At 62.7% G+C, this 113,944-nt stretch carries 102 protein-coding genes, 3 tRNA genes and 2 pseudogenes (1 of these 107 only partly in view); 61 read left to right on the forward strand and 46 right to left on the reverse strand.

The features are described 5' to 3' along the window. Window positions 1-132: 132 nt before the first annotated feature. From PATSB16_RS10985 to PATSB16_RS11010, 6 genes are all read left to right on the forward strand, one after another. Window positions 133-432, forward strand: a complete 300-nt coding sequence (locus tag PATSB16_RS10985) for a DUF4148 domain-containing protein (protein WP_047214172.1) — start codon at window positions 133-135, stop codon at window positions 430-432. A 293-nt stretch (window positions 433-725) separates the two neighbouring features. Continuing rightward, window positions 726-968 carry a hypothetical protein gene (locus PATSB16_RS10990; protein WP_047214173.1) on the forward strand — a complete coding sequence of 81 codons (243 nt, stop codon included), beginning with the start codon at window positions 726-728 and terminating at the stop codon, window positions 966-968. Window positions 969-1,064: 96 nt separating this feature from the next. After that, the gene (locus tag PATSB16_RS10995) at window positions 1,065-1,247 is read left to right on the forward strand and encodes a hypothetical protein (protein WP_047214174.1); all 183 of its coding nucleotides are present in this window, start codon (window positions 1,065-1,067) and stop codon (window positions 1,245-1,247) included. A 120-nt stretch (window positions 1,248-1,367) separates the two neighbouring features. Further along, a tRNA-Lys gene (locus PATSB16_RS11000) sits at window positions 1,368-1,443 on the forward strand. A 742-nt stretch (window positions 1,444-2,185) separates the two neighbouring features. After that, window positions 2,186-3,256 carry a ComEC/Rec2 family competence protein gene (locus tag PATSB16_RS11005; protein WP_047214175.1) on the forward strand — a complete coding sequence of 357 codons (1,071 nt, stop codon included), beginning with the start codon at window positions 2,186-2,188 and terminating at the stop codon, window positions 3,254-3,256. 252 nt (window positions 3,257-3,508) lie between these two features. Further along, window positions 3,509-4,069, forward strand: coding sequence for a hypothetical protein (locus PATSB16_RS11010; protein ID WP_237170220.1), 561 nt, complete (start codon window positions 3,509-3,511; stop codon window positions 4,067-4,069). A gap of 311 nt (window positions 4,070-4,380) precedes the next feature. Here PATSB16_RS11010 and PATSB16_RS11015 read toward each other — a convergent pair whose 3' ends face one another. The 3 genes and pseudogenes from PATSB16_RS11015 to PATSB16_RS21305 all read right to left on the reverse strand — a co-directional run. Continuing rightward, window positions 4,381-4,647, reverse strand: a complete 267-nt coding sequence (locus PATSB16_RS11015) for a hypothetical protein (protein WP_052892654.1) — start codon at window positions 4,645-4,647, stop codon at window positions 4,381-4,383. A gap of 319 nt (window positions 4,648-4,966) precedes the next feature. Beyond that, entirely contained in the window at window positions 4,967-5,701 is a 735-nt protein-coding gene (locus PATSB16_RS11020; protein WP_047214177.1) for a hypothetical protein, read from the reverse strand. A gap of 355 nt (window positions 5,702-6,056) precedes the next feature. Further along, window positions 6,057-6,194 (reverse strand): annotated as a pseudogene (locus tag PATSB16_RS21305) (transposase); the annotation flags it as partial. A 1,264-nt stretch (window positions 6,195-7,458) separates the two neighbouring features. On the opposite strand from PATSB16_RS21305, the gene PATSB16_RS11030 reads away from it, so the two are divergent. Next, window positions 7,459-8,790, forward strand: coding sequence for an MBL fold metallo-hydrolase (locus tag PATSB16_RS11030; protein WP_156884709.1), 1,332 nt, complete (start codon window positions 7,459-7,461; stop codon window positions 8,788-8,790). A 262-nt stretch (window positions 8,791-9,052) separates the two neighbouring features. Further along, the gene (locus PATSB16_RS11035) at window positions 9,053-10,045 is read left to right on the forward strand and encodes a ComEC/Rec2 family competence protein (protein ID WP_047214179.1); all 993 of its coding nucleotides are present in this window, start codon (window positions 9,053-9,055) and stop codon (window positions 10,043-10,045) included. A gap of 40 nt (window positions 10,046-10,085) precedes the next feature. Here the strand turns inward: PATSB16_RS11035 and PATSB16_RS11040 are convergent, their stop codons facing one another. After that, window positions 10,086-11,228: a patatin-like phospholipase family protein gene (locus PATSB16_RS11040; protein ID WP_052892655.1), complete on the reverse strand. Its 1,143-nt coding sequence runs from the start codon at window positions 11,226-11,228 to the stop codon at window positions 10,086-10,088. A 1,288-nt stretch (window positions 11,229-12,516) separates the two neighbouring features. Between PATSB16_RS11040 and PATSB16_RS11045 the strand changes: the two genes are divergently transcribed. The 4 genes from PATSB16_RS11045 to otnC all read left to right on the forward strand — a co-directional run bounded on the left by PATSB16_RS11045 (window position 12,517) and on the right by otnC (window position 16,442). Continuing rightward, window positions 12,517-13,374 (forward strand): FadR/GntR family transcriptional regulator, encoded by an 858-nt coding sequence (locus PATSB16_RS11045; protein WP_156884711.1) that lies wholly within the window; start codon window positions 12,517-12,519, stop codon window positions 13,372-13,374. Window positions 13,375-13,480: 106 nt separating this feature from the next. Continuing rightward, on the forward strand, window positions 13,481-14,461 hold the full coding sequence (denD, locus tag PATSB16_RS11050) for a D-erythronate dehydrogenase (protein WP_047214182.1): 981 nt from the start codon (window positions 13,481-13,483) through the stop codon (window positions 14,459-14,461). Window positions 14,462-14,487: 26 nt separating this feature from the next. Then, the gene (gene otnK / locus PATSB16_RS11055; RefSeq protein ID WP_047214183.1) at window positions 14,488-15,786 is read left to right on the forward strand and encodes a 3-oxo-tetronate kinase; all 1,299 of its coding nucleotides are present in this window, start codon (window positions 14,488-14,490) and stop codon (window positions 15,784-15,786) included. Further along, entirely contained in the window at window positions 15,783-16,442 is a 660-nt protein-coding gene (gene otnC, locus PATSB16_RS11060; RefSeq protein ID WP_047214184.1) for a 3-oxo-tetronate 4-phosphate decarboxylase, read from the forward strand. The genes otnK and otnC overlap by 4 nt, the downstream gene beginning before the upstream one ends. A 96-nt stretch (window positions 16,443-16,538) precedes the next feature. Here the strand turns inward: otnC and PATSB16_RS11065 are convergent, their stop codons facing one another. The 3 genes from PATSB16_RS11065 to PATSB16_RS11075 all read right to left on the reverse strand — a co-directional run bounded on the left by PATSB16_RS11065 (window position 16,539) and on the right by PATSB16_RS11075 (window position 19,911). Further along, complete coding sequence (locus PATSB16_RS11065; RefSeq protein ID WP_047214185.1) at window positions 16,539-17,939, reverse strand: MFS transporter; 1,401 nt, start codon at window positions 17,937-17,939, stop codon at window positions 16,539-16,541. A 136-nt stretch (window positions 17,940-18,075) separates the two neighbouring features. Beyond that, window positions 18,076-18,885 carry a sterol desaturase family protein gene (locus PATSB16_RS11070; RefSeq protein ID WP_047214186.1) on the reverse strand — a complete coding sequence of 270 codons (810 nt, stop codon included), beginning with the start codon at window positions 18,883-18,885 and terminating at the stop codon, window positions 18,076-18,078. Between the two features lie 213 nt (window positions 18,886-19,098). Beyond that, window positions 19,099-19,911 (reverse strand): GntR family transcriptional regulator, encoded by an 813-nt coding sequence (locus PATSB16_RS11075; RefSeq protein WP_237170221.1) that lies wholly within the window; start codon window positions 19,909-19,911, stop codon window positions 19,099-19,101. A 59-nt stretch (window positions 19,912-19,970) separates the two neighbouring features. On the opposite strand from PATSB16_RS11075, the gene PATSB16_RS11080 reads away from it, so the two are divergent. Next, complete coding sequence (locus tag PATSB16_RS11080) at window positions 19,971-20,696, forward strand: alpha/beta fold hydrolase (protein WP_047214188.1); 726 nt, start codon at window positions 19,971-19,973, stop codon at window positions 20,694-20,696. Continuing rightward, on the forward strand, window positions 20,693-21,931 hold the full coding sequence (locus PATSB16_RS11085; RefSeq protein WP_047214189.1) for an iron-containing alcohol dehydrogenase: 1,239 nt from the start codon (window positions 20,693-20,695) through the stop codon (window positions 21,929-21,931). Before PATSB16_RS11080 ends, PATSB16_RS11085 begins: the two co-directional genes overlap by 4 nt. A gap of 285 nt (window positions 21,932-22,216) precedes the next feature. Here PATSB16_RS11085 and PATSB16_RS11090 read toward each other — a convergent pair whose 3' ends face one another. Further along, window positions 22,217-22,849 carry a TetR/AcrR family transcriptional regulator gene (locus tag PATSB16_RS11090; protein WP_169834616.1) on the reverse strand — a complete coding sequence of 211 codons (633 nt, stop codon included), beginning with the start codon at window positions 22,847-22,849 and terminating at the stop codon, window positions 22,217-22,219. 172 nt (window positions 22,850-23,021) lie between these two features. Between PATSB16_RS11090 and PATSB16_RS11095 the strand changes: the two genes are divergently transcribed. From PATSB16_RS11095 to PATSB16_RS11110, 4 genes are all read left to right on the forward strand, one after another. Next, window positions 23,022-23,336, forward strand: a complete 315-nt coding sequence (locus PATSB16_RS11095; protein WP_052892657.1) for a DUF3331 domain-containing protein — start codon at window positions 23,022-23,024, stop codon at window positions 23,334-23,336. Window positions 23,337-23,381: 45 nt separating this feature from the next. Then, on the forward strand, window positions 23,382-24,950 hold the full coding sequence (locus PATSB16_RS11100; RefSeq protein ID WP_083566759.1) for a DHA2 family efflux MFS transporter permease subunit: 1,569 nt from the start codon (window positions 23,382-23,384) through the stop codon (window positions 24,948-24,950). Window positions 24,951-25,048: 98 nt separating this feature from the next. Continuing rightward, on the forward strand, window positions 25,049-25,312 hold the full coding sequence (locus PATSB16_RS11105) for a hypothetical protein (RefSeq protein WP_047216485.1): 264 nt from the start codon (window positions 25,049-25,051) through the stop codon (window positions 25,310-25,312). 42 nt (window positions 25,313-25,354) lie between these two features. Then, a complete protein-coding gene (locus PATSB16_RS11110) occupies window positions 25,355-25,756 on the forward strand; it encodes a DUF2784 domain-containing protein (RefSeq protein ID WP_047214191.1) in 402 nt (133 codons plus the stop codon). Here PATSB16_RS11110 and PATSB16_RS11115 read toward each other — a convergent pair. Next, a complete protein-coding gene (locus PATSB16_RS11115; RefSeq protein WP_047214192.1) occupies window positions 25,740-27,092 on the reverse strand; it encodes an RHS repeat-associated core domain-containing protein in 1,353 nt (450 codons plus the stop codon). The genes PATSB16_RS11110 and PATSB16_RS11115 overlap by 17 nt on opposite strands. Window positions 27,093-27,316: 224 nt before the next feature. Between PATSB16_RS11115 and PATSB16_RS11120 the strand changes: the two genes are divergently transcribed. Beyond that, window positions 27,317-28,861 carry a S53 family peptidase gene (locus PATSB16_RS11120; protein WP_047214193.1) on the forward strand — a complete coding sequence of 515 codons (1,545 nt, stop codon included), beginning with the start codon at window positions 27,317-27,319 and terminating at the stop codon, window positions 28,859-28,861. 27 nt (window positions 28,862-28,888) lie between these two features. Here the strand turns inward: PATSB16_RS11120 and PATSB16_RS11125 are convergent, their stop codons facing one another. Then, the gene (locus PATSB16_RS11125) at window positions 28,889-30,499 is read right to left on the reverse strand and encodes a S10 family peptidase (protein WP_047214194.1); all 1,611 of its coding nucleotides are present in this window, start codon (window positions 30,497-30,499) and stop codon (window positions 28,889-28,891) included. Window positions 30,500-30,722: 223 nt separating this feature from the next. Between PATSB16_RS11125 and PATSB16_RS11130 the strand changes: the two genes are divergently transcribed. From PATSB16_RS11130 to PATSB16_RS11160, 7 genes are all read left to right on the forward strand, one after another. Beyond that, window positions 30,723-32,024: a UDP-N-acetylglucosamine 1-carboxyvinyltransferase gene (locus PATSB16_RS11130; RefSeq protein ID WP_047214195.1), complete on the forward strand. Its 1,302-nt coding sequence runs from the start codon at window positions 30,723-30,725 to the stop codon at window positions 32,022-32,024. Between the two features lie 115 nt (window positions 32,025-32,139). Then, complete coding sequence (gene fusA / locus PATSB16_RS11135; RefSeq protein ID WP_047216486.1) at window positions 32,140-34,242, forward strand: elongation factor G; 2,103 nt, start codon at window positions 32,140-32,142, stop codon at window positions 34,240-34,242. A gap of 195 nt (window positions 34,243-34,437) precedes the next feature. Next, window positions 34,438-34,620 (forward strand): hypothetical protein, encoded by a 183-nt coding sequence (locus tag PATSB16_RS11140; RefSeq protein ID WP_047214197.1) that lies wholly within the window; start codon window positions 34,438-34,440, stop codon window positions 34,618-34,620. Window positions 34,621-34,828: 208 nt separating this feature from the next. Continuing rightward, complete coding sequence (locus tag PATSB16_RS11145) at window positions 34,829-35,116, forward strand: hypothetical protein (RefSeq protein WP_047214198.1); 288 nt, start codon at window positions 34,829-34,831, stop codon at window positions 35,114-35,116. Window positions 35,117-35,398: 282 nt separating this feature from the next. Continuing rightward, the gene (locus tag PATSB16_RS11150; protein WP_047214199.1) at window positions 35,399-35,776 is read left to right on the forward strand and encodes a YgiW/YdeI family stress tolerance OB fold protein; all 378 of its coding nucleotides are present in this window, start codon (window positions 35,399-35,401) and stop codon (window positions 35,774-35,776) included. 372 nt (window positions 35,777-36,148) lie between these two features. Next, complete coding sequence (locus tag PATSB16_RS11155) at window positions 36,149-36,709, forward strand: NADPH-dependent FMN reductase (RefSeq protein WP_047214201.1); 561 nt, start codon at window positions 36,149-36,151, stop codon at window positions 36,707-36,709. A 65-nt stretch (window positions 36,710-36,774) separates the two neighbouring features. Next, on the forward strand, window positions 36,775-37,770 hold the full coding sequence (locus PATSB16_RS11160) for a serine/threonine protein kinase (RefSeq protein ID WP_047214202.1): 996 nt from the start codon (window positions 36,775-36,777) through the stop codon (window positions 37,768-37,770). 11 nt (window positions 37,771-37,781) lie between these two features. On the opposite strand, the gene PATSB16_RS11165 is transcribed toward PATSB16_RS11160, so the two are convergent. From PATSB16_RS11165 to PATSB16_RS11185, 5 genes are all read right to left on the reverse strand, one after another. Next, window positions 37,782-38,495: an ABC transporter ATP-binding protein gene (locus tag PATSB16_RS11165; protein WP_047214203.1), complete on the reverse strand. Its 714-nt coding sequence runs from the start codon at window positions 38,493-38,495 to the stop codon at window positions 37,782-37,784. Further along, window positions 38,485-39,252 carry an ABC transporter ATP-binding protein gene (locus PATSB16_RS11170; RefSeq protein ID WP_047214204.1) on the reverse strand — a complete coding sequence of 256 codons (768 nt, stop codon included), beginning with the start codon at window positions 39,250-39,252 and terminating at the stop codon, window positions 38,485-38,487. The genes PATSB16_RS11165 and PATSB16_RS11170 overlap by 11 nt, the downstream gene beginning before the upstream one ends. Beyond that, window positions 39,242-40,165, reverse strand: coding sequence for a branched-chain amino acid ABC transporter permease (locus PATSB16_RS11175; RefSeq protein WP_047214205.1), 924 nt, complete (start codon window positions 40,163-40,165; stop codon window positions 39,242-39,244). Before PATSB16_RS11175 ends, PATSB16_RS11170 begins: the two co-directional genes overlap by 11 nt. Before the next feature lie 32 nt (window positions 40,166-40,197). Then, the gene (locus PATSB16_RS11180) at window positions 40,198-41,073 is read right to left on the reverse strand and encodes a branched-chain amino acid ABC transporter permease (RefSeq protein ID WP_047214206.1); all 876 of its coding nucleotides are present in this window, start codon (window positions 41,071-41,073) and stop codon (window positions 40,198-40,200) included. Window positions 41,074-41,138: 65 nt separating this feature from the next. Then, entirely contained in the window at window positions 41,139-42,443 is a 1,305-nt protein-coding gene (locus PATSB16_RS11185) for an amino acid ABC transporter substrate-binding protein (RefSeq protein ID WP_083566760.1), read from the reverse strand. A gap of 689 nt (window positions 42,444-43,132) precedes the next feature. Here PATSB16_RS11185 and PATSB16_RS11190 point away from each other — a divergent pair. Genes PATSB16_RS11190 through PATSB16_RS11200 form a run of 3 tightly spaced genes read left to right on the forward strand, consistent with a single transcriptional unit; the run spans window position 43,133 to window position 45,077 of the window. Beyond that, window positions 43,133-43,444 (forward strand): hypothetical protein, encoded by a 312-nt coding sequence (locus PATSB16_RS11190; RefSeq protein WP_052892658.1) that lies wholly within the window; start codon window positions 43,133-43,135, stop codon window positions 43,442-43,444. Beyond that, window positions 43,441-44,715: a ferredoxin reductase family protein gene (locus tag PATSB16_RS11195; protein ID WP_047214208.1), complete on the forward strand. Its 1,275-nt coding sequence runs from the start codon at window positions 43,441-43,443 to the stop codon at window positions 44,713-44,715. Before PATSB16_RS11190 ends, PATSB16_RS11195 begins: the two co-directional genes overlap by 4 nt. Next, complete coding sequence (locus PATSB16_RS11200; RefSeq protein ID WP_047214209.1) at window positions 44,712-45,077, forward strand: cytochrome b5 domain-containing protein; 366 nt, start codon at window positions 44,712-44,714, stop codon at window positions 45,075-45,077. Before PATSB16_RS11195 ends, PATSB16_RS11200 begins: the two co-directional genes overlap by 4 nt. A 40-nt stretch (window positions 45,078-45,117) precedes the next feature. Here PATSB16_RS11200 and PATSB16_RS11205 read toward each other — a convergent pair whose 3' ends face one another. Both PATSB16_RS11205 and PATSB16_RS11210 read right to left on the reverse strand, forming a co-directional pair. Beyond that, entirely contained in the window at window positions 45,118-46,431 is a 1,314-nt protein-coding gene (locus PATSB16_RS11205) for an MFS transporter (RefSeq protein ID WP_047214210.1), read from the reverse strand. 65 nt (window positions 46,432-46,496) lie between these two features. After that, the gene (locus PATSB16_RS11210; RefSeq protein ID WP_156884715.1) at window positions 46,497-48,119 is read right to left on the reverse strand and encodes a gamma-glutamyltransferase family protein; all 1,623 of its coding nucleotides are present in this window, start codon (window positions 48,117-48,119) and stop codon (window positions 46,497-46,499) included. A 189-nt stretch (window positions 48,120-48,308) separates the two neighbouring features. On the opposite strand from PATSB16_RS11210, the gene PATSB16_RS11215 reads away from it, so the two are divergent. Beyond that, complete coding sequence (locus tag PATSB16_RS11215; protein WP_047214212.1) at window positions 48,309-49,184, forward strand: LysR family transcriptional regulator; 876 nt, start codon at window positions 48,309-48,311, stop codon at window positions 49,182-49,184. 13 nt (window positions 49,185-49,197) lie between these two features. Here PATSB16_RS11215 and PATSB16_RS11220 read toward each other — a convergent pair whose 3' ends face one another. Beyond that, the gene (locus PATSB16_RS11220; RefSeq protein WP_047216488.1) at window positions 49,198-49,683 is read right to left on the reverse strand and encodes an adenosine-specific kinase; all 486 of its coding nucleotides are present in this window, start codon (window positions 49,681-49,683) and stop codon (window positions 49,198-49,200) included. A gap of 440 nt (window positions 49,684-50,123) precedes the next feature. Here PATSB16_RS11220 and PATSB16_RS11230 point away from each other — a divergent pair, with 440 nt between their 5' ends. Both PATSB16_RS11230 and treF read left to right on the forward strand, forming a co-directional pair. Further along, window positions 50,124-50,885 carry an SDR family NAD(P)-dependent oxidoreductase gene (locus PATSB16_RS11230; protein WP_206093645.1) on the forward strand — a complete coding sequence of 254 codons (762 nt, stop codon included), beginning with the start codon at window positions 50,124-50,126 and terminating at the stop codon, window positions 50,883-50,885. A 2-nt stretch (window positions 50,886-50,887) separates the two neighbouring features. Further along, window positions 50,888-52,501: an alpha,alpha-trehalase TreF gene (treF, locus tag PATSB16_RS11235; RefSeq protein WP_047216489.1), complete on the forward strand. Its 1,614-nt coding sequence runs from the start codon at window positions 50,888-50,890 to the stop codon at window positions 52,499-52,501. A gap of 116 nt (window positions 52,502-52,617) precedes the next feature. Here the strand turns inward: treF and PATSB16_RS11240 are convergent. From PATSB16_RS11240 to pcaF, 5 genes are all read right to left on the reverse strand, one after another. Beyond that, window positions 52,618-52,693, reverse strand: a tRNA-His gene (locus tag PATSB16_RS11240). A gap of 116 nt (window positions 52,694-52,809) precedes the next feature. Beyond that, complete coding sequence (gene dusA, locus PATSB16_RS11245; RefSeq protein WP_156884717.1) at window positions 52,810-53,790, reverse strand: tRNA dihydrouridine(20/20a) synthase DusA; 981 nt, start codon at window positions 53,788-53,790, stop codon at window positions 52,810-52,812. Window positions 53,791-53,908: 118 nt separating this feature from the next. Next, entirely contained in the window at window positions 53,909-54,547 is a 639-nt protein-coding gene (locus PATSB16_RS11250; protein ID WP_047214215.1) for a 3-oxoacid CoA-transferase subunit B, read from the reverse strand. 28 nt (window positions 54,548-54,575) lie between these two features. After that, on the reverse strand, window positions 54,576-55,259 hold the full coding sequence (locus tag PATSB16_RS11255; protein ID WP_047214216.1) for a 3-oxoacid CoA-transferase subunit A: 684 nt from the start codon (window positions 55,257-55,259) through the stop codon (window positions 54,576-54,578). 60 nt (window positions 55,260-55,319) lie between these two features. Beyond that, the gene (gene pcaF / locus PATSB16_RS11260; protein WP_047214217.1) at window positions 55,320-56,522 is read right to left on the reverse strand and encodes a 3-oxoadipyl-CoA thiolase; all 1,203 of its coding nucleotides are present in this window, start codon (window positions 56,520-56,522) and stop codon (window positions 55,320-55,322) included. Between the two features lie 184 nt (window positions 56,523-56,706). Between pcaF and PATSB16_RS11265 the strand changes: the two genes are divergently transcribed. Then, window positions 56,707-57,489, forward strand: a complete 783-nt coding sequence (locus PATSB16_RS11265; RefSeq protein WP_047214218.1) for an IclR family transcriptional regulator — start codon at window positions 56,707-56,709, stop codon at window positions 57,487-57,489. 419 nt (window positions 57,490-57,908) lie between these two features. On the opposite strand, the gene PATSB16_RS11270 is transcribed toward PATSB16_RS11265, so the two are convergent. After that, on the reverse strand, window positions 57,909-59,594 hold the full coding sequence (locus PATSB16_RS11270) for an AMP-binding protein (RefSeq protein WP_047214219.1): 1,686 nt from the start codon (window positions 59,592-59,594) through the stop codon (window positions 57,909-57,911). A 170-nt stretch (window positions 59,595-59,764) separates the two neighbouring features. On the opposite strand from PATSB16_RS11270, the gene PATSB16_RS11275 reads away from it, so the two are divergent. Further along, a tRNA-Pro gene (locus tag PATSB16_RS11275) sits at window positions 59,765-59,841 on the forward strand. 262 nt (window positions 59,842-60,103) lie between these two features. On the opposite strand, the gene PATSB16_RS11280 is transcribed toward PATSB16_RS11275, so the two are convergent. Genes PATSB16_RS11280 through PATSB16_RS11290 form a run of 3 tightly spaced genes read right to left on the reverse strand, consistent with a single transcriptional unit; the run spans window position 60,104 to window position 63,234 of the window. Next, entirely contained in the window at window positions 60,104-60,445 is a 342-nt protein-coding gene (locus tag PATSB16_RS11280) for a cupin domain-containing protein (RefSeq protein ID WP_047214220.1), read from the reverse strand. A 39-nt stretch (window positions 60,446-60,484) separates the two neighbouring features. After that, window positions 60,485-61,807 (reverse strand): NAD(P)/FAD-dependent oxidoreductase, encoded by a 1,323-nt coding sequence (locus PATSB16_RS11285; protein WP_047214221.1) that lies wholly within the window; start codon window positions 61,805-61,807, stop codon window positions 60,485-60,487. 14 nt (window positions 61,808-61,821) lie between these two features. Beyond that, window positions 61,822-63,234: an amino acid permease gene (locus PATSB16_RS11290; protein WP_047214222.1), complete on the reverse strand. Its 1,413-nt coding sequence runs from the start codon at window positions 63,232-63,234 to the stop codon at window positions 61,822-61,824. Between the two features lie 342 nt (window positions 63,235-63,576). On the opposite strand from PATSB16_RS11290, the gene PATSB16_RS11295 reads away from it, so the two are divergent. After that, complete coding sequence (locus PATSB16_RS11295) at window positions 63,577-64,263, forward strand: TetR/AcrR family transcriptional regulator (RefSeq protein WP_047214223.1); 687 nt, start codon at window positions 63,577-63,579, stop codon at window positions 64,261-64,263. Between the two features lie 51 nt (window positions 64,264-64,314). Here the strand turns inward: PATSB16_RS11295 and PATSB16_RS11300 are convergent, their stop codons facing one another. From PATSB16_RS11300 to pdxR, 3 genes are all read right to left on the reverse strand, one after another. After that, window positions 64,315-65,550, reverse strand: coding sequence for a GGDEF domain-containing protein (locus PATSB16_RS11300; RefSeq protein WP_062551274.1), 1,236 nt, complete (start codon window positions 65,548-65,550; stop codon window positions 64,315-64,317). 129 nt (window positions 65,551-65,679) lie between these two features. Further along, window positions 65,680-66,267: a sugar O-acetyltransferase gene (locus PATSB16_RS11305; protein ID WP_047214224.1), complete on the reverse strand. Its 588-nt coding sequence runs from the start codon at window positions 66,265-66,267 to the stop codon at window positions 65,680-65,682. A 53-nt stretch (window positions 66,268-66,320) separates the two neighbouring features. Beyond that, window positions 66,321-67,841, reverse strand: coding sequence for a MocR-like pyridoxine biosynthesis transcription factor PdxR (gene pdxR, locus PATSB16_RS11310; RefSeq protein ID WP_047214225.1), 1,521 nt, complete (start codon window positions 67,839-67,841; stop codon window positions 66,321-66,323). A gap of 190 nt (window positions 67,842-68,031) precedes the next feature. Between pdxR and PATSB16_RS11315 the strand changes: the two genes are divergently transcribed. Beyond that, window positions 68,032-68,781, forward strand: a complete 750-nt coding sequence (locus tag PATSB16_RS11315) for an SDR family oxidoreductase (RefSeq protein WP_047214226.1) — start codon at window positions 68,032-68,034, stop codon at window positions 68,779-68,781. Between the two features lie 22 nt (window positions 68,782-68,803). On the opposite strand, the gene PATSB16_RS11320 is transcribed toward PATSB16_RS11315, so the two are convergent. Further along, window positions 68,804-69,469, reverse strand: coding sequence for a glutathione S-transferase family protein (locus tag PATSB16_RS11320; RefSeq protein WP_047214227.1), 666 nt, complete (start codon window positions 69,467-69,469; stop codon window positions 68,804-68,806). A gap of 180 nt (window positions 69,470-69,649) precedes the next feature. On the opposite strand from PATSB16_RS11320, the gene PATSB16_RS11325 reads away from it, so the two are divergent. The 6 genes and pseudogenes from PATSB16_RS11325 to PATSB16_RS20870 form a co-directional block, all read left to right on the forward strand. Then, window positions 69,650-70,642, forward strand: a complete 993-nt coding sequence (locus tag PATSB16_RS11325) for a helix-turn-helix transcriptional regulator (protein WP_047214228.1) — start codon at window positions 69,650-69,652, stop codon at window positions 70,640-70,642. Window positions 70,643-70,862: 220 nt separating this feature from the next. Continuing rightward, entirely contained in the window at window positions 70,863-71,315 is a 453-nt protein-coding gene (locus PATSB16_RS11330; RefSeq protein ID WP_047214229.1) for a MarR family winged helix-turn-helix transcriptional regulator, read from the forward strand. Window positions 71,316-71,344: 29 nt separating this feature from the next. Then, the gene (locus PATSB16_RS11335; protein ID WP_047214230.1) at window positions 71,345-71,908 is read left to right on the forward strand and encodes a cysteine hydrolase family protein; all 564 of its coding nucleotides are present in this window, start codon (window positions 71,345-71,347) and stop codon (window positions 71,906-71,908) included. A gap of 2 nt (window positions 71,909-71,910) precedes the next feature. Next, on the forward strand, window positions 71,911-72,240 hold the full coding sequence (locus tag PATSB16_RS11340; protein WP_047214232.1) for a hypothetical protein: 330 nt from the start codon (window positions 71,911-71,913) through the stop codon (window positions 72,238-72,240). After that, window positions 72,237-73,484 carry an MFS transporter gene (locus tag PATSB16_RS11345; RefSeq protein ID WP_047216491.1) on the forward strand — a complete coding sequence of 416 codons (1,248 nt, stop codon included), beginning with the start codon at window positions 72,237-72,239 and terminating at the stop codon, window positions 73,482-73,484. Before PATSB16_RS11340 ends, PATSB16_RS11345 begins: the two co-directional genes overlap by 4 nt. 262 nt (window positions 73,485-73,746) lie before the next feature. Further along, window positions 73,747-73,842: pseudogene (locus PATSB16_RS20870) on the forward strand (nucleotidyltransferase); the annotation flags it as partial. A gap of 398 nt (window positions 73,843-74,240) precedes the next feature. Here PATSB16_RS20870 and PATSB16_RS11355 read toward each other — a convergent pair. After that, on the reverse strand, window positions 74,241-77,600 hold the full coding sequence (locus PATSB16_RS11355; RefSeq protein WP_169834617.1) for an autotransporter outer membrane beta-barrel domain-containing protein: 3,360 nt from the start codon (window positions 77,598-77,600) through the stop codon (window positions 74,241-74,243). A 333-nt stretch (window positions 77,601-77,933) separates the two neighbouring features. On the opposite strand from PATSB16_RS11355, the gene PATSB16_RS21125 reads away from it, so the two are divergent. Then, the gene (locus tag PATSB16_RS21125; protein ID WP_156884721.1) at window positions 77,934-78,410 is read left to right on the forward strand and encodes an MFS transporter; all 477 of its coding nucleotides are present in this window, start codon (window positions 77,934-77,936) and stop codon (window positions 78,408-78,410) included. 121 nt (window positions 78,411-78,531) lie between these two features. Here the strand turns inward: PATSB16_RS21125 and PATSB16_RS11365 are convergent, their stop codons facing one another. Together PATSB16_RS11365 and PATSB16_RS11370 are read right to left on the reverse strand one after the other, a co-directional pair. Continuing rightward, window positions 78,532-79,575 (reverse strand): hypothetical protein, encoded by a 1,044-nt coding sequence (locus tag PATSB16_RS11365; RefSeq protein WP_047214235.1) that lies wholly within the window; start codon window positions 79,573-79,575, stop codon window positions 78,532-78,534. Between the two features lie 18 nt (window positions 79,576-79,593). Continuing rightward, the gene (locus PATSB16_RS11370) at window positions 79,594-80,565 is read right to left on the reverse strand and encodes a GlxA family transcriptional regulator (RefSeq protein ID WP_047214236.1); all 972 of its coding nucleotides are present in this window, start codon (window positions 80,563-80,565) and stop codon (window positions 79,594-79,596) included. Between the two features lie 99 nt (window positions 80,566-80,664). On the opposite strand from PATSB16_RS11370, the gene PATSB16_RS11375 reads away from it, so the two are divergent. From PATSB16_RS11375 to PATSB16_RS11385, 3 genes are read left to right on the forward strand one after another with little or no spacing between them, the layout of a single operon-like run. Next, entirely contained in the window at window positions 80,665-81,342 is a 678-nt protein-coding gene (locus PATSB16_RS11375) for a DJ-1/PfpI family protein (protein WP_047214237.1), read from the forward strand. Window positions 81,343-81,373: 31 nt separating this feature from the next. Then, on the forward strand, window positions 81,374-82,117 hold the full coding sequence (locus PATSB16_RS11380) for an SDR family oxidoreductase (protein WP_047214238.1): 744 nt from the start codon (window positions 81,374-81,376) through the stop codon (window positions 82,115-82,117). Window positions 82,118-82,157: 40 nt separating this feature from the next. Continuing rightward, window positions 82,158-82,700 carry a DUF2867 domain-containing protein gene (locus PATSB16_RS11385; protein WP_047214239.1) on the forward strand — a complete coding sequence of 181 codons (543 nt, stop codon included), beginning with the start codon at window positions 82,158-82,160 and terminating at the stop codon, window positions 82,698-82,700. A gap of 19 nt (window positions 82,701-82,719) precedes the next feature. On the opposite strand, the gene PATSB16_RS11390 is transcribed toward PATSB16_RS11385, so the two are convergent. After that, a complete protein-coding gene (locus PATSB16_RS11390; protein WP_047214240.1) occupies window positions 82,720-83,712 on the reverse strand; it encodes an SDR family oxidoreductase in 993 nt (330 codons plus the stop codon). A gap of 108 nt (window positions 83,713-83,820) precedes the next feature. Here PATSB16_RS11390 and PATSB16_RS11395 point away from each other — a divergent pair, with 108 nt between their 5' ends. Then, the gene (locus PATSB16_RS11395) at window positions 83,821-84,780 is read left to right on the forward strand and encodes an AraC family transcriptional regulator (protein WP_047214241.1); all 960 of its coding nucleotides are present in this window, start codon (window positions 83,821-83,823) and stop codon (window positions 84,778-84,780) included. A gap of 40 nt (window positions 84,781-84,820) precedes the next feature. Here the strand turns inward: PATSB16_RS11395 and PATSB16_RS11400 are convergent, their stop codons facing one another. Next, on the reverse strand, window positions 84,821-85,579 hold the full coding sequence (locus tag PATSB16_RS11400) for an SDR family NAD(P)-dependent oxidoreductase (RefSeq protein WP_047214242.1): 759 nt from the start codon (window positions 85,577-85,579) through the stop codon (window positions 84,821-84,823). Between the two features lie 222 nt (window positions 85,580-85,801). Between PATSB16_RS11400 and PATSB16_RS11405 the strand changes: the two genes are divergently transcribed. Then, window positions 85,802-86,671 (forward strand): AraC family transcriptional regulator, encoded by an 870-nt coding sequence (locus tag PATSB16_RS11405; protein ID WP_237170223.1) that lies wholly within the window; start codon window positions 85,802-85,804, stop codon window positions 86,669-86,671. 31 nt (window positions 86,672-86,702) lie between these two features. On the opposite strand, the gene PATSB16_RS11410 is transcribed toward PATSB16_RS11405, so the two are convergent. After that, on the reverse strand, window positions 86,703-87,305 hold the full coding sequence (locus tag PATSB16_RS11410) for a helix-turn-helix domain-containing protein (protein ID WP_047214244.1): 603 nt from the start codon (window positions 87,303-87,305) through the stop codon (window positions 86,703-86,705). Window positions 87,306-87,524: 219 nt separating this feature from the next. Here PATSB16_RS11410 and PATSB16_RS11415 point away from each other — a divergent pair, with 219 nt between their 5' ends. From PATSB16_RS11415 to PATSB16_RS11425, 3 genes are all read left to right on the forward strand, one after another. Beyond that, window positions 87,525-88,835 carry an MFS transporter gene (locus PATSB16_RS11415; RefSeq protein WP_083566761.1) on the forward strand — a complete coding sequence of 437 codons (1,311 nt, stop codon included), beginning with the start codon at window positions 87,525-87,527 and terminating at the stop codon, window positions 88,833-88,835. Window positions 88,836-88,847: 12 nt separating this feature from the next. Continuing rightward, complete coding sequence (locus PATSB16_RS11420) at window positions 88,848-89,477, forward strand: glutathione S-transferase family protein (RefSeq protein ID WP_047214245.1); 630 nt, start codon at window positions 88,848-88,850, stop codon at window positions 89,475-89,477. Window positions 89,478-89,559: 82 nt separating this feature from the next. Then, window positions 89,560-90,330, forward strand: a complete 771-nt coding sequence (locus PATSB16_RS11425; RefSeq protein ID WP_072628639.1) for an aldolase — start codon at window positions 89,560-89,562, stop codon at window positions 90,328-90,330. Between the two features lie 341 nt (window positions 90,331-90,671). Here PATSB16_RS11425 and PATSB16_RS11430 read toward each other — a convergent pair whose 3' ends face one another. The 7 genes from PATSB16_RS11430 to PATSB16_RS11460 all read right to left on the reverse strand — a co-directional run bounded on the left by PATSB16_RS11430 (window position 90,672) and on the right by PATSB16_RS11460 (window position 100,754). Beyond that, window positions 90,672-92,132, reverse strand: coding sequence for an NAD-dependent succinate-semialdehyde dehydrogenase (locus PATSB16_RS11430; protein ID WP_047214246.1), 1,461 nt, complete (start codon window positions 92,130-92,132; stop codon window positions 90,672-90,674). Further along, window positions 92,129-93,229, reverse strand: a complete 1,101-nt coding sequence (locus PATSB16_RS11435) for an alcohol dehydrogenase (RefSeq protein WP_047214247.1) — start codon at window positions 93,227-93,229, stop codon at window positions 92,129-92,131. The genes PATSB16_RS11430 and PATSB16_RS11435 overlap by 4 nt, the downstream gene beginning before the upstream one ends. A 102-nt stretch (window positions 93,230-93,331) precedes the next feature. Beyond that, window positions 93,332-94,621, reverse strand: a complete 1,290-nt coding sequence (locus PATSB16_RS11440) for a porin (protein WP_237170224.1) — start codon at window positions 94,619-94,621, stop codon at window positions 93,332-93,334. Window positions 94,622-94,633: 12 nt separating this feature from the next. After that, a complete protein-coding gene (locus tag PATSB16_RS11445; RefSeq protein WP_047214251.1) occupies window positions 94,634-96,562 on the reverse strand; it encodes an alkyl/aryl-sulfatase in 1,929 nt (642 codons plus the stop codon). Between the two features lie 86 nt (window positions 96,563-96,648). Then, window positions 96,649-97,932: an MFS transporter gene (locus PATSB16_RS11450; RefSeq protein WP_047214252.1), complete on the reverse strand. Its 1,284-nt coding sequence runs from the start codon at window positions 97,930-97,932 to the stop codon at window positions 96,649-96,651. 73 nt (window positions 97,933-98,005) lie between these two features. After that, the gene (locus PATSB16_RS11455; protein ID WP_047214253.1) at window positions 98,006-99,190 is read right to left on the reverse strand and encodes an acyl-CoA dehydrogenase family protein; all 1,185 of its coding nucleotides are present in this window, start codon (window positions 99,188-99,190) and stop codon (window positions 98,006-98,008) included. 10 nt (window positions 99,191-99,200) lie between these two features. Next, entirely contained in the window at window positions 99,201-100,754 is a 1,554-nt protein-coding gene (locus PATSB16_RS11460; RefSeq protein ID WP_047214254.1) for an AMP-binding protein, read from the reverse strand. 93 nt (window positions 100,755-100,847) lie between these two features. On the opposite strand from PATSB16_RS11460, the gene PATSB16_RS11465 reads away from it, so the two are divergent. Next, window positions 100,848-101,816, forward strand: coding sequence for a LysR family transcriptional regulator (locus tag PATSB16_RS11465; RefSeq protein WP_072628640.1), 969 nt, complete (start codon window positions 100,848-100,850; stop codon window positions 101,814-101,816). 233 nt (window positions 101,817-102,049) lie between these two features. Here the strand turns inward: PATSB16_RS11465 and PATSB16_RS11470 are convergent, their stop codons facing one another. Continuing rightward, window positions 102,050-103,315, reverse strand: a complete 1,266-nt coding sequence (locus PATSB16_RS11470; protein ID WP_047214255.1) for an MFS transporter — start codon at window positions 103,313-103,315, stop codon at window positions 102,050-102,052. Between the two features lie 99 nt (window positions 103,316-103,414). On the opposite strand from PATSB16_RS11470, the gene PATSB16_RS11475 reads away from it, so the two are divergent. From PATSB16_RS11475 to PATSB16_RS11495, 5 genes are all read left to right on the forward strand, one after another. Beyond that, window positions 103,415-104,347 carry a LysR family transcriptional regulator gene (locus tag PATSB16_RS11475; RefSeq protein WP_047214256.1) on the forward strand — a complete coding sequence of 311 codons (933 nt, stop codon included), beginning with the start codon at window positions 103,415-103,417 and terminating at the stop codon, window positions 104,345-104,347. A 582-nt stretch (window positions 104,348-104,929) separates the two neighbouring features. Beyond that, complete coding sequence (locus PATSB16_RS11480; protein ID WP_418303865.1) at window positions 104,930-105,640, forward strand: endo alpha-1,4 polygalactosaminidase; 711 nt, start codon at window positions 104,930-104,932, stop codon at window positions 105,638-105,640. Between the two features lie 514 nt (window positions 105,641-106,154). Continuing rightward, window positions 106,155-106,730: a carboxymuconolactone decarboxylase family protein gene (locus PATSB16_RS11485; RefSeq protein WP_047214259.1), complete on the forward strand. Its 576-nt coding sequence runs from the start codon at window positions 106,155-106,157 to the stop codon at window positions 106,728-106,730. Window positions 106,731-106,770: 40 nt separating this feature from the next. Beyond that, window positions 106,771-107,442 (forward strand): peroxiredoxin-like family protein, encoded by a 672-nt coding sequence (locus PATSB16_RS11490; protein WP_047214260.1) that lies wholly within the window; start codon window positions 106,771-106,773, stop codon window positions 107,440-107,442. A 75-nt stretch (window positions 107,443-107,517) separates the two neighbouring features. After that, window positions 107,518-108,234 (forward strand): SDR family oxidoreductase, encoded by a 717-nt coding sequence (locus tag PATSB16_RS11495; RefSeq protein ID WP_047216496.1) that lies wholly within the window; start codon window positions 107,518-107,520, stop codon window positions 108,232-108,234. Here PATSB16_RS11495 and PATSB16_RS11500 read toward each other — a convergent pair. Further along, the gene (locus PATSB16_RS11500; protein WP_047214261.1) at window positions 108,211-109,137 is read right to left on the reverse strand and encodes a LysR family transcriptional regulator; all 927 of its coding nucleotides are present in this window, start codon (window positions 109,135-109,137) and stop codon (window positions 108,211-108,213) included. The two genes, PATSB16_RS11495 and PATSB16_RS11500, sit on opposite strands and share 24 nt — an antisense overlap. A 506-nt stretch (window positions 109,138-109,643) precedes the next feature. On the opposite strand from PATSB16_RS11500, the gene PATSB16_RS11505 reads away from it, so the two are divergent. The 4 genes in view from PATSB16_RS11505 to PATSB16_RS11520 are tightly spaced (at most 40 nt apart) and all read left to right on the forward strand, a layout consistent with a single transcriptional unit that may run on beyond the window. Next, window positions 109,644-111,170, forward strand: a complete 1,527-nt coding sequence (locus tag PATSB16_RS11505) for an efflux transporter outer membrane subunit (RefSeq protein ID WP_083566763.1) — start codon at window positions 109,644-109,646, stop codon at window positions 111,168-111,170. 40 nt (window positions 111,171-111,210) lie between these two features. Further along, on the forward strand, window positions 111,211-112,515 hold the full coding sequence (locus PATSB16_RS11510; protein ID WP_047214264.1) for an efflux RND transporter periplasmic adaptor subunit: 1,305 nt from the start codon (window positions 111,211-111,213) through the stop codon (window positions 112,513-112,515). Continuing rightward, window positions 112,512-113,234 (forward strand): ABC transporter ATP-binding protein, encoded by a 723-nt coding sequence (locus tag PATSB16_RS11515; RefSeq protein ID WP_047214265.1) that lies wholly within the window; start codon window positions 112,512-112,514, stop codon window positions 113,232-113,234. Before PATSB16_RS11510 ends, PATSB16_RS11515 begins: the two co-directional genes overlap by 4 nt. Then, window positions 113,231-113,944, forward strand: the 5' portion of a protein-coding gene (locus PATSB16_RS11520) for an ABC transporter permease (RefSeq protein WP_047214266.1). 495 nt of this gene lie beyond the right edge of the window; 714 of the gene's 1,209 nt are visible here — the first part of the coding sequence; its start codon is at window positions 113,231-113,233; its stop codon lies beyond the right edge, outside the window. Before PATSB16_RS11515 ends, PATSB16_RS11520 begins: the two co-directional genes overlap by 4 nt.

The following is a 113,944-nucleotide window of genomic DNA, read 5'->3' on the forward strand; positions in this document are numbered from 1 at the left end:
TGCATTATTGCGATTCGAACAATAATTTATTTAATCAATCGCTATTTTTCATCAATAGCCTAGGGAATACACTGATTCCTGTCAGCGGTGCCAAGATCGCATCGCTCCTAACCAGTTAGACAGGAGTCAAAAATGAAACGTCTTACCCTTGCATCCGCCCTTGTATCACTCACGCTGGCTGCCGCTGCCGTGCCGGCCTTCGCCAGCGACGCTTATCCCGATGGCTCGCAACTGGCCTGGGTGCTCCAAACCAGCAGCGTGACCCGCGCGCAGGTTCGCGCCGAGCTGGTGCAGGCCGAACAGCAAGGCCTGCTGCTGCAAACCGACACGGTCTACCCGAAGCTTGCCGATCCGGTCAGCACGAAGACTCGCGCCCAGGTCGAGCAGGAACTCGTCGGCTACACGCCGGCGCCGTTCTATCGCGGTCAATAATCGCCTCGAACGCCGGACGGACGGGGTGCCTAAGCATCCCGCCCATGCCAACAACGCCGGCGTGACGACGGGCGCAGCCAGCCCGCGCCCGTCGTCAGCCGAACCCGATATGTCAGGGCCTGCGGCAACAGCTCCCCTTGCACAGCCCTCTCCTGTCTCCGTGCGCTTCCCCGAGCGCATGGGACCTTGCCCACCGCACGCGCGGTGGGTTTTTTTGCTCCACCCTGCCCAGCCGTGGCGCCCTGAGGCCGTGCTAGCATACGCGGTTATTCCTTACCGGATCGGAGTCTCGCGTGAGCCAAATTGAATTCGACATCGAATGGACCGAGCGCGCCTCGAAGAAAATCGAGCGCCTGCTGCCCAAGGGCACGCCGATCGGACTGCCGCCGATCGAATGCCTGCCGATGGAGGGCGACGTCCTGTTCCTCGGCGGCAAAGAAAAGAAACAGCCTTTCGTCGTGGTCGAACGTCAGTACCACCATGAAAGCGACGACGACTGGACCATCGTCCTGATCCTCGATCTGCCCGAGGCCTGACGCGCCGCCACCGTGCCGCATCTCGGGGTTAACCTGCGATGCGCGCCCAATTTCGCCTGGCCTATACTGAAAACGTCATATAAGCAGGAGACGGCCATGCTCACCTTGACCAATGCTCACCTTATTTTGATGTTTGCTCTCGCGGCGCTCGGCGGCGTACTCGCCGGCACCCGGCCCTGCCCGCTCTCGCTCATCAAGATCGGCCTGCGCGCCATCGGCATCGTCGCCGGCGCGATCCTCGCGGTGCTCGCTCTCGAGATGCTGCCCGTATTGCTTTGAATCCTGGCCGGCATCGGCCGGCAAATACCGTCGCGATGCCGCGCCATCGGAACGGCGCATCAAAAATCACCGGCACTATTGACCGCCTCAAAAAACCCCGGTAAGATTGCGGGCTCAGTTGGGGCGTTAGCTCAGTTGGTAGAGCAGCGGACTCTTAATCCGTAGGTCGAGTGTTCGAGCCACTCACGCCCCACCAAAGAATTCAAGGGCTTAGCAGCGATGCTAAGCCCTTTTTCTTTGCTCTCGCGGGCTCGATTTTAGACATTGTCTAATATTCGAATTTGGCACTCCGTGGACTATCGTCGAGCGTCAAAACTTCCCCTTCCGCGCTGACGGCCGCCATGTCACGCATGCGCCCGCCTGCCAAGCGATTCACGTGCTCCCGCGCCTGGGTATCCGAACGCTGCCTTCGGGGCCTTACTGACGCGAATCGACCTGCTATAAATCAATGCCTTACGCAACTCGCAAGCCTCAAAACCAAGGCTGCACAGGTTCAATCAAGTCCATTCCATCGCACGCCAGCTGCAATTTAGCCGCAGGCCGGGCGTCATCTACCTGACTGTCGAATTGGCGGCAATTTGCCGTACCCGAGGCCGTGGCGCCAGGTACCCGGCGAGACGGCTACTGACCTTCAAAAATCCCACTCGCCGCCGTTTCGCAATAGTACCCGCCTGCTACGTCTTCATCCTCGGCCCGACAATATCCTTTCAACACTCCTAACGTATCGCTGAATTAAACTTTCAATTACCTCGGCAAAATCGCTGCCGGTACTGACGGGCTCGCTCGCAGTTGCTCCCTTGACAGCGTCATTCCAAGGTGATTAAGTATCGCCAACGACAAACTTAGACCAACGACGGCACGCGCAACAAGCACTATCTATCTACACCCCGGAAACGCGCCTCGTCGGTTACAACCACACTTCGTGGGACGGGGATATCATGCCAGACAGCTATGAGTTGGATTTTTTGGCCGTCGAGACGGATAAAAGTGGCGATGCAATTACCATTCGCTACGTCATCGATGGAATCGCCGGGGTGCACGTTGTAGACGGTGGTTACATCGATACTGGCGACACAATTATCGATCACATCAATACGCATTACGGTGTAACGCATGTTGACCACGTGATTCTAACTCACCCCGACCAAGACCACGCCAACGGCCTTCGAAAAGTCTTAGAAACACTTAGCGTTGGGACCTTATGGATAAACCGACCTTGGATATACGCAGAGCGCCTGCTTCCAAGGTTTGAAACATACACATCCGCTGAAGCGCTCCGCCGCAAATTACGCTCCACATATTCCGCCACGGCAGCACTGGAGGATATCGCAATAGAAAAAAACATTCCAATTCGCGATCCATTGCAAGGCGCAACAATAGGACCATTCCATGTATTGGCCCCGTCTCTTAACAGATACTTAGATCTTGTTGTGCATTCCGAAAAGACGCCGGAAGCGGCGCAGGAAAGCACACTTGCGACAATCTTCGACGGCTTTTTCAAGGCGGCAAAGTCCATAGCAAATTTCATTAAGGGCGCATGGGGCGATGAGAATTTTCCCGAGGATGGCACGAGCAATGAAAATGAAATGAGCGTCGTTCAGTTCGCTGAAATTAATGGAAAGCGCATACTACTCACCGGCGACGCGGGGCGAGACGCACTTAATGAAGCAGCAGATTACGCACCTACCATCGGACTAACGCTCCCCGGTGTCTACGAATTTCAGGTTCCTCACCATGGCGGGAGACACAATGTAAGCACGGAGGTCCTCGACCGCTGGCTCGGTCCGCGACTTGAGGACCAGCCGGAGAAGACAACATGGCGAGCGGTCTGCAGTTCGGCCAAGGCTGACGAGCATCATCCGCGTAAGGTCGTGATACGGGCTATGGTCCATAGAGGCGCATGGTTTGGAGCTACAGAGGGTCGCTCAATTCTCCTGTCCAGCGGCATCACTCGCGAGGGATGGACCTCCATTCCTCAAATCGATTACCCCCCGGAATTTGAGGAATAACTATTCATGGCGCTAGGTGCCCTAATCGAGCAGATTCGCGACCCTTATCAGCAAAAGGCTCGTGTTTTTCCCGGATTATTGACTGTGCTCCCGCTATGTGTCCCATTGCTATGGCTGCTGGGGCCGCACAACCCTCTGCTTACAGCACTACTAACCTTGCTTACGAGTTGCGGGGCAATATACGGTTTAGCTAGCGTAGCTCGTGGTCGCGGAAAAAGGCTCGAAGAGAAGTTACTGCTTCGATGGGGGGGAATGCCAACAACAATACTTTTGAGGCATCGCGACACATTCCTCGACGACTACACTAAAAATCGTTACCGTGCCGCGATAAAGGCTAAGCTTGGCGTTGATCTTCCGACGGCACAAGATGAGGCGCAAGATCCGGCTGCCGCAGACCGCTTATACAGTGGGGTTACGCGGCACTTGAGAGAGCTCACCCGCGGCAAAGAACACTCTCTGCTTTTGAAAGAGAACATCGCGTACGGCTTTCATAGAAACATGCTCGCAATGAAACCTCTTGGAGTGTCCACGAGTCTTGTGGGTATAGCAGTCGGGCTATTCCTTAGCGAGACCCTTCAATTCTCCCCATTTCGCATACACCCGGGAAAATTGCTGTCCCCGGGGGCGGTCGGTGGAATCACGCTCTTCGTCGCGACGGCGGTTTTGATATCTTGGATGTACTTCACCGAGGCGCACCTGAAACGCATCGGATACGTGTATGCAGAACGGCTCTTTGAATCAATTGCAGGACTTCAGTCGCGGCGCGCCCGCAGCAAGGCGACAGCGCCGGCAGCAAAGTCGACAGAAGTTTGATCTGTCGCATGCTGGGTCCAGGCGCATCAAATTGCACGATTTCCGCATCGCTGGAATTGCGGAGAAGTCCGCCGTGCGAGCATCGTACAGTGTGACGACTCAATGCATCAAAACCGCGCAGTCAACACCCCACTCAGGCGGGGACGGGGACTGCGTATTTCAACACAGCTCGCGATTGGTCGCGCCTGCACGCCGACAGCGGCCCCGAAGCAGGGCCCAGTCTCACATACTGGGGGTACCGAGAACCTAAGCGTCGACGGCTAGCGCTCCCGGTCGACCGGGACCGTATGTTCCGGTAATCTTGGCCGGTGTCACCTTCCGGCATAAAGGAGCCGGGTATTTCCGGCATATAGGCGCCAGTAGAAGCGGGTAGGAACGAGCCCCTTGCGCGGCGAGCCCAGCGCCGCGGCGATCTCCGAGTCATCCGGTAACGGCGCATCGGGCTTGAGCCAGCCGCGTTGCTCGGCCAACTCGCGCAGTGCAGCGAGCTTGCGTCGGCCCATGTAGCGACAGCGCGCCAGCTCGCGGTCGGAATCCCCGTGGCGAATGCGCACGAGAACCTGTCGATAGTGGTGCATCTCGATTCTCCGTCGGCTCATCGCAGCCTCCCTTGGGGGATCACGCCCCAAAGGGTAAGCCGACGATGAACGTCACCATCGAGATGCTCGGTACCGCCCCTGGCTCCTATATGCCGAAAATCGGCTGGCTCCTTTATGCCGGAAACGAAGTGGCTCCTTTATGCCGGAAGCCCGGTGGCTCCTATATGGCGGAAGATGACACCGTCCCGCTCGAACAGGTCATCGTTCATTTTCCATTCAAAATTGGGCCACTTTTACCAGCTTTGGGCGGTGGTCGCCGTCGTGTTCGGTTTCCATTGTGTCTCCGCATCACGCGCCGTTACGCCTGGTGCGCCGCAGCCTGCTTTGCTGCATCGTCCGCCTTGCGCGCCAGTGCCATGTCGACCAGTTCGAGCTGGTAGTTGTAACGACCGAGCACGACCTTTCTGAGGGCCGCGCCGATCGACAATCCAAACACCAGTGCGATCCCCCAAAGCAGCATGGTGTTTGCCCAGTTGTCGGGCGTGAATCCTCGAAGAAACGTGTCGTGCAGCCACGCCCGCCCTCCCGCGTCCTTGACATTCGTGATCGTCACTGCCGCGATCGACCACAGCGCCGCGCTACTGCCAAACACAAGCCCGACGGGGGCGTCTAGGCGCTTAACTTTGAGTTGAAGCCAGGCTTGGGCTCGCCCGAGCGTCGCCTTATCGTATCGCGCAAACTGCGCCACGTGCCGCTCGTCATTTTCGATTTCGCGTTGAAACGTCTCAAGGGTGTGCGTCTTCCAGCGCCACAAGAGCCGGAGCATCGCATAAGGCTCAATCAGCATTGACGCCAAGGCCAGAAACATCGTGAAGAGGGCAAGCACCGCGCCTATCAGCCGCAGAGGTGGCCAGGATGCCAAGTGGTACGAGTAGGCCGTAATCATTAGCAATACGAGGGCTGCCGCGCCTAGGCCGAGCACGAGCACCGACAGTTTCCGGTACCGTTGCATATGTGCGCTGTTTGCGGGCCGGTACGGCTCGGCGCCGGCAAGTTTCTTCAAGAAGTCCTGGATGTCCCGAATGTCCTTCATTGCATCTCCTCGCTGATGAATAGCTGCGCGGGTAGCTCATCCGCCCGATGCAAATTGACGCGTCAGGGCGCATTTCCCGGCGATATCGGGACGTGGCGTCGGCCACCAAAATTGCAAGGGTCGGATGGTAAACTTGGAGTGGAGTCGCCACATCTGCTCACCCGCCTTGCACGGGTAGCGAATTCGCCTGTCAACTTCTGTCGTTCCTCTATGCTTCGAAGGAACGCCCGCCGAGCAGCGCGTCCGCCCGCAGTAGCATCCCCAGTCACCGAGCGATCAACCAGGACTTGAACCCGAGCGCACCGCTCTACAAACTGACGGCCAGCGCCGCTAGCGTATGTAATCCATTCCCCCCTTAGCTGCGGGTTTCATGAACCACAGCCACCGGAATCAGCGACGTCGTCTGGGCCTGCAATTGCTCGCGATAGCGACGCCGCCACGTGAACAGCATGTTTGCATTGATGCCATTCTCGCGCGCCAGCTTTGCGACCGAAGCACCCGGCTCGCATGCCGCGGCCGCAAGACGGCGTCGAAACTCGCGATCATAGTTTGGGCACCCCTTGCCTACCCGGCCTGGCTTCTGGCTCTGTCACAGTGATGTCCATCAAATCGAAATTGATGGGCACCACTTTGATGTCGGTTCTCGCCGTCGTCTATGACGGTCGTCGTGAGGCGCTTACCTCTCAATCGACCGACGCCCACTGATAAACGACGCGTGCCAGCGCGGTCGAACTGCTTTATGTCGTGCGTGACGAGGCAGTGTTCGACTTCGGTGATCAAGTTCGGGTTGTCCGACTGGACAACAGTGCAGCGCAAGTTGGCGAAGTCGGGCGCCTGGCGCTATTCCACACCGAGCACGGCGAACGATGGCAGTTTCGCCCCTATCGATCCGGCACTTGGCGCAGAGCGCCCGAGCTGGACACGCCGTCAAGCTGGACTTGGCGCTGTATAAAAACCGGCGACTTCACTGCCACAGCAATCGGTGTCCTGCCGAGTCATACCCCAGCCGCTCATCTTCCACCTGAAGATGACAACAACGGGTTCCCGTTTTAACGAAGGACACAGGAGGGCAAATCGCCCTCCTGTTTTGATTTTCCCTTGCCCCAGTAGGCATCTGGCGCGGTAATCCCACCCACTGGACGCGAGGATTACCCAAGCCGTAACGTAGATCTATCAATGGAAAACATTCCGCAATCGCCAAGGCATGTAACCTGCGATTTTGTCTTGATGCTGAACTCTGCTATACCAGACGAAACCAGACAGTGTTCGACTTCAATGACGAATTGCAACTTGTCCAGCTCGACAGCAATGAAGCATTGGCGGGCACCGTAGGGCGCCTCGCGGCGTCCCACACACCATTTGGCGAACGCTGTCAGTTCCGGCCCTACCGGTTCCAAACCTGGCGCAGGGTGTCGGGTTTGGATACGGCCCCGAGTTGGGCGTGGCGCTGTATTGAAACGGGTGAACTCACAACTACGTCGATCGGTTCTGTGCCAAGCTATGCACCAATCGCGCTACCACGATCGGGTGATATGGACGATCTGCAGTTTTAATACCAACACAGAAATCGACGCCCGCAGTCAGCAGCCTGACTGCACGGCAATATTCCGCAGTGTAATATTCGTCTCGAACAGCAAAAACAGAAATGATAAATCAGTGGTTCGTATGCTGCAACTGGGCGGTTTCGGGGAATGAGAATGGGAACTTTTCACGTTGATAGGGTTCAGTACCCCGTCGGTCAAGGCGGCTTTCATTCGATGACAATTCACATCGGAAGCCAGCGGTTCAGCGTGGTAGTGGATTGCGGCGGAGGCAAAGAGGAACATCGCAAAGTCTACGTCGACGCGTTCGCTACTGGTAACAAGAAGCACGATGTGCTCGCGATTAGCCATCTAGACTGGGATCACATTGGCGGGATTGGCTCCCTGGCGCGCTCGGGGGTTCAATTCGCGAACGTATTCTTGCCGCACGTGGACGAGCACGTGTACGCACGGTGGATGACGACGCGTCTAGCATATGCCATGTCGGATATCGATGTGGGTGAAATCGGAGAGGCTGTCGATTATCTGGGTGGGCTGTATGGAGGACGGTATGGGCGGCCTGTCCGGGTAGTCCCGGGCGATGGTGGGGACCTGCCGCCCGGAGACGAGCCGCCGGACCGGCACGAGACCAGCCGAGAGCATCCGCCCGTCTCGGGTCTGCTGGCCGAAGATATCCAGGAACAACTCGAGCGTATAACGGCCCGGCAAGGATTTCCGGCAAAGCGTTCGTTGACCTTCAGTTTTCTCGACTGGGTTTTGCGGTTTTACTCATGGGAGTGGACCTGTCCGGATGAGATTACGCAGATCTGGAAATTGCCAGTCCTGCAACAGCTTGCCGACTCATTACGAGCGCTGGTGCGCAATGGCTTCCAGGACGACACGACGGCGCTGATTGCTGACGTGGTCGACGCGCTCAAGGCCAAAGTCTCGGCTGACGACGCGACCAGCGCGATCAAGCACGTTCGCACGGGCCGCGTATCAAAGCAAAAGGCAATGACCATCAAGACCCTGTTGGGCAAACTGTATGAGGCCTCGCCGACCCTGGAGAACTATAACGACGCTTCGCTATGCGTTTATGCGGGGCCTTCGCCTCGCGGAGTCAACGTCCCCCACACGGGGTTCGTGCGACGTATAGAAACCAAGGGGCAACGCGTGAATCTACATCCGGACCGCGCTGCTGTATCCCTGCGGGCAGTCGGCTGGATGCATACGGGTGATGCTCATCTCGACGCACCCCGACTAGGGCAGTTCGCTGAGCACTACCGGATTGAGTTGCCGTTGACTTCGGTGCTTGTATTGCCTCATCACGGGTCGCGGAGGAGCTACGGCCCGAATCTGACAGAGTTCGATGCGCTGGCCGCCGAAATGCCTAAGCGGCCTCTCTTCGTCGCTGCCGCGCAGCCTGACCATCAGCGGTATGGTCATCCGCACAGTGCTGTGGTCGCGCGATGCCTAGATCATGGTGTGCTTCGCATTGTGGACGATCGCCCGGGCTCGCTGCTGGAGGATTCGGTCTGTGTCCGAGGTTTTCATTATTGGTTCGTCTGATCCCGCTCGATGTGAGATGAGCCGGATTGCAGGTCGCATCGATCCAGCCAGCGATCCGTTTCATAGATACAAGTTACGCCTGTGCGATGCAGAGATGTGACCACGAAGAGTTGGGCGGTGATCGCCAGCTGTCTCATTGGCACAAAATTAACGCAAAGTCTAGTGGTTTCCACCAAGTAGTGAAATTTTACTATCCATGTCTCAATTATGCGAACGCGAGACATTAAACAAAGACCATGAGCAATTTCTTAAGCGGGGTTCAATGAAGCTCTCAGAAATACTGGCCAACAACCGGCCGACAGCAAAATCCGTTCGAACGCGATTCCGCGCATATAAACTAGGGACGGCAGGATCCCTGTGCTCCTACTTCGCCGGTGGCCACTTTACGCTCATTGAGGCGATGGATAGCTCGGTGAGTCGGAGTAGTTTGCAGGAGGAGTTGAGGATTTGCGGAAAAAGCCACATTGATACGCTGCATATCACCAGCTGGGACAATGACCATTGCGAGACGAATGCCCTGGAGTGGATCCTGAAGACGCTCCAGCCCGAGCGAATTGAGACGCCCGGATACGTACACGACACGCAATGTGCCAGGGATTGCCTGGACTTGATAGGCAAGTACAGGACTGCGCGGGCTAATTCGGGAAAAGCGGCAAAGGTTGTTTCCGTAACGCCAGACTACATATCGAGTCTCGAACCATCTGTGGTTCTTGGGTATCGCAATATTTTTTACCATCCAAAAACCATCTACGAAAAATCGAACAATAATTCAAGCGTGAAGTTTTTTAGAACTGGTTCATTTAACGTCCTGAGTACCGGTGACATCGAGCATCATGACATCGGAGCCTATCTCCGACGTTGCAACAAGTTGCGCCGTGAGATTGACGTGCTTTTACTTCCCCATCACGGTGGTCCGGTGGACTTGATGACTGCGAAATTTCTCGAGGAACTGAAACCGAGCCTGGCGGTATGCACGTCCAATACGGCAAACCAGCATGATCACCCAGATCAGTCGATCAGGGACCTGCTGAGCGATCAGCGGATCCCGTTGATGACCACGAAGCGCGGAGACGTGATCATCGAGTCGACCGGCAGCCACATCAGCAAATATAGGGCAACCGACCTGCTTTCCGATGGAAAGAGTTCTCAGGAAGATCTCTGCTTTACGGCGCGCAAGTTCGATCTTCTGTCGAAAAACGGCGACACGATCCGGGACCGACTCGATCACCAGAACACTGGCCCCCGCCGTCGCTAGTTGATAAGGCCGCGTGACTAGTGGGGGCTGTTAAAGGACGTCAATCCAGCGGCCACTCTCTCATCGGGAGTACACCGGGCAACGCGCCGGGGCCCAGCACATAACGACGCATGGCTGCGTCAGTTAGCGCGTAACCCCAGTTTATGAGGTGGCCCCGCTCCCGGGGCGTGAAGCGATTCAGTCGTGTGCGAACGTTTTGCAGTGAAGCGGTTATCTTATTGTCGGCGGCAATAGCATCCGGCAACTCAAAGTCACCGATTCTAGTCTTCATTCGCCAGTACGCCCCTTTCTTGCGAGAGACTGCATTCGGCCCGCTGGAATCGGGGTTGACGCTCAGGTCGTCCATCAACCTCCGTCGACGCAGGGCTCGCGTCTGCTCGGTTACGATGTCCATCGCGCGCAGCGTCTGACTAAACCAGTTGCGTGGGGGATTCGAGACCGGAGACAGCGGCGCTCCAGCGTCGCATGCCAATACGGTGGAGCATCGCTCCAGGGCCTGAAGTCCAATATTGTCGTAGACCCCACCGTCGGTCAGCACCATGCGCCGACGAAAATCTTCGCGTTCGTACAGGTCGGCACCCTTGGTCCTTACCCATTTCGTCGGATCGAGATCGAGTGTCGACGGAGATAAGAAGGGCGGAAACGCGCTGGATACGGCGACAACTTTTGCGACAGATAGATCGGGATTCGGAATCTCGCCGATCCGGTAGTCCCCCAGACGCTTGCGTTCGATTCGTACACTCACGCCAGTCTGCAAGCTGGTGGCGTAAAACAGAAACCGCGGGATCATACCCGGTACGGGTTCAGGTATGTCCCTCTGCAGGGTAGCGCCCGAAAACAGGTGTCTGTCGTAGGCGCGGGCAACTACGTCGGACACCGTGTGACAGGGCGAGAGAAGACCTTGGCAAATGGCCGGGGAATCAATCGTCCTGTCCGCAAACTCGATGAGCGGTCGCGCGATGACTGTCTCGAAATTGGTCGCCACACTGTTCGTCCATGCCAGCTGTTTCCAACGTGTGGCTAGGACTGCGTTGGTGATGGACCCACCCGAAACGCTCGTGATCATGTCAATTCTTGGCAGCCATCCCAAATCATTTAGCCGCCACAGACTGCCCAGATCGAAGAGCATGGCCCGAAATCCCCCTCCGGCCAGTGCCAGCCCGATATCGACCTTGCCTGGCATATGGTTTCCCTGTCGTACTGCCGTCATTTGATTTCCCCGATCGAATCTGCCTTCTTTTAATCGTCCAATTATGGACTGGTGCAAGCATTGTGCACCTTCAGCTAAGGGAGCGCCACGCTCGACAATCGCGCCATCTCGGTTTTCATAAATGAAAATATCGTCCGCCAGCGCGGGCCTGTGGCTATATCGGCAAAAGCAGGAGGATCATTGGGAACCTGTACTTCCCAAATCGCGCGGATGTCCTGTTCCCGATATCAGCAATTTGATTGGTTACCCTATCCCTTTCAGCGCTTGAGATCACCAGACTCGTCCACATCGCCACTCCGTCTTCGTGCGAAACGGAGGCATTCAACCGTTCAGCATATCTTCGGTGAAACAACGCCGCTTGTGCGTCGCAAATTTTCCTTCTGTAATCGTCAAGGACTGAAGTCGTGTGTAGTCACCAACAGCTCCATATGAGTTGCCGTCTCATTCCGAAATTGGGCGATCGGCCTCGACGCCCCGGAGGATGGTCAGAGACAGGACAGGTAACGTCCGCATTCCTTCCCGGCTCGAGCACGGCAATCCCGAGGTTGTCAAAGCCGCCACCATCGGTTAGCACTACCTTCTCTATCGATCGCTCGCCATTCCTTTCGAAAAGGTACTTTTCGGCTAGGGGCGGTAGAAGGAGCGGAAACGCCGCCGACGCCGCTACTGCCCGGGCCACTGGAATGTCAGCAGTCACGATGCGGCCGTACCGCCATCCACCCGATGTCACGGAGCCAAGCCGCCCCTCCCGGTCCGGCCTACTTACAGAATCCGAACGTGCTAGCCAACTCGTGCCTTCCGCGAATGTACGAGCTGACATAGCGCCACCTTGTCCGAAACGTGTCCAAAGTAGGCAGAAGTCGACCGAAAAAGATCAAAAAGCGCAGCTGGTTGATGGGCGGCTACCGATGCAAGTCATTGATTCGACTGCACTTTAATTTCTGCCTATTTACGGGAAGCAGGACTCTTAATCCGTAGGTCGAGTGTTCGAGCCACTCACGCCCCACCAGAATACAAAAGGGTTTGCGAGCAATCGCAAACCCTTTTTCATTTTCGGCGCTGAAAACCCGCCGACGCTCCCGCAGGCACTATCGATACGACGGCAAGCCGACCACGCTGGTCGCGCAACGCGGCGCTCGATCCTGCCGGTCGTCGCACCCGCTCCTCGCCCAGTCGATCCGGCCCGGCATCAGCAGCGCTTCAGGCCAATCGCATTCATTTGTATGATGACCATACGTATCACGCATGGTATCGTCGGCCAATGAAAAAATCTTCTCCCAACAGCGCCAGCACGCCCCACCCGAACACCTCGCCCCAGCCGGCGATCGAATTCGATGCGCCCAGGATAGCGCCAGCCGGCACGCTCGCCGACCGGGTCACCGCCGTACTGCTGGAAAAAATCAAGACCGGCGAATTTCCTGCGGGTATGAGGCTGCCGCCCGAACAGGTGATCTGCGAGCATTTTGGCGTGAGCCGCACGGTCGTGCGTGAAGCGATCTCGCGGCTCAAGTCCGACGGGCTCGTCGAAGTGCGGCAAGGCAGCGGAACCGTGGTGCGGGAACCGAACCGCACTACGGCATTTCGGCTCGACATCGACACGCAGCACTCGATCGAAGCGGTGCTGCGCGTGACCGAGCTGCGCCGCGGCATTGAAGCCGAGGCTGCGGCGCTCGCCGCGCTGCGCCGCAGCCGCGCGCAGCTTGCCGCGATCCGTCGCGCACTGGGTGCGATCGATAGCGCCGTCAAGCGACAACGCGACGGCGTCGATGAAGATCTGGCGTTTCATATTGCCATCTCGCACGCCACTGGCAATCCGCTGTATCCGCCGTTGCTGGCATACCTGAGCCATTTCATTCACGCGGCGATCGGCATCACGCGCTCCAACGAAGCGCGGCGCGAAGATTTCGCCAATGCGGTACGCGCGGAACATAACGCAATCTATGAAGCGATAGCCGCGCAGGATCCGGCAGCGGCGCGCCGCGCCGTGATCGAGCACATCGACAATGCCGGCCGGCGCATCCGCGAAGCCGACCCGGCCTTCTGGGCAGAGCTTGGCGGGGCCACCCAGCCGCTGATCGCGCCGGCGCGCCGCGCGGCGCGCAAGTCCGCAGCGCGCTGAAACGACGGCGGCCGCCGCGTCGCAGGTTTGCCAGCGATTCGGACATAAGATAAGATCATCATACAACTTGGCGAGGTGCCTCATCGCGCCTTGCATGGAGACAAAGATGAACATCGTGGTCACGGGTGCGGCAGGCTTTCTCGGCAAGCGTCTGATCAAAGCGCTACTGGAACGAGGAGAGCTGCGCGGCCAGCACGGGCAGCGGCAACGCATCGAAAAAATCAGCGCGTTCGACGTGGTCCCGCTGGCCGGTATCGACGACCCCCGGGTGCAGGCCATCTCCGGCGACATCGCCGATAAGGCCGAACTCGAGCGCCTGATCGGGCCAGACATCGCAAGCGTCTTTCATCTCGCCGCGATCGTCTCGGGCCAGGCCGAGCAGGACTTCGATCTCGGCATGCGCATCAACTTCGATGCCACGCGCGCGCTGCTCGAACGCATTCGCGCACTCGGCAGCGGGGCGCGATTCGTGATGACGAGCTCGGTCGCGGTATTCGGCGGCACCTTGCCGCACACGGTCGAAGATTCGCACGTGTGGGCACCGCAAAGCTCCTACGGTACCGAGAAGGCGCTGGGCGATCTGCTGCTGGCCGATTACAGTCGACGCGGATTCGTCGACGGCCGCAGCCTGCGCATGCCGACCGTGGTGGTGCGCCCCGGCAAGCCGAATCGCGCCGCCTCGAGTTTCGCCAGCGGCATCATCCGCGAGCCGATCAACGGGGTTGAGGCGGTTTGCCCGGTCGCACCGCAAACACCGATGTGGCTGATCTCGCCCGGGTGCGCCATCGACAATCTGCTGCATGGCCATGAACTGCTCGCCGCACAACTGAGCGGCGGCCGGGTGATCAACCTGCCCGGCCTGTCGGTGACGGTTGGCGAAATGCTCGACTCGCTGCGTCGCATCGCCGGCAGCGAAGCGGCCAATCGGGTGCGCTTCGAGCCCGACCCGGCCATCGAGCGTATCGTCAACTCGTGGCCGGGCAACTTCTCGGCCGACTACGCGCGTGCGCTCGGCTTCGTGGCCGATACGAGCTTCGACGACGTGGTGCGCGCGTTCATTCGGGACAACGCCGGCGCCGCCCTGTGACTCCTCTTGCCTCGTGTAATGCGACCATGACGACCTCCTCCGCACTGCTGGGCTGCATCGCCGACGATTTCACCGGGGCAACCGATCTGGCCAATATGCTGGTGCGCGGCGGCATGCGGACCGTTCAGACCATCGGCGTGCCGGCCGGGCCGCTGGCGGCCGAAGCCGAAGCCGTGGTGGTCGCGCTCAAGACCCGCACCGCGCCGCGTGCCCAGGCAGTGGCCGAATCATTGGCCGCGCTGGCGTGGCTGCGCTCGCTCGGCTGCCGGCAGTTCTATTTCAAATACTGCTCGACCTTCGATTCGACCGACGAGGGCAACATCGGCCCGGTCGCCGAAGCGTTGATGGCCGCGCTCGACGCGCCATTCGCGATCGCCTGCCCGGCATTTCCGGAGAATGGACGCACGGTCTATCGGGGACATCTGTTCGTCGGTGATGTGCAGCTCAACGAATCGGGCATGCAGAACCACCCGCTCACGCCCATGACCGATGCCAATCTGGTGCGCGTGCTGCAACGGCAAACCGCCGCCAAAGTCGGGCTGCTGCGCTACGACGCGATCCAGCGTGGCGTCGAAGCGGTGCACGCCAGGCGCGCGTCGCTCATGGCCGACGGCGTGCGCCTGGCCATCGCCGATGCGATCTCCGACAGCGATTTATATACGCTGGGCGCCGCATGCGCGGACGATATATTGCTCACCGGCGGCTCCGGCCTCGCACTCGGCTTGCCGGGCAATTTCTCGCGCGCCGGGCTGTTGCCAATGGCCGACCAAGCGCGGCGCCTGCCCACCGTCGGGCTGCCATCGGCCGTGCTGTGCGGCAGTTGCTCGCGCGCGACGCAAGCCCAGGTGGCCCATTGGATCGGCCTCGGCAGGCCAGCATGTCGGATCGATCCGTTCGCGCTGGCGCATGGCCAGCCGGTCGCCGACGACGCAGTGGCATTTGCGCAGCGCCATCTCGACAGCGGGCCGGTCCTCATCTACACCACGGGTTCGCCGCAAGAGGTCGACGCGGTGCAACGCCAGCTCGGCGCGGCGGCGTCAGGCGAGCTCGTCGAACAGGCACTGGCCGGCATTGCCAGGCGGCTCTTCGAGATCGGCGTGCGGCGCTTCGTCGTTGCCGGCGGCGAGACCTCCGGCGCAGTCGTCAATGCGCTCGGCGTGCACGCATTGCAGATCGGGCCACAGATCGACCCTGGCGTGCCGTGGACGGTATCGCTCGGCGCCGAGCCGCTCGCGCTTGCCTTGAAGTCCGGCAATTTCGGCACCGAAGATTTTTTCAGCAAAGCCCTGGCATCGTTCGATACACACCCGGAGACCGCCCAATGAGCACCTCCGTCTCGGCGCGCACCGAAGAAAACCGTGTACGCGAGGAAATCGCGCGGATCGGCGCAGACCTGTATGGGCGCCGCTATACGGTCGGCTCGGCGGGCAATATCAGTGCCCGGCTCGACGACGGTTGGCTGATCACGCCGACCGACGCATGCCTGGGCCATCTCGATCCGGCGAAAATCGCCAAAGTGGATCGCGACGGGCGCCGGGTGAGCGGCGATGCACCATCGAAAACGCTCGCGCTGCATCGCGCCGTCTACGACAGCAGCCCAGCAGTCCATGGTGTCGTCCATACGCACTCGACACACCTGGTTGCGCTCACACTGGCTGGCGTATGGCAGACCGACGACGTGCTGCCGCCAATCACGCCATACCAGGTCATGAAAGTCGGGCATATCCCATTGATTCCGTACTGTCGACCGGGCGATCCGCGCGTGGCCGAACGCGTGCGCTCGCTGGCGGGCCAAGTGCGCGGGGTGCTGCTCGAGCGGCTCGGACCGGTTGTGTGGGGCCAGAGTGTTTCGGCCGCGGCGTGGGCGCTCGAAGAGCTCGAGGAGACTGCACGGCTGTGGCTGATGACGACACCGCGCCCCACCCCGCTGAGCGACGAACAGCTTGACGAGTTGCGTGCGACTTTCGGCGCACGCTGGTGACGCCACAGGACGTATACCGACTGACGATGCCGCTCTCTCAGCATTGACACTGCGTCGGCGACCAGATGCACGTCACAATCGACTCGACAATATCTCTCAATTCGAGATTTCCTCCAGCGCCATACCCTTCGTCTCTACCCCCATCGCCAATACGGCAATCGCGGCAACCGCAAAGGACGCAGCGCCCAGTGTGAACACGCCTCCTTGCCCGGTGACCGGCAACAAGACGCCGACAACATACGGCCCAATCAATGATCCCAAGCGGCCCACTGACGAAGCAAATCCAGCCCCCGTGGCCCGTGCTCTGGTCGGATACAACTCCGGGGTATAGGCGTAAAGTACGGACCACATGCCGAAGAAAAAGAATTGCATGCAAAGACCGGTCACGACGAGTTGCTCGACAGGAGCATGCGTTGCAGCCGCCTGCCCATAAAGGTAGGCGAATACCGCGCTTCCCGTTAGCGCCAACACACAGGTGGCTTTGCGCCCCCAGGCTTCCAGCAGCCACGCAGAGAAGAGAAAGCCAGGAATGCCCGCAAGTGAAATCACTATGGTATAGAACACCGATTTTGTGACGGCGTAACCTGCCTGTTGCAGCAAGGCACCCAACCAAGTGGTCAAGCCATAGTAGCCGAGCAGCGCGAAAAACCACAGTGCCCACAGCATCACCGTGCGCATGCGATAACCATTGGTCCACAATTGCGAGAACGCCGCCCGCCGCCCATCGGGGCGCGCACTGGATATCGTCCTGCCATACGGATTTGCTTCGACGTCCGGCAAGGCGCCGCCTCCCATGGCGGACTTCACACGCGCCTCGATATGCGCCACGATAGCATCCGCCTCAACGAGCTTGCCCGTATCCTCCAACCACCGCGGCGACTCCGGCACGTAACGCCGCACGATGAAGACAAACACTGCTGGAACCGCCAGCGCCACAAAAATGCCTCGCCATCCAACGAGCGGCAGCAAGAAATAAGCCGCGATGCCTGCAACGATAAATCCGATCGGCCAGAAGCCCTCGAGCATGGCGATATAGCGTCCACGATTTTTCGCTGGCACGATCTCCGAGATCATCGACTGCCCGATCGGAAACTCCATCCCCATGCCGAACCCCAGCAGCACCCGGAATACCACCAGCATCGTTACGCCATGAGACAGACCGCACATCAGACTGCCCACGCCCCAGAAGATCATGCTGATTTGGAATACTGGCTTGCGACCGAACTTGTCGGCCAACATACCCGCCGTGGCGGCCCCTAGGAACATACCGACGAAGCTCGCGCTCGCGACCATGCCTGCCTGCGCGGCGCTCAAGCCGAACTCGGTCTTGATCGAGCCGAGCACGAAGGTCATGATGCCCAGGTCCATCGAATCGAAAAACCACGCTGTAGCGATAATGAAAAATATGAATCGTTGATACCGAGTCAGCGGCAATCGCTCGAGGCGAGCCGCTACCCCGTGACGCACATCCAGTGCGCTGTGGGTGTGCATATCCATAGTTGTCTCCTGTCGTTATGTTGATGCACGCCGATCTGTTGTCGCGTGCCATCGAGCGCGACTCGAATCACGCGCTATCGATGTTGGGGTTTTATATCCGACCACGCCCGTGCCAGCGCATCGAACGAGAGGTGCATTAGGGGGCGGTCATGACGCGCGCCTCTTCGGGTGTCAGTTCGGGGCCGTCCAGCGTGACGCGTGAATGGTCGACGCGGAATTTGGCAATCACCGGCTTCAGCTCTTCCTTGACATATTTCTCGCTGTAGCCGTTGAACAGATGGCCGAGCAGGCCGCGCCGCAGATCGCTGCTGCCCATCAGCCAGTCCGTAATGGGAAAGGTGAGATTCATGTTGTATTTCATCATAATTCCCATGTTGTGGTGAGCCGTATGATGGCGGCGAATCGTGTTGATGAAGGGCATGTTGCGGACGAACCAGTTGTCATGAACGTGGCAGCAGTAGTGAAACGTTTCATAAACAAGGTATTGCGCCACCATCGTCAAAAACACGATGTAGCCGGCATTGAGATCGATCAGCTTGGCGGCAACGAACCCAAGTGAAAGGCCACCAACACCCAGCGTGATCAGCACGCGCCACGGAAAGAAAACAATGCGGAATTCCCGCGTCGAATCGATGGTCGGTTCGTTGTCTGTGAAGTACTGATGATGTTGACGTGTATGGCGCTCGTAGATTGCCCGCAAAGCGAACACATCGATACGCCGATGCATCACATAACGATGCATTGCCCATTCAATAAAATTTCCCGCCAGGAACACTGGTATCACGAGTAGCCACTCCCAACCAGCATCCTGTAAATTTTTCAAGCAGTAAGTTACTGCGGCAATTCCCGACACATACATCACGGCGATGTGAAGCAGACCGTTATATAGCGGGCCTATATCAGCCTTGTATTGCTCCCGGAATTTGCGTTGCCGCTCAGTCATCATGGTGCGTCCCTTTCCTCTTCGCGTGATAGATGACTAATATATTAGTTGCATGCATCACAAAGTCAAGCGCAACGACGCCTTCCAGCACCAATCTCAGGCTGGGATTTACCCTAAGGGGCCGTTACAGGCGACAGATATGGAAAGCAGCGGAGGCAGGAAGAACAGCGAGGAGAAAGCGACATGCCCAACAGCGGGAGGGCATGTCCGAGGAACTCAAGTGAGCAGTGAGGCTTTGGTAAAAGTTTCGATGTTATCAATGAGACGGTCGAGCGCCTTGCCCGCCGCATCCTCGTTACCGTCGGCGATGGCCTTGGCCACTGCGGCATGCAAGCGGGCCATTTCGGGCAGGTCGGCGGCTTGCTTGTAGTGAAAGTACCAAAAACGGCGCGATAGGCCGTGCATCAACCGCATCGCCCCCTCGGCGAATTCGTTGCGAGCCGCCAACAGGCAAAGCTCATTGAATTCACGGTCCGCATGCATAAAACTCACATCATCGTTGTCTTTGGCTACTGCGGAAAACGCCTTCGCTAAGCGAGAAAATTCAACTCGCTCCTCGGCGCTGGCACTGCGGGCTGCGCTGCGGCAAATCAGTCGCTCGACTTCACGCCGGGTCGTCAGTAGCTTTAGTTGTTTCTTGATGTTGATTTCGGGCACCAACAGCCCGCGTTGCGGCAATACGAGAATTAAGTGTTCACGAGCCAAACGTTGAATCGCCTCACGAATCGGCGTACGCCCAATACCCGTCATTTCGCTGAGGGTCAATTCCGAGATTGCAGTCCCTGGCGGAATTTTCAGGGTAACGATCGCCTCCTCGATTTGCGCATAGGCTTGTTCGGTCAACGTCAAGCCTGACGCCTTGTGGCCGGGTTTTCTCTCTACAGGCGCATGTAATTCCGCCGCCACCTTGACCGACTCGGCAGTGCGTTTTCTTTTAGGTGCAATAACAGACATATAAGGAATACCGCGGGTTGATATGCAAGCGATATGCCAATTGTATCGCCCGAATGCCGGAGCGGTGTGTGTCATTTGTTTTTCAGTAACAATCTGCTATTATCCAACTAATATATTACTGAAATGCAATACAAATGGACATCTTCTGTGAAGGCCACGGACCGGCGACCGTTGTCGCTGTGCACGGTATTCAGGGCACCCGCGCCTCTTGGCTCCCGGTGGCTCGTATGCTGGCGAACGAGGCGACATTCGTGCTGCCGAACTTGCGTGGACGGGGCAATGCCGGGCGCGGGAGCGGGCCAAGCGACTATCGCTTGACCAATTTAGCCGCAGATTTGCACGACACCATTACCCATGCGGTCGACCGTGAACCATACTACCTCGCCGGATGGAGCCTGGGTGTCTCCGTCGCGCTCGAATACCTCGGGAGGCATGCAAATGCGCAGCAGCCGAGCGGCCTGATCTTGCTGTCCGGCAGCCCGGCGCTATGCAAAACGCGTTGGTTCGCCGCGCACCAAAGCCAGGCTCTGCGTGACGAGGTGGCCGAGCGCAGATACCGCCTCGGCCTTGTCGAAGCCGCCGACGATGACGCCGCAGCTTGGACCTGGCAAGCAGTCGCCGACACATGCCAACTCGATTTGTTGCCGCACCTTAGCGTGCCGACTCAAGTCATCCACGGCGCCGACGACGAGGATTGCCCCAGCCTGCATGCCAAGTGGATCGTACAAGGCATGCCGAGAGCATCCCTGAAACAGTTCGATGGCGTCGGACACACTTTGCTATCCGACGCCACGGCCGACGTTGCGGCCGAAATACTTGACTTCATCGCGCATATTGAACGCGCTCGCAAATCGCCATGAACCCTTCCGACCTGATTCATTTCTGCCCGCCCAGCCGCTTGCTCATCGAGGCCGGCGCCAGAGCTCGCTTGCCCACCCTGCTCCACCATCTGGGTTATCGTTGCGGGGTGTTGGTGACTGACGAATTCTTTGCGCGACAAACGTCATGGGTTACTGAGTATGTCGAAGCGGCCGCCGCCTATGGCATCGATACGCTGGTTTATGCGGGGGGCTTGCCGGATCCGACCACAGCATTGTGCGACGAAGCCACCCGGCGCCTCCGTGCGCAACTGGACAATCGCGTCCTCGACCATGTGATTGCACTAGGAGGAGGTAGCAACATTGATCTGGCCAAAGCATTATGTTTGACCCTGGTGAGCGGCCAACCGGTTCGCGAATTCGTGGACGGCATTCCTGCTGGACTGCACCCCTTGCCGCTCGTCGCCATGCCCACCACCGCCGGCACCGGCTCGGAAGCGACACCAGGTGCCATTCTGGTCGATCCGGACAATGCCACGAAAGTGGCGGTAATGGATAACCGCTTGCGACCAATCATCGCGCTGATCGACCCCGAACTAACCTATACCTGTCCGCCGCGCGTCACAGCAGATGCTGGCGTCGATGCCCTGACCCACGCGGTAGAGTCCTTTCTGACGCTTGATTCTTCGCAGTTCGATCGCGCGGGCCATGCCGATCCCGGTTACAGTGGCCGCTCATCGCTGACCATGCTCTTCGCGCGCGAAGCGATCAGTCTGTGCGCCCGCTTTCTCGAACGCGCCTATCGAGACGGCAGCGATATCGAGGCGCGCCACGGCATGGCATATGCCAGTATCTACGCAGCACTGTCCTATGGCAGTGCTGGCTTGAACGCCGTACACGGCATCGCCTACGCCGTCGCCGGCCTGACACATCAGTCACACGGCAGTACCAACGCAGTGATGCTCCCATACGTGCTTGATGAGCTACACGGCGTCAGGCAACGCGAATTGGCGGAAATTGCCCGTTTGTTTGGCGTTAACGCACCATCGCCAGTTGAGGCGGCAGTCCGCTTACCCGCCACGATTCGCGAGTTGATCAGCCGCCTGGGTATTCCGATAACGCTGCAAGGTTTTGGCGTATCCCGCTCACAACTGCTCCGATTAACCGTCGACGGCCTAGCCGTGACCCGGCTAGCCAAGGCGTTTCCAGTGCTGGATGCTGCGTCGGCTTATGCCTCGATCGTGAACAATGCGTGGACCGGTACGCTACGGGGTTAATTCACACTAACGACAGCGGCTCAACAAGGTGCCGAGCATTTTTCCCGCTATGTCACGATTTGGAGGTCATTTAGCCAACGGCCTCCGTATGCAAGACTTCGTTGTGCATAAGACCACTAAGTTCACCGTAGGCCGCCTCACCAATGGCTTTATGCTCACGGCTTCCCTGGATCCCCACTCGGGGCGGATCATGAAATAGGCAGTGTGTCGTCTTCACTCGTGAAGGGGCAGCATGGGCCTATGGCTGAGCATGCGTACAAATCCGTTCTTTTGAGTGAGGACGCCTCAGCGCTTGCCCCGTGGGGCGACCTGCGGCCCCAGGCGCGCGACCAGATAGCCGCCGAGCGCCTGCTGCATTTCGTGCCGCAGCGACTTGCCTCGGGCCTCGTCGAGCAAGCGGCTTCCCTGCATCGCCGCGCGCACCATCATCGATGCCGCCAGCGCAATCGGCGCAAGTTCGGCTTCGGTCATCTGCGGCACGAAGGTCGCCAGCAACGCCTGTACGCTGACCGACAACTTTTCCATGCGATACGATTTCGGCACCAGCGACGGCGTCTCCGCCAGCACACGGCACGCGGGCCGCTGCGACAGGTAGTCGTATGCCACCGTAATGAGTTCTTGCCCGAATACATCGAGCGAAGTGGGCAGCGTCTTCTGCCATTGGGCAAGCCGCTCGCCCAATTCGTCCATATAGCGGCGCAACAACGCGCTGCCGATACTCTCCTTGCTCGGAAAAAATTGATACAGCGAACCGATCGAAGCGCCGGCTTGCTTGGCGATCGCGCTCATTGTCGTGGCATCGTAACCTGCCGTGGCGAAAAGCTGCTCAGCCGCACCCAGCAGATCGGCAACACGCCGCTCGCCGCGCTCCTGTCGCGGCACTTTGGGGTGCCTTGACAATATATGAGGGCTAGTCATATTATGGCTCTCAAAATATGAGTCTCCCTCGCATTTTACCCAAATGGCTCGACGCTGCAAGCCCACGGCACCGTAATCCGGTGCCGGGGCATGCCCCGAGTTCCGCCCTGAGTCGCGGCGATGCCCGGGCCGGTGCGGCGAGTGAGTGCGCATGACATGAGAGAGGTGAACGATGATGCATAAGGCCAATGACCGGTTCGCGCCCGTGACCGGGCGCCGCGTCCGGTTGCTGGAACGCCCTCGTCCGGGGGTGCTGGTGGTCAACTGGAGCGACGCGCGTCGCTGCCACTACGGCGAGCAAATCTGGCGGCTCGGCAAAGCCGGCACCAACGGCCTGTGCGCGCTGAGCGGCGCGCCGATCCGCAAGGGTGACCCGGTCTTCAAGCCCAATCGCCGCCCGCCCCCGCTGAATGCGGACGCCATGATCCTGCAGCGCGAAGTCCCCGAGTCCGTGTGCGCCGACGACCCCGCGTCGACGCTGCATTGATGTTTGCACCTGTGCTCGTGCGCCCCGCCGACGCTATGCCGCGCGATGCCTGAGGCAAGCCCTGGCGCCGTGCTGCCCTCCCACGCCGCGCAAGTTCGCCTGGCCCCCAGAGCCCGCGCTTTTGTGACGGCCTCGGTGATGCTTGCGACGATCATGCAGGTACTCGACAGCACGATCGCCAACGTCGCCTTGCCGCATATGCAGGGCAGCCTGTCTGCCACGCAGGACCAGATCACCTGGGTCCTGACCTCCTACATCGTTGCAGCTGCCATCGGCACGCCACTGACCGGCTGGCTGGCTGGACGTTATGGCCGCAAGCGCATATTCCTGATGTCGGTGGCGGGCTTTACGATCACCTCGATCGCCTGCGGCATGTCGATCTCGCTGTTTCAGATCGTCGTCGCGCGCTTGCTGCAGGGCCTGTGCGGCGCCGCACTGGTGCCCCTGTCGCAAGCGGTGATGCTCGACATCAACCCGCCGGAAAAACACGGCCAGGCGATGGGTCTATGGGGCACCGGCGTCACGTTGGGGCCGATTCTCGGGCCCGCGCTGGGCGGCTGGCTGACGGACAATTACAACTGGCGCTGGGTGTTCTACGTCAACGTGCCGATCGGGCTGCTGGCGTTCTTCGGGATTCTGGCCTTCATGACGGAGACCCGGCTCTCGCCGCGCAAGCTCGACCTGTTCGGCTTCGCGACGCTGAGCATCGCCATCGGCGCGCTGCAGTTGTTCCTCGACCGGGGCGAGGTGCAGGATTGGTTCGGATCGGTGGAAATCTGGATCGAGGCGCTGTGCGCGCTGATCGCATTCGCCTTTTTCCTCGGCCATACGTTGACTGTCGAGACGACGTCATTCTTCAACCGCGCGCTGGCACGCGATCGCAATTTCATTACCGGCTGCTGCATTTACTTCGTGATGGGCGCGGTACTCTATGCCACGCGCGCACTGCTGCCGCCGCTGCTGCAGAATTTGATGCACTACTCGGTATTGGATGCAGGCCTGGCAACGGCGCCCAGCGGGGCTGGCTCGATGCTGGCGATGGTGCTCGCCGGACGGCTGGTAGGCCCCATCAAGGCGCGCGATCTGGTCGGCGTCGGCTTTGTGGTCGCTGCGTTCTCGCTATGGCAGATGTCGGGCTATGACCTGGCGATGGGCGAAGGCACGGTCATCTGGTCGGGTTTCCTGCAGGGTCTGGGCATCGGTCTGATTTCCGTACCGTTGACCACCGCCAGTTTCTCGACGCTCGATCCCCAACTGCGGGGCGAAGGCACGTCGATCTACAGTTTGAGCAGAAATATCGGCAGCAGTATCGGCATCTCGTTCGTGCAAACGGAGCTGACCCGCAACACGCAAATTGCTCACGCATCCATTGCCGAGCACATCACGGCATACAACCCGGTCGCCCAGCCCAACGCGCTGCCCGGCGCATGGAATATTCACACCGCGTCCGGTCTGGCGGCGCTGAATGCGGAAGTCACGCGGCAAGCGTCGATGATCGGTTACGTCGACGACTTCAAGCTGCTGTTCGTGCTCACTCTCGCGTCGATGCCGCTGCTCATTCTGATGCGCACCACCCGCCGGGTGACGCATGCGGCAGCCGCCGCCGATCATTAGGCGGCGTGACGCGGATCACTGCCCCGGCCCACATGGCCCTGTTAGAATCGAATGTAACGCGCTGCATTCCGCAGCCGCATCCAGACCAGGCACGCATCATGACCAACGACGCTCCCCAAAAACCGCAAGACGACGATCTCCAACAGGAGCACTTCGGCGCGGCGCTCAACCATATCAGCCAGGCGCTCAATTCAGGCAACATCGCTGTGAGCGCAGCCAAGGGAATCCTGTTCAGCCTGACCGAGACACTTGGCGTGCTGGTGGGTGACCCGGACCTGCCGGCGCATGTGAAATCCGGCTATGAAGGTCTGTTGGAAACGGCACGCGAATTGAGCGTGCAATTGAACAAGCCGAAAAAGTAGGCCGCAACCCACCACTCGCCCCCCCCCAAGGCGGCAGGCGCGATGACCTGGCTGGCCAATGTCGTGCTGGTGGTCCATGCGCTGATCGCGCTTTTCATCGTCGGCGCGCTTGGCATGATATGGCTGGGTGCCATGTTGCGCTGGGCGTGGGTGCGGCAGCCGCTGTTCCGGCTCGTTCATCTGCTGGCGATCGGCACGGTGGCGCTGCTGGCATTGGCTGGCCTGCCCTGCCCGCTGACGGTGCTGGAAGATCACCTCCGGCAGGGCGCCATGGGGCAGGCGGGCTTCATCCAATATTGGGTCAGTCGCCTGCTGTATTACCGTTTCCCGCCGTGGGTGTTTACTGCCGCCTATGCCGCATTTGCCGTGCTGGTGGCACTCACCTGGCGCTTCGTGCCACCCCGCCGCCCTGCCACTCCGCCAGACGCTAAGGGATCAGCCTGACCGGCAAGTCCGGGTTGACAGCACGCAAGCGGTCGACCGTCGCCATCAAATGCTGCCGTGCGTCTCGCTCGCGCCGCGAATCGCCGGCCCGGTGCCGGGCTGCGACAACCAGCCGGCTCACGCGAATGCGCTCGGTCGGTCTGAAGTCGGCGTGCAGGCTGACGCCCGGTCGGCCGACCACCAGGATTTCACTGTACTGATGGCGCGGTGACGTTCTCAGTATCGCGTTCGGACTCTTGATGACGTTGTAGCGTTGCACACTCCGCTCATCGTCTTTGTCGATTCCACCAAGAATCGCATCCGCCAGCGCGTGAGGTTCAGTAACGGCATGTGTCCTCGGATCGACACCGGCATGATTGGGGAAATACACGTCGCGGTCATGCGTTCCGAGGATATTTTGCGGCGGGACCTCGAGCACGAAATTGATGTCGGCAATAGCGCCGGTGTCCCGGGTATGCATATCCCATGCCGCGATGGGAGCATCGGAAAATTCGCCGATGCGGGAGATATCCATCAGCGAAGTGCTGACCACATCCCATTGCGCCAGCACCTGCTCGGCCGGCTGCTCGAACAATGCGCCGTCGTTGTGGCGTACCGAATGCACCAACATCAGCGGCGGGCTCAGGTTCGCCCATTTCGCCAGACGCCGGGTGAGTTTCGGGAACTCGATGGAAGCGGACGGCGAGCGAGAGAATTTTTCGCGGTACCTGGCTGCCGCGCTGGGCGTCAACCGGTCCTTGACTGCATGCCACAACGCCGCCTCATCCTCACGACCCGGCACGGCTTCGTCGTTTGCCGGCTCCGTCATTCGCCCATCCCGATCCGTGTTCGAGATCGGGTTGTTGCGCACGAAGGCAAACAGGTTCAAGCCGTCCTGCGCGCCGGTTGGATCGGCGCTGATCCAGCGTCCCAGCCAGGCGCCGTAGGCTCGATGGCCGTAATCGTGCAGCCCGCTCGCATCGCGCTCCTTGCCGCAGTAGTGCCGGCGCTTGCGGCTCGCCTCGCCGGGGCTGGCGCTCACCCACACCGCCGTGCCGCCGAACGGATAAAACGTTTCTTGCGTGAGCAACACGGCCTGTGCATCGGCCTCGACCCGGCAGGAGCCGGTCAGGTCGCGCACCGCATAACGCCACTGACGTTTTCGTGTCTCAGCGGTCGCATTGGCCGGGAACAGAACCATCTCGGCCCCCGAGCCCGCGGCAACCTGCAAGGTGAAATCGATCGGCGAGCGATGGTCGTGCTGCCCCAGCCACAGGCCCGGCAGATAACGTGTTTCGCCGTGCTCCCCGATTTTGCGCGCCCGCTGCCCGGGGCGGCTGTAGTTGTATTGTTCCATGGGTCAGGTCCGCAGTGTCGTTGTCGAATGGCGCATGCTAGCGAACCGGGTTCTGAAAATTCAACGGTGCCGACGGCACCTCCCCAATAATCCTTTGATTTATCGTCAGGATGCGTGCATCTGGCGCACTCGACGAATGTAAGCAAATCTTTCAGGCTTGGCGGGCGCGGTGGGTTTGATCTAAGCTGAACTGATCACCACCATCTTCGATAGGGATGCTTAATATGCCAACCTTCCTCCTGCCCGGCAGCGAGCAAACCTGCCCACCCGGCGCGCGCTGCGTCGGCAAGGCCGATCCGAGCGCGCGCTTTGAAGTCACGCTGGTCGTGCGACAGCCCGCGCAGGACGCATTCGCACGTCACCTGGAGGCCCTGCACGACGTCACTCGACGGCCGCCCGCGCTCACGCGCGAGGCTTACGCAGCGCAATACAGCGCGGCTGCGGACGACTTTGCCGCGGTCGAGCAGTTTGCCGCCAGCGAAGGCCTGCAGGTCGTGCGCAGAGACGCGGCTCAACGCACGATAGTACTGTCCGGTACAGTCGCTCAGTTCAACCACGCCTTCGAGATCGATCTGCAGAAGATCGAACACGAGGGAAAATCGTATCGTGGCAGAGTTGGTCCGGTGCATTTGCCCCAACACCTCAAAACCGTGGTCGACGCGGTGCTCGGCCTGGAAGATCTCCCGCTGGCCAGAACGCACTTCAGGCTGCAACCGGCGGCCCGCAGCGCCGCCGGGTTCACGCCGCTCGAACTGGCGTCGATTTATCAGTTTCCGGCCGGCGCCGGCAAGGGTCAGGCGATCGCGCTGATCGAACTGGGTGGCGGCGTCAAAACCAGTGATCTCACCACGTACTTCTCACAATTGGGCGTCACGCCGCCGCAGGTCACGGCGGTGTCGGTAGACCAGGCCACCAACAGCCCGACGGGCGACCCCAACGGTCCCGATGGCGAGGTCACGCTCGACGTCGAAATCACCGGTGCCATCGCACCCGAGGCGCATATCGTCCTGTATTTCGCGCCGAACACCGAAGCAGGCTTTTTCAATGCGGTAAGCGCCGCAGTTCACGACACCACGCATCGACCGACGGTCATCTCGATCAGTTGGGGCGGCCCGGAAGCGGCCTGGACCCGTCAATCGCTGGATGCCTTCGATCGAGCACTGCAAGCGGCTGCGGCGATGGGCGTCACGGTATGTGCGGCCTCCGGCGACAGCGGATCGAGCGGCAGCCCCGGCAACGGCAGCCCGCAAGTCGACTTCCCCGCGTCCAGCCCGCATGTGCTCGCATGCGGCGGCACGCGGCTGCACGCCAGCGCCAATCGGCGCGATGCGGAGTCGGTGTGGAACGACGGCGCCGGCGGCGGCGCGTCGGGCGGCGGCGTGAGCGCCGCCTTCGCCCTGCCCTCGTGGCAGGAGGGCCTGCAGGTCACTGCCGCCGACGGCACGAGCCAGGCGCTGACCCAGCGCGGCGTGCCCGACGTGGCGGGCGACGCCAGTCCGGCAAGCGGCTACGACGTCGTGGTCGACGCGCAAGCGACGATCGTCGGCGGCACCAGCGCCGTCGCGCCGCTGTGGGCCGGCCTGATCGCGCGCCTGAATGCGTCGCTGGGCAAACCGCTCGGGTATCTGAACCCGATCCTGTACCAGCATCCGGGGGTTCTCAACGATATCACCCAGGGCGACAACGGCGAATTCTCCGCCGCACCGGGCTGGGACGCCTGTACCGGCCTGGGCAGCCCCAACGGCCAGAAAATCGCCGGCGTAGCCTGAACGCTGCCGCCAACGCGGCAGCTCCGACTAACGTGCGCGGCGGCGCGCCTGCAGGCTCAGGATGCGCTGCATGGCGGCGTGGTCGTTCGCGGCACTATCGTAGAACGTCACCAGGTCGGCCTTGAGCGAGGTACGGGATCCGCCGTCGAGATAGACCATATGTCCCGACGGATAGTACTTGACCGTGAGATTGTCCCTGACCGCGTGATCCTTGAGCGGCATCGCCTGCAAGTCGAGCGTGGTTTGATAGAACGGCGTTACCGCGTCATAGTACCCGTTGGCCGACAATACCTTCAGATCGACGTTCAGGCTCATTGCCGCGGCAAGATCGCCAGCGGTGTAGAGCACCACGTTGCCCTTGGCATCCACCCCCTTTTGCGCGCCGGTCGGATCGATGTGGCTGAAATCCCAGTAACGGAACGCCTGGTCATTCAGATCGGTAAAGGCCGAGTTGGAAGTGAACTTGAGCTGGTCGTTCAGGTAGCTGTTCCACATGGCCGTGTAGACGCCGCTCACCGCCGTCATGGTCGGGTCGTTCCCGCCGGAATTCGGATCGACCTTGCCGGCAATGCCGGTATCGATGCCGGTGACCCGCCCATCGTAAGCCCCGCAGGCAAGCCCCTGCGACTGCAGCAGCGTCACCAGGAACAACAGGGTGCCCAGGTGATTGTAGGTGCCGACGTTGAGCTGCCAGCTGGTCAGTGTCTGGGGGCTGATGCCCAGATAATCGCTGAGCTTCTGCACCGTGGCCGGATCGGCCTTGGAGAAATTCTTCAGGGCCATCAAATAATCGGTGGCCGCGAATTGCGCGACGGTCGCCATGAAATGCGGCAAATCCTTGGGCGCCGGTTTGACGGAAATCTTCTTGTGATACCAGGCATCGGCCGCGCACGTCGGCAACAGGCCGATCGGATTGCCCGCCTGCGTGTAATCGAGAATCGACGATTGCAGCACGACGCCGTTCAGATCCACCCCATCCTCGTGCAATGCGTAGGCAAGCACCGCGCTACGGGCAGTGCCATAGGATTCGCCATAAATGAATTTGGGCGAGTTCCAGCGATCGTTGGCGGTCAGGTAACGCTTGATGAATTGCTTGATCGATCCGGCGTCCTGGTCGACACCCCAAAAATCGCGATTCTTCTTGGGCGCGATAGCCGCCGAATAGCCGGTGCCAACCGGATTGATGAATACCAGATCGCTCTTGTCGAGCAGGCTGTCGGGATTCGGCTCCATCGCATAGGGCGCCGGCGGCGTGAACCCCGGCATCGACGTCTTGATACGCATCGGCGCGTAGGAACCGAGCAGCACGAAAACCGCCGACGATCCCGGCCCGCCGTTGTAGAAAAACGTGACTGGACGCGTCGTGTGCGACTCGCCGTCGGCCGTGAAGGCCACGTAAAACATCTTCGCGTCGGGCTTGGAACTGCTTGGGTCGACGGTCACCAAATGGCCCGCCGTTGCCGTATAGCGTATCGTGCGCCCGCCCAGTGCCAGCGAGTGGTGCGTGATCGCCGCGTTTTCGGTCGCATCGGTGACGGAATCGTCGGGCCCGTTGCCATAGGCGAGCGGATCGAAAAAGGGATGATCGGCGTGCGCGGCGGACGCCGGCGCGGCGTGATGTGTCGGTTTCGAAGGCATAGCAAACTCCTGATTCGCCACATGCCCCGTACCATATGGACTGTTCTTTGATAATAGTCGGATACATTGTAGTACCAAACAACGACGAATTCACCACGTCTATTTCCGTAGCCTCTGCCAACTTCCTCTGCCGGCTTTTTTTTGCAGGCGTATCATATGGCCGCTATGACAACAGGCTGGCGGCGGGCGCGCCCGCCCGTGCCTTGCGGGAAAAGGTCTTTCCATGACAAATCTTGTAGTACACGGCGGCCAGCCCCTGCGCGGCCGCATCACGCCATCGGCCAACAAGAACGCGGTGCTGCCGGTGCTGTGCGCCACCCTGCTCACGTCGCAGCCGATACGCCTGCTCGGCGTGCCGGAGATCACCGACGTCAAGAAAATCCTCGATATCTTTCGCGCGCTGGGCAGCGAAGTGCTGGCCGATTTCGGCAGCGGCATTGTCGAGTTGCACCATCGCGATACGCGGTTCGACCCCAAGGTGCATCGCCTGCCCGAGGAGATGCGCTCGTCGATCATGCTGGTGCCGCCATTGCTGGCACGCTTTGGCGCCGCCCGCATCGAGGACAACGTCAAGGGCTGCACGCTGGGCATGCGCGAAATCGACCCGCACGTCGAAGTCCTGCAGCATTTTGGCGCGCGCATCGAGCGCACCGACGGCTCGCTGCTGATCCTCGCCGACGGCCCCCTTCAGGCGACCCAGCATTGGCTCGATTACGCCTCGGTCACCACCACCGAAAACTTCGTTCTGTGCGCGGCTACCGCGGCGGGTACCTCCAGGCTGACCAACGCGGCATGCGAGCCGCATGTGCAGGAATTGTGCCGCTTCATGGCGATGCTCGGCGTCAGCATCGAGGGACTCGGCACCTCGCAACTGGTCGTCGCCGGCGCCGAGCGTTTCGGCGGCGGTGAATTCACTTTCAGCGAGGATTACCATGAGATCACGACGTTCCTCGCGCTGGGCGCGATCACCGGCGGCGAAATCAGCGTCAAGAATTCGATTCCCGAGCAATTCCCGCTGATCGACCGGACCTTCGGCAAATTCGGCGTCGAAGTGGTCCACCGCGACGGCTGGTCATGCGCGGTACAGGACGGCCCCTTGCGCGTGCGCAAGCCGTTCACGCCTAATATTCTCACCAAGGTCGAAGCGGCACCATGGCCCTATTTTCCGGTCGACCTGCTGCCGATTTTCATCTCGCTGGGGGTCAAGGCCGAAGGCAGCGCGATGTTCTGGAACAAGGTCTACGACGGCGCGATGGGCTGGTCGGTCGAGCTCTCCAAATTCGGCGCTCACGTGTTCCTGGCCGACCCGCACCGCCTTGTCACGTTCGGGGGCCTGCCGCTGAGCCCGGCGGTGGTCGAGAGTCCCTATATCATTCGCGTGGCGATCGCCCTGCTGATGGTGGCCGCCAGCATCGACGGCCGCTCGGTGATCAAAAACGCCGCGCCAATCCGCCGCGCCCACCCGCGTTTCGTTGAAAACCTGCGCTCGGTCGGGGCCCAGGTCGAGTGGCACGAAGAGAGTTGATCCGGCGTGCGCCCCCGCTCTGGCGGGGCGTACCAACTCGCCGCCAGGCGCGCGACAAAGGAGTATGATTTATCGCTCCTCCCACTTTTGCCAACAGCTTCAAGAGAGGCCCATCGTGACTCGAAAAACCCCCATCGAGCGCTACCGCAACATCGGCATCAGCGCTCACATCGATGCAGGCAAGACAACCACCACCGAGCGCATCCTGTTCTACACAGGCGTGAACCACAAGTTGGGTGAGGTGCACGAAGGCGCCGCGACGATGGACTGGATGGAACAGGAGCAGGAACGCGGCATCACGATCACCTCGGCGGCGACCACCTGCTTTTGGCGCGGCATGGCCAACACCTATCCCGAGCACCGCATCAACATCATCGACACGCCGGGGCACGTCGATTTCACCATCGAAGTGGAGCGTTCGATGCGCGTGCTCGACGGCGCGTGCATGGTCTACGACTCGGTCGGCGGCGTACAGCCGCAATCGGAAACCGTCTGGCGCCAGGCCAACAAGTACAAGGTGCCGCGCATTGCCTTCGTCAACAAGATGGATCGCGTGGGCGCCGACTTCTTTCGCGTCAACCGGCAGATTCACGAACGCCTGCGCGGCAATTCCGTGCCGGTTCAGATTCCGATCGGCGCCGAAGATCATTTTCGAGGCGTAGTCGACCTGATCAAGATGAAGGGCATCGTCTGGGACGAAGCCTCGCAGGGCGTCAAATTCGAGTATGTCGACATTCCCGCCGAATTGCTCGACACGGCGCAGGAATGGCGCGAAAAAATGATCGAAGTCGCGGCCGAAGCCAACGAGACGCTGCTTGAGAAATACCTGCACGGAGAAACACTCACCGAGGCGGAGATCAAGGCGGGACTGCGCGCACGCACGATCGCCTGCGAAATCGTGCCGATGCTGTGCGGTAGCGCTTTCAAGAACAAGGGCGTGCAGGCCATGCTCGACGCCGTGATCGATTTCCTGCCGTCGCCATCCGATGTCCCGCCGGTCACCGGACACGACGAGGACGACAAGGAAGTGCAGCGCCAAGCGACCGACGACGAAAAATTCTCCGCGCTGGCCTTCAAGATCATGACCGACCCGTTCGTCGGTCAGCTGATTTTCTTCCGCGTATACTCCGGCTCGGTTTATTCGGGCGACACGGTGTACAACCCGATCAAGGCGAAGAAAGAACGCCTGGGGCGGATTCTGCAGATGCACGCCAATCAGCGTGTCGAAATCAAGGACGTTCACGCCGGCGACATCGCCGCCGCGGTCGGCCTCAAGGAAGCCACCACGGGCGACACGCTGTGCGATCCCGAGCACATCATCGTGCTCGAGCGCATGATCTTCCCCGAGCCGGTGATCTCCCAGGCCGTCGAGCCCAAAACCAAGGCCGACCAGGAAAAAATGGGCATCGCGCTCAATCGCCTGGCACAGGAAGACCCGTCGTTCCGCGTCAAGACCGACGAAGAATCGGGCCAAACCATCATCTCGGGCATGGGCGAGCTGCACCTGGAAATCCTGGTCGATCGCATGCGCCGCGAGTTCGGCGTCGAGGCCACCGTGGGCAAGCCGCAGGTGGCTTACCGCGAGACCATTCGCAAGAGCTGCGACGAGGTCGAGGGCAAGTTCGTCAAGCAGTCGGGCGGGCGCGGCCAGTACGGCCACGTGGTGCTCAAGCTCGAGCCGCAGGAGCCGGGCAAGGGCTACGAGTTCGTCGACGCGATCAAGGGCGGCGTGGTGCCGCGCGAGTACATCCCGGCGGTCGACAAGGGCATTCGCGAGACGCTCAACGCGGGCGTGCTGGCGGGCTATCCGGTGGTGGACGTCAAGGCCACGCTGTTCTTCGGTTCGTACCACGACGTCGATTCGAACGAAAACGCGTTCAAGATGGCCGGCTCGATGGCCTTCAAGGAAGGCATGCGCCGGGCCAGCCCGGTGCTGCTCGAGCCGATGATGGCCGTGGAAGTGGAAATGCCCGAAGAGTTCATGGGCAACGTGATGGGCGATCTGAGCTCGCGCCGGGGTATCGTGCAGGGCATGGACGACATGGTCGGCGGCGGCAAGATCGTGCGCGCCGAGGTGCCGCTGGCCGAGATGTTCGGCTATTCGACCTCGCTGCGCTCGCTCACCCAGGGGCGCGCCACCTACACCATGGAATTCAAGCATTACGCTGAAGCGCCGAAGAATGTCGCCGATGCAATTATCAGCGCCAAGACCAAGTAGCCGGCGAGCTTGACCCCGCCGGTTCAGCCGGTCCAGGCCCATGCGCGGCACCTGCGCGCATGGGCTTTTTTGTTCGAATCGCCGCTGCCCGCTTGATGCATTGCCGCATCCCCGGCGCTGGCCAGCGCAGGAATTTTTCCTGTTTTGCCGACCGCGGCCTATACTCGAATCAGGGTTTGATAATGGGAGGCAGCGATGGTCCATCTCAATTGGTACGACCTTACCCTGTTTCTGCCTATGGCCATGGCCGGCGCGATTCTGATCGGCGCTATCCCGGTCGCCACGCGTTTGACCCGCTTCAGTCTGAGGGCGGCCGGCGCCATTGCCGGCGCCCTGATCGCGCTGCTGGTGGTCGAGGCCTTGCCGACGCTGATCTGAGGCTTGTCACGACAACGTCATAGCTCCGTCCTAAATTCTGTCGTGCATGCTGCGAAGATGCAGCATTGCGGCTGTCCCTCTCCTCAGGCCCGCCGGCTCCCTCGCGGGCTTTTTTTACGCCGCCTCGCAAGCGTGTGCCGCGCCGCCGATTTTTTCGCCTACAATCGAAAACTGTATCTCAATCCCGACGACTCACAAGGGAGCCGACATGCCGGATGCGCTCAGCAAATCGTTTGCCGTGGTGGTTCATCATTACCGCTCGCCGCGTGACTATGAAGTCAGCGTCGAGCGCACCGGCGAGATGCTGCTCAAGAACATCGGCCTGTTCACCGATGGTTTTGCCGGCGAAGCGCGCCTGGTGATGGGACTGTTTGCCAGCGAAGCACAGGCATGGGCGCTGGCCAATCAACTCAAGCGATCGCGCACGATGCTCCACGCGCTGTTGCAAACACCCAAACACCCGAAGCGTGCGGAACGGCTGACATCGCCCGACTGAAGCCCGGACCCCGCTCACGCCGGCGGACATCGACGTCGCACACCACAATAAGCGCATTCCTAATTGCGTTTCAGAACCATCTAATCACTCGCCGCACAGCGCCGCCCCATGCGGCTTCCCCTGCGATCGTCGCATCCCGAATCGCCTGTTTCCTCGCGTCACACGGCCCAGACACCGACCGCGCTGCATAAATCGAGGCATCGCCTATGCCAGAATGCTCGCGGTCGCGCCCGGCAGCCGCCGCCGCGACCGTGTGTCGAACTTGCAATATTTGGGAGTCATATGAAAAAAATCATCACGGCAGTTTCATTGGCGCTGCTCAGCGCCGCCGCCATCGCGCAATATACGGGCCCCGGGCCGAAGCCCGGCTATACCGGGCCATCCGGCATGCCCGCCGCCCCCGTCAAGCAACTGCTCGAACATGGCAAGGACGATCAGTACGCCACGCTGCGCGGACGCATCGTGCGCTACCTGGGTGACAAGCACTACCTGTTCGCGGACCAGAGCGGCCAAATGCGGGTGGAAATCGACCCCAAACATTTTCCGCTGCACCAGCCGATCGACGACAAGACAACGGTCGAGATCACCGGCAAACTCGACAAGGAATTACTCGGCAAAGCAGAGCTGGATGTCAAGCAGCTACGGGTTATCCCCAAATAACCGTTGCGCTTCACGCATCTCTTCGACGGCGCAATTCCTGCGCCGTTTTTGCACCTGCATCGCACCGCGTGTGCTGCGCACGCACAAAATTGATGCTTGTCCGGCATGGGTATAACTCGATCAAACCGTCACTTATCCACAAAAACACTGAACAACTTTGTTGATAACTTGCTGATCACCTTTTTCCATATGGCCGGAATCGGGTGTGCTGAAAAATCGGGCTGCGCCCGCCGCTCATTCGTGCCGCCGCATGACCGAGCGTGCGCATATCACGCGCGCATCATGTGCTGTTGACATTGGCCTATGGTAGAGTCGAGCGACTCGCGATATGCGTTATCGCACATGGCTTTCCCCGTCGACATGAGGTCCCCCATGAGCAACCAACCCATCACCGTGCTGGGCATTTCCGGCAGCCTGCGCAAGCAGTCATACAACACTGCGGCACTCGAAGCCGCCATGGAACTCGCTCCGCCCGGCATGACACTGGTCAAGGCCGATATCTCCGATCTGCCGCTCTACAACCAGGACCTGCACACCGACGTCTTTCCGGACGTGGTCGAGCGCTTTCGCCAACAGATCCACGCGGCCGATGCGCTGCTGTTCGTGACGCCCGAATACAACTATTCGATACCCGGCGTGTTGAAGAACGCGATCGACTGGGCCTCGCGCCCGCCGGCGCAGCCGTTTGCCGGCAAGCCCGCGGCCATCATGGGCGTGAGCCCCGGCGCGATCGGCACCGCCCGGGCGCAATACCATTTGCGGCAGGTGGCCGTATTCCTCGACCTGAAATTGGTCAACAAGCCGGAAGTCATGATCGGGGGCGCCAAGGATCGCTTCGACGAAGCCGGCAAGCTTACCCACGAACCTACCCGCGACTTCGTGCGACAGCTGCTTGTCTCGCTCCACGACTGGGCCGTCCTGCTGAAAAAATAAAGCCGCACCCGTCCGCGACTGCAGTAAGTCAAGCAATCCGTCCATGTGCAGGGCACAATAGCGGCATGCACATGGACTCCACCCCACACCCCTTCTCCACCTTGATGCCCGAGCTCGTGCTCGACGCACTCGACAGCCTCGGGCTGCGCAGCGACGGCCGCCTGCTGGCGTTGAACAGCTATGAAAATCGCGTCTATCAGGCCGGCATCGAAGACGCGGCGCCATTGGTCGTCAAGTTCTACCGGCCGCACCGCTGGAGTACCGAGGCGATCCTCGAAGAGCATGCGTTCACGCAGGAACTGGCCGAGCGCGAAATTCCGGTCGTCGCGCCGCTCGTGCTCGACGGCCGCACGCTGCACCGCCACGGTGCCTTCGAGTTTGCGGTCTTTCCCCGCCGCGGCGGGCGAGCCCCGGAACTGCAGGATGCCGACACGCTGGCCTGGCTAGGCCGCTTCATCGGGCGCATTCACGCGGTCGGCCGCACTGCGGCGTATGTCCACCGCGGCGCGCTCGATCAACGCAGCTTTGGCAGCGAGCCGCGCGACTACCTGTGGCAACACGATTTCATTCCGGCAGATCTGCGCGAAGCCTGGCGCAGTGTGGTCGACCTGGCCCTGGAGCGCGTCGAGCACTGCTTCGCGCGCGCCGGCAGCGTATCGACGCTGCGCCTGCACGGCGACTGCCACGCGGGCAACGTGCTATGGACCGACGCCGGCCCGCATTTCGTGGATTTCGACGATAGCCGGATGGGCCCGGCGATACAGGATCTATGGATGCTGCTCTCGGGCGAGCGCGCCGACATGACGCGCCAATTGGCCGACGTGCTCGACGGCTACCAGGACTTCGCCGAGTTCGATGCGCGTGAGCTGCACCTGATCGAAGCCCTGCGTACGCTGCGCCTGATCCACTACAGCGCGTGGATCGCGCGCCGCTGGGACGACCCCGCGTTTCCCGCGGCCTTCCCGTGGTTCAATACGCAACGCTATTGGCAGGATCGCATTCTGGAGCTGCGCGAGCAGATCGCGCTGATGGACGAAGCACCGCTGGCCTGGTTCGGGTAAGCCCCGGCGGCTTACCCGGTGACGCCGAAGTAGGCGCGCCGCAGCGCGTCATCGGCGTGCAGCGCCTCGACCGTACCGCTGAAACCGACCCGCCCGCCGGAGAGCGTCACGACGTGATCGGCCAGCTCGAGAAACTTGATGTTCTGTTCGGCGATCAGCAATGACAGGCCGGTATTGCGGAATCGGCCGAGCACCTGAATCACCTCCTGCACGAACAACGGCGAGAGTCCGGCCGACGGCTCATCCATCACCAGCAGCTTGGGGTCCCCGGCAAGCGCCTTGGCGATGCCGACCATCTTGCGCTGCCCGCCCGACAGACTGCTGGCCAGCGCCTTGCGGCGCGTGGCGATGGCAGGAAAAACCTCATACAGCTCGTCCATGCGTTCGCGCAGCCGCTCGGCCGGCGTGAACTGCCCGCCGATGCGAATGTTTTCGTCGATCGAAAGTCCCGGAAAGCAGCCGATCTCCGACATATAGGAAATGCCGGCACGCACCCGCTTGTCGGTGCGCGCATGCGTGAGGTCGGCTCCCTCGAAAACGATCTCTCCCTGCCACGGCTTGATCAGGCCCATGATGGTCTTGATCAGGGTAGTCTTGCCCGCACCGTTGGCGCCCAACAGCACCACTGTCTGGGCTCGCTGGACCTGCAGGTCCGCGCCCCACAGCACCTGCACGCGGCCGTAGCCGGTCTGCAGGTTCTTCGCACTGAAAATTTCACTCGCCATGAGAGGTACCCAGAAATACTTCGACTACCTGAGGATCCTGCACTGCAGCGGCCAGCTTGCCCTCGAAGATCTCCTTGCCTGCATTGAGCACGATCACGCGGTCGGTAACCGCTTCGAGAAACCCCATCAAGTGCTCGACCACCACCACCGCCACGCCGGAACGGGCGATCGTGCGCAAATGCTCTGCCACGTGCCCCATCTCGCCCGGGTTCAACCCGGCGGCCAGTTCATCGACGCACAGCAGCTTGGGTTTGGTCGCCAGCGCGCGCGCCAGATCGAGCATCTTCTGCTGAATGCTGTTGAGTTCGTCGGCACGGCGCCTGGCCTGATCCGTCAGATCGAGCATCTCGAGAATGCCCGCCACATCGGCATCGCTGGCGCCGCGCGCGCCATAGGTCGCGGCGATCTCGACGTTCTGCGCCACCGTCAGGCTCAGGAACGGCTTGGGAATCTGGAAGGTTCGATTGATGCCCGCATGCACCAGCTTGTGCGACGGCAAGCCGCCGATCTCACGCCCTTCGAACTCGATGGCGCCGCCGCTCGGGGCGTAGATACCGGTAATCACATTGATGCAGGTGGTCTTGCCCGAGCCGTTCGGGCCGACCAGTCCAACCACTTCGCCCGCATGCACGTTCAAACTCACCTGATCGAGCGCGACGAATCCGCCGAAGCGCTTGACCAGTTGCTTGACCGCCAAAAGCGGCGCGCCCTTGGCCGAGCCGGCCGAGGCCGGCCTGTCGAGTACTTCAGGGGACATCGACACCTCGCCGCTGTAAAAGGGATGTCAGACCGTTGGGCAGGAACAGCACCAACAGCATGATCAGCGCCCCGTAGATCAATTGAAAATATTGAGGAGTGGAAATGCCGATTGCGTTGTACAGCCCATAGAGCAGCAACACGCCAAGCACCGGGCCGGTCACCGTCGCGACGCCGCCGAACAGGGCGAACACCAGCGCGAACACACTGAACTCGGCGCTGAACACCGTCTCCGGATAAAACACCGACACAAACCAGGCAAAATCGCTGCCGATCAGCCCGGCGATCAACGCCGAGAGCAGCCACGCGACAGTGCGTCCGCGCACCACCGCCACGCCGGCCATCGATGCGCTGATCGGATCATCCTTGATCGCCTGCAACGACAGGCCGAAGCGCGAGTTGCGCAAATAAATCACCAGCAGCAGGGTCGCGGCCAGGATCAGCACACCAACGTGATAGCTCAATTGCGGATCGAATACACCGGACAGGCTCACGCCGTAAGGCCCCTTGGTCAGCGACTCCAGGCTCGGATTGGAAATCACCTGATAGGCGGCCAGCGCCGCGGCCAGATTGGCAATCGCGAAATAAGCGCCGGACAGCCGCAGCAGCGGCGTGAGCACCACTCCCAGCAGCACCGCGGCCGCCGCGCCGAACAGCATGCCCACCAGCGGCGGTGCGTGCAGGTGCATGACCGCCAGCGCAAAACCATACGCGCCCGCGCCGAAAAACCCGACGAAGCCGAACGGCAGGTATCCGGTGAACCCGTAAATCACGTTGACGCCTTGCGCCAACACCAGGTAGACCAGAAAGTTGAACAGCAGCAACTGATTGGAATAAACGTGCGGCAGCACCAGTGCGGCGCCCACTACGGGCACCAGCACCAGCATGATATGGCGCAGGAACTTAGCACTCATGAGTGTGACCGTCGATAAGAAGGAAATGAGCGCTAGGCACTGCGCACCTTTTTGCCCAACAGACCGCTGGGCCGGATCAGCAGGATCAGGATCAGCAGCACATAAGGCAGCAGGCCGGCCCATGAGCTGAAGTAGGTCTGCATCAGCATCTCGGAGACGCCATAAATCAGGCCGCCCAGCACCGTACCCATCGGGCTGCCCAGCGAGCCGATCACGATCACCGCGAACGACTGGATATTGATGTCGACGCCCATGGCCGGGCCGAAGCTGCCCAGCATGAACGGTGCGAACACCCCGCCGACGGCCGCCAGGGCCAGCCCCACGCCGAACGCAATGGCCGAAACGCGGTTCACGTCGATACCGGTGGCCAGCGCTTCGTCGCGATGCACCATCACCGCGCGCGTCAAACGTCCCAGACGCGTGCGATAGAGATACAGATACAGGCACCCCACCGCCACCGCGCTGACCGCGCCGCTGACGATCCACGCCGACGGCAGGCTCTGGCCGAGCACATGCATCGGTGCGGTGCCCAGCACCCGTCCGGGGATCGAGCGATCGCTCGGCCCGAAACTGATCGTGGTGATCGCCTCGATGACCTGGCTGAAGCCAAAGAACAGGATGATCGACAGCATCTCCGGATCCTTGGCCTTGAGCAGCCGCGGCACCAGCAGGTAATACAGCGGGATGCCCAGCGCGATGAAGCCAACCGTCACGATCAGCACCGTCGCAATCGGATGAATGTGAAGCAGGCTGTACAGCCAGAACGCGGAGAATGCCCCCAGCATCAGGAAGTCGCCGTGGGCCAGGTTGACGATGCGCATCACCCCGAAAACGAGGTTCAGCCCCAGCCCCACCAGACAGAAATACAGGCCAAAAACCAGGCCGGCGGTAATCGAATAAGTCAGCATCCGGCTACCTCCGGCCTACCCGTGAAAGACATTCGCGGCACGGTCATCAAGGGTACTGCTCCAGTTTATTGCTGCGGTGCCGGGTAGATCGGTTTGCCGGTGGCCACTTCAGGCGGATACACCACCGTGAATTTCACACCGCCCTTGCCGTCGGGAATGACCTGGCCCAGCGGCGTGATTTCACCGATCTGCGCGCCGGCCTCATCGATCTGGAAGGTACCGTCCAGCGTCTTGAGCTTGCCGGAGAAATCGCCAATGGTCTTGCGCAGCGCCAGCTGGTCCATGCTAGGCGTTTTCGCCAAGGCGTTCTCGAGCACCAGGCCGGTGGTATAGCCGGCCACCGCGTTAAAGCCGAAGGTGATCTTGCCGCCGGCGTTCTTCTTTTCCCACGCGGCACGGTAGTCGTCCAGCCCCATGCCGAATTCCGGCTTGTAGTGCAGTACCGACGACGTCACGTAGGTATAGGTGTACTGCATCGCCTTGGCGCCAGCCGTCTCGAGCAGGTGCGACGTTTCCAGGCCGGAGTAGATATTGAAGACGAAGTTGAACTTCACCCCTGAATCCTGCAGATTGCGCAGGAAGGCGATGTCGTTGTTCGGATAGCCCAACTCGACCACGGCGTCCGGATTGGTCGCCTTGATATTGTTGATCAGCACCGTGTAATTGGTGGTACTGGTCGGCACGCCCTGGTCATAGACGATCTTGACCTGGGAGCCGGCCGCCTTGATGAAATTGCGCACGGCGGTCGCCTGGGTGCCGGTGAAATCGTTGGTCGCATACAGCAGCGCCACGCGCTTGACGCCCATCTTCGCGCCATCCTTGGTCAGGAAGTCGGCGACATACTTCGGCCAGATGCTCGACACCGGATCGGCCGTCAGCACGATGTAGGGATTGTCCTTGGTGAAAAACGAGGCGCCGGTGCCGGTCTGGTCGATCAGCAGCATCTTGTGTTCGCGTGCGATCGGCACCGCCACGGAAGTCAACACCGAGCCGGAATCGGCCACCAGCAGGTCGACCTTGTCCTGCGTGATCAGCTGATTGTAGAGCGTGGCGGCAGTGGCCGTGTTGCTCTGATCGTCATACGCGACCAGCTTGATGGGAATCTTTTTGTTGTAGGGCTTGACGAACACGCCGCCCTCGGCGTTCTTTTGTTCGACCCAGAATTTGAGACCGGAGTAAACCGGCATCGAGATCGCCGCAAAAGCCCCCGACGAAGCATAGAGCGTCCCGATTTTTATTTCAGACGGTGCAGCCGGCGCGGCATGCGCACTGACCGTTAGGACTGCTGCTGCGACAAAACCCGTAACCATTTTAGTCAGCATTGTGTCTCTCCTTATTACCCTTTTGAGGTTATTACAAAACTTTGCCATGCCCGTGCGTCATTGCATACCCGTGTTGCCCCTAATTTCCTTCCTGCCAATACTGTCTTCCGTCAAGCCGCCAGGCAGGCGCGCTGTGCTTAGGGCTACTGCGTGAGCGCCGGACAGGAATCGGCCGGCGACCGCAGTCGCCGATTCCGCTTGGGTCGCATGGAGGATCGGGAATGTCGCGCGCATGCCGGCAGCACGGGCCACCTGAGCGAAATATCGCGCTTTGGACTGATTTTACGCATCGCGAAGTTATGGCTATTGCGACAAACACGCCCCAATGTGACTCAACGGGCCGCCACCTTCTCGCGGCATCCCCCATTCTTCGCTTTGCGAAAAAACGGAAGCCACCGGACCGGAGCAAGGCCCCGGCCAGCGCAGTACCCACCCGCCAAATGGAATGTCTCCTTTGTGACTGCTATCGATTTTTCTTTTGCGCCATACGGCCCGGTTTGACTGCGCTAGCGTGAACCTGGCCCCCGGGGGTTGTCAAGTCATAAGTGGCACCGAGTTGCCGGCTTGACCCGAGCCATTGGCAGCACCGCCGACGTGCCGGACAACCACGTCGCTCATCGCCGCAGGCAACGCTCGATTGCACCACGTCAACGCAGCCTTGATCTGCATCAGCCCGGCTGGCGCAGCGCACAAGTAGACTGGCTTTGAGAAAATCCGGTCGCCTCCGCTGCATGCTCATGAATACCTTGATGCCGAGATTCGCGGCGCTTTTGCTGTGCTTCGCTCTGCTGGCCGAATGCGCCCCCGGCGTCGCCGGCCCATGGCGGGCGACATCGCGCAACAGCTACGGCTGGCAACTGATGACGCCGGATGAGCGTATCGAACATCAACGCCACCTGCGCGGCCTTCGCACCTATGACGAATGCAAGGCCTACCAGCGGGCACATCACGCGCTGATTGCCGAACGCGCGCGCCAGGCAGGCGTGGTGCTCACACCCAAGGCGGTATCGGTCTGCGATCGCCTGCGAGCCCGGGGGAGCCTGCGATGAACGCCGGGCGCCGCTACCTCGGAACCAGCGGCTTGGCGGCCCCGGCATTGTTGCTCGCGCTGAGTCTGGGCGCAGTGTGGCTGAACTTTCCCGGCGGCTTGCGGTTCTGGCGCGCCTCGGCGATCGTCCTCGCCTGGGCCGGCACCGGCGCACTAGTGGGCAGCCTTACCCTGATGGTACGAGAACCGCACTGGGCTGCCCTGATGGGCGGCTTGGATGCCATGTACCGCTGGCATCACCGCGGCGGCGTCATCGGGTACGTGCTGCTGCTGTGCCATCCCCTGGCCTTGGGCATGGCGGGAGTGCGGGAGTCTCCTCGCACGGCTTGGCTGGCCATCTCGCCGTGGCACCTGAGCTGGCCCGAGTGGCTCGGCTGGCTTGGCGTCCTTTGCCTCATGGCCGGCCTGACGAGCACTTTCAGCCAACGCACCAGCTACCGGCGCTGGCAAGCATTTCACTATCTCACCGCGCTGGGTGTGGCGAGCGGACTGGCGCATGTCTTCGTATTGCTCGGCGACGCTAGAAACTTTCTCGGCTTCATCGCCGTTGCCGCCGTCGCCCTCGCCTGGCGCCTGCTGGCAGTGGACCGCGGCCTCACCGCTCATCCGTTCCGGGTCACTCAGGTCGCACGGAAGGCCGCCAACATGATCGAGGCCTCGCTGGCGCCATGCGCCGGCGCCGTCCCGGCGTCCCCTGGACAGTTCCTGCTGGTGGCCTTTGGCGATGGCCCCGGCTATCGCGGCTGCGAGGAGTTTCACCCTTTCACGGTTAGCGCGATTGGCGCGCAAGGGGACCTCTCGGTAGCCATCAAGGCAATGGGTCCGTGCACCCGCCGGATTCAGTCCCTGCGCCCCGGTGTGCTGGTACGCGTGCAAGGTCCGTTTGGGCATTTTCTGGCGAGCGCCCCAAACGCGCCCCAGTTGTGGATCGCCGGAGGCATCGGCATTACCCCATTCATCGCGGCGATCCGGGCCGGCGGCATATCGCAACAGACGACCCTGATCTACCTGTACCGGGAAGAGCGCGACGCGGCATTTCTGGACGAGTTGAAGGCCCGAGCTGGCGTCGACGCCAATTTCGAACTGATCGCCGAGGCCGTCGGCAAGCGGCTTCCCGATGTGCCCCGATTACTTTCCCGGGTCACCCGCTTGCGGCAACGGCAGGTGCAAATCTGCGGCCCCGCCGGCTTGGTGAAGGCGCTCAGGAGCGGCTTGCGCGAACTCGGCGTTCTCGAGCGTTCGATTCATTATGAGAGTTTCGACTTCCGATGATGCGCAGACTATTCATTGTTTCCACGACGCTCTTCTGGCTTGCCATCGGCGCCTTCTGGGCCGCCGCCACGTGGCTGCCCGAAGCCCTGGACGCGCAACCGCAAGGCCCGCAGTCGCATGTCTACACACTGGCTCAGGTCGCCGCCCACGCGACGCGCGAAGATTGTTGGATGGCGATCCGCGGGCAGGTTTATGACCTCAGCGCGTATTTGCCGCAGCACCCGGCCGATCCAACTGTGATCGCGTCGTGGTGCGGCAAGGATGCCACGCACGCCTACGACACCAAGACCCGGGGCCGCCCCCACTCGCCCTACGCCGACCAGTTGCTGGCCAAATACCGGATCGGCGTACTCGGCAAGTGAAATGGATCCGGTTCAGCCAGCAGGCCCGCCGCGCGCGCCCCTATACCGCTAACGCGCTGGCCGGCGCGCGCCGGCGCATGGCCAGCCCGACAACCGCCAGTGAGATGCTGCTGATCACGGCTGCGGCCAGCACGTAATAGCTGGGAGCGAGCTTGTCGCCGGTCACGCCGATGAACCACGTGACGATGAACGGCGCAAAACCGCCGAACACCGTCACGCCCAGGCTGTAGGCCAGCGATAGTCCAGTCGAACGGGCACGCGTAGGGAAAATCTCCGACATCAGCGCGGGCATCGGCCCCGAATAACTGGCTTTGAAAATTCCCGACAACGCCATCAGCGCCATCAGCCAGCCAATGGTTGGATGATCGCGCAGCCAGTGGAACATCGGATAAATGGTCACCGCCATCAAAATCGACGTGGTGAGCATGATGCGAATCCGGCCGATGCGATCGGATAGCGCTCCCATCAGCGGCGAGAGCAGGAATTGCAGCCCGCCATTGAGCACCACCACGCCGAACGACTTGGCAGTCGACAGCCCCAGTTCCTTGACGGCGTAGGTAGGCATATAGAGCTGCAGCACGTAGACCATCACGGTCGATTGAGCGACGATGCCCACCGCCACCAGCAAATTCGCCAACTGGCTGTCGAATACCGGCGCGCGAGCAGGCGCCAACTGCTTCTTTTGCAGCAGGAACTCCGGTGTTTCATCAAGGTGACGGCGAATGTAGTAACCAACCGGCCCCACCAGCAATCCCAGTGCGAACGGCAAGCGCCATCCCCACGCGGCGATCTGATCGTGGCTCAGCCATGCGTTGAGCAGCGCACCAATGGCCGAGGCACTGATCGCCGCCAGACCCTGGCTGGCAAATTGCCAACTGGCGAAATAGCCGCGTCTATTCGGACTATGCTCGACCATGAAAGCGGTCGCGCTGCCGAATTCGCCGCCAACCGCGAAGCCCTGCACGAGACGTGCGAGCAGCACCAGAATCGGTGCCGCCAGACCGATGCTGCTGTAGGTGGGCATCACCGCGATCATGAGCGTTGCCAGCACCATCAAAAGAATCGATACCGTCAGTGAGGCCCTGCGCCCCCGGCGATCGGCGTACAAGCCCAGCACGATGGCGCCGAACGGACGGGTCAGAAACGACACGCCGAACGAGCCGACAGCCAGCAGCAGCGAAATCCATTGATCGTGCACGGGGAAGAATAGCTTGGCAATCACCGGCGCGAAAAAGCCGTAGACCAGAAAGTCATACCACTCGAGCGCATTGCCGATCGACGAGGAGAAAACAATGCGACGCACCGCCGATTTGCTCGGCGGCGCGAATCCCGGCCCCGTGATACCACTGCTCATATTGAAGTCTCCTCCGTTATTGATTTATCGGTTTCTTGCCGTTCAGCGTGGCCATGCAAGCCGGCCTAGAAACCCGCCGCGTGCCCGTCGCGCCGGCTGTCGCTGGCGGCCACGTAACCCTGGTCCGGGTCATCCGACAAACGCCAGATGAACTGGCCGGAGCCGAAATCCATATACGGGTCGTCGATCGATTTGATCTGGTGCCCGCGCGCCTGCAGCGCGGCGGCCGTGCCGGCGTCGAGCGTGGCTTCGACATCGAGCGTGAAATCGCGGTTGACCTTCCAGCGCGGCGCGTCGCACGCAGCCTGCGGCTGCTGCTGATAATCGAGCATGCGCACCAGCGTTTGCAGATGCCCCTGCGGCTGCATGTCGCCGCCCATCACGCCGAAGCTCATCACCGGCGCGCCGTCGCGCGTGAGGAAGGCCGGGATGATGGTATGGAACGGCCGCTTGCCGGGCGCCACCACGTTGGGCGAGGCCGGGTCCATCGAAAAGCCGTAACCGCGGTTCTGCAGGCTGATGCCGGTGCCCGGCACCACCACGCCCGAGCCGAACCCCATGTAGTTCGACTGAATGAACGAAATCATCATGCCGCTCTCGTCGGCCGCGCTCAGATAAACCGTGCCGCCCGCGCGCGGCATGCCGAAATCGAAATGTTTCGCGCGCCCCATGTCGATGAGCTTGGCGCGTTCGGCCAGATAGGCGTCGCTCAGCATCTCCTGCGGCGTGACCTCCATCGAACGCGGATCGGAAACGTAGCGATAGATGTCGGCAAAGGCCAGTTTCATCGCCTCGATCTGCAAATGCTGCGAATCGACCGAATCGACCGGCAAGCCCGCCAGATCGAAGCGATCGAGAATGCCCAGCGCAATCAGCGCGGCAATGCCCTGTCCGTTGGGTGGAATTTCGTGGACGTCATAACCGCGATAGCGCTTGGCGATCGGCTTGACCCACTCCGGCCGATAGTCGCGCAAATCGGCCAGCGTCATCGCGCCGCCCGTCGCGGCGCTGTAGGCGGCAATCCGCTCGGCCAGCTCGCCCTCGTAGAAGGCCCGCCCGCCAGTCGCGCCGATTTGCCGCAGCGAGCGCGCGGCATCGGCCAGCACGAATTTCTCGCCTATCTCCGGCGCACGTCCGTGCGGCATGAATGCCTGCGCGAAGCCCGGCTGGTCGCGCAGATCCGGGATCGCCGCCGCCCATTTGTGCGCGACGATCGGCGAGACCGCGTAGCCGCGTTCGGCGATTTCGGCAGCGGGCTCCAGCACCTCGGCAAATGGCAGCTTGCCGAACCGCTCGTGCAGCGCCGCCCAGGCGGAAACTGCACCAGGCACGGTCACTGCGTCCCAGCCGCGCACCGGCCGCTTGGCCTGGCCGTTACCCTCTTCGCCGTACTTGCGGCGATAGTAATCGGGACTCCATGCCGCCGGCGCCACGCCCGATGCGTTAAGGCCGTGCAGCTCGCCTCCGTCCCACAGAATCGCGAACGCGTCGCTGCCCAATCCGCACGATACCGGCTCGACCACCGTCAGCGCGGCGGCTGCGGCAATCGCCGCGTCGACCGCGTTGCCCCCGCGCAGCAGCATGCGCACGCCGGCCTGCGAGGCCAGCGGCTGGGAAGTCGAGACCGCATTGCGGGCGAACAGAGGGATGCGGACCGTCGGGTAAGGGTTATTCCAATTGAATGACATGATGTGAGCTCGGCAGACGAAACCGGTGAAAAATCCGCGGCGCCCCGCCAGTGCGCACCAGTCGAGCGCGCCGGCGAAGCCCCGGACCCAGGGTGATTCCTATTATCTGCACCCGCCATTCACAAATAAAGCTAAAATTTCTTGCTTCTTATATAAGAAAATCTTGGATTAGATCCGTTCAGGCCTACCATGAGCAGCATTCGCTTTTTGCGCACCTTCATCGCCGTCGCGCGCTATGGCTCGTTTGCCGCGGCGGCCGAGCGCGTGGCGCTCACGCAAGCTGCTGTGAGCATGCAAATGCAGGCGCTGGAGGCCGAGCTCAAGCATCCTTTATTCGATCGCAGCGGGCGCATGGCCAGCCTGAACAGCACCGGCCGCGCGATCCTGCCGCGCGCCGAGCAGTTGGTCGCGCTGTACGACGACATGCGCGCCATCGGCGCGGACGCCAACGATGTGATCGGGTCGGTCGCCATCGGCGCGGTGGTCTCGGTCATGGGAGCGCTGGCCTCGATGGTGGCGCAGCTCAAGGTCACGCATCCGCGCCTGGAAGTGCGGCTGATCACCGCGCGCTCGCTCGATCTGGCGGCTCAGCTCGAGGCCGGGGAAATCGACGCCGCGCTGGTAGTGGAGGGATCGGGCAAGCTGCCCGCCGGCCTGGCCTGGACACCGCTCTACTCGGAGCCCCTGGTGCTGGTGGCCAGCAAGAAAACCGGCCGCGCGCCGGCCGCCCAATTGCTGCGCACCCAGCCGTTCCTGCGCTTCGACCGCTCGCAACGCACCGGCGCGTTAATCGAGCGCACCCTGCGCAAACACCGCTGGGCGGTCAACGATTTCCTCGAGCTCAGCGCCCTCGAGGCGATCGTCGAGCTGGCCCGGCAGAACGTCGGCGTGGCCGTCGTACCCCTGTTGCGAAACAACTCCTGGCGGGGCGACCCCACGCTGCGAGTGCTGCCATTGCCGCCGTCGACCCCGCGTCGCGTGGTCGGCATGCTCGAGCGGCGCGAGCACGATCGGCACGCGATCACTGCCGCGATTCGCCAGCGCATCCTCGATGGAATCGCGTAGACGCCTGCCGCACTCAGAGCTTATAGCCGATCTGGCGCAGCAGATTCTTGCGCCACTCGATCTCCGCGTCGTCCTCGACGCCTTTGGGCGATTGGCCGTCGACCACGCCCAGCACGGCGCGGCCCTGCTCGGTCTGCGCCACGATCACCTGGGTCGGATTGGCGGTGGCGCAAAAGATCCGGCAGACTTCGGGCACCATTTTCAGCGCGTTGAGCACATTGAGCGGATAAAACCCCTGCGCCAGAAAAACAAAGAAACTATGGCCCGCGCCAAGTGCAACCGCATTGCGCCGCGCCAGTTCGAGCATGTCGGTGTCGGTGCCCGACCATCTGACCAGACATTTCCCCGAAGCCTCGCAGAACGCGAGCCCGAACTTGATGCCGGGCACCGCGGCAACCAGCGTCTCGTGAATATCTTCCACCGACTTGATGAAATGCGTCTGGCCGAGAATGAAGTTGATCGTCTCGGGCTTGTCGATTGCAACCATCGTCAATTCCATGATTCGCACCTCCTGCGCCACCTGGCCGAGCGGCAGTCGCAAATGCGCCGCCCGATGCTCACAATGCGCCGTCGGCGCCGGGAATGCAAGGCCGCAAGAGCAGTGCAGATAGCGCCGCGATCCCGGTCTCGAGCGGGCAGGTCGGGACCCCATCTGACAAACTCGCCCACTCGACGTATACTAAAAAGCGTATGACCGTGTCACCCGGCGCATCGATCCAGACAGCATCGATGCCGCGCTCGGGAGCGCGAAGCCTGCCAGGCTTCATCCTTCGTACCGTTGAATACCTCTTCTGATCGACGCTCGCGGCAATGAGTGAATCACTGCCCGGGCTGGCGTATCGACCTGTTTTCGCTCCCGTTTGCCGACACGGCAATGCCTCGCGCCCAGCGCGACGGCCTCTTCTGCAACCACTCTGTCACAAGGAGATTGGCATGCGCATGAACGACACAGTAGCTCTCGTCACCGGCAGCGCCCAGGGCATCGGACGCGCCATTGCGGTACGGCTCGCCCAGGAAGGTGCAAAAATCGTCGTCGAGGATCGTCAGGATGCCGATGCGGCCGAACAAACCCTGGCCCAGGTACGCGCCGCCGGCAGCGATGGCTGCGTCATCGCCGGCAACGTCGGCAGCGTGCATGACGCGCGCGGCGTGGTCGATGCTGCCGTGGCCAAACTGGGCCGCATCGACGTGTTGGTCAACAATGCCGGGGTCGAGCGCAATGCGCCGTTTCTCGAGGTCAGCGAAGCGGATTACGACCTGGTGCTCGACGTCAATCTCAAGGGAGCCTTCTTCATGACCCAAGCGGTCGTGCGTCACTTGCGCGACAGCCACCGCGGCGGGCGTATCGTCAATATCAGCTCGGTTCACGAAGAACTGCCGTTTCCGCACTTCACCAGCTATTGCGCGAGCAAGGGCGGCATGAAAATGATGGTGCGCAATCTGGCGATCGAACTCGCGCCGCTGGGCATCACGGTCAACAACGTCGCGCCGGGCGCCGTGGGCACGGCCATCAACAACAAGCTGCTGCACGATCCGGCCGAACTCAGCGCGCTGCTGGCCAACATTCCGCTCAAGCGGCTCGGCAAGGTCGAGGACGTCGCCAACGCGGTGCTGTTTCTCGCCTCGGACGAAGCCAGCTATGTCACCGGCACCACCGTCTATGTCGACGGCGGCCTGCTGTGGAACTACAGCGAGCAATGATCATGACGCAAACCAGCGATCAAGTATTGGCGCGCGGCGGGCAGGCAGCCGGCGTCGAACACGTGGCGGCTGCCGACGTGCTGAGCCCGGCGGACCGCTACCAGGAGTTGTTTCGCGCCGTGCAAAGCGCGCGCATATTCGACGATAGCAAGACCTTCGTCGATACCGTGCCGCGCCGCGACCCGGCCGACATCCTGCGCCGCTACCGGGAACTGTGCCACGAACCGGGTTTCGATCTGGCGCAATTCGTTCACGCGCACTTTCAGCACGAACCCATTCCCGATAATCACTACGATTCCAATCCCGATCAGTCGCTACGCGCGCATATCGATGGCCTGTGGAACGTGCTCACGCGACATCCCAAGACCCATCCGGCGCGCAGTTCGCTGCTGCCGTTGCCGTTCGACTACGTGGTGCCGGGCGGCCGCTTCAGTGAAATGTATTACTGGGATTCATACTTCACGATGCAGGGTTTGGCGCAGAGCGGCCGGCCGCATTTGCTGCGCACCATGGCCGACAACTTCGCGTTCCTGATCGATACCTACGGACACATTCCCAACGGCAATCGCAGCTACTATCTGAGCCGCTCGCAGCCGCCGGTATTCGCGCTGATGGTCGAACTGTTCGAGACCCACGGCGTGCGACGCGCGGTGCATTACCTGCCTCAACTCAAGCGCGAGCATGCATTCTGGATGGCAGGCGCCGAAGCGCTCAAACCCGGGCAGGCCTGCCGTCACCTCGTGTGCCTGCCCGACGGCGCCATGCTCAACCGCTACTGGGACGAGCGCGATACGCCGCGCGAGGAAGGCTACCGGGAGGATGTCGACACCGCCGCCCGCTCGCGCCGTCCACCCGGCGAGGTCTACCGCGACCTGCGCGCGGGCGCCGCGTCGGGTTGGGACTTCAGCTCGCGTTGGCTGAGCGATCCAAACGACCTGTCGACCATTCGCACCACCGCGATTCTGCCGATCGATCTCAACAGCTTCCTCTACAAACTCGAGCGCCAGATCGAGCGCCTGAGCCAGGCCAGCGGCGACAGCGCGGGCGCCGCCGCCTTCCACGCGCACGCCAATGCCCGGCGCGCGGCGGCCAACCGGTATCTATGGTCCGAGGCCGACGGCGCCTATGTCGATTACGACTGGCAACTCGAGCACCAGCGGCGCGAGCTCTCGGCGGCAACCGCTACCCCGCTTTACGTGGGCATGGCCAGTCAGGAGCAGGCGCAGCGCGTGCGTCACACGATCGCGTCGCGCCTTTTGGTGCCGGGTGGTCTGATGACCACCGAGCAGCCCAGCAACCAGCAATGGGACCGCGCCAATGGCTGGGCGCCGCTGCAATGGATTGCCATCGCCGGGTTGCGCCGCTATGGTCTGCGAACGCTCAGCGAGGACATCGCGCACCGCTGGCTGGAAACCGTCAGCCGGCTCTACGAACGCGAGAGCAAACTGGTGGAGAAGTACGCGCTACGCAGCGCCGGGCACGCCGAAGCCGGCGGCAGCGGCGGCGAATACCCGCTGCAGGACGGATTCGGTTGGACCAATGGCGTCACCCGCAACCTGCTCGACGCGCATCCGACGCATCGTGCTCACCATGCTCGCGCCGGACGCCGGCGCTAACGGGTCATACATCACGGCTTGAAGCCAGCGCGCGCAGGCGAAGCGGCCTTAAGTCAGCCGGTCAGGCGTCGAATTTTTCGAAAATGGAATTTTGGCCAGGCAGGCCAGGAAAACAGTGGGGTGACCGATGGGATTCGAACCCACGACAACCGGAATCACAATCCGGGACTCTACCAACTGAGCTACGGCCACCGTTGACCTTGGCAAGGGAGCCCCTGCCGTCAAGAGGTGAGATTATACAAAGGTCTCCGCCGTTTTGCCAAGCCCTATCAACGTGCCGGGATCACAATTGTTGGCAATGGTCGTACTCAGGCCTCGGCGGCCTGCAGGAACGTGCGTGCATGTGCGAATGCGTGCACGCCGTCGCTGGCCAGGCGCTTGGATTCGGACAGCGTGCGGCGCCAGCCGCGGGCGCCGGACACGCCGCGATACAGCCCCAGCGCATGGCGTGTAATGGCACCCAGATAGGTACCCCGCGCCACCTGCCGCGCCGCATATTCGATCAGCCCCGCTTCCACCGCCTCGCGGCTGACGACCGGGGCGGTCGCGCCATAGAAGCGCGTATCGACGCCGGCCAGCAGATAGGGCTGATGATAAGCCTCGCGCCCGATCATCACGCCGTCGACGTGCTCGAGATGCACGGCAGCCGCATCGAGCGTGTCGATGCCGCCGTTGATGATGATTTCCAGATCAGGAAAATCCCGCTTCAGGCGATATACGTAATCATATTTGAGCGGCGGGATTTCGCGATTTTCCTTCGGGCTCAACCCCTTGAGGATCGCATTGCGCGCATGCACGATAAACGTTTCGCAGCCCGCCTCGGCCACCTGCCCGACAAAATCGCGCACGAAATCGTAGGCCTCGACGCTATCGATGCCGATACGATGCTTGACCGTCACCGGCACGCTTACCGCATCGCGCATGGCTTTGACGCAATCGGCCACCAGCGCCGGCTCGGCCATCAGGCAGGCGCCGAACGCGCCGCGCTGCACCCGCTCGGACGGACAGCCGCAATTCAGGTTGATCTCGTCATAGCCCCACTGGGCACCGAGCCGCGCGGCCTGCGCAAGATCGGCCGGCTCGCTGCCGCCCAGCTGCAGGGCGACCGGATGCTCGGCGGCGTCGAAATCCAGGTGGCGCGGCACATCGCCGTGCAGCAGCGCGCCGGTCGTCACCATTTCGGTGTACAACCAGGTGTGCTGCGACAACAGGCGATGGAAGTAGCGGCAATGACGGTCAGTCCAGTCCATCATCGGCGCCACGGAAATTCTGCGACCCGGGTATTTCAATGCGTGCCTCGTTTTGCTCACCGGCCGTGCGGCGGCTGCGCCGGCGCAAGCCCCGCCTCCCGGCTGAAGGTCGCGATTTTACCACCGGCGCCCTCGGCGCGCAGGGTGCCGGGCGCCGTCAGCCAAACCGCAGCGGCAAGCCGACCCGCGCCTCCAGTTCGGCCGCGGCAAGGCCGCTGAAATTGTCGATCACGTGCACCCCGTCGGGTTTCAGATCGAATACCGCCAGATCGGTGTACACGCGCGAGACGCAGCCAATGCCGGTCAGCGGATAGGTACACTGTTCGACCAGCTTGCTGCGACCCTCCCTGGTCAACAGATCCATCATCACGAAGACGTGCTTGGCGCCGATGGCCAGATCCATCGCCCCGCCCACCGCCGGAATCGCGTCCGGCGCCCCGGTGTGCCAATTGGCCAGGTCGCCGCGACGCGACACCTGGAACGCGCCCAACACACAGATATCGAGGTGCCCGCCGCGCATCATCGCAAACGAATCGGCGTGGTGGAAATAGGCGCCGCCCGGCAGCAGCGTCACCGGCTGCTTGCCGGCATTGATGAGATCGCCATCCTCCTCGCCCGGGGCGGGCGCCGGCCCCATGCCGAGCACGCCGTTCTCGCTGTGCAACAGGATTTCGCGGTCTTTGGGCAAATGGTTTGCCACCAGTGTCGGCAAACCGATACCGAGATTGACGTAAGCCCCCTCCGGAATGTCCTGGGCGACACGGGCGGCAATCTGATCACGACTGAGCTTGTTCATCGGAATTCCTTGTTCGGTCTGGCCGATGCTAGGCCGCCAGCGCGACGGGGGCAGCGACCCGCACCACGCGCTGCACGAAAATGCCCGGCGTGACGATCGCCTCCGGATCGAGCTCGCCCAGCGCGACCACCTCGCGCACCGACGCGATGGTGGTCCTGGCGGCGGTGGCCATGATCGGACCGAAGTTGCGCGCGGTCTTGCGATACACCAGGTTGCCCCAGCGGTCGGCGCGCTCGGCTTTGATCAGCGCGAAATCGGCGTGGATCGGATACTCCAGTATGTAATCGCGTCCGTCGATATGACGGGTTTCCTTGCCTTCGGCCAGCTCGGTGCCAAAACCGGTCGGCGTGAAGAAGGCGCCGATGCCGGCGCCGGCCGCACGAATGCGCTCGGCCAAATTGCCTTGCGGCACCAGCTCCAGCTCGATGTCGCCGGCGCGGAACAGCGCGTCGAACACTTGCGAATCGGTCTGGCGAGGAAACGAGCAAATAATCTTGCGCACGCGGCGCGCCTGCAGCAGCGCGGCCAACCCGGTGGTACCGTTGCCGGCGTTGTTATTGACGATGGTGAGATCCCTGGCGCCTTGCGCCAGCAGCGCGTCGATCAGCTCGACCGGTTGCCCGGCCGTGCCGAAGCCGCCGATCATGACCGTCGCGCCATCGTGCACCCCCGCCAGCGCCTCGGCGAGGTCTTCAACTATCTTGGAAATCATGCCGTCATCCGCCTCACGAAGAGAGAGCCGCCGCGCTCATCGCGCGGCGGGTCGTGCAACTCAAACGCGTTCGATCACCATCGCAATGCCCTGCCCCACACCGATGCACATCGTGCACAGCGCCAGGCGGCCGCCGGTGCGGTGCAATTGGTACAGAGCGGTGGTCACCAGCCGCGCGCCGCTCATGCCCAGCGGGTGGCCCAGCGCGATCGCCCCACCGTTCGGGTTCACGCGAGGGTCGTCGTCGGGCAGCCCGAGCGCGCGCAGCACCGCCAGTCCCTGGGCCGCAAACGCCTCATTCAATTCGATCACATCGATCTGCTCGAGGCTCAGCCCCAGCCGCTGCAGCAGCTTTTGCGACGCGGGGGCCGGGCCCATGCCCATGATGCGCGGCGCCACGCCGGCGGTGGCCACGCCCAGCACGCGCGCCTTCGGGCTCAGGCCCAGGCGCGCGGCGGTGGCCTCGTTGGCCAGCAGCAGCGCTGCGGCACCGTCGTTCACGCCCGAGGCGTTGCCGGCGGTCACCGTGCCGGCGGGCGAGACCACGCCGCGCAGCTTGGCCAGCGCCTCGAGAGTGGTCGCGCGCGGGTGCTCGTCGCGCGAGACCAGCAGCGGCTCGCCCTTTTTCTGGGCAATGCTCACCGGCGTGATTTCCTCGTCCAGCACGCCGTTGGCCTGCGCCTTGGCAGCCTTTTCCTGGCTGCGCAGCGCGAACAGGTCCTGATCGGCACGGCTGATATTGAATTCGGTGGCCACGTTCTCGGCGGTCTCGGGCATCGAGTCCACCCCATACTGCGCCTTCATCCGCGGATTGACGAAACGCCAGCCAATGGTGGTATCGAAAATTTCCGCCTGACGGGCAAACGGCGTGGCCGACTTGCCCAGCACGAAAGGCGCCCGGCTCATGCTCTCGACGCCGCCGGCGAGCATCAGCCCCGCCTCGCCGGATTTGATCGCCCGCGCGGCGACGCCCAGCGCATCCATGCCCGAGCCGCACAGCCGGTTGATGGTGGCGCCCGGCACACTCTCGGGCAAGCCGGCCAGTAGCGCAGACATGCGCGCAACATTACGGTTATCTTCCCCGGCCTGGTTGGCGCAGCCGTAAATCACATCGTCGATCGCGCTCCAGTCGAGCCCCGGGTGACGCTCCATCAAAGCCTTGAGGGGCACCGCGCCCAGGTCGTCGGCGCGCACCGAAGACAGGCTGCCGCCGTAACGGCCGATAGGGGTCCGAATGGCATCACAAATGAAAGCGTCGATCATTGCGTCTCCTGACTCGAAAGGATTTTTACAAAGGGATGGTATTCGCCCGAGCAATATGTTCTAATTGCGAACATAAGTTCTATTAGCGAATATTCGCAAAGCAGCGCCAACTTGTCAAGTTGAATGGCATGGGGCGATATGCGACGATTCGCGCTTATTTGCTTCTTGCCGGAAACCCACACCCATGACCGAAGGCAACCGCCCTGCACCGAGCGACAGTTACGTCCAGTCGTTTGCGCGCGGGCTTTCCGTGATTCAGGCGTTCGGCGCCGAGCGCCCGCAAATGACGCTCTCCGAAGTCGCCGCGCACACTGGCCTGACGCGCGCCGGCGCGCGCCGCATCCTGCTCACGCTCGAGCAGCTCGGCTATGTGCGCAGCGAGGAGCGCAGGTTCTTTCTCACGCCGAAAATCCTCGATCTTGGCTACGCGTATCTTTCCGGTACCCCGCTGTGGGATCTGGCAACACCTTTCATGGAAGAAGTGGCCAACACGACGCACGAGTCGTGCTCGATCTCGGTACTCGACGGGCTGGAAATCGTCTACATCCTGCGCATCGCCACGCACAAGATCATGACCGTCAACCTGTCGGTCGGCAGCCGCCTGCCGGCATGGGTCACGTCGATGGGACGAGTGATGCTGGGCGGCCTCGCGCCCGCCGCGCGCGACGACATCCTTGCGCGCAGCACGATCGTCGCGCATACGCCTCACACGCTGACCGATCCGGCCGAAATCCGCCAGGCGATCGCGACCGCGCAGGCCCAGGGCTATGCGTTCGTGGCCGAAGAACTGGAAGCCGGGCTGCAATCGATCGCCGTGCCGATTTTCGATCGCAACCGGCGCATCATCGCCGCCATGAACGTCAGCGGGCACGCCAGCCGCAACAGCCGCGAGCAAATGCTCAATGAATTCCTGCCGTGCCTGAAGCAGGCGGCCGAGCGCCTGAGCGCGACGCTGCAGCGCCGCTAGGCGGCGGGGCGACTTGCCCCGGTGCCGGCGCGGGACGGGAGACCGAGAATCCGGTGTTGGCAGTAGCGCACGAAATAGCGGCGGGCGTCGATCTCCTGGCAGCGCCGACGTCCGGCCACGATAACCGCTGAGCGCGGTGCGGGGGTACCCATTCGGCATACCAATGCGCCGGACCGAATGATGCAGGCCGGATAAACCGCCGAATCGAATTTTCGAGCGCTCACCTTCTTCTCCTGTCTCCCATCCTATCCAGAGCAAGTCACGTGCCCGGCAGGGCAACTCATTGATTTATCGAGCGTTCGAAAAAACCTGGCGGCGTGCGGGCGGCGCGGGCGGCGCAAACTGTTTCACGCCTGATACACGCCGCCGGCGCAAGCGGGCAACACAACGCCGAGTGTGCCGCCCGTGCGGCCCACGAATTACTTCAGCTCGGGGAAATCCTCTTCCCAGAACTCTTGCGGCCGGCGACCGGCATCGCCCCGGTTTTCCTCGGCGCGGCGCAGCTCCACGCGGCGGATCTTGCCGGAGATGGTCTTGGGCAGTTCGCAGAATTCCAGCCGGCGAACGCGCTTGTAGGGAGCCAGTTGAGCGCGCGCGAATTTGAGGATATCGAGCGCCAGTTCGCGGCTCGGCGTAAAGCCCGCGCGCAGCGCGACATACGCCTTCGGCACCGACAGGCGCAGCGGATCGGGGCTGGGCACCACGCCGGTCTCGGCAACCGCAGGATGCTTGATCAGTTCGCTCTCCAACTCGAACGGGCTGATGCGGTAATCCGACGCCTTGAACACATCGTCCGCGCGGCCCACGTAGGTGAAGTAACCGCTGTCGTCGCACATCGCCACGTCGCCCGTGTGATAGTGTCCGTCGCGCATCACCTCGCGATTCTTGCCCTCGTCGCCCTCGTAGCCAAGCATCAGTCCGGTCGGACGCTGCGCCAGCGACAGCGCGATCTCCCCCTCCTGCACCGGGTGGCCGTCGTGATCGAGCAGCGCCACACGGTAACCCGGCATCGGCCGCCCCATCGACCCCGGCTTGATCGGCTGCCCCGGCGAATTGCCGATCTGGCAGCACGTTTCGGTCTGCCCATAGCCGTCGCGAATCGTAATGTTCCAGGCCCGCCGCACCTGATCGATCACCTCCGGGTTGAGCGGCTCGCCGGCGCCGACCAGCTCGCGCAGCTTGACCGGATAGCTCGCCAGATCCTCCTGAATCAGCATGCGCCACACGGTGGGCGGCGCGCACAGCGTGGTCACCTCGCAGCGGCAAATCGTGTCGAGCACCGCCTTCGCATTGAAGCGCGCAAAGTTGTAAATAAAGATCGTCGCCCCGGCGATCCATGGCGCGAAGAAACAGCTCCAGGCGTGCTTGGCCCAGCCTGGCGAGCTGATATTCCAATGCACGTCGCCCGGCTGCAGGCCGATAAAGTACATCGTCGTCAAATGCCCGACCGGATAGCTCTGGTGGCTATGCAATACCAGCTTCGGCTTGGACGTCGTGCCCGAGGTGAAATACAGCAGCAGCGGATCGTCTGCCATCGTCTTGCCGCTCGGCTCGAACGCCTCGCCCGCCTCATACGCATCGGCAAAGCGCAGCCAGCCGGGCGCCTCGCCGCCCACGCACAGCCGCGTCAGGCCCGACGGCAATTGCGCGAACTTGGCCGTCTCCGCGACGGTCGTCACGATATGCTTGACCTGCCCGCGCGTGAGGCGGTCGGCCAGATCCTCGGGTGTGAGCAGCGTCGTGGCCGGAATCATCACCGCGCCCAGCTTGATGCAGGCGAGCATCAAATCCCACAGCTCGACCTGGTTAGGAATCATGATCAACACCCGGTCGCCGCGCGCCACGCCCTGCTGGCGCAGGAAATTCGCCACGCGATTCGAGCGCGCCGACATCTCGGCATAGGTAAGCTTGCGCTCGCTACCGTCCTCCTCCACCACCCATAGCGCCAGCGTATCGTTGCCGCGCGCCTGCACATCGAAAAAGTCCAACGCCCAGTTGAATTCCTTCAACACCGGCCAGCGAAAATCCCGATACGCCACCTCATACTGCTCGCGATGCGCCTGCAGAAAATCCCTGGCCTGCAAAAAGGTCTGCGTCAATGCCACGTTCGTCTCCCGTTCGCTTATTCCGACTTGGTCGCTACATTATGCGGAGCCCCCCGTCCGGCCGTCATCCGGGATAACCAGCACCGCCGGGCGTCGGCCGGCATGCTCGAATAAATTATTGGCAAGACCCGTGTCTCTTGCGCAGAAGCTCTGCTATAATCTTGCGTTCTCGGGGCGTAGCGCAGCCTGGTAGCGTACCTGCATGGGGTGCAGGTGGTCGGAGGTTCAAATCCTCTCGCCCCGACCAAGAAAATCAAAGGGTTACAGATTCATGTCTGTAACCCTTTGTTCATTTCCGTGTGGCGCTGCGTTTGCCCCACACAAGCTTCACCGAAGCATTGCATCGGCGAGATTCAGGTGCGAGCGGGAAGGCTCGAAACCGAGCTCGCTCTCTCTGAGAGCACGGCGATGACAACCGATTGCCAATCCTGCCGGCCGCCCGCGCAATGCATCGCGCCGATCACTCCGGCGGTGAATAAGTGGCGACACAACCGCCCCGGACAAGTCTGTCATGCCGTCACAACAAACCAGAATTCCGCATCTGTGCCGTCATAGCTGACCGTGCTGCCGCGTCGCAGCTCGACGACGTCGCCAGCAAACGCCGTCAGGCACGACCCATCGTCGAGCGTCAGACGCAACTCACCGGAGCGAACCAGGATGATTTCGTCATAGTCCAACCTCTTCGCGGGCGCCCGCAACTCATGACATCGTCCGATACCTGCCAATAGCGGAGCGCCGTCGCCAGCCGGAATTGCCCAGGCGATTTCGGCCTTGCCGCTTTGGCTACCCTCACGTGCCACGAAGCTGAGGCTATCACCGCTGACTACACGAGCTTTGACGATCGTCTGCATAAATTTCCTATGATTGATGAGTGAAACGCGACGCGGCCATCAAGCTTCCTCGCGCCCCGCGACTTTCTGCCACGCCATGTTCAAGCGCACGCCAGCATCCAGCACTGGCCGAGGCGGCAGCCAAGCGGCACGCTCCTGCGCATGGTAAGCGCGCAGAATTTCGCTATCCACGCCGCTCGCCAGATCGGCAATCGCCAGTCCCGCCGCGGTGTGGCGCACGATGCCGACGCCATTGCAGCACGCGAGCGCCCACAAATGCTCGCTGACGCGACCAAACAGAGGAGCGTGGTTACGCGAAATGCTGAGCCAGCCCATCCAGAAATGCCCGATGTTCAATTTGCCCAATTGCGGAAATCGGCGCATCAGCATATCGAGATGACGCTTTCGTGCGCGATCTCGAGTTGCGTCGTCGCAGCGCAGATCGGGCGAGTACTCGAACCCGTGGCGCAACAACAAACGGCCATCGGGCGTAAGACGTATCGTTGGACCGACCACGCCGTTGGCCGGCGTTGCCCCCCAAACAAACTCGGCGCCCAGCAGAGCGCGCTTTCGCGCATCAAGCGGCTCCGTCAAACTGGCAAACAGGACGATCGGCAATTGGCGGTTTCGATACACACCGAACTGTGCGGAAAACGCATTGACAGTCAAGACTGCGCGAGCCGCGACAATTCGGCCCGCCGGCGTTTTCACGCTGGGCTTTGCGCCGTGCAAATCATGCTCAATCACCGGCGATCGCTCGAACAGCCGAACATTGCCCGGCAGCGTATCGGCCAGGCCGCGAGACAGCGCTGCCGGATTGACCAATGCAGTGCCTGGGGTGTAGATCGCCCAGCCGTAGTAATCGGTTCCCAAGCGCTCGGCGAGTGCCTGCCGATCGAGAATCTCGTGCGGCTCCTCCCATTGCCGCAGCGCGTGAGCGTAAGGTGCCAGCACGGTGCGACGCGCCCGCTCGCCAACCGCGACGTGGTAGCGGCCGCAATCTTGCCAGTCACAGTCAATGTGATATGTCCGGACGATTTGACGCAACCTGTCCTGTGCCTGCCGCCCCATGCGGATCTCCCGTTTCGCACCGGCCACCGTCTGCGCATGGCCGCCGGCCGAATGCGGCAGATCGATCGCGAAGCCCGAGTTGCGACCCGAGGCATTTTCACCAACTTCGCCCGCATCCACCAAGGCGATTGATTCATCAGGATGATGCTCGGCCAGTTGGCGCGCGGTTGCCAGTCCTGCATAGCCGGCCCCAACAACCAGCCAGTCGAAATGATTTTCGCCCCTCAATTCGGGCTGCGGCACGCGCGATGGAAGAATCGCCGACCATCCGTTGGTCCGGTCTTCTTGCGGCAGAGTGTGAATTTTGTTCATGACGCGAGCACTTCTCAAACCTGGGCCTCTTCCGCCACGCATCTTGTGGCTTTGGCAACCTTCATGCGAAAGGCCGCATAGACCACGGCAAGCCAAACGGGCATCGCATACGCAGAGACCCTGATACCGGGTGTGAGCAGCATGACCCATACGACGCCGGCCAGAAATACCAGGCAGAGATAGTTGCTGGCCGGGCTACCCAACGCGCGAAAGGACGTCTTGTGGCCGAGCGCTTGCATGCTTCGGCGAAATTTCAGATGTGCCACGATGATGGTGATCCATATAAAGATCAGCGACGCAGTGATGAGCGAAATCAGTAATTCGATCACTCCGTTGGGCATCACGTAATTCAGCAGCACGCACAGCGCCGTTAGCGCGCCTGGCAATGCGATAGCCTCGGTCGGAACCCCTCGCCGGTTGACTCGCATGAGACGGCGCGGAGCGCTCCCTTGCTGCGCCATGCCGTAAAGCAGACGGCTGTTGCAGTAGACCATGCCGTTATAGACCGACAGTGTCGCCGTCAAAATGACGAAGTTGAGAATATCCGCTGTGAACTTGAAGTCCAGTACGGAGAAAATCATCACGAACGGGCTGTTGCTGTAGGTACCACCGCCTGCTCGAAGCGACGCGAGCAGTTGCGTCCATGGCGTCAAGCACAGCATCACGAACATCGAGCCTATATAGAAAATCAGAACCCGGAAAATGACCTGATTGATGGCCCTTGGAATCGTCTTGCCGGGCTCGGCCGTTTCCGCTGCCGTGAAGCCGAGCATCTCGAGCCCTCCGAAAGAAAATACGATAAAAGGCATCGCCATGGCCAAGCCGCGCACACCGTTGGGGAAGAAGCCTCCCGCTCGCCAGAGATTGCCGATCGCCGCCGCACTCCCTCCAGCGCCTGAAACCAGCAGCAGTCCACCAAACACGATCATGGCGACAACCGCGGCAATCTTTATCATGGCGAACCAGAATTCGGTTTCACCATACAGACGCACACTCACGAAGTTCATGCCGTTGATCATGAGAAAAAAGATGGCGGCGACAACCCAGGTCGGGATTGACGGCCACCAGAACTGGACAAACTTGCCGGCCGCGGTAAGCTCGAGCATGCCAACCAGAATGTAGAGCACACAACAGTTCCAGCCCGAGAAGAAACCGGCGAACTCACCCCAATACTTCCCGGCGAAATGGCTGAACGAACTCGACACCGGCGTCTCCACGAGCATCTCGCCCAAAAAGCGCATGATCAAAAATGCGATTACGCCGCCAATCGCGTACCCCAGCAACATCGACGGACCGGCCAGCGCGAGCACGCCCGCCGATCCCAGGAAAAGCCCTGTGCCGATCGTGCCGCCCAAGGCAATCAGTTGAATGTGCCGGTTGGCCAGCTTCCGCTTTAGGCTATCGGGCCTATGCTCTTGCTCGCTCATGTCGTACTCCTCCTTGATATCGATTCGCAAACAACTTGTCTCTTTACGTTTGCTTTATTAAAAACAAACATTAATTAATTAATGTAATTTAAGAATAAATAAGAAGCACCCCGGCCCAGTCACAGGACGGCACATTTAGGCAAGCGCCACCTGGCTGCATCACTTGGCTCCCGATCATGGCAGGAAGTATAGGCAAGTGCCTCCGCATAAACAATAAAAATTTATTGTTTATTATTTGTGGTATACCCTAGGGCGAATTCACGCTAAATGCGGGCTTGGGTGGCCTACAGAGGGACATTGAAAAACCAAGGGCCTCCCTCGAACCGAGGTCGGATTGACGTCATGAATACTGTCATCAAGAAAGAAGCCTCACGCCCACGGCCGGCGCGCCGAACTCAAGAGCAGCGCAGCGACACCACACGCCAGCAGATCATTCAGTCAGCACTGACCCTGCTCCGCGAGAAAGGGGTGCGCGGCGCGAACTTGCAGGAAATTGCGCGAGGCGCGCAGGTCACGCTCGGAGCCCTTCAACACCACTTCCCCAATCGTCAGATCTTGATGGAGAGACTGATCGATGAAGTGATGTCGCCGCTGTCCGACCAAGGGGCCGTCTGGCCATCTGCATCGCTGCCGCTAGCGCAGAGGGCCAGCGCCTTCGTCCGGACGGCATGGCAAACAATGTATGGGATTCCAAGCTATGTCGCCGCCTGGAGCCTGTTTTTTGGCTGCAAGGCCTCGCCCGAGCTATTCGAGCGCATCAACGCGAACCGTGTTCGAGCCGATCCGGAATTCTTCAGACGTTTCCTCGAGCACTTCCCGGAAATTGCCGCATATCATCCGAATCCGGAACAGTTCGGAGGATTTGTGTTCGCCAGTCTCCGGGGCATGGGGATATTCAATCTTTTCCCCATCTCAAAAAAAGAGATCGACGGCCAATTGAATATCCTCGTTCAGGTCATCGTGCAGGCGGGCACCACCGGCCTCGGTAGCAGGAGTCAGAAACAAAAGAAAGACACCGGGCGCAGATGAACGCGCGATGGCAATCACCCGCGTCGCGACCTGCCACCCCACCGCACCAAATCACGCCGACATCGCCTGTTCGCGATCATGTCCCGGCGCGGCGACGCGCACCCGGTTGCGCCCGGCGTGCTTGGCCGCATAAAGCGCAATATCGGCCGAGCCGATCAGCGCTTCCGGGGTGCCCGCGCCTTCGCGCATGGCCAGGCCGACGCTGATCGTCACGCTCGCCGGGCGGCCGTCCACGACGAACTGCAGGTGCTGTACCGCATCGCGCAGCCTGTCCGCGGTTTGCGTAGCGTCATCCATCGCCGCCTGCGTCAGCAGCACGGCAAACTCCTCGCCGCCGAAGCGCGCCAGCAGGTCGTCGCTGCGCAAATTTGCCGCCAGGCACTTCGCCACATGGCAAAGGCACGCGTCGCCGGCAAGGTGCCCATAGCGGTCATTGAACGCCTTGAACCGGTCGATATCGACCAGCAGCAGCGCGCCGGCCGCGCCTGGCGCGGCAGCCAGCTCGGCGAGCGCTTCGTCCAGTCGCCGCCGGTTAGCGACGCCGGTCAGGGCGTCCGTGTAGGACAGATCGGTGAGCGCCGCATTTTGCACCTCGAGAGCCTCGCTGCGCAGGCGATCCAGCAGCCGGTGCAAATAGATCCGGCGCGAAGCGCGCTCGTAGGCATGCGCACCAACCAGCGACGGCAGCAGCAGCGTCATCATGAAGCCGATCAGGAATACGGCGTCGCCGGGCCGGATCTCGGGCCGGCTTACCAGGACCAGCGCAAAGACGGCCAGATTGACCACGAAAAACCCCAAGGTCTGGGCAAAGCGCAAGCGCACGAAAACCAGCACGAAGCTCGCCGGCGGAATCGCCAGCAGAAAATCCCGCATTGTCGCCGGCGCCGGCTTGGCGGTGATAACGAGCATCGCCGCCGTGCTGCAGATCAGTCCGCACGCCAGCAGCCCGTTCTCGCGCGTGGTGACGGCGTTTTTGCTGCGCAAGCCGAAGTGAAGGATAAGCAGGACCGCCGTGCAGGCGCCGCCCAACTGAATCGCGACGCTCCTCCAGTCGGGGTCGGGAATGACGGTCAGGTTCAGCAATATGCCGAGACAGAAATAACCGGTTACGCCCCACCAGACAATGGTGCGGATCTCGTGCAGACGCTCCGCGCCGATGTCGTCCCAATAGCGCTTTTCCAGCGCATCGGGAAACGCCAGCCGAAAGCCGGTTCGGCCCAGCTCCGACTCGGCCAGCAAATCCAGGCGCGGCGCCTGTCCCCGTTGAGTAGCACCGGAGTGCTTCATTCGATCTACCACCTTATATGCCGGCCGTTGGATCCAAGCGCAAAAAATACCGGAATCGCCGCGATCTGGCGGCTCGCTTCACACCCGCGATCGCTTATGGCCGTTTTTAGTAATGGTCAGTAGCATACCTCACGTCCGGTGGCGCGTGCGGCGATCTGCCTGATCGGCGATCGAGCGAACGACCCTGGCCGGATTGCCGGCAACCAGGGTGTTCGGCGCAACGTCCCGGGTGACGACCGATCCGGCCGCCACGACCGAGTTCTCGCCGACCGTGACGCCGCCGATAATGGTCGCGCCGGCGGCAATCCAGACGTTCCGCTCGATCGTGATGGGTTTTGCAATGACGCCATTGCGCCGCTGGGCGGGCTCGATGGGATGACCGGAGGTAATGAGGCTCACGTTCGGCCCGATCATGACATCGTCGGCAATAGCGAGCCCGCCAAGATCATAAAAAGTGCAATTCTGATTGATGAAGACATTGCGCCCGACACGGATATCGACGCCGCCGCTCGTATAGAACGGCGGAATCAATAGAAAGCTCTCGTCCACCGGCTTGCCGATCAGGTCGCCGAACAGGGCTCTGACCTCGTCGGCGTCGTTGAATGTCAGGCGGTTGAGCGCGGCGGTGATCGCCACCGCTCGTTTGACATTGGCCAGCATGGCCGCCGATTCGGGCGTTCCGCGGGGAATTGTCCTGGTGCGATCGTCGTTGGCCATGCGTTTCTCAGCTCCATCAACGCGCCTGCGGCGAGCGGCGACAAATGGCTTGGTCAGTTGTCCAGGCACTGGCGCAATATGCGCGCCAGACGTCCGGCTTGCGCCGCATCGGCGACGTTCGCGAAGCCTATCACGAGGCCGCGCCTGGCGCGCCGCGCGCGGCTATTGGCATACCAGATCGAAAGCGGCAGCACCCCAAGGCCCGCGTCGCGCGCGCGTGCTGCGACCGCGACGTCGTCCACCTGCGCGTGCGAGCCGGCGGCGAACTGCACCGCGAACTGAATTCCGCCGCACGGCAAGTCGACCATCAGCCGCGGCCCGAACTCCTTTTCCAGTGCACGCACGATCAGCATGCGCCGCTGCGAGTAAAGGGCTCGCATCCGCTTCAGATGCCGCGCAAAATGCCCGTTCACCATGAAGTCCGCCACGGCTGCCTGCAAGAGCGTCGGCGAGCCGGCGTTCATGCTGTGCGCCACGCGCGCGACCCGTTCCACGGCCCGTTCGGGCACTACCGCGTATGCCAGCCGCAAGCCGGGAAACATCACCTTGCTGAACGTGCCGCAATAAATCACCCGATCGCGCCGGTCGAGGCTCTTCAAGGCCGGCAGCGGCCGGCCCGAGTAGCGAAATTCGCTGTCGTAGTCGTCTTCGATGATCCAGCCGGACGCCTTCTGCGCCCAATCCAGCAGCGCCGCGCGCCTGGCCAGCGAGAGGGTCACCCCGAGCGGGCTCTGATGCGAGGGTGTCACCAGCGCGAAACGCGCCTGCGGATCCAGCCGCATACCTTGCTCGACGTCGATCCCTTCTTCGTCGACCGGCACCGGCACCAGCTGCATGCCAGCCTCGATCAGAAAGTTGCGCGCCAGCAGATAACCGGGATCCTCCATCCACAGGCGATCGTTCGAGCGCGCAAGACTGCGCAACACCAGTTCGAGTGTGGCCCGATACCCGCTGGTTACGAACACCTGCTCGGGCAGGCAGGTCACGCCGCGCGACAGCCCGAGATAAGTGGCGATATGCTCGCGCAGCGGCCGATAGCCGGCCGGATCGGGGTAAGCGAGCATCGCCTGCGCGCCGCCGCGCGCATGGTGCGACACAAGCCGGTTCCACACCTTGCGCGGAAAAACATCGAGCCCCGGCAGCCCGGGCTGCAACGGCCTCGGCTCGCCGCTCATGGCCACGGCAATGGGCGTTCGGCGCGCAGCGGCCTGACCGCCACTCGACACGTCGGGTGCCTGGTCTTCCTCGGTGCCGCGCCAGGCCAGCTCCGCCGCCGGCACCGGCTCGCGCGTCGAACGCGGCAACGACGCCGGCAGCGACGACGAAACGAACGTGCCCGCCGCGCCGCGCATCTGCAGGTAGCCCTCGTCGACCAGAATCGTATAGGCCAGCTCCACCGTGCCGCGCGCCGCGTTCAACTGGGCGGCCAGCGCGCGCAGCGCGGGAACACGATCGCCGGGGCGCAAATGCCCGGCGGCGATCGCCGTCTTGAAACGCTCGCAGATCTGCAAATAGATCGGCAGAGGTTGCCCTCGATCTATTTCGATGGTCAATGTGGGAGGAGGCACGGTCATGGCGGTTTCTCGGGCAACGGACGGCAAGCACATCATGGACCAGTCGAATCGATAAAACTTGGCACTTACGACTGGGTCATGATGTTCCCATAATAGCCTCATGCGATGCACCGGCGGCGATGGCTTGAACGAGATGCCGAGTCCGCCGGATTCATTCGAGCGTTCCCTTCCTTTATCTGGAGAATCTGTCATGAAAATCGTCGTCATCGGTGGTTCCGGCCTGATCGGATCGCGTCTGGTCAAGCTGCTTGGCGAGGCTGGCCACGAGGCGCTCGCCGCGTCGCCGCGTAACGGTGTCAATAGCGTGACGGGCGAAGGCCTGAGCGAGGCGCTGGCCGGCGCCGAAGTCGTCGTGGACGTGACGAATGCGCCGTCATGGGAGCCCCAGGCAGTACTCGATTTTTTCCGTGCGTCGGCGCGCAATCTGGGCAAGAGCGAAGTGGCCGCCGGCGTGCGCCATCACGTCGCCCTGTCCATCGTCGGCTGCGACCGCACGCCGGACAATGCGTACTTCGCCGCCAAGGTCGCGCAGGAAGAGGCGATCGCGGCGGCCGGCGTGCCGCACACCATCGTGCGTGCGACCCAGTTCATGGAGTTCATCGGCGGCATCGCCGATTTCAGCACGGTCGACGGCACGGTGCGCCTGGGCGACGGACTGTTTCAGCCGATCGCGGCGGACGACGTCGCGTCGATGCTCGCGCAGATCGCGCTGTGCCCGCCGCAAAACGGCATCGTCGAGATTGCCGGCCCGGACCGCGCCTCCTTTGCCGAGATCATGACGCGTTATTTGAGAGCCACGGGCGACGCGCGACCGGTGGTGACCGATTCCGAGGCGCGCTACTACGGCGGCCTGGTCGAGCAGCAATCGCTCGTTCCGTTGGGCGATGCGCGAATCGGCCGCATCGCCCTCGACGGATGGCTGGCGCAAGCTACCCGATAAGCCGCCAGGAGCCTGGCAGGGATCAGCGCACAAGTCCTTGAAGAAAATCCGGCACCGGGTATCCGATCGAGACGAGATATGCCGCCATCGCACCGGCCACCTTGCGCACGGCCGGGCGGGCCGTCATCCGCTCGCGCCAGGCCAGCAGGTTGGGCGTCTGCGCCGTCATCGGCGCTCCCTTGCGCGCCCCGAACAGTTGCGCCATATAAAAGGCAATGTCGGCGTACGAATAGCTCCCGGCCAGAAATTCCCGATTGCCGATCACCCGTTCCATGTACCGATAGCATTGCGACGCGCCCTCGCGCGCGGCCCGCGCCGCGGGGTCATCCGGCATGGCTTCAAGGCCCATCAGCCGGATAATGTGCGGGAAGTAGATCTCATCGGAAGTATGCTCAAGCTGGCGCGCCATCGCGCGCACCCTGGCATCGGCCGGCCATAACGGCGTATCGGGCTGCAGGTCTTCAAGGTATTCGAAGATTTGCGTGGAATCGAAGATCTCCAGCGTTCCGTCGATCAACACCGGCACCTGACGCTTCGGGTTGATCCGCAATACATCGGGATGCTTCGGCTCGTAACCGCGCTGCGGATCGAACGGCGCCATCACCAGCTCGAAGTCGATGCCTTTCTCATGCGCCGCTATCTCCACCTTGGCGCCGAACATGCTCAGCGGGCCGGAAATGATTCTCATGGGTCGCTCCTCCCTGGATGTCATGCGCGACAATCTCCACCCGCATCCCGGCTCGACAGGAATCGAACTGCCCGGGCGTCCCGTCGGCCGTCACGCTGTTTGCCTCGATGGGGGATGTCGACAATAATAGGATCGTTAACATGACATCTTGTGTCATGTATTTTTACGACCATATCCTTGATGAAAGCCAGCCGCCTTTTATCGATCATGATGATGCTCCAGGCGCGCGGGCGCATGACCGCCCCGGCATTGGCGCAGGCGCTGGAGGTTTCCGAGCGCACCATCCTGCGCGACATCGATCAGCTCTCCAACGCTGGCGTGCCGATCTGGAGCGATCGCGGCCGCAACGGCGGATTTCAATTACGCGAGGGTTGGCGCACCGAGCTCACCGGCCTGACCGAACGCGAAGCTCATGCGCTCTTTCTGGCGGGCCTGCCCGAGCCGGCCACGGCGCTGGGGCTGGACGCCATCGCGGCCTCGGCGCGGCTCAAAATGATTGCCAGTCTGCCGCCCGAATCGCGCGAGCAGGCCGACCGCGTCGCCAGCCGGCTTTATATCGATACCGTGGACTGGTACCGCGCGCAGGAAACGCCGCCGCTGCTGCGCGAGGTCGCCGATGCCGTCTGGGGCGCGTACCGCATCGAAGTGAGGTACGAAAGCTGGCGCGGCATGTCTCGCCGCGAACTCGAGCCGCTTGGCCTGGTGCTCAAGGGCGGCGCCTGGTACCTGGTCGCCAGGGTCGCGGGCCGGCCCGGCGCACTGACCTTCCGGCTGGCGAATATTCACGAACTCAAAAGTTCGGGGCGCCGCTTCAAGCGTCCTGCGCGGTTCGATCTGGCCGGGCACTGGCGTGAAGCGATGCATCGATACGAGGCCGATCTTTATCGCCTGACGGCACACATCGCCGTGTCGCCACGCGGCGAAAAATGGTTGCTCAACGAGCGCATCAAGACCCTGCCCGTCGCGCGGGATGCGTGGAGCCCGGAAGTGCCGGCAGGTTGGCAAGCGCTTTCGATGCCCATCGAATCCATCGAGCATGGCGTGCGCAAGCTGCTCGGCTACGCCAGCGAGGTAAAGGTCATCGGGCCGCCAGCGCTCAAGCACAAGCTCATCGAAGCGCTGTCGCGAGTGAATGACTTGTATCGACAAGCGCACGAATCCGACGAGCAATGATCTCGAGTCGCGCCAATATCGGCCGACCGTTCAATCGAGTCACCTCCCGAGGCGACCAAGGGGACCCCGAAGCAGGCGCGCGAAACCCGATTCACGTCGGCTCAGCCCCACCGCTTGACCGATCCTCTGCCCGCTCTCGCTCCACACGCCTGCATCTGCTGGCGAAATATATATACAGTTTATCTGTACAGATAAACTGTATATATGCTACATTCCCGCCATGAGCACACTACCCAGCCAATCCGACGCTTCTGCGTCGACCGCCCTGGCCGGCGAATTGCGCATTTGCGTGAGCAAGCTGATTCGGCGCTTGCGCGAGCAGGCCAATGCGGGCGACTTCACCTCCTCCCAGCGATCGGTGCTGCTGCGCCTCGATCGCGACGGCCCCGCCACCGTTTCCGCGCTGGCGCGGGCCGAGAGCGTGCGCCCGCAGTCGATGCGGGTCACGGTGGCCAGCCTGGAGGCGATGGGCGCCGTGCGCGGCGAGCCCGATCCGCACGACGGCCGGCAAACGCTGATCGACCTGAGCCCGAAGTTTCGCAAGACCCTCAAGGCCAGCCGCGCCGCGAAGGACGACTGGCTGCTGCACGCACTGCAAGCGCAGCTCTCACCCCAGGAGCAGGCCCAGCTCGCCGCAGCGGTAAAACTGCTGGAGCGGCTCGCCGACTTCTGACGCCCGGCAACCCCTCTCTCACTATCAACATGGCACTTACTTCGCTCGACACCAATACCGCGCTGATCGTCGTCGATCTGCAGCAAGGCATCGTCGGTTATCCCCTCATTCACCCGATCGGCGACATCGTGGCGCGCACCCGTGCGCTGCTCGGCGCATTTCGCCGGCTCGGCCTGCCGGTCGTGCTGGTCAACGTCGCCGGCGGCGCGCCGGGCCGCACCGAGCGGCCCCGCCTGCCGGAGCCGCTCCCGCCCGGCTGGACCGATCTCATCCCCGAGCTCGATCGGCAGCCCGGCGATATCGTCGTGACCAAGCGAACCTGGGGCGCCTTCGCCAGCACCGATCTCGAGCGCCGCCTGAAGGCGCTGGACGTGACCCAGGTGGTCGTCACCGGCGTGGCCACCGGCACCGGCGTCGAGGCGACCGCTCGCCAGGCATACGAACAAGGGTTCAACGTGACGCTGGCTCTGGACGCGATGACCGACACCCGGCCCGAGGCGCACGCGTATAGCATCGCCAACGTCTTTCCCCGGCTGGGCGAGACCGGCACGGCCGAACAGGTCATCGGTCTGCTCGACACACGGAGCGCCTGACCATGCCCTGGCTTGATCTGCTGTCGTGGTGCCTCGGCGGCGCCGCGCTCGCCAACGCCGTGCCGCACTTCGTCAGCGGCATCATGGGCAAGCCGTTTCAGAGCCCGTTCGCCAAGCCGCCCGGAGAGGGTCTTTCATCATCGACGGTGAACCTGCTCTGGGGATTCTTCAATCTATGCGTCGGCTATGTGCTGGTCTGCCGTGTCGGCGACTTCACGCTCAAAAGCACGATGGATGCCGCCGCGCTCGGGCTCGGCATCCTGGTGCTCGGCCTGCCGATGGCGCGGCACTTCGGCCGCTTTCACGGCGGCAACCTGTCGGAGCGCGCCTGAGCATGCCTTCGACTGGCGTCTTTCGTTCGCTGCGAAACTACAACTATCGCGTCTGGGCGGCAGGCGCGCTGGTGTCCAACGTGGGCACGTGGATGCAGCGCACGGCCCAGGACTGGCTGGTGCTCACGCAGCTCACGCGCAACAATGCGTCGGCGGTGGGCATCGTCATGGCACTCCAGTTCGGGCCGCAATTGCTGCTGTTGCCCTGGACCGGTTTCGCCGCCGATCACTTCAATCAGCGCAAGCTGTTGATGGCGACCCAGGCAATCATGGGCGCGCTGGCCATCGCGCTGGGCCTGCTTACCGTCACTGGCCTGGTGCAGCTCTGGCAGGTCTATGTGTTCGCGTTTCTGTTCGGCTGCGCCTCGGCATTCGACGCGCCGGTGCGCCAGACCTTCGTGGGCGAACTGGTGGGCGACGCCGACCTTTCCAATGCCGTGGCGCTCAATTCGATGTCGTTCAACGCCGCGCGCATGCTCGGCCCGGCTGCGGCGGGGCTGGTCATCGCCTCGGTCGGCACCGGCTGGGCGTTTTTGCTCAACGGCGCCAGTTTCGCCGCGGTGCTCGCCTCTTTGTCGCTGTTCCGGGTCGCCGAGCTGCGCCCCAACGTGCGGGCTCACCGCGCCCCGGGCGGCATGCTGGAAGGGTTTCGCTACGTCGCCTCGCGCCCCGACCTCGTGGCGATGCTGGTCATGCTGTTTCTGATCGGCACCTTCGGCCTGAACTTCCCGATCTTCATCTCGACCATGGCCGTGCGCGTGTTTCACACCGACGCGCGCGGCTACGGCGTGCTCTCCTCGATCATGGCCATCGGCACCGTCACCGGCGCGCTGCTTGCCGCGCGGCGCGAGCGGGCGCGCTTCACTTCGCTGCTCACCGGCGCCGCCGTCTTCGGGCTCGGCTGCACGCTGGCGGCCATCGCGCCCAGCTACTGGCTGTTTGCCGGCGCGCTGGCCATCACCGGCGTGGCCACCCTGACCTTCACCAACACGAGCAACAGCCTAATGCAGCTCTCGACCGAGCCCGCCATGCGCGGCCGGGTCATGGCGCTGCGCGTGGGCATCGCACTGGGCTGCACGCCAATCGGCGCGCCTATCGTCGGCTGGGTAGCTGACCATCCCGGCCCGCGCTGGTCGCTCGCGGTCGGCGCGGCGTCGGGTTTCGCCGCCGCGCTGGTCGCCGTCTACGCGATCCGGCGGCAAATGCATTTGCGGCATGTCGAAGGACATGGCGAGGCGGATTGACGCTGATCGGCGTAGCGGCGGCGATAAGCCGGGGCCGGCGTCTTGCACGCTCATCGCACGGCCACTTACAGGGAATAATCTCGCGCAGTCGTCACAAGATTTCTGCTTCTTGCGAGTACTCGTTGCTGGGCAGAGCGCTTTACCACCCCAGCCGCGCGGTTTCTTCAGAACGGCGCGAGGGGTCAGGATGTTCCCGTTCTCGAAAACATTTCTTGAAACACTATTCCCGATTACATATCATCTCAACGAGTTGAGATGAGAAAAATCGCTACTCGGGGTCGACGTCGACTTGTTGACACCTGGCGACCTGCCGACAAAATTCCGGGCCAAAGTGCTCGCGCAGGCGCAGCCGGTATGAGCGGAAATCGACTGCCCGATTATCTCGACCACATATGGCAAGCAGCAATCGCTCGTTCCGCTTGGCGATGCGCGAATCGGCCGCGTCAACCTCGACGGGTGGCTAGCGCAAGAAAAAATCGTAATTGGCGCCCTGCGTGAAACGTCGATCGAGGATGGCTTCCACTACCCCGGCCGGGGTTGCGCGGGCCGTTTGGGTTGCATCCGAAGATCGAACACCTGCCGCGCACGACGACTTCCAGCGCCAAAGCCCCCGCGATACCTGATCGGTCATCGCTTTGGTCACACTATCGTGGTTCGATGTGCTTCCGATGCAAGCTGTGCCCGCTTGCGCACGGCGCCCTCGGGGCGGCGCCGTACACCACGGACAGGCTGGCGGGCAAAGACGGAGCCAGTGCGTTACCAGCTATAACGGTAGCCCACTTGGCCAAATACGCCGCGCCGCCGCTCGCCGCCCAGGTTATGTGTGTATTTGAGGTTGACATACAACGTCGACGCCTTGCCCATGCTCGCGGTCGCGCCGACTCCGAGTTCGTACCAGGTTTTCGCCGGAGACTCTGCGAATGAGGTATCGCCGACGACGACCTGCCCCGGCGAGATGAAATCCCGCAAGAGATCGGCGGTGAAATACGGGGTTAGATGGCTTGTCTTGGCATCGTTCGCCAGATTGGGTCTGAACAGGCGAAAGCCGATCCGGCCACGCAACTCGTTCGACGTATTGCCCGAGACGGCCGATACGCGGTCGCTGAAGGGGTTCAGATGCACATATTGATAAAGCAATTGCATCTGCGGCTCGATGGCGAGCGACGACACGCCGAGCCGCACCGGTTTGCCGGCTTCGGCCGACACGCCTGCGCCTAAGCCATTCTGAGTCGCGCCGCCGCCATAGACGTCGCTATATTTGTCGTGATAGTGGGTCAATTGCGCGACGCCGTCGAAGTAAGTGCCGTCGGGCAGATAGCGTGTCCAATAGCCGCCGATCGACTGCGCCTGCATCGTCAGCGAGCCGGCGCGGGACGTGAGCGCCGCATTGATGGCGCGCTGGCTGTCATCGAAGGTCGACGACGCGGTGCCGAGCGTGACCATCGCGCCGACGTGCGTGCTGCCGCCGGCAGCCGCATGCGCGAGCGTCCAGTCCTTTCCGAATTGTGCGAAATAGGTTCGCGCCTGGGCAGAGAAGCGGTCGTTGCCGTTCATGGTCAGGTTCTGGCCGGCGACCCGCGCCCACACGCCATCGCGATGGGCGGGCTGGGCACGTTCGATCGCCGCGATGTCACCCACCCGTTCGTGCAGGCGGCTCAATATCGAGAACCCATAATCCGCATTGAGCTGCGGCGCCAACGAGTAGCCGACCACCGCCGGACGGTATGCCGTCGGCGCGGTGGCCGGATCGGAGTTCGCCGGCGGGCTCGAGCCGCCTGTTGATCCCGAACCGCCGCTGGGCTGTGCCAGGAGCTTCGAGCGCAGATACCAGTCGCTCGGGGTGGCGCCGCCTTGGTAAAGCAGATATTGATAGGCGCCGGCCTGGACCGGGCTGGCAAGATGAAATGCGCCGGACGCCGACGTGCCGCCGACTTGAACGACGCGAATTCCGTCGCCCACGGTTTGCGCGCCGCTTCCCGTGCCTTGCACTTGGATGCCGGTAGTGCCGCTGGCATTGCCACCGATGACGAGTGTGTCCGTTTGTGTTGCCGCGCCCCCTTGGTTGAGTACCGTATTGATAGCGAGCGTGCCCGACGCGCCGACGTAATTGCCGCGAACGTTCAACATGTTGCCGGTTTGGCCGGCTGCGGCGCCCACTTGCAGCAAGCCGGTGTTCGACAAATCGCCGCCGATCGTAAAAGTTCCACTGGTGTTGCCGGCGAATGCCGGCATCGCACTCGCGACAGCCAGCGTGCCGAGATTGGTCACGCTGCCAGGTGCGCTGCCGTAGCCGCCGAGCGTCGCGCCGGCGGCCACCAGAGTCGCACCAGTGCCCAGCGAGGCGCTTGCATGCGCCGAATCGCCGACCGCGAGCGCACCGGCCGACACCGTCGTCGTCCCCAAGTAGGTGTTCGCCGCATCCAACACAGTCGTACCGCTGCCTGTCTGTCCCAGCGAGCCGCTGCCCGATACCGTGCCGCTGAAAGTCGTTGCATCAGAGCGATCGAACACCAGCGTGCCATTGTCGGTCACGTTGCCGACGATGCTACCGCTCGTGCCGCCACTGCCAAGCTGCAATGTGCCGGCGGAAATTGTCGTGCCGCCCGTATAGGTGTTCGCCGCATCCAACACAGTCGTACCGCCGCCTGTCTGTCCCAGCGAGCCGCTGCCCGATACCGTGCCGCTGAAGATCGTCGCGTCAGACCGATCAAACGCAAGCATGCCATTGTCGGTCACGTTGCCGACGATGCTACCGCTCGTGCCGCCACTGCCAAGCTGCAATGTGCCGGTGGAAATTGTCGTGCCGCCTGTATAGGTGTTCGCGCCGGTCAACACAAGCGTGCCGCTGCCCGCCTTGGTCAACGCGCCCGCGCCGCTGATACCCTGTCCGAGTTGTGTCGTGAATCCTTGCGTATCGATCGTGCCGTTCGCGCTCGTGATTGAGACCGCGCGGGTAGGTGCAAGACTCAGATTCTGATTGGCCTGCAGCGTCCCGCCATTCAACACTAGCGCCCCGCTGGCCGCGCCGATCGCGGCGTCGGCGCCGATCGCCAGCGTGCCCTGGGAAATCGTCGTGCCGCCCGAGTAGGTGTTGCCGTTGGCCCCAGATGGCGCGAGCGTCAAGGTGCCCTGCCCGGTCTTCTCGACCGCGCCGGTGCCGGACAGCGCGCCCGTGTAAGTGCCGGCGTCTGGCTGCGCGAACCGCACCAGCCCGTTGTCGAGCACCGAGGGCGGCAAACTTTGCGCGCGCGCCTGGAGCGTGCCGGCCGGATCGACGATCACGCTGCCCGTGTAGTTGCTGTTATTGCCGGTCAACGCTAGCGTGCCGCCTTGCACTTCGGCCCGCGTCACCCCCGTGATCGTGCCGGTGAGCGACCAGGTTCCAGAATCCGCCTTGTAAAGGGTCTGAAAGTTGGTGAAGTTGCCGGGCAGGCTCGCCGTGCCGGTGCCGTTGAGATAAACGGTATTGGTGCCGCCCCCGCCGTCCATATTGCCGGTGATCGTCGAGCCGGTATAGAGGCGCAGCGTATCGTCGCCCCCGGCGAAGACGAGGTTGCCGATGACCTGGCCGCGATTGGTGAAATCCACCGCGCCGTTGCCGCTGGCGCCGATGACATCGCCCGGGGCCTGAATGACACCGGTCGCATCGTTAATGATGGTATTCGTACCGCTAAGGTTCTGAAACCAGATGGCCGCCGCGTGATCCGCGCGAATCAATCCGTCATTGACGATGGTATTGCCGCTGCCTTCCAGATTGACCGCTTCGGCAGATGTCTCGGTGCCGAGCGAGAGCACCTGACCGTTTTGCTGGACCGTCAACTGGCCGTTGTTCGCGAACTCGATGGTGTCCGCGCCGGTGCCGTAGAGCCCGCTGGAACTCACGCCGGTGGCGCTGACCGTGCCGCCCGACTGGACAGTGACGTTCGCGTTGTCGCGCAAGCTGATCGCGTTTTCATCGCCAACCGCGACGCTCGAACCGTTCTGGACTGTCACGGTTCGGTTGTCTTCACTCGCTACGTTGCCATTGCCGATCGTCGACGTAGTCGGATTCGGCGCATTCAAATCACAGATCGTCGATTGCCCGGTGGTCGCGCACGCCGCGTGCGCAGTGCTCATGCATGCGGCCTGAAAAACCAGGAAAGGAAATAGCAGAATTGCATAAGCAGCAGGCTTCGCATGCCGTGATTTTGCGTCGCAAGCCATCGGTACCCTCTGAAGGAGTCAATTCGCGATGGCATTGTATGGTTGGCTGACCGATTAAATCGGAATCTTAACAATATTTGATAATTCGGCTTGGCTGTCCGACTGAGGACCACCATTGGTGAAACCACCTATCGACCCGCTCGGAATTTCCCGACTACGGCACAAAGCCTCGTTGCGGGAATTCCGCCCTATAGACATACACAGTCAATCTGTACAGATAAACTGCATATATGCCACATTCCATCCATGGCAAAACAATCATGCACACCCAACGCACCGCAAGCGTCCGCCCCGGCCGGCGAATTGCGCATTTGCGTGAGCAAGCTGATTCGGCGCTTGCGCGAGCAGGCCAATGCGGGCGACTTCGCCTTCTCCCAGCGATCGGTGCTGCTGCGCCTGGATCGTGACGGCCCGGCCACCGCGTCCGCGCTGGCGCGGGCCGAGAGCGTGCGCCCGCAGTCGATGCGAGTCACGGTGGCCAGTCTGGAGGCAATGAGCGCCGTGCGCGGCCGGGTCATGGCGCTGCGCGTGGGCATCGCACTGGGCTGCACGCCAATTGGCGCGCCTATCGTCGGCTGGGTAGCCGACCATCCCGGCCCGCGCTGGTCGCTCGCGGTCGGCGCGGCGTCGGGTTTCGCCGCCGCGCTGGTCGCCGTCTACGCGATCCGGCGGCAAATGCATTTGCGGCATGTGGACGGCCGCGGGGAGCCCGATCCGCGCTGAACGGCCCATAGCGGGATCTGTCCAGGTACATGCGCCGAACGCTGCGCGCCGTGCGGGCACGGCGCCGCCGACGACCTGGGTATGGTGAGTGCCGCGAGCCATGGCGCTCGACAGCAAGCCGTCACTCGCCGCGCCCGCGCTGGACTCGCTTCAACCGGCGTTGCCCAATGAATGCCGCAATCAGGCCGACGAACGCGAACAGCCCGCCCTCGCCCCAGATCAAAATATTCGTCGTTGGGTCTTCGCCCGGTATCTTGCCGCCGAGGGTGATGTCCCGCTTGAGCACCGCAGTCCATGGGCCCACGTCGTAGCCGGCTTCCCGAAAAGCGTCGGCGACACCTTCACGCGGCCCGCCCGGCGACAGCTCTCCTTCCAATGCGCCGGGCAGATCGGCGATGTCCTGCGCGTCGTGATAGCGCGGAATCGTATCGTCCCGCTCAAGCAGATAGATGCGCCCGCCAGAATGCCAGCCGGGCGGAACGATCGGGGTGTAGTAGTCGCGATAGGCGTGCCCACGGATCGAATAATCACGCGCGAACACGCCGTCGAGAAGAGGCGTCCCGTTGACCACGTGCACCCAGGGGCTCGAGTTGCCCAGCACGATCGGTGCATCCGGGCGCATCGTCACCGGCGTCAGAGGCTTTCCGGCGTCGGTGTTGGTTGCAATATTCGTCCAAACAGCCACGACAAGAGCGATGATGAAACTGGCTGCCGCGAAGTACAGGCCGGCATTGCGCGTGCGGCGCGCGATCCTCAGTTTCCCGGCGCCATCGGCGGCATCCCATCGTGCACGGGACTCGGCCGTCAGTTCGGCGCGGGATCGGCTTGCCCTGCGAATTTGCGATCCGAGATCGGCAATCACCGGGTTATCGGGCCACAGCCGCTGCAGCCTGCCAATGACGAACGGCGGCCCCAGGAAGATCACGATCGCCGCAATCCCGGCGGCGAGCAAAATATTCGATCCGCCGAATAGCGCTTCCTGCCAGCGCAGCAGGAAAGTGAACGGCCCCCGATCCTCGATGAGGCTATAGATGACAGCCCCATAACCCCCGAACCACCAGAGCAGCATCAGGATACCGACCAGCCATGCCGGAACCCGGCGACGGCCGCTCGCAGTCCCGGGTTGCTGTTGCTTGCTTGCGCCTGCGCGTTTGCCGTTTCGCATTTTTCTGGACTCTTCGGGTCATTTACGCTTCGGACTGATGACCGACATCGTAGCAGCGAACCGGTCGGCGCGGCGAATCGCCTGCGGCGGCATGCCGTAGAGCTTCACGAAGGCCCGCCGCATCCGTTCCGGATCGCTGAAACCCACGGCTTGGGCAATCTGCTCGATCGGCTCCGCGCCGGCTTGCAAGCGCGTGCGGGCCGCTTCGACGCGCAGCCGTTCGACGGCCCGCGCGGGGGTCTCGCCGGTCTCGCGCCGAAAGGCCCGCCCGAACTGCCGCACGCTGAGGTGGGCGGCTTGCGCCAGCCGCTCGAGCGGCAACGGTTCGTGCAGGTGATCGCGCGCGAAGGCAAGCGCCAACCGAATCCGGTCCGATTCCGGCGCCATTTGCGACATGGGCGAGAACTGCGACTGGCCGCCCGAGCGACGATGGTAGACGACCAACTCGCGGGCCACTTTGTGCGCCACCTCGCCGCCATGATCGGCCTCGATCAGCGCCAGCGCCAGGTCGATGCCGGCGGTGATGCCGGCCGATGTCCAGACACCGCGATCCGCAATGAAAATCCGGTCAGCGTCCACGTTGACTGCCGGATAGTCCCGCTGCAATCGTTGCGCCACCCGCCAATGGGTGGTCGCGCGCCGGCCGTCGAGCAACCCGGCTTCGGCCAGCAGGAACGCCCCGGTACAGACGCTTGCCACGCGCGGCGTGCGGCGGCTGAGCGCGGCGACGGCCTGCACCAGGTCGGGCGCCAGCATCGAAGCGGTATTACCGCCGACCACGATCAGCGTTTGCACATCCGCGGCGTGCACCGGCAGCGTCGCCACCGGCAGGCCGCCGCTGCCCTGCACCAGGCCGCCGGTGCGCGAGAACGCCTCGAGCGCGTAACACGGCCGCCCCACGACCGCCGCGACCGATTCGAAGGCACCGAACGGCCCCGCGAGGTCGAGGATCTGATGGCCCGGATAAACGAAAAATCCCACTTTGTGCATGGTGGCGTATTTTAAGGGATCTACGTCCTTTACGCCATTCCCCGTTGCGGCCATCATCAACCTCGGTACGAACATTCACGCACAGACGGAGAACCACAGATGATCACGGTTGTCATTCCGCTTTACGAGGGCGTCACCCACCTCGATTTCACCGGGCCGCACCAGTTCCTGAGCATTCTGCCGGACGCCGACATCATCGTCGCCTCGCTCGATGGCGCGCCCATCACCTCGCATGGATTGACCTTCAGCGCGCTCGCCGACCTGGAGACCATCGAGCGTTGCGACCTGCTGTGCATTCCCGGCGGAACGGGCTGCGTTGCCGCAATTGAAAACACGCGGTTTCTCACGGCGATCCGCCGCCTTGCCGACGGCGCCCAGCATCTGAGCTCGGTCTGCACCGGGTCGCTGATTCTCGCGGCCGCCGGGCTGCTGGCCGGGCGGCGGGCAGCCTGCCATTGGGCCTGGCGCGACCTGCTGTCGGGCTTCGGCGCGATCCCGGACGACGCCCGCGTCGTGCGCGACGGCAACGTCATCACGGGCGGCGGCGTCACGGCCGGCATCGATTTCGCGCTGGCGCTGATCGCGCAATTGCGCGGCGCCGATGCCGCCCAGTTCATTCAACTGCTGCTGGAGTACGCGCCCGAACCTCCATTCGACGCCGGCCTGCCGGAAACAGCGCCGCCGCTCGTCCGCGAGGCCGTGCTCGCGCGCATGGCACCCACCCTGGCCGATGCCAGGCAGCGTATCGGCCACGTCGCGCGCCAGCTTCGCGCGTAGCGCCGGCGGGCCGATCTCAAAGGAGTGATGCATGAAACTCACAGGCAAAACCGCGTTGATCACCGGCGGCACGAGCGGGATCGGTCTTGCAACCGCCAGGCTGTTCGTCGATGAAGGCGCGCGCGTGGCGGTGACCGGGCGCGACACACGCCGGTTCGATGAAGTTCGCGCCCAGCTCGGCGACGGTGCGCTGATCCTCGCGGCCGATGCCGGTTCGATCGCGGACATGACAGCCGTGCGCCAGGCCGTCGGCGAGACCTTCGGCGGGCTCGATATCTTCTTCGCCAATGCCGGCGTCGCCTACGGAACCCCGCTCGCCACAACCGACGAAGCGCGCTACGATGAGCTCATGAACGTCAACGTGAAGGGGGTCTTCTTCTCGATGCAGGCGGTCTCGCCGATTTTGCGTGACGGGGCATCGGTGATCCTGACGACGTCCTTCATCATTCACGTCGGCCGGCCCGGGATTTCGCTGCTCGCCGCCTCCAAGGCCGCCGTGCGTTCGCTGGCGCGCAGCTGGTCGCGCGAATTCCTGGAGCGCAGGATCCGCGTCAACGCCATCAGTCCGGGCAGCATCGACACGCCGCTGATCAGCCGTCATCGCACCCCTGAGCAATTGGCGGCCTTCAAGGCGCAGATGGCGGCGCAGGTGCCGCTGGGCCGAATGGGGGAAGCGAGCGATATCGCCGCGGCGGCGCTGTTCCTGGCGAGCGACGATTCCCGATACATGTTGGGCGCGGAGTTGGTGGTCGACGGCGGCATCTCGCAGATCTGATGTCTCGGGCCGGATGCGCCGCATTGATGAGTGAGCAGGCATGCATGGTTATCAGCGCATCGAACAATCCGATTTGCCGCCGGCCTCGAGGCTGAGCCCGTCATACGGCCGGGCCGATTTCGCGGACGCGTTCTCGGTGGCGTTGCCGGACGCCGCCTGCGGCGATGCCGAGGTTCTCGCACGGCACGTTTTTACAAAGCAACCCGCGTGGATCGCGCTGCTGTTGAGATGCCGGGACACGCTCGTGCAGCCGTTTGGCCTGAAAAGAACCGTTGATCTCGAGGCCGACGGCGACGATCGGATCAGCCTGTTTCGCGTGTTCGAACGACATGCCGACGAGATCGTTCTCGGAGAGGATGACTCGCACCTGGATTTCCGCGTATCGGTTCTCGTGCAGCCGTCGTCTCGTGGCCAACCCCGCCGCCTGACAGTGACGACGCTCGTCTTCTACCGTCGAGCGCTGGGGCGGGCCTATATTGCCCTGATCGCACCGTTTCATCGCGCTGTCGTGCGCGCCTCGCTTCAACGCGCGCAGCAGCATGGATGGCCCGACGCATCACGGCGGGCGGCCGACACGGAATAAACGTTCGAGCGCCCCGCACTCAGTTGGAGGCAGCGGAGCGTCGAGCCAACATGCCGTGCGATGCGATGCTTGCCGCGAGATCGGTCATCAGCGATGGCCGGGTGGGCTGCCAGTGCAGTTGCTCGCGCGTGGCACGACTCGACACCGGATTGTCCGCGCCGACAAACGGCGCGAGCCAACCGAAGTGACGAACGGCTTCGACAGGCGTGAGCGAAACGGTACGCACACCGAGATGTTGCCCAATCGCGCCGGCCAGTTCACTGAGCGTAATGCCCTCCTCGGCCACGGCGTGATAGCGGGCGCCCGCCTTGCCGTCCTCCAGCGCGAGCCGGAACAGATGCGACGCGTCGAGCCGATGCACTGCAGCCCACCGGTTCTGTCCGTCACCGACGTAGGCCGAGACGCGCTTCTTGCGCGCGATCGCGACCAACTGCGTGACGAGGCCCTGGCGCGTCTGGTCGTGCACCGAAGGCGGCAGCCGGATTACGGTGGCGTCGACCCCGCACCCGGCCAGCGCGAGCGCGGCCTTTTCGCATCTCGCCCTCAAGCCGCCCACCGCATCGGGGTCCGCAAAGTCGGTCTCGACGGCTGGCCGCCCCTGCCTCATGGCCATGGTCGGGAACGCAATCACAAGCGGGCGGGCTTGTGCGCGCAGCGCATGGCCGAGCGTGTCGATCGCAAGCCGGTCGGCCTCGACGGCAGCGACCATGAACCGCCTGACCAGACCCGTCGGCATCCCCCCCAGCATCACGCGCATGCGGGTGCCGAAACCGGCTTGCGAGAAGGCGTGGAAAAACGCGGTGTGGATCACGCCATCAGCCTTTGACGCTGCCTCGCGCAGCGTCCCGAGATCCTCGATCGACCCTCGTTGCACGGTCGCGCCAGTTGCCGCCAGCTTCGCGGCCGCGGCGGCCGAACGAGCGAGCCCGGTGACTTCGTGGCCGGCCGCGACGAGTTCGCGAACGACCGCGAACCCGATAAAACCGGACGCGCCAGTGACAAATACACGCATAACCCACCTCCTGATCGTTTCAGCGACAGATCGCAGGTTACGGGGTTGGCGATGGACGATCCATGGCATAAAGTTCGCATTTGGTATCAAATCGTTCGGAGTTTCCACGTGGATTCGCTATCGCAAGTGTTGTCGTTACTGAAGCTGCGCAGCTATGTGTCCGGCGGCTTCGATGCGGCCGGGGACTGGGCCGTGCAATTCGGCGCGCACGAGGGCATCAAATTCCACGCCGTGCTGCGCGGCGCATGCTGGGTGTCGGTCGAGGGAGCGCCCGCTGCCGTGAAGGTCAGCGAGGGCGAATGTTTCCTGCTGGCCGGAGGAAAGCCTTTTCGGCTCGCCAGCGACATGCGCGCCGCACCGGTCGACGTCAGCACGCTCCTGCCGCAGGTCGACGACGAGCGCATCGTCACGTACAACGGGGGTGGCGAATTCCTGAGTATCGGCGGCTATTTCACACTGGCCGATGGCCAGGCCGATCTGCTGTTGAGCATGCTGCCGCCGCTCGTCCATGTCCGCGCAGAGGCGGATCGCGCAACGCTGCGCTGGTGTGTCGAGCGCATGCGGCAAGAGTTGAGCGACGCGCAGCCGGGCGAATTCATCGTCGCGCAACAACTGGCGACGTTGGTACTGGTGCAGACGTTAAGACTGCATTTGTCGAACGAGCCCCGGGAAAAAACGGGATGGCTTTTCGCATTGTCCGACAGGCGCATGCGAGCCGCGATCGATGCCATGCATGCTTCGCCAGGGCGTCGCTGGACCTTGCAGACCCTGGCCGAGCAGGCGGCCATGTCGCGCACGACGTTCGCCCTGCGCTTCAAGGAAACGGTCGGGCTCACACCCATGGCGTATTTGACGCGCTGGCGAATGATGCTCGCCGCCGACCGATTGACCCATTCACGCGATTCGGTGTCGGAAATCGGTCTCGCCCTGGGCTATGAATCCGAGAAATCCTTCAGCACGGCGTTCAAACGAGCGATGAACTGTTCTCCGCGCCGATATGGCCGGCAGAAGAAGGCTGGCATAGGCGGCGCTCAACAAGGCGTTGAAAAACCTGGCGAGCAGGTTTGAATCGGATCAGGCCCACGCAGTCGTCTTTCAACGCCGATCGCTAAATCTGAATCCCACCCGCGACCTCGATTCGCTGCGCGTTGACCCAGCCGAACTCCTCCGACAGGAGTGCCGCGATAACCGGCCCGACGTCTTCGGGCACGCCGGCGCGGCCGAGTGCGGTGTGATCGGCAACTGCCTTGTTGACCTGGGGATTGTCGCGCACGATGCCGCCGCTGAAATCGGTGGCAATGGCGCCCGGCGCGACGACATTGGCGGCGATGCGCCGTGGGCCGAGTTCCACGGCCATGTAGCGGGTCAATGCCTCCACCGCTGCCTTTATCGAGCCGTAGCCGATGCGGTTGGGCATCGCAAAGCGGGCGAGCCCCGAGGAAATGTTCACGATGCGGCCGCCGTCGTTGATCAGCGGCAAGAGCGTTTGCGTGAGAAACAGGACGCCTTTGAAATGGACGTTGTAGAGCTGATCCATCTCGGCTTCCGTAATGGTCTCCAGGCCGGAGGCCGATGAAATGCCGGCGTTGTTGACGAGGTAGTCGAAGCGCCGCGCGCCCAGCTCGCCGAGCGCCGTGCGAACCCGCTCGGCAAATCCGTCGAAGGCGCTTGCATCGCCGGTGTCGAGTTGCAGCGCGATGGCCCGCGCGCCCGCCTCGCCAACGAGCGCGACGACTTTTTCCGCTTCCGCCCGGTTGGATTTGTACGTGATGATCGAATGCACGCCGCGCCGCGCCAGACACAGAACGGCGTTGCGGCCGATGCCCCGGCTGCCGCCGGTGACGATCGCGATGTGATTGCTTGCCATGGTTCAGACCCTTTGTCGAGTTCCGTCAATGGATGTTGACGTGCGGGTCCATTATGTCCACCCCGGGCCGGCGCTAGAATGCCGAAACCATCCAACTTTCTGCCTATTCCTGCCCGGTCGATGCCGGGTGGTGCAATCGCATGCGAGGAACCCGTTATGTCGGACCGGTTGGCCGAAGCGCTGCTGCGCTATACGAACACGCATCCCGGCGAGAGTCCGCTCATGACGCCGATCGACGGCGTCGCCATTCTGCGGTCGGATCACCCCAAGCCGCCCACCCCGATGGTGTCGAAGCCCGCCCTGTGCATCGTCGCGCAGGGTGCCAAGTGGGCGACGTTCGGCGGCAGCAAGCTGGTCTACAGGGCCGGCCAGGCACTTCTGGTTGGCGTCGAAGCCCCTTCGATCGGGCGCGTCGTGGAAGCAAGCCCGGACGAGCCGTGTCTCGTGCTTGCCATTGAACTCGACCTCGCCGTGATGCGCGGCGTCGCCGATGAGCTGGATGAACTGCCAGCGCGCAAAGACGAGACCGGCGCCGGCATCTTCGTCACCGACTTCGACGGCCCGCTCGCCGATTGCGCGCTGCGCCTGGTGCGCCTGATCGACACGCCGCAAGCGATTTCCGTGTTGCGGCCGCTCATCCTGCGCGAAATCTGCTATTGGCTGCTGACCGGCGCGCAAGGCGGCGCGGTCGCCGCGCTGACGCTGAAGAACGGGCCGTCGCAGCGGATCATCGGCGCGATCAACTGGCTGCGCAGCCGCTTCAGGCAAACCATCCGAATCGAGGAACTCGCCGAGCTGGCGCAGATGAGCCCCTCGGCGCTCCATCGCCAATTCAAGGCGCTGACCGCACTCACGCCGTTGCAGTACCAGAAGCAGCTAAGGTTGCTCGAAGCGCGCCGGCTGATGATTTCACACGCGGCCAGCGTCGAGAGCGCATCGTTCGAGGTCGGGTATGAAAGCGCCTCGCAATTCAGCCGCGAGTACGCCCGCATGTTCGGCAAATCGCCCAAGCGCGACGCGACGGCGATGCAACGCACGCTCCAGACCACTCGCTCCAATGCCGCCCGGAAGAGCGCCAGCGGCGCGCATTAATCACGCGCCGTGTAACGCGCCGCCAACGCGATCAACCGCCTACCTTGTTGTCCGCCACGATGATCAGCACCTCGGTATTCGGCTCGACGCCTCGCAGGCGATGCCTGACCAGACCCGGAAACTGCGCATAATCGCCCTGGCGCAGAATCACCGAGTGCGCGGCGAGTTCGATTTCGATGGCGCCGGACAACACGAAGAAAATTTCGTCGCCGCCGTGAAAGGCCTCTTCGCCAAACACCGATTCGGCCGATAGCTGCAGCAGAAACGCGGTCGGGCTCTCGTTGCCATCGGCTCGGCTAAGCGGTGCGAACGCATATTTGCCGGCGTTCACGCGGCGCAATTGCCGCTCGGAGGCGCGCACCACGTGAAGAATGTCTTCGCCGACCTGCTCGCCCAGCAAGGATGCGACCGAGGTGTGCAGCGCCTGCGCCACCCGCACGAGCGCGGCGATCGACAGCGCCTTTTCCCCGCGCTCGAAGCGCGACAGATGCCCTTTGCTCAGGGCGGTTTCCTCGGCCAGTTGTTCCAGTGTCAGCTGTCGGCGCAGCCTCAGCGCGCGCACCAGCCTGCCCGAGGCAGGAATAACGGCGTCGGGCGGCGGCGCCTGCCGGGGATTGCGTGTTTGATAACCCACTGACTACCTCGCTCGTTGTCTTCGCTTGCTGTCTTCGCCTGCGGTCTATTCATCGATTCGGGAACGGGCTCGCAGTCGCCCCGGAGGCAAACTAACCCGCCACACCCGATACGCGTAAACACCTAGCGAATTCCAGAAAATTTGCCTGTCGCCCCGCATTTTAAATCACTATACTTTTGCCCATTGGACAACTTAGTTGTCTTTTCAAAAGGGGCGACCATGAATACGGCAGAAAGCGGAATCACTGAATCGGCGCCGGCGAGCATTTCGTCGGATTCGCGCTTGACGCGCGTTGCCTTGGCCTCGATGGCCGGCACCACCATCGAGGCCTTCGACTTCCTGGCCTACGGCACCGCCGCGGCGCTGGTTTTCAACAAGCTGTTCTTCCCGACGCTGGACCCGACCGCCGGCACCCTGGCGGCTTTCGGCGCGTTCGCGTCGGGGCTGTTCGCGCGCCCCATCGGCGGCATCATCTTCGGCCACTTCGGCGATCGGCTGGGCCGCAAGGCCATCCTGATCCTGAGTTTGATCCTGATGGGCGTATGCACCGTGCTGATCGGGCTGCTGCCGACCTATGACTCGCTGGGCATCTGGGCTGCGGTGCTGCTCGTGCTGCTGCGCATCGGTCAGGGGATCTCGTTCGGCGGCGAATTGGGCGGCGCGATGCTGATGGCCGTCGAGCACGCGCCAAGCCACAGAAAATCGCTGTTCGGCAGCCTGCCGCAAGCCGGGGCGCCGCTGGGCATTCTGCTGTCTTCCGGGGCCTTCGCGCTGATGAACCTGTTGCCCAATGCCAGCTTCATGAGCTGGGGTTGGCGCATTCCATTCGTGGCCAGCGCGGTCCTGATCGCGGTGGGCGTCTTTATTCGCATGAAGGTCGAGGAAACGCCCGACTTCACCGCCGTCCGGCAGCAACGCAAGATTGCCGCCATACCCGCCTGGGACGTCATTGCCCGCCACAAGCGGCCGCTGCTGCTGACCATCGGCGGCAAGCTTGCCGAGGTGACGCTGATTTACACCATCATCGTCTTTTCCATCTCGTATGCGATGGCGAATCTGGGGTTTTCCCGTTCGGCCGCACTCAACGCCGTGGTGATCGGATCGCTCGGCCAAAGCATCACGATTCCGCTCTTTGGATGGCTGGGCGACAAGATCGGCGCGCGGCGCCTCTACATCGCCGGCACCCTGCTGCTCGCGGTGATGGCCGTACCGCTATTCCGCGCCATGGGCAGCGGCTCGCACGTCGTCTACACGGCGGCGGTGGTGATCGCGCTGATGCTCAACTACGCGATCATCTTCGGGCCGCAGTCGAGCCTATACAGCGCACAGTTCCCAGCCGAGTTGCGCTATTCGGGGATGTCGATCGGCATTCAGATCGCGGCCGCGCTCGGCGGCGGCCTGGCGCCGATCATTGCCACCGCCTTGGTCGCCCACGGCGGCGGCATCGGCTCGGTCGGCATTTATCTGACGGTGCTGGGCCTCGTCGGCGCACTCAGCGCGTTCCTGATGAAACCCTCGGCATCCGATTGAGGAGCGCTTGCCATGCTGACGCTATACGATCATCCGAGGTCGGGCAATTGCCATAAAGTTCGCCTGTTCCTCTCGATGCTGCGGCTGCCCTATCAAAGCGTGTTCATCGACGTGCCCAACGGCGCCAACCGCGAACCGTCGTTCACCGCCATCAATCCGCTGCAGCAAATTCCGGTGCTGGCCGACGGCGACGACTCGATTCAGGACAGCCAGGCGATCCTGCTTTACCTGGCGCACCGCCACGCCCCCAACTGGGCTGGCGCCGGCGCCCGAGAGATCGCCGATATCGCGCAGTGGCTTTCCTTCGCCGCCAACGAGATCGGCAACAGCCTGCAGCCCGCTCGCCTGTTCTATCTGCTTGGCGAGGAAATCGACATCGCCGCCGCGCAAGCCAAAAGCCTGCGCGTCATGAAAATTCTCGACGCGCACCTGGCGCGCCGCCCGTGGCTGGCCGCCGGCCGGCCCACCATCGCCGACCTGGCCTGTTTTCCGTATGTGGGGCTGGCGCGCGAAGGCCATGTGCCGCTGGACGACTTTCCGCATGTGCTGGACTGGATAACGCGCATCGTCGCCCTTGACGGCTACGTGACGATGCCCGGCCTGCCGCCGCCACCCGCAACGCCGGATAGCGCCCGCGCATGAGCGCACTCGCCGCCCTCACCGAACGAATCGCGATGACCGCCAGGTTCATCGCCCTCGCATTGCCAATTTCATGGAGAAATAGATGCAGCATGCCCCCAAGCAACACTTCACCGCCGCCGCAGTCGACGCGATGGCGACAAAACTCGATCTCGGCCAGTGGACCGAAGCAGAAAAAATCGCCCTCACCTGCCGCATGCTGGCCATGGAAGGACACTCGGAAACCCTGGCCGGGCAAATCACCGTGCGCAGCACCGACGGCACCTACCTGAGCACCCCGATGGCGGTCGGCTTCGACGAAGTCGACACGCGGCACATCATTCGCGTGGACGACTCGCTGCGCGTCGTCGAAGGCGACGGCATGGCCAACCCGGCGGTGCGGTTTCATCTGTGGGTCTATCGCCGCCGGCCCGACGTGCAATGCATCGTTCATACCCACCCGCCCTGCGTGTCGGCCCTGTCGATGACCGGCCGCCCGCTGCGCATCGCGCACATGGACGCCACCCCGTTCGCCGACGACTGCGCCTTTCTCGCCGAATGGCCCGGACTGCCCATCGCCGACCACGAAGGCGACATCATCTCCACCGCGCTAGGCACCCGCCGCACGATCTTGCTCGCTCATCACGGCTTTCTCGCCGCCTCCTCGTCGATCGAGGAAACCGCCTACCTGTCGATGCTGATCGAGCGCGCCGCGCGCAACCAGCTGCTGGCCGAAGCCACCGGCGAGATCAAGGAACTGGATCCGGCGCTGGCCAGGGAATCTCACGATTTCCTGCTGCTGCCGAGTGTCGTGAAGTCGAGCTTTGCGATGTTTGCGCGGCGGGTGGTGCGGCAGATGGGGGTTGGGGGGCTGTGAACGGGAGTGGCGTTGGTGGAGCGATAAAAGGCGCTGCGGCGAAGTGCCCTCGTCGATCGCCGATCAGATCCCCCGGTGCCCGCGGAGAGAGAGAAAATCAGGGTCACGTCCCGTGCACGTGACAGACGGCACCGATTATTCAAACCCCGAGATCAAGCACGTGACGATCGTTGGGCTGCATCGGGCGAGTTCGGCATGATCGAGCCACGGCCGCTCCTTCACGCCCGGCCAACGATTTCAGATCGAAAGCCATTGCGTCTTTGAGCAAGCGCCAAACGGACGTCACCGCACTCTTCCGATGCGCGCGGAGAGTGCGGGCACGCCCGCGTCGTCAAAACAGCCTAATACGCGGTAATCGACACCGCCTTCGACACGAGATACGCATCCAGCGCCTCCGGCCCGCCCTCGGACCCATAGCCCGAATCCTTGACGCCGCCGAACGGCAGTTCGGGAAACGGCGTCGCGGGCTGATTGATCCAGAGCATGCCAACTTCGACCTGATGCATCAGTCGGTGGATCGTTGCGAACGAACGGCTGAATGCATAGCCCGCGAGACCGTACGGCAAGCGGTTCGCTTCTTCGATGGCGTCGTCCAGACGGTCGAAGCCGCTCACCGCCGCGACGGGGCCGAACGGCTCTTCGTTGAAAATCGACGCGTGGCGCGGCACCTGGTCGAGCACGGTCGGCGCGAAGAAGTAGCCCCGATCGTGCAGTCGCTCGCCGCCTGCGGCCACGCGCGCGCCTTTCGTCACGGCGTCTTGCATGAGCGCTTCCATCGCATCGAGCCGTCTTGCGTTCGCGAGAGGCCCCAACGTGGTGGTATCGCGCAGGCCCTCGCCGACCACGAGCTTGCCGGCGTACCGCACCAGGCCTTCCACGAACTGCGCGCGCACGCTGTTGTGCACAAGAAAGCGGGTCGGCGAAATGCAGACCTGCCCGGCATTCAGGAACTTGGCAACGGCGCTCGCCTTGACGGCGCATTCGACATCGGCGTCTTCCGCGACGATCACCGGCGCGTGGCCCCCGAGTTCCATTGTGACGCGCTTCATGTGGCTGCCCGCGAGCGCCGCCAGTTGCTTGCCGACCGCCGTGGAGCCTGTAAAGGTCACCTTGCGGATGGCCGGATGCGCGATGAGCTGACGCGAAATCTGCGCCGGATCGCCGTAAAGCAGCCCGATGGCGCCGGCCGGCACACCCGCGTCGGCGAACGCCTCGATCAGCGCCGCCGGCGAAGCCGGCGTTTCTTCCGACGCCTTCACAACGATCGAGCAACCCGCCGCCAGAGCCGCTGCGAGCTTGCGCACGACCTGATTCACCGGAAAATTCCACGGCGTGAACGCGGCAACCGGACCAACCGGCTCCTTCATGACGAGTTGCTGCGCCTTCGCGCTGCGCGGCGCTACGATCCGGCCATAGATGCGGCAACCTTCTTCCGCAAACCAGTCGACGATATCCGCCGCCGCGAGAATTTCCCCGCGCGATTCGGCAAGCGGCTTGCCTTGCTCCAGCGTCATGAGTTGAGCGATCTGTGTGGATCGCTCGCGCAACAAGTTCGCCGCGCCGCGCATGATGGCCGCGCGCTTGACCGCAGGGACCAGGCGCCAGGCACGAAACCCCTCGGCAGCGGCATGGGCCGCATCCTCGATGTCGCTGCTGGTGGCACGCGCGACTTGACCGATGACAGCGCCGCTCGCCGGATTCAGCACATCGAGAGTGCCCGTGTCGCCCGCCGCGCGCCACTCGCCGCCGATCAGCAGACGAACGGCAGGATAGGCCGCGACGATGGTTTGAGCTGTGCTCATGATGTCTGGGCTCCTGCTTCGATTGCGGCGTCGATTCCCCTGAAGTCCAGGACGGTGCGGCCAAGAATGCGCCCTCGATGGAGGTCGTCGAGCGCCTCGTTGATTTCCGCCGCGTCGCGCACGCGCACGGGCGTGGGCGCGAGCTTGCCGTCTTTCGCGAGCTGCACAGTCGCCTTGAGATCGTCGAGCGTGCCTACATACGAGCCCACGATCGCAATGGAACGCTGCGCGAGCGGCGGCAGCGGCGTCGTCCACTCGCCGCCGTGCAGTCCGCACAGCACGAGCGTACCGCCCTTTCTAAGCGCGCTGTAGCCGAGGCCGAAGGTCTTCGGCGTGCCGACGAAATCGATCGCGCCCGCGAGCCTGCCGGCCGCCGCCTTGAAGAGCGCCTTCGCTGCGCCTTCGGAATCTGCGCGCAGCGTCTGTGCCGCGCCGAGCGACTGCGCCGCCTGCAGCTTGCTGTCGTCCACGTCCACGGCGATGACGTTCACCACGCCCAGCGCCTTCAGGATCGATATTGCCATCATGCCGACGCCACCGCAGCCGATCACGGCCACCCAGTCGTCGGCGTGTAGCGGCGGGAGCTTGCCGACGGCCGCATACGACGTGACGCCCGAGCAGGCCAGAGTCGCGGCGAAACCGGCATCCAGTCCGGTTACATCGACGAGATACTTCGCGTCGGGCACGACCAGATGCGTGGCGAATCCGCCCGGCAACGCAATGCCGATATTGCGCGGTTTCGCACACAAGTTGGAGCGCCCGGTATCACACGCCCAGCAGTCTCCGCAGCCGATCCACGGGAACACGAGGCGCGTATCGCCCACGGCCGATTCGTCCATGTCCACGTCCGCGCCCACCGCGATCACAGTGCCCAGCACTTCGTGCCCCAGCGTAAGCGGCGGCCGCAAGCCCGCGTCGCTCAGCATCTGCTTGCGGTTCGGGCCGAGTTCGAAATATCCTTTCCAGAGATGGATATCCGAATGACAAAGCCCCGAGTGGCTGATTCGAATCACCACTTCGCGCGGGCCGGGCGTGGGTGTCTCGCGCAGGCGCACTTGCAGCGGCTGACCATGCTCGACGACGTCGTAACTGAGCATCAATGCTTCTCCTTGAAAAATCAAAAACTATCGCTCGACGGTCGAGACACCGGCCTGCGCCGTGCGCGGTGCGCGGTGCATTCTGCATGGCCTCGTGCCGTCCTAGAACTTGTGCCGGATGCCTAACACGGCGAGCGTCTGCTGATTGCTCGTCGAAGCTTTTGTGCCCAGAATGCTGGCCACGGCACGATTACCGGTGGAATCAACGCCAGAAGCGAGCTGGTGCGAGACGAAGCTGTAGAGATCCGTACGCTTGGAAAGGAAATAGTCGACGCCGAGATTGACCTGGTTGTAACCCGCGCCCTCGCGGCCATTGGTTCCACCGTTGCGTGTATATGAATACTCGGCGCCCACCAGGAGTAGCGGCGTGATGTAATAGCCGACATTCGCCTCATACACGTTGATGCTCGCCACACCCCGGTTTGCCGCCAAGGCTGGCGCGAGTCCGCTGACGGCGACCGTGCCGAGATGTTCAAATCGCGTATTGCTGTAGATCAGGCTGAGGCGCGCCTTGCGGAATTTCCACGAAGCTGCCATCGCGAAGGTGTCCTGCTTGCCCGCCGTAGCGTAGCCGCGAAGAATCGGAGGGGCGATATTGCTGCCAGTCGCGCTATCGTTCGCCTTATTACCCCAGAACGAATAGTTCGGCCTGTCGGTCGATTGATACCCAGCCGCGAGCCCAAGCGGACCTCGCATATAGCGCATCGCGACGTTCCAGATCTGATTGCGGGCGATCGATCCAGGCTGACCGCCAAAGCTGTAAAGCGCGTCGACCCGCAACCCATGATAATCGGCGGTCGCGATCTTCAGCGCGTTGGCAATGCGATTGGAGGAGTCCAGGTTGTCGACATCGCCCGGATGGACGCCGAATCCTGACCCCGCCGAGCCGTTGGCAATGGGTAGAAACGGGAAGAACAATTCGAATGTCGACGAGTATTGCCGGCCGAGCGCCGCATAACCTTCCGGACGCTTGATGCCGACGAACGCCTGGCGGCCAAACGCCAGGCCGTTTTGCCCAAGAGCGCCGTTCGCGCTGTTGAAGCCCGATTCGAGTATGAAAATCGCCGAGGTGCGGCCGCCCAGGTCTTCTCGCCCTCTGACGCCCCAACGGCTTCCCGAGTGCGCGCCGTTCGTCATCGCGTATTGATGCGCGCCACCCGCGTTAGTCACATAGCCCAGACCGGTATCGACGAGGCCGTAAAGCGTGACCGACGATTGCGCATGACAGGCCGATGCACAAATCGATGCGCACACGAACGCACCGATACCAACGATTGTCTTCTCCATCTCGTTATCCTTATAGTTGATTACATTTTTTATGGAAACACCAAGCCACCTCTTATCCGTTTCGCCAACTCTGTTTGCCTCTCCGAACAGCGCTTCAGCCGCCACCCGATACGAGCGCTACGGCTCGATCACGTTTAACTGCCCGTCGCCAAGTTCCAGCGTCGCGACGAATGCGTCGAACAGCGTCTTGTCCCCGTCTACTTTCACGAGTGACTTTTCGACGGCGGATCGGAAACCCGCCTCGCCCATCAACACGCGTCCTTGCGCGGCGGCGTCCATGATCACGGTGAAATCGACCGCAGTGTGAGGAGCCATCGACCACGTCAGCGCGCCGTTCGAGACACGCAACGCGTAACGTTGGCCGTGTTCCGTGAACACCCAGTCGATGCGCAGATCGAGGCGCTGCGCCTTGGTCCCGTCGACGGTCACGGCCAGGAAGTCGAAAAACTGGCAAGGCGTCATGGCTAGCAGCAGATCGCCGCCGCGTGTGGCGTGGCCCTTTCCGTCGCCCATGCCTTCGCGCAACTCGCGCGCGCCGAGCAGGAACGCGTTGCGCCACGTCGCGGACTCGGCCTGAAAGCCCATCTGCTCCAGCGCCGCCGCGCCGAGTTCGCGCGCTTCGCGGCACTGCGGGTCGGCAAACACGACGCGGTTCATGACCTCCGCCACCCAGCGATACTCGCCATGGTCGAAATCACGCTGCGCGCGCGCCAGAATCGCCGGGATACCACCCATGTACTCGACGTATCGCGATGCCGATTGCTCGTCGGGCAACGCATGGAGATGCGATGGATTACCGTCGTACCAGCTTAAATAATGCTGATAGATCGCCTTCACGTTGTGCGACACCGTGCCGTAGTAGCCATGCGTGTGCCATTGCGCGCGCAGCGACTCGGGCAACGTCATCTCCTCGGCAATTTCGGACGCCGTGCGCCCCTGATTCATGAGCCGGACCGTCTGGTCGTGCAGGTATTTGTACAGGTCGCGCTGCTGCTCGAGAAATTGCGTGAGCCGCTCGTTGCCCCATGTCGGCCAGTGGTGCTGCGCGAGCACTACGTCGGCGTGGGGCGCATAGCGCTCCAATGCGACATTCAGATAGTGCGACCAGAGCCGTGCATTGCGAACCTGGGCGCCGCGCAACGGACACAGGTTGTGTAGCGTTCGCGTGGCATTCTCGGCGAGATTGAGCGCGCGAAATTGCGGAAAGAAAAAATGCATCTCGGCAGGCGCTTCGCTTTCCGGCGTCAGTTGAAAGACGATCTCCACGCCGTCGATACGGTGCGTCTCGCTTTCCTTTTCGATGAGCATGGTTGGTGCGATGAGCGTCACCGTGCCGCTCGGCATGTTTTTCCCGAGTCCTGAATCAATCTGGCAGCATGCATTGCGCGCGAGCGTGTGCCCGAACTGGAACTGCGCGCGACGATCCATCGCCCGGCCGACGAGCATGTTTTCCGACACCGCCTCTTCCATGAAGCCGGCCGGCGCAATCACGGCCACCTTGCCGGCGCGAACGTCTTTCACGCAGGTCACGCCCTTGACACCGCCGAAATGGTCGGTGTGGCTATGGCTGTAAATGACAGCGACCACCGGTCGGCGCGGACGGTGGGCGTAATAGAGCTCGAGCGCCGCACCGGCAGTTTCCTTCACCGTGAGCGGATCGATCACGATGATGCCCGTATCGCCTTCGATGATCGTCATGTTGGCCAGATCGAAGCCGCGCACCTGATAGATCCGTTCGGTAACCTGGAAGAGTCCGTGAATGCGGTTCAGCCGGGCTTGCCGCCATAGTGCGGGATGCGCCGTCGCGGGCGCGTCTTTCGCGTCGAGAAAGTCATACTCGGAGAGGCTCCAGATCATTCGACCGTATTCGTCACGCACTTCGGCGTCCGGCAGCGTCCCGACAAAGCCGCGCCGCGCTTCTTCCTCGTCGAGGCCGTCTTCTATGGGAAGCGACTGAAGCGCTGCACGATGCGCCGCAATGGTCGAAGCCGTGGCGGTATGGCGAATGTCCGCGGCGGACTGCGAGGATCCGTTGATTATCTGCATGAGGGAAAATTCTCGAGGAGGGATTCGCGGGCGATCGGCGCTCGCATCAGCAAGGCCAGCGCGCCCGGCGTCGGATCATGACGGCTTCAGGATGCCGCCGTGCTGGTGAACGTGGCCTGGTGCTTCGTCAACTGGGAGGTTGCGGGATTCAGCCAGCGCGTGCAGACGAGCCCGGCAACGACCATCACCACCGCCGTCAACACGCAGGAGGCCTCGAAGCCGTTGGACGCTAGCCCGGTAGCGCGCTCAATCATCATGCCGGTGATCACCGGCGCGATTAGTCCAGATACCGAACCGATTGCATTGCTCACGGCGAGAATGGTGCCGCGCTGCGATTCGGGCGTCACTTCGCCGATCATCGTCGCCCCCACCGAGAACATCACCTGAGCCATACCGTTACTCACCATCAGCAGCAGAATCTTTTCGATGGGCGTCAGCGGCAACGCGACGGCGGCACGTAGCAGTCCCGCGATCACGAGCGAGACGGCAATGAAGAGTCCGCGCGATTGCCGCGAGGGCACACCCGAAATCAGCAGCCGCTGCGAAACCCACACCAGCACGAAAGCGAGGAACGTGGCGCCCGCGACGAGCAGCGCGAACAGATGACCGGACCTCGCGGCAGAAAAACCCAGGCCGGCCTGAAGATAGTGCGGCATCCATGTCAGCGTCACGGCGAGCATCCAGTAGGCCGCGAAATGCGCGCAAAACACGCCGAGCACCGTCTTGTCGGCCAGCAGGACGCGATAGGGCAAGCGAAAGCCGCATCCTCTGTCCTTCTCCTGCCTGAGGGTGCTCTCCCCGCCCACGAACTGCCACAGCACGCACCACATCACGCCGACGATCGCGAGCGCCATGAAGTTGGCGCGCCAACCCCATTTCAGCGTGATGGCCGGAATCACGATGCCGGCCAGCAGCAATCCCAGCGCGCTACCCTGATACAGCACGGCCGACGGCAACCCCCGCTTCTCGTTGGGAAACCATTTCGCCAGCTCATGCAGGGAAAGTGGAGAAGCAGGCCCTTCCGATGCGCCGAGCATCGTGCGCAGGATCAGCACCGTGAGCGCCGAACCTGCGAGCATCATCGGCAGTTGGAGAACTGACCATGAGAGCGCCATGATCAGGATGAGATGCCGCGTCTTGAACCGCTCGCTCGCCAGGCCGCCGACGATCGCGAAAATAGCGAACAGCCAGTTCAGGCTACCGCCGATCAAACCAAATTCCGTCGGCGTGATTTTCAGCTCATGCATGAGCGGCACAGCGACCATGCCCAGAACGACCTTGTCGAGAAAATTCACGGTCATCATGCACGCGAGCATGAGGGCAATCACCCACGCTCGCTTGGGGTCATACTCGTTCTGATTCGCCAACATAGTGTCTCCTGTATCCGGATCCATGTTTGATTTGTTTTTCCTGATGGACCCGGTTATGGCTATCGACTGCGTTCTAGTTTGCTTGATCCGCCAGTATCGCTTTGGCGATGGTGTTGCGTTGAATCTCGCTGGTGCCGGTGAAAACGCGGAACATGCGCAACTTGCGGAACGTTTGTTCGACGGGGTGATGACGCGTAACGCCCACGTTGCCATGGATCTGCACGGCCTTGTCGGCGACTTCGAAACAGCGCTCGGAGACAAACAGCTTGCAAGCGGCCGCACGCATGCGCAGGTCGCCGCCCGAGTCCGCCAGATGCGCCGTTTGCGCGATCATCGATTCGCACGCCCACAAGGCGGACGCCATGTCGGCGAGCATGTGCTGAATTGCCTGAAAGCGGGCGATCGGCACGCCGAACTGCTTGCGCGCTTTAGCGTAATCGAGCGAGGCACGATAAGCGGAGGTCGCCAGCCCGAGCATGGTCGGGCAATGCAGCAGCCGATTGACGTTGATGCGCGACATGCCCAGCTTGAAGCCGTTGCCGAAACCACCGAGCACGTTGGCGCGCGGCACGCGCACGTTCTCGAACACGATGTCGGCATCGATATGCTGGCCGGACATCGGCACGTACTGCTCTTGCACGCGCACGCCGGGCAGATCGAGATCGACGAGTACAGCCGAAATGGACGGCGCATCGCTCGCTTCGTCCTTGGCGCCGGTCACGCACATCACGATCGCTACGTCCGCAAACGGCGCGCCGCTGATGTAGTGCTTGTGCCCGTTGACGACCAGGTCGTCGCCGTCGCTGACGGCCGAGGTACGTATGCCCTGCGCGTCCGAGCCCGAGTGCGGTTCGGTGAGCGCGAAGCAGATCGACTTCTCACCGCGAATAATCGGTTGAAAGTAGCGCTGCAACTGCTCCTCGGTGGCCGACTTGAGCATGCTGCCGATGCGCGGCGGTCCACCCAGATCGCCCAGCACGTGCGGAGCGAGCGCCGACCCACTCGCCGCGAGATCCGCTTTGAGCGCGCATTGCTGCAACACGCTGAAGCCTTTGCCGCCCAGCGATTCCGGCAGGCACGCAGCGTAGTAGCCGAGTTCGGAGGAACGCCGCCACACCTTGCGTAACACCTCGCGCGGCCAGACATCTTCGGAACCGAGCTGAAGCTCGCGTTCTAGCGGAATCAGTTCCGACTTCACGAACGCCTGAATGCCTTCGCGCGTCGCGTCGAATTCCGGGGTCGATACATATTCGAACATGGCAAAGCCCTCAATTCACGCGACGATCAGAACCGGTCCAGTACTGCTCGCGCACGACCTTGCGCGCGATCTTGCCGCTCGGGTTGCGAGGCAGTTCGGCGACGAAGGAAATCGAGCGCGGCAGCTTGTAGTCGGCAAGCCGACCGCGGCAATAAGACAGGATCTCTTCCGCCGTGACGTTCGCGGAAGACTTCAACACGATGGCAGCTTTCACACCTTCTCCCCAACGTTCATCAGGAACGCTGAATACGCACGCCTCCACGATGGAAGGATGCTGATAGAGCACCGCTTCGACTTCGGTGGGATAGACGTTGAAACCGCCCGAAATGATCATGTCCTTCTTCCGGTCGACGAGATAGATGTAGCCGCGCTCGTCCACGCGCGCGAGGTCGCCGGTTTTCAGCCAGCCGTCGACGAGCACCTCCGCCGTGAGTTCGGGCGCGCCCCAGTACCCCTTGAAGACATCGTCGCCACGAATCACGATCTCGCCGATGTCGTCGCCCGATACCGGCTGGCCCGCTTCGTCCACCACGTACACCTGGGTCTCGCCGAGCGGGCGTCCGCACGATGCCAGCAATTCCGGCTGACACGCAATGGCGTGCGCGTGATCGGCCTTTGTGAGCCGCGTCACGCCCGAGGTCGACTCGCTCGCCCCGTAACCCTGCGAGAGAACGGGACCGAAACGCTCCCAGGCTTCGCGGATGCGCGCGGGCGCCATCGGCGCGGCACCGTAGGCCAGTTGCTTGAGCGCGCTGAGGTCGGTGCGTGCCAGGCTGGGCTCCTGCAGCAGCATGTTGACCATCGTGGGTACGAGGAACGTGTGCGTGATCCTGAGGCGCTGGAGTTCAGAGAGAAAATGCGCTGGCTCGAAGCGGTCGAACAGCACGAGCGTGGCGCCGCAAAAAAGATACGGCTGCATCAACATACCCGATGCGTGCGTAACGGGTCCGACGAGTGCAAGGCGGTCGCCGGGACGCGGCAACGTATCCATGCCGACCAGCAACTTTCGCAGCGACGCAAGCCGGTTTCCCACCGAGTGCATGGCGGCTTTGATCTTGCCCGTCGAGCCCGATGAAAAATGAAGGACAGCGAGGTCATCGCTCGACACCCGTACGTTGGGCATCGTCGCGGAGGCGCGCGCAAGCAGCGTTTCGTAGCCGCTGTAGCCCTCGGCGGCGGGCCCGATCGACACAAAATTTTCGATGGAATCGAAGCCTTGGGTTCGCGGCGAGTAGTTGGTGAATCCCTCGCCGGCGATGATGACGCGAGGCCGGCAGTTCGACACAACGTCGGTAGCCTCGGCGGCGGTGAATCGCGGATTCAAGGCGGCCTTGACGAGGCCGGCTTTGTACAGCGCGCACTCGATTTCCACGAGTTCGACACAGTTGCGCGACTGCACGGCCACGCGGTCGCCCGGCACCAGGCCGAGGCCGAGCATTGCGTTGGCGAGTCGATTCGATCGTTCGTCAAGCTGGCCATAGGTGAGTACCCGATCCGCTTGCATCACCGCCGCTGCGTCACCCCAATAGGTGGCCGCGCGGCGCAGAAAGTACGCAAAGCTCATGCATGTCTCCAATGTATTGGATTCATTGTGTAACATGGGGGGCCATCATCGCAATCAAGCGAATGGAATAAAGTCATAACCAATAGGAATGGCATGGAGACACGGGATCTGGAGTATCTGTTGGAGGTCGAGCGGTGCGGCGGCGTGGGAAAAGCGGCCGAGGCGCTGAACATGAGCCAGCCCGCGCTGACCAAAGCCATCAAGCGCGTCGAGGCCGAGGTGGGTATGCCTCTCTTCATGCGCAATCCCACCGGCGTGGCGTTGACGACTTACGGCAAGGCGTTTATCGAGCGCGCACGACGCATCACGCTCGAGTTCGATGACGCGTTGAAGGAGCTGACCGCCATTCACTCGGGTGAGCTGGGCGTGTTGCGGGTCGGCTATTCGCCGTCTATTCCCGACACATTGATCATGCGAAGTTGCCGGCGCCTGCTCAACGAGCGTCCGGCGGCGAAGTTGCACCTGCGGCGCAATATCGCCGCCGATCTGTTTCGGCAGATCAACGCGGGCGAACTCGATCTGGCGATCGCGCCGGCGCCCACCGTGGGGATCGACTATTTCGAAGCTACGCGGCTATTCGATGACCGCCTGCATCTGATGGCAGATAAAAACCATCCGTTGCGGGACAAAACGACGGTCAGGCTGAAGGACCTGCTGGGGCAGGAGTGGCTTTTGCCGGACTCGAACGCAGCAATCCGGCAGTTGGTCTGGAACGCATTCACACGCCAAGGACTGCCGCAGCCGTCGATCCGCGTTCAGACCGACTTCGCCATCCCCGCGCTTCTCGAGCTCGTGCGCGGATCGCGGATGTTGTGCATTGCCGGGCACGATCCGGAGACGCCTCATCGCGGCATCATTCAACTCCCGCTCGCCGACGACGAACTGGACCTGACTCGCAGGGTATGTGCAATTCACAGATCGGGCGGCTTCATTTCTCCACTCGCGACGCGCCTGATAGACGTTCTCAAATCCGGTAGCAGCGCACACCCGACCGAACGCAAGGTGCTGCCCCCGCCGGATTCAAATGGAGGGGTGCCAGCTACTGACAGGCGCATCAAATAGCGCGTAACTTCCCAAACGGCCTGGCGATATCCCAAGCGTGTGCGCTTGCCACATTGAGGAGGATCGAAATAGCTTGGGTCGTAGCCATAACCCACTGCTCAGCGTGCCGCTATGGGATGCCACGGACAACCAGCCCCATGTCTGATTGCGGTTGAATCCAAGGTGGCGCGGCGAGGCCGCCTTGCCGTCCAACTTTGTTCGCGCTCGCAAACTGCTTGATTTTATGCGACTGGTCAAACGTCAATACCGCGTGTGGCATTCCATAGCCTGAGTACGAATGCAAGGCTGGCGAATATGAGCCCTATTGAACAGACACCGCTCCAACCGGCCAACGCCAGCGCGGTGCCGGACAGCACAGCACCCAACGCACCGCCAATGAAAAATACTCCGACAAATAGTCCGTTCAGCCTGCCGCGGGCGGCAGATCCCAGTAGATTGATGGCACGCCGCCCGAGCGTTTGATCGGTAACGACGCCTGCGTCAAGCGCACCCGCCCCTGCGACGAGCATTGCACACGCCAGCACCGGATGAGCACTTGCGGAAAAACCACCCCAACCGGCGCCCGCCACGCCAATAAACACCAGTGCCATGAGCATCGTCAGGTGCCCCGCGAGCAGCGCTTTGCGACCAGCCCCGAGGTCCCCCGCGCGGCCGGCCAATGGCGTCATGATGGCGCCTGCCGCGCCAGCTAGCGCAAATAGTGCGATGCCATTCATATTGAAGTTGAATGGCGGCTGCGCGAGTCTCAAGCCGATCGCCGTCCAGAATGCACTGAAGGCAGCCATCACCAGCGCGGCCGATGTGGCATTGCGTTGCAACACGGGTTCACTACGCAGCAGAATCCACAACGAGCGCAATAGTGGCAGGTAACTTGTCACTGCGCTCGGCAAGCGCGCGGGCAGCTTCATATACAGCGTGACGGCAAGCAACGCATCTGCCAGCGCGGCAAAGCCATAGAAAGCACGCCAACCGACTGCCCCAGCGATCAAGCTCGCGGTCGGGCGCGACAGCAGGATACCGAGCATCAAACCACTCATCACATTGCCAACCGCCCGCCCGCGATGGCTTTCCCGCGCCATCGAAGCTGCCATCGGCACAAGCATCTGGATGACGCTGGAAGCCGCACCCGCCAAAAATAACGCTAGCAAAAACACTATGCGTGAATCGGAAATCATCGCAACAGCCAAAAACCCCGCACAGCATGACAGTGTGCACACGATCAACCGGCGATTCTCAAGAAGATCGCACAGCGGCACCAGCAGCACCAGACCGGCCGCGTAACCGAGTTGCGGCAGCATTGCCGTGAGGCCCGCGAGCGCGGGCTGAAGGTGCAGGCTACGGACAATCACACCGGTCAGCGGTTGGGCGGCAAACAGGTTCATGACAATCACACCGACCGCTCCCGCGAAGAAGACAGTCATCGTCGCAGTAAGCGTGTGCGGCGTGTCTTCCCACGGTGCCGTGGCAATGTTGGCGGTATTCTCGGCAGATTGATTCATCGAATGGGCTCTCGGAGCGAAGGGGAACGAAAGCCATACTACGGATGGATTATGTATGCGACAATTGAAATATGTTAATAATTATTATGCGGAAAAATTTTGAATACGCGTGACCTGGAGGCATTTGTCGCTGTTGTCGAAAGCGGTTCGATGGTTCGTGCCGCAGAAAGACTGCACCTCACGCAGCCTGGCCTGACTCGACGCGTGCAGAGTCTGGAGAGTATGTTGGGTACCGTATTGCTTGATCGCCAAGGCAAGCCGCTCAAACCGACTGCTGCAGGCAACGAAGTCTACGTGCTCGCGCGCACTGTGCTGCGTGCGGTCGATGACCTCATGTCGGTCGCGTCTCCTGAAAGCGAGCCGACCGGTGAGTTGAGAATCGGCATGCCGCCGTTTCTAGCTGAAGTTGCGCTGGAAAAACCATTTGACCTCCTGCGCAGCGCCTTTCCCCGATTGACGCTGCGTGTCACCGCAGGGTGGTCGCCCACCCTCCTGCACAATCTCGAACGGTCGTCGCTCGATGCGACGACTTTACTGATGCCGTTGGGGTTCGCACTACCCGAAACGTTGCAAGCATCACCTCTCGCGTTCTTGCCGACCGTTGTCGTCGCAGCTCGTTCTCTTGGTTTGCCCAACGCGCCAACGACGCTGGCGGATCTAGCTCGTCACGAATGGGTGCTCAACCAGGACGGCTGTGGAATGCGCTCCGCTCTGAGGCGTTCACTGGAGGCCGCGGCTCTCCCGTTCAATGTCGCTGTCGAAGCGTTTGGTTCCGAGTTGCAGTTGTCTCTGGTGGCACGTGGGCTGGGCATTGGACTCGTGACACCGGACATCTTGGAACGAAGCGCCCATTTTCCGGCGCTTCAAGTGCTCGATGTCACTGACTTTCGCACGGGGGTCAATGTATGGTTCGTCCACGGCTCCTTGCCTGGCAGGCTTACGCGTCCAGTGGAGCTGTTGCGAAAGTCGCTCACCGACGTGCTAGCCGAAGGCACGGTGGAAAAACGTACGAATGATGCCAAAGAGATATGACAGCCGTCGGCAATCTCACAATATGTGGCCGGTGTCGTTGTCCCGCCGCGTGTATGTGCCCAACCGCCTGCATTTCTCCGTCGATACCCGACTCAATCGCGCGGCCAGTGCCACACCGAGCAACGCTGCGAGCTACACGAACGAGCGCAGCATTGGCCAGCCAGTTCACCGTGTGTTGCTGGCAACGGGCGAGGCGCGTAGCATAAGCGACCACAATCGAGGCCGCAAGGCCCAATCGGAGCTGCAATGCGACCGAGCCCCGTTCTGCAAGCGTCGATGCGGGAGCCGGTAGGGCTCGGATGAAGCGGCTAACGAAAATGAATCTCGAACGCGTCGTGAATACGGCATTTTTTCTGTTGATGGGGTGAGATTATTTGCGCGTTCGGAAACGCTGATGTTCAACATCGCCTCCTTGGAAAGCGAAGCGCGCTGTTCGCGTCGGCGCTTCTTCTATTAGCCTCCATAGCCGGATGCCGCGCCTGGGGCGCCGCCACCAGTAGCGTCACCAACCGCGATAAAAGCCGTGGTAACGCGAGCACTGCTATCTCTTCAACCATGCGGCCGTCCTACTGGAGGCCGGCCTTGAGCGATACCTGGCAGTGGCAGTTGAACGGAACGCTCAATACTCTCTATGCAGTATCGATATATGACATCGACCTGTTCGACACACCGGTTGCCACGATCAAAGCGTTGCAAGTCAGCGGAAAAAAAGTAGTCTGCTATTTTTCTGCCGGCAGTGCGGAAAACTGGCGCTCCGATTTTTCCAGTTTTCGGGCATCCGACATGGGCAATGCTTTGAGCGGGTGGGCGGGAGAACGCTGGCTCGACACGCGGTCGGCCAATGTGCGGAAGATCATGCGGGCACGACTGGATCTGGCCGTTTCCAAGGGCTGCAATGGCGTCGAGCCGGACAACGTGGACGGCTACGCAAACAATAGCGGCCTCCCCCTTTCAGCCTCAACCCAACTGGATTACAACCGCTTCCTGGCCCGCGAAGCACATAACCGCGGATTGGCCGTTGCATTGAAAAACGATACAAGGCAGTTGGGCGATCTGGTCAAGGATTTCGATTTCGCCGTCAACGAACAATGCCATGAATATGCCGAATGCGGCGGATATCAGGTTTTCACGGCTCACAATAAGCCAGTGTTCAATGCGGAATATGCAGCGTCCTACAGCACGAATGCCGCGGCACGCGCCACGCTGTGCGCGAACGCAAGTGCACACCATCTCCATACGCTGGTGCTGCCACTCGCACTGGACGATAGCGTTCGCTACAGTTGCGAACACTAACAAGCTGCGGTACGAGCCGGTCAGCCACGCCCGGCGCTCCATCGGGCGACTGCGTTGATCTGTACGATCTTGCGCGTCGGAAGCCGCGCTCAACGGAGAATCAGAGATCACGCCCCTGCGGTGTATTGGGAGCACGGCGCTTCCTGCCGTATTCCGCCTGATCCCGACCGGCGCTTCACGCCCCTTCACGTCCCTTTGCCCCCCTCCGCCGCAAGCAGCAAGTCATGTCCGAAAACCAGCCATGACGGGACATTTCGCGCTGCATTCCACCGGCAGATTCCTGCTCGCAGTGGCGTAGCAAAGCCAGGACGCCTCTCGAACAGCAAGTCATGACCGGCCGCCAGATGCCGCGCGAGCCAACGCGCGCCAGTTAACGCGATATCCCCGGCCCTTGCCACTTGCCGACAGGTTGGCCATTCCATGCGGGAATAACTCTTATCGCCGCCGCCTGTCTTCTTGCCGCGCGGCGTCTGTCCGATCATGTGTTCACCGTCAACCCACAGAGGAATCAACGATGAACATCTTCGACGCCTACACTGTCGACACCGCGTCCGCCGACTCGAAGCCCCTGATCGAAGGCACAAAGGCCGCTTTCGGCTTCGTCCCCAATCTCCAGTCCTTCATGGCGGAGTCGCCCGAACTGCTGGCCGGCTACTCGGCGCTCTGGGACCTGTTTTCCAAGAGCACGCTGACGCCGCACGAACAGCAGGTCGTCTATCTGAGCTCGAACTTTGAGAACGACTGCCACTACTGCATGGCTGGCCACAGCACGCTCGCAAAAATGATCAAGATGGACCCGGCCGTGATCGCCGCCCTGCGCGCCGGCACCGAGCTTCCCGACGCAAAGCTCGAAGCGCTGCATCGCTTCACCACCATCGTGGTGCGGGAGCGCGGCTTCGTCACCGATGCGCAGGTCGAAGCGTTCCTCGCAGCCGGTTACACGCGCCGCAACGTGTTCGAAGTGATTCTCGGCGTCGCGACGAAGGTGATGAGCAACTACACGAACCACATCGTGCATACGCCTTACGATGCCTTCATGAAGGGCAACGAGTGGACCAAGCCCCAGGCGGCCGTTGCGGCCAGCGTCTGAGCGCAGGTTCGAACTCGATCACCCGATACAGGAGACGGACATGTCCTTGCAAGACAAACTCGACGCGTTCAAGGCGGACTTCAAGGGCGGCAAGCCACCGTACCACGCGCCGCCCGAGATTCACCCGATCATGGAGCGCGCCACCGCTGAGCTGATCGCAAGCGGACAGGCAGCCCGCGCCATCAAGGCCGGCGACCGTGCGCCCAGCTTCACGCTCAAGGATCAGGACGGCAACGACGTGTCGTCGGCCGAACTGCTGCGTCACGGCCCGCTCGTCATCACGTTCTACCGCGGGGTGTGGTGCCCGTACTGCAACATCGAGCTCCGGGCGATCAACGAGGTGCTGCCGCAGATCGAGGGATATGGCGCGAGCGTCGTGGCCATTTCTCCGCAGACCGCGGTCAACAGCCGCAAGTCCGTGCGCGACAACAAGCTCGGCTTTCCGGTGTTGAACGACTCGAACGGCGAGGTCGGCGCGGCGTTCGGCCTGCGCTTCGCATTGCCCGGCTATCTGGTCGATCTCTACAAGGCCTTGAAGAACGATCTGCCCGCGTTCAACGGCGATCCGTCATGGACCCTGCCGATGCCGGCGCGCTACGTGATCGGCCGGGATGGCATCGTGCTCTATTCGGAAGTGAATCCCGACTACACGCATCGCCCCGATCCGGTCGATATGTTCCCGGTCCTGGAGCGCGCGAGCGCAAAGGTGTAAGCGAACGCGCAGGTCATCGCCGCCTTCGGGCGGCTTTTCCTTTCCCTTTACCCTATCCCATACCCCATGACCATCATGACAAAGCGTACTTTTCTGGTGACGGGCGCCACCAAAGGCATCGGTCTCGCGCTCAGCGAGCGGCTCGTCGCCGCAGGCCACCGGGTCATCGGCATCGCGCGTTCGCACGCGGCGTTTCCCGGCGAACTCGTCACGCTGGACCTCGGCGATCGCGCCGCGACCGACGCGGCCCTGCGCGAGTTGGCGCAACGCCATCGCGTCGACGGCATCATCAACAATGTTGGCCTGGTCCGGCCGCAACGCGTCGAAGCGGTCGATCTCGATGTGCTCGACGAAGTATTCTCCGTGAATCTTCATCCGGCCATCCAGACGGCGCAGGCATTTGTGCCCGGCATGCGCGAGCGCGGCTGGGGGCGCATCGTCAATATCTCCAGCCTCACCATTCTCGGCATCACGCAACGCACGGCCTATGCCGCGGCCAAGGCCGCGCTCGTGAGCTTCGCACGCACATGGGCGCTGGAACTCGCAACGACTGGCATCACGGTGAATTCAGTGGCGCCCGGGCCCACCGAAACGGAGCTTTTCCGGGCCAACAATCCGCCCGGCAGCGAAGGCGAGCGGCGTTATCTGGCGGGCGTGCCCATGGGGCGCTTCGGCAAGCCGGAAGATATCGCCGCGGCGATTGCGTTCCTGCTTTCGGACGATGCGGGCTTCATCACCGGGCAGACGCTCTTTGTCGATGGCGGCGCCTCAATCGGCAAGGCCGGAATCTGAAGGCGAGTCGCCGGCCGTTTTGGCAAACAGGCTTTCGACGAAAGTGACGAAGGCGCGCGCCTTCGTCGTTGCCATCCGCCCGGAAGGAAAAACCGCCCATACGTCGACGCCCGGCAGCGTCCAGTCCGTGAGCACCGCCTGCACCGAGCCGTCCGCGAGCTCCGGCGCGAACATCCATTCCGAGGCCACAGCCAGTCCCAGATCGGCGAGCACGGCGGCGCGCACGCCTTCGGCAGCACTGACCCGCAGCCGGCCCGACACCGTAACCGCGGCTTCCGTGCCGTCCGCGTGCCCGAACGCCCAGGCATCGCCGCCGCTGCGCATCGCGTGAACGATGGCCCGATGCCGGCTGAGGTCGGCCGGCGTGTGCGGCACGCCATGCCGCGCGAAATACGCCTTCGTGCCGACCACGAGCCGCCGCCCGCTCGCCACCCGACGCGCGGTCATCGCGGAATCGTCGAGTCGGCCCATGCGCAACGCGACGTCGACGCCTTCCTCGAGCAGATCGATCGGACGGTCGTCCATCACGATCTCCACGTCGAGTCGCTGGTGCTGCTCGAGGAACGCGCCCAGGGCGGGAATGACGTGCAGCCGCGCGAAGGTCACGGCGGCGCCCACCCGCAGCCTGCCCGACAGTCCCGTCGACGATTCACGCACCGAATGCTCCGCGCGATCGGCCTCTTCGATCGCCAGGCACGCATGTTCGTAGAACCGCTGGCCGGCGTCGGTAGGCGTCAGGCCGCGGGTCGAGCGCAACAGGAGCCGGGCATTCAGATGCTCTTCCAGTTGCGCGATCGACTTCGATACGGCGGGTTGTCCAATTTGAAGCCGACGCGCCGCGGCCGAGAACGAGCCGGCGTCTACGACGGCGACGAAGGTTTCCATTGCGGCCAGGCGATCCATGCGGGTTGGGTCTCGGGAATGAGAGAGGCAAAGACAAAGGGATGGTGTCGCAGCGTTGCTGGATGCGAGTTATCACGTTGCGCGCAAACGACCCGGCAACTATACAGCAGCTTGCGTACTGGCATGCCATCGCCCCCTTATGCACCACGGGCCCGGGTCTGCCTTTACGCCCATGAGCGCCTTCATTCCACAACGCCAATGGCTGCTTTCCTTGATTTTGCGCATCTCCGGGCCACGGCCGTGCGTGTAATGTCGGTGGAACCGGACGCGGCAAACAAGGTGCATCGACCATGGTGCCGGTCTTGAGCGGCAGTCCCTGGCCCCTGCCGCTGGCGCCGTGCGTTGGCCGCCTCCAAGACCGCGAGCCCACGTCGTGCGCTTCGTTGCGAGCGCCGATCCGGTCGCGGCAAGGCTGATTTGTTTCGTCTTTGGGCAGCGCACACGCCAGCCGTTTGGCTTTTTTGCAGACCACTTCTGGATCCATCGATTACCCTCAGAGACCCCCGATGAAGCGCGCAACGAAGGCCTGCACTTCGAGCATCGGCGCCACGCCGGCGGCGTGCCCGGCAGATCGCGGATCGGCTCCGGCGAGGCCCGCATCCGGGTGGCGGCGCGTCCGCGCCGTGGCCGGCACGGCGCTCATCGCCCTTCTGCTGTCGGGCTGCGCCGCGGTCGGTCCCGATTACAGCAAGCCGCACGTCGCGGTGCCCGAGAACTGGCATGCCGCCCATCAGGCAGGCCCGGTCGATGCGGACGCGTTGGCCAAGTGGTGGACGCGCTTGAACGACCCCGTCCTCGAGCGCCTGATCACGGAGGCGCTCGCATCCAATACCGATCTGGCAGCCGCGCGCGCCCGGCTGCGGCAGGCGCGGGCCCTGCGCGCGCTGGCCGGCGCGCAGTTCTATCCCACGGTCAGCGCATCGGGCTCGGCCCAGCACAGCAAGTTCAGCGGGACGACCGGCGCGGCAGGCTCGCGCAACTACTTCAGCGCAGGCTTCGACGCAGCATGGGAGCCGGACATCTTCGGCGGACTGCGGCGCGGCGCCGAGGCGGCGCAGGCGGACCTGGAAGCCAGCGAGGCGTCCTTGCACGCCACCCAGGTGTCACTCGTGGCGGAAGTGGCCGTCAACGACGTGGAGCTGCGCGCCTACCAGGGGCGTCTGGCGATTGCGCGGGCCAACGAGGCCACCCAGGCGCAAACCCTGCAGATCGCCGAATGGCGCGCGCAGGCGGGCCTGGTGACCAGCCTCGACGTGGAGCAGGCCCGCACCAATCTCGAGCAGACCCGTGCCAGCATCCTGCCGCTCGAGACCAGCGTGGCCGAAACGAAAAACCGCCTGGCGGTCCTGCTCGGCAAGACACCCGGCAGCCTGAACGCCCTGCTCGACCCGCCGGAGAACATCCCCGCAGTGCCGGAGGCGGTCGCGGTGGGCATTCCCGCAGACACCCTGCGGCAGCGCCCCGACGTTCGGGCCGCCGAACGCACCCTGGCCGCGGAAACCGCGCGCATCGGCGTCGCCGAGGCGAACCGCTATCCCAACCTGGCGTTGAGCGGATCGTTCGGCCTCGAATCCCTCACGCTCGGCGGCCTGACGGGCGGCAACGCCACGGCCGGCTCGCTGCTGGCGAACCTGGCCGGCACCGTGTTCGACGGCGGCCGGCTCAAACAGCAGGTGGAAGTCCAGAGCGCCGTGCAGGCCCAGGCGCTGGCCGCCTATCAGGCCGCCGTGCTGGCCGCCCTGAGCGACGTGGAAAATGCCCTGACCGCCCTGGCCAACGGCCGTTGGCGCGTGCAGGCGCTCAGGGTCGCGGCCCAGTCCGCCGCCAATGCCGAGCAACTGGCCCAGCAGCAATATGCCGCCGGCCTGGTCGATTTCGAAACCGTGCTCACCAGCCAGCGGACGCTGCTCTCCGTGCAGGACAGCCTGAAAAGCAGCGAGGCGGACACCGCCACCTCCCTGATCCAGCTCTACAAGGCCCTCGGCGGCGGCTGGAGCAACACGCCGCAGAGCGCGCAGCCGCGGCCGGAGTGAGCGTACCGACCTTCCCGATTCAGACCACAGGCAGACCAGCATGAACCCACCGAAAAACCCGTCCTCCGGCGACATCAAGGCGACCCTGGGCCTGAGCTCGGGCATGCAGCGATGGACCGGCCGCCGCCTCTGGTGGTGGGCAGCGGCGATCGTCGCCCTGGCTGCCCTGGCCGCCCTGGCCTTCTTCGTTATCGGATCGCGCAACAACGCACAGGCACCCCGCTACCAGACCTCGGAGGCCCAAAAGGGCGACCTGACCGTCACCGTGTCCGCAACCGGCACGCTGGCGCCGACCAACGAAGTGGAAGTCGGCAGCGAAGTGTCCGGAACCATCGAGGACGTCAACGTAGACGTCAACGACCGGGTAAAAAAGGGCCAGCTCCTGGCGAGTCTGGACACCTCCAAGCAGCAGGACGCCGTGGCCAAGGCCAGGGCCACGCTGGCGGCGGCCGACGCGACGGTGCTGCAGAAACGGGCCACGGTCGCCCAGGCGAAGGCGACGCTGGCCCGCTACCGGCAGGTGGCCGAACTCTCCGGCGGCAAGGTGCCTTCGAAGCAGGAGCTGGACATCGCCGCGGCCGACGAGCAACGCGCCATTGCCGACGAAGCCAGCGCCGCGGCCTCGGTGTTGCAGGCCAAGGCCGCTCTGCGCGCCGAGGAAACCACTTTGGCCAAGGCCTACATCCACTCGCCGATCGACGGCGTGGTGCTGACCCGCAAGGTCGACCCGGGCCAGACCGTGGCCGCGACGATGCAGACCCCCGTGCTGTTCACCCTCGCGGAAGATCTCTCCAAAATGGAGCTGCAGGTCGATGTGGACGAAGCCGACGTCGGCAACGTCAAGGACGGGCAGTCCGCCGTGTTCACCGTGGATGCCTGGCCCAACCGCAAATACAAGGCCCGCGTCACCCGCGTGAGCTTCGGCTCGCAAACCACGGACAAAGTCGTCTCCTACCTCACGACCCTGCAGGTGGACAACCAGGATCTGAGCCTCAGGCCCGGCATGACGGCGACCGCCGAGATCACCACGGTGGAATTGAAGGATGTGCTGCTGGTGCCGAACGCGGCCCTTCGCTTCAGCCCCGCCGAGACCGCCACCGCGGCCAAGAAATCGGGCGGGCTGCTCTCGGCCATGATGCCGCGCCCGCCGCTGCAGCCGCAGAAGAAGCTGGCCAAGGAGAAGAAGGAAGGCAGCCAGCGCGTCTGGGTGCTGCGCAGCGGACAGGCCGTTCCGGTGGACGTCACGGTCGGCTACACGAACGGCAGCCAGACCCAGGTGACCGGCGGCGACCTGCGCGCCGGCACGCAGGTGATCACCGACACCTTGTCGACGGCGCAGCCATGAACGGGCAGACCGCGGCCGACACCCGCATCATCGCCCTCGAAGCGGTCACCAAGACCTATGGCCAGGGCCCGGCGGCCTTCCAGGCGCTGCGCGGCGTCGACCTCGCCGTCGACGCCGGAGACTTCGTCGCGGTGATGGGCCCCAGCGGATCGGGCAAGTCGACGGTCATGAACATCATCGGCTGCCTGGACACGCCCACCAGCGGCGTCTACCGGTTCAAGGGCATTCACGTGGAGCAGCTCAACCGCAACCAGCGCGCCCTGCTGCGCCGCAACTACCTGGGCTTCGTGTTCCAGGGCTTCAACCTGCTGGCCCGCACCAGCGCCCTGGAAAACGTCGAGCTGCCGCTGCTGTACCGGGGCGAATCGCCGGCCAGCCGCCACGCCGCCGCACGCGCGGCGCTGGACCAGGTGGGCCTGGCCGGCTGGGAAGACCACACCCCGGCCGAACTGTCCGGCGGCCAGCAGCAGCGCGTGGCCATCGCCCGGGCCATCGTCACCCACCCCACCGTGCTGCTCGCGGACGAGCCCACCGGCAACCTCGACACCCGGCGCAGCCACGAAATCATGGAACTGCTGGCGGCGCTCAACCGGGACATGGGCATCACCGTCCTGATGGTGACCCACGAGTCGGCGATGGCCGACTATGCGCACCGGCAGGTGTATTTCGTCGACGGCACGGTGGAGAGCGACAAAGACACCAGGAAGGCCGCGCCATGAACCGGAACACGCTGCTGATCGCGCTGCGGGAGATCCGGCGCAACCTGATGCGCTCGTTCCTCACCATCCTCGGCATCGTCATCGGCGTCGCGGCGGTGATCACCATGGTCACCCTGGGCAACGGCGCCACCCGGGCCGTCGCCGCCCAGGTGGCCAGCCTGGGCAGCAACCTGATCATGATCCGGCCCGGCCAGCGGCTCGGCCCAGGCCAGGGCTCCGCGGGCGCGCCCAGCTTCAAGCTCGCCGACGTCAACGCCATCAAGGCGCAGATCCCCGGCCTGGCGGCCGTCGCCCCGATCGCCAGCACCATGGTCACCGTGGTGGCCGGCGCCAACAACTGGTCCACCACGGTACAGGGCACCAGCGACCAGTGGTTCATGGCCAGGGACTGGACGCTGGCCGCCGGCCGCACCTTCTACGAAGGCGAGGAGCGGGCCGGCGCGGCCGTCTGCGTGATCGGCGAGCGGGTGCGCAAGGAACTGTTCGGCAGCCAGAACCCCATCGGCAGCAGCATCCGCGTCAAGCAGTTCGCATGCAACGTCATCGGCCTGCTCAAGGCCAAGGGGCAGTCGGGCATGGGCCAGGACCAGGACGACGTGGTGGTCATGCCCCTGCGCACCGTGCAGCGGCGCCTGACCGGCAGCCTCGACGTCGGCACGCTGATCGTGTCGGTCAAGGACGGCGTGTCCACCGGCAAGGTGCAGAACCAG

The sequence above is a fragment of the Pandoraea thiooxydans genome (assembly GCF_001931675.1).
Classification (GTDB): domain Bacteria; phylum Pseudomonadota; class Gammaproteobacteria; order Burkholderiales; family Burkholderiaceae; genus Pandoraea; species Pandoraea thiooxydans.

Excerpts from the sequence above, each read along its gene's own strand:
- PATSB16_RS10985 (WP_047214172.1), top strand. The coding sequence starts at position 133 with ATGAAACGTCTTACCCTTGCATCCGCCCTTGTATCACTCACGCTGGCT.
- PATSB16_RS10995 (WP_047214174.1), top strand. The coding sequence starts at position 1,065 with ATGCTCACCTTGACCAATGCTCACCTTATTTTGATGTTTGCTCTCGCG.
- PATSB16_RS11005 (WP_047214175.1), top strand. The coding sequence starts at position 2,186 with ATGCCAGACAGCTATGAGTTGGATTTTTTGGCCGTCGAGACGGATAAA.
- PATSB16_RS11010 (WP_237170220.1), top strand. The coding sequence starts at position 3,509 with ATGCCAACAACAATACTTTTGAGGCATCGCGACACATTCCTCGACGAC.
- PATSB16_RS11015 (WP_052892654.1), bottom strand. The coding sequence starts at position 4,647 with ATGCACCACTATCGACAGGTTCTCGTGCGCATTCGCCACGGGGATTCC.
- PATSB16_RS11020 (WP_047214177.1), bottom strand. The coding sequence starts at position 5,701 with ATGAAGGACATTCGGGACATCCAGGACTTCTTGAAGAAACTTGCCGGC.
- PATSB16_RS11030 (WP_156884709.1), top strand. The coding sequence starts at position 7,459 with ATGACAATTCACATCGGAAGCCAGCGGTTCAGCGTGGTAGTGGATTGC.
- PATSB16_RS11035 (WP_047214179.1), top strand. The coding sequence starts at position 9,053 with ATGAAGCTCTCAGAAATACTGGCCAACAACCGGCCGACAGCAAAATCC.
- PATSB16_RS11040 (WP_052892655.1), bottom strand. The coding sequence starts at position 11,228 with ATGCCAGGCAAGGTCGATATCGGGCTGGCACTGGCCGGAGGGGGATTT.
- PATSB16_RS11045 (WP_156884711.1), top strand. The coding sequence starts at position 12,517 with ATGAAAAAATCTTCTCCCAACAGCGCCAGCACGCCCCACCCGAACACC.
- denD (WP_047214182.1), top strand. The coding sequence starts at position 13,481 with ATGAACATCGTGGTCACGGGTGCGGCAGGCTTTCTCGGCAAGCGTCTG.
- otnK (WP_047214183.1), top strand. The coding sequence starts at position 14,488 with ATGACGACCTCCTCCGCACTGCTGGGCTGCATCGCCGACGATTTCACC.
- otnC (WP_047214184.1), top strand. The coding sequence starts at position 15,783 with ATGAGCACCTCCGTCTCGGCGCGCACCGAAGAAAACCGTGTACGCGAG.
- PATSB16_RS11065 (WP_047214185.1), bottom strand. The coding sequence starts at position 17,939 with ATGGATATGCACACCCACAGCGCACTGGATGTGCGTCACGGGGTAGCG.
- PATSB16_RS11070 (WP_047214186.1), bottom strand. The coding sequence starts at position 18,885 with ATGATGACTGAGCGGCAACGCAAATTCCGGGAGCAATACAAGGCTGAT.
- PATSB16_RS11075 (WP_237170221.1), bottom strand. The coding sequence starts at position 19,911 with ATGACACACACCGCTCCGGCATTCGGGCGATACAATTGGCATATCGCT.
- PATSB16_RS11080 (WP_047214188.1), top strand. The coding sequence starts at position 19,971 with ATGGACATCTTCTGTGAAGGCCACGGACCGGCGACCGTTGTCGCTGTG.
- PATSB16_RS11085 (WP_047214189.1), top strand. The coding sequence starts at position 20,693 with ATGAACCCTTCCGACCTGATTCATTTCTGCCCGCCCAGCCGCTTGCTC.
- PATSB16_RS11090 (WP_169834616.1), bottom strand. The coding sequence starts at position 22,849 with ATGACTAGCCCTCATATATTGTCAAGGCACCCCAAAGTGCCGCGACAG.
- PATSB16_RS11095 (WP_052892657.1), top strand. The coding sequence starts at position 23,022 with ATGATGCATAAGGCCAATGACCGGTTCGCGCCCGTGACCGGGCGCCGC.
- PATSB16_RS11100 (WP_083566759.1), top strand. The coding sequence starts at position 23,382 with ATGCCTGAGGCAAGCCCTGGCGCCGTGCTGCCCTCCCACGCCGCGCAA.
- PATSB16_RS11105 (WP_047216485.1), top strand. The coding sequence starts at position 25,049 with ATGACCAACGACGCTCCCCAAAAACCGCAAGACGACGATCTCCAACAG.
- PATSB16_RS11110 (WP_047214191.1), top strand. The coding sequence starts at position 25,355 with ATGACCTGGCTGGCCAATGTCGTGCTGGTGGTCCATGCGCTGATCGCG.
- PATSB16_RS11115 (WP_047214192.1), bottom strand. The coding sequence starts at position 27,092 with ATGGAACAATACAACTACAGCCGCCCCGGGCAGCGGGCGCGCAAAATC.
- PATSB16_RS11120 (WP_047214193.1), top strand. The coding sequence starts at position 27,317 with ATGCCAACCTTCCTCCTGCCCGGCAGCGAGCAAACCTGCCCACCCGGC.
- PATSB16_RS11125 (WP_047214194.1), bottom strand. The coding sequence starts at position 30,499 with ATGCCTTCGAAACCGACACATCACGCCGCGCCGGCGTCCGCCGCGCAC.
- PATSB16_RS11130 (WP_047214195.1), top strand. The coding sequence starts at position 30,723 with ATGACAAATCTTGTAGTACACGGCGGCCAGCCCCTGCGCGGCCGCATC.
- PATSB16_RS11140 (WP_047214197.1), top strand. The coding sequence starts at position 34,438 with ATGGTCCATCTCAATTGGTACGACCTTACCCTGTTTCTGCCTATGGCC.
- PATSB16_RS11145 (WP_047214198.1), top strand. The coding sequence starts at position 34,829 with ATGCCGGATGCGCTCAGCAAATCGTTTGCCGTGGTGGTTCATCATTAC.
- PATSB16_RS11150 (WP_047214199.1), top strand. The coding sequence starts at position 35,399 with ATGAAAAAAATCATCACGGCAGTTTCATTGGCGCTGCTCAGCGCCGCC.
- PATSB16_RS11155 (WP_047214201.1), top strand. The coding sequence starts at position 36,149 with ATGAGCAACCAACCCATCACCGTGCTGGGCATTTCCGGCAGCCTGCGC.
- PATSB16_RS11160 (WP_047214202.1), top strand. The coding sequence starts at position 36,775 with ATGCACATGGACTCCACCCCACACCCCTTCTCCACCTTGATGCCCGAG.
- PATSB16_RS11165 (WP_047214203.1), bottom strand. The coding sequence starts at position 38,495 with ATGGCGAGTGAAATTTTCAGTGCGAAGAACCTGCAGACCGGCTACGGC.
- PATSB16_RS11170 (WP_047214204.1), bottom strand. The coding sequence starts at position 39,252 with ATGTCCCCTGAAGTACTCGACAGGCCGGCCTCGGCCGGCTCGGCCAAG.
- PATSB16_RS11175 (WP_047214205.1), bottom strand. The coding sequence starts at position 40,165 with ATGAGTGCTAAGTTCCTGCGCCATATCATGCTGGTGCTGGTGCCCGTA.
- PATSB16_RS11180 (WP_047214206.1), bottom strand. The coding sequence starts at position 41,073 with ATGCTGACTTATTCGATTACCGCCGGCCTGGTTTTTGGCCTGTATTTC.
- PATSB16_RS11185 (WP_083566760.1), bottom strand. The coding sequence starts at position 42,443 with ATGGCAAAGTTTTGTAATAACCTCAAAAGGGTAATAAGGAGAGACACA.
- PATSB16_RS11190 (WP_052892658.1), top strand. The coding sequence starts at position 43,133 with ATGAATACCTTGATGCCGAGATTCGCGGCGCTTTTGCTGTGCTTCGCT.
- PATSB16_RS11195 (WP_047214208.1), top strand. The coding sequence starts at position 43,441 with ATGAACGCCGGGCGCCGCTACCTCGGAACCAGCGGCTTGGCGGCCCCG.
- PATSB16_RS11200 (WP_047214209.1), top strand. The coding sequence starts at position 44,712 with ATGATGCGCAGACTATTCATTGTTTCCACGACGCTCTTCTGGCTTGCC.
- PATSB16_RS11205 (WP_047214210.1), bottom strand. The coding sequence starts at position 46,431 with ATGAGCAGTGGTATCACGGGGCCGGGATTCGCGCCGCCGAGCAAATCG.
- PATSB16_RS11210 (WP_156884715.1), bottom strand. The coding sequence starts at position 48,119 with ATGTCATTCAATTGGAATAACCCTTACCCGACGGTCCGCATCCCTCTG.
- PATSB16_RS11215 (WP_047214212.1), top strand. The coding sequence starts at position 48,309 with ATGAGCAGCATTCGCTTTTTGCGCACCTTCATCGCCGTCGCGCGCTAT.
- PATSB16_RS11220 (WP_047216488.1), bottom strand. The coding sequence starts at position 49,683 with ATGGAATTGACGATGGTTGCAATCGACAAGCCCGAGACGATCAACTTC.
- PATSB16_RS11230 (WP_206093645.1), top strand. The coding sequence starts at position 50,124 with ATGAACGACACAGTAGCTCTCGTCACCGGCAGCGCCCAGGGCATCGGA.
- treF (WP_047216489.1), top strand. The coding sequence starts at position 50,888 with ATGACGCAAACCAGCGATCAAGTATTGGCGCGCGGCGGGCAGGCAGCC.
- PATSB16_RS11250 (WP_047214215.1), bottom strand. The coding sequence starts at position 54,547 with ATGAACAAGCTCAGTCGTGATCAGATTGCCGCCCGTGTCGCCCAGGAC.
- PATSB16_RS11255 (WP_047214216.1), bottom strand. The coding sequence starts at position 55,259 with ATGATTTCCAAGATAGTTGAAGACCTCGCCGAGGCGCTGGCGGGGGTG.
- pcaF (WP_047214217.1), bottom strand. The coding sequence starts at position 56,522 with ATGATCGACGCTTTCATTTGTGATGCCATTCGGACCCCTATCGGCCGT.
- PATSB16_RS11265 (WP_047214218.1), top strand. The coding sequence starts at position 56,707 with ATGACCGAAGGCAACCGCCCTGCACCGAGCGACAGTTACGTCCAGTCG.
- PATSB16_RS11280 (WP_047214220.1), bottom strand. The coding sequence starts at position 60,445 with ATGCAGACGATCGTCAAAGCTCGTGTAGTCAGCGGTGATAGCCTCAGC.
- PATSB16_RS11285 (WP_047214221.1), bottom strand. The coding sequence starts at position 61,807 with ATGAACAAAATTCACACTCTGCCGCAAGAAGACCGGACCAACGGATGG.
- PATSB16_RS11290 (WP_047214222.1), bottom strand. The coding sequence starts at position 63,234 with ATGAGCGAGCAAGAGCATAGGCCCGATAGCCTAAAGCGGAAGCTGGCC.
- PATSB16_RS11295 (WP_047214223.1), top strand. The coding sequence starts at position 63,577 with ATGAATACTGTCATCAAGAAAGAAGCCTCACGCCCACGGCCGGCGCGC.
- PATSB16_RS11300 (WP_062551274.1), bottom strand. The coding sequence starts at position 65,550 with ATGAAGCACTCCGGTGCTACTCAACGGGGACAGGCGCCGCGCCTGGAT.
- PATSB16_RS11305 (WP_047214224.1), bottom strand. The coding sequence starts at position 66,267 with ATGGCCAACGACGATCGCACCAGGACAATTCCCCGCGGAACGCCCGAA.
- pdxR (WP_047214225.1), bottom strand. The coding sequence starts at position 67,841 with ATGACCGTGCCTCCTCCCACATTGACCATCGAAATAGATCGAGGGCAA.
- PATSB16_RS11315 (WP_047214226.1), top strand. The coding sequence starts at position 68,032 with ATGAAAATCGTCGTCATCGGTGGTTCCGGCCTGATCGGATCGCGTCTG.
- PATSB16_RS11320 (WP_047214227.1), bottom strand. The coding sequence starts at position 69,469 with ATGAGAATCATTTCCGGCCCGCTGAGCATGTTCGGCGCCAAGGTGGAG.
- PATSB16_RS11325 (WP_047214228.1), top strand. The coding sequence starts at position 69,650 with ATGAAAGCCAGCCGCCTTTTATCGATCATGATGATGCTCCAGGCGCGC.
- PATSB16_RS11330 (WP_047214229.1), top strand. The coding sequence starts at position 70,863 with ATGAGCACACTACCCAGCCAATCCGACGCTTCTGCGTCGACCGCCCTG.
- PATSB16_RS11335 (WP_047214230.1), top strand. The coding sequence starts at position 71,345 with ATGGCACTTACTTCGCTCGACACCAATACCGCGCTGATCGTCGTCGAT.
- PATSB16_RS11340 (WP_047214232.1), top strand. The coding sequence starts at position 71,911 with ATGCCCTGGCTTGATCTGCTGTCGTGGTGCCTCGGCGGCGCCGCGCTC.
- PATSB16_RS11355 (WP_169834617.1), bottom strand. The coding sequence starts at position 77,600 with ATGAGCACTGCGCACGCGGCGTGCGCGACCACCGGGCAATCGACGATC.
- PATSB16_RS21125 (WP_156884721.1), top strand. The coding sequence starts at position 77,934 with ATGGCAAAACAATCATGCACACCCAACGCACCGCAAGCGTCCGCCCCG.
- PATSB16_RS11365 (WP_047214235.1), bottom strand. The coding sequence starts at position 79,575 with ATGCGAAACGGCAAACGCGCAGGCGCAAGCAAGCAACAGCAACCCGGG.
- PATSB16_RS11370 (WP_047214236.1), bottom strand. The coding sequence starts at position 80,565 with ATGCACAAAGTGGGATTTTTCGTTTATCCGGGCCATCAGATCCTCGAC.
- PATSB16_RS11375 (WP_047214237.1), top strand. The coding sequence starts at position 80,665 with ATGATCACGGTTGTCATTCCGCTTTACGAGGGCGTCACCCACCTCGAT.
- PATSB16_RS11380 (WP_047214238.1), top strand. The coding sequence starts at position 81,374 with ATGAAACTCACAGGCAAAACCGCGTTGATCACCGGCGGCACGAGCGGG.
- PATSB16_RS11385 (WP_047214239.1), top strand. The coding sequence starts at position 82,158 with ATGCATGGTTATCAGCGCATCGAACAATCCGATTTGCCGCCGGCCTCG.
- PATSB16_RS11390 (WP_047214240.1), bottom strand. The coding sequence starts at position 83,712 with ATGCGTGTATTTGTCACTGGCGCGTCCGGTTTTATCGGGTTCGCGGTC.
- PATSB16_RS11400 (WP_047214242.1), bottom strand. The coding sequence starts at position 85,579 with ATGGCAAGCAATCACATCGCGATCGTCACCGGCGGCAGCCGGGGCATC.
- PATSB16_RS11405 (WP_237170223.1), top strand. The coding sequence starts at position 85,802 with ATGACGCCGATCGACGGCGTCGCCATTCTGCGGTCGGATCACCCCAAG.
- PATSB16_RS11415 (WP_083566761.1), top strand. The coding sequence starts at position 87,525 with ATGAATACGGCAGAAAGCGGAATCACTGAATCGGCGCCGGCGAGCATT.
- PATSB16_RS11420 (WP_047214245.1), top strand. The coding sequence starts at position 88,848 with ATGCTGACGCTATACGATCATCCGAGGTCGGGCAATTGCCATAAAGTT.
- PATSB16_RS11425 (WP_072628639.1), top strand. The coding sequence starts at position 89,560 with ATGCAGCATGCCCCCAAGCAACACTTCACCGCCGCCGCAGTCGACGCG.
- PATSB16_RS11430 (WP_047214246.1), bottom strand. The coding sequence starts at position 92,132 with ATGAGCACAGCTCAAACCATCGTCGCGGCCTATCCTGCCGTTCGTCTG.
- PATSB16_RS11435 (WP_047214247.1), bottom strand. The coding sequence starts at position 93,229 with ATGCTCAGTTACGACGTCGTCGAGCATGGTCAGCCGCTGCAAGTGCGC.
- PATSB16_RS11445 (WP_047214251.1), bottom strand. The coding sequence starts at position 96,562 with ATGCAGATAATCAACGGATCCTCGCAGTCCGCCGCGGACATTCGCCAT.
- PATSB16_RS11450 (WP_047214252.1), bottom strand. The coding sequence starts at position 97,932 with ATGTTGGCGAATCAGAACGAGTATGACCCCAAGCGAGCGTGGGTGATT.
- PATSB16_RS11455 (WP_047214253.1), bottom strand. The coding sequence starts at position 99,190 with ATGTTCGAATATGTATCGACCCCGGAATTCGACGCGACGCGCGAAGGC.
- PATSB16_RS11460 (WP_047214254.1), bottom strand. The coding sequence starts at position 100,754 with ATGAGCTTTGCGTACTTTCTGCGCCGCGCGGCCACCTATTGGGGTGAC.
- PATSB16_RS11465 (WP_072628640.1), top strand. The coding sequence starts at position 100,848 with ATGGAGACACGGGATCTGGAGTATCTGTTGGAGGTCGAGCGGTGCGGC.
- PATSB16_RS11470 (WP_047214255.1), bottom strand. The coding sequence starts at position 103,315 with ATGAATCAATCTGCCGAGAATACCGCCAACATTGCCACGGCACCGTGG.
- PATSB16_RS11485 (WP_047214259.1), top strand. The coding sequence starts at position 106,155 with ATGAACATCTTCGACGCCTACACTGTCGACACCGCGTCCGCCGACTCG.
- PATSB16_RS11490 (WP_047214260.1), top strand. The coding sequence starts at position 106,771 with ATGTCCTTGCAAGACAAACTCGACGCGTTCAAGGCGGACTTCAAGGGC.
- PATSB16_RS11495 (WP_047216496.1), top strand. The coding sequence starts at position 107,518 with ATGACAAAGCGTACTTTTCTGGTGACGGGCGCCACCAAAGGCATCGGT.
- PATSB16_RS11500 (WP_047214261.1), bottom strand. The coding sequence starts at position 109,137 with ATGGATCGCCTGGCCGCAATGGAAACCTTCGTCGCCGTCGTAGACGCC.
- PATSB16_RS11505 (WP_083566763.1), top strand. The coding sequence starts at position 109,644 with ATGAAGCGCGCAACGAAGGCCTGCACTTCGAGCATCGGCGCCACGCCG.
- PATSB16_RS11510 (WP_047214264.1), top strand. The coding sequence starts at position 111,211 with ATGAACCCACCGAAAAACCCGTCCTCCGGCGACATCAAGGCGACCCTG.
- PATSB16_RS11515 (WP_047214265.1), top strand. The coding sequence starts at position 112,512 with ATGAACGGGCAGACCGCGGCCGACACCCGCATCATCGCCCTCGAAGCG.